The sequence below is a fragment of the Ferrimonas marina genome, from assembly GCF_900129905.1.
Classification (GTDB): domain Bacteria; phylum Pseudomonadota; class Gammaproteobacteria; order Enterobacterales; family Shewanellaceae; genus Ferrimonas; species Ferrimonas marina.
This window is the reverse complement of the sequence record NZ_FQXG01000008.1, coordinates 69823-185165: the sequence shown is the minus strand read 5'-3', so window position 1 is coordinate 185165 and position 115343 is coordinate 69823. Positions and strand designations below refer to the sequence as shown.

The following is a 115343-nucleotide window of genomic DNA, read 5'->3' as shown; positions in this document are numbered from 1 at the left end:
GAACTGGCAAAACAACCCCAGTCAGATCGCCTGTGGTACCTGTCACACCGCCATTGATTTCGTCTCTGGCCAAGGCCACCCGGCCCAGGCGGACAACAGCAACTGTGCCGCCTGTCATAACCCGGACTGGACCCGCAGCGTCCACCTGATGACCGGTCAGGCCGAGGCCCTGGCCCAGTTTGATGTCACCATCGAGTCGATCACCCCGGACCTCACCGCCGGTAGCCTGTTCGTGGTGCTCTCCGTGACTAACCCGGTCACCGGCGAAGCCTATGAAAGCCCGGAGACCCTGCCCTTCCTGAGCGACCTTCGGGTCTACGCCAACTGGGGCACCAGCTTTGATTACACCACCACCAGTGCCGCCAACATCCGCGTCACCGACGTGACCCCCACCGAGTCCCCCGGCCCGGGCCTGTTCCTCTACACCATCGAGGGGCTGGTCGTTACCCCGGGTAGCGAGATGGACGGTGGTGGCGCAGCCATTCAGGGCAAGGTATGTGTACTGGACAACATGCTGATGAGCTGTGAAAACGCCGCTGCTACGGCTGTCGCTATCAAGGGCAAGACCCAGTTCTTCACCGCCACCGAGCTGGGCGATGCCAATGCCCGCCGTGCCGTGGTGGACAACGAAACCTGCGGCACCTGCCACGGCGACCAGCAGCTGGCCTTCCACGGCGGCAATCGCAACGAACTGGCCCAGCAGTGCCAGCTCTGTCACAACGCCCAGATGCAGGCAGACGCCACCGCCGCCAACCCGGCGGCCACCAACGCCAACTACTCCCACATGGTGCACGCCATTCATACCGCCCAGCGCGAGTCCTATGTGGATCTGGTCTATCCGGCACCGGCCAGCGACTGTCGCCAGTGCCACATCCAGCAAGATGGCAGTGACAGCTTTGCCCTGCCGATCCTCGCCACCGTGCCGCCGATGGCACTGAGCGATGGCACCTTTACCAGCGTCACCTCCGCCACCTGTTCGGTCTGTCACAGCAGCAGCGGAGCACAAACCCATATGACCCAGAACGGCGGCAGCTTCGGCGTCAGCCTGGAGATGGCCACCGGCGAGACCTGTGAGGTCTGCCACGGCCCGGGCCGCAGCGCTGATACCGCCGTGGTACATGGCCTGGCGCCGGCGCAGTAGGGAGGCAAGGGAGCATGAGCCACAAAATCGATAACGCACAGCAGGACAATGTTATGAGCAACCTGAGACAGCACAAAGCCTGGCGAACCCTGCTGCTGGCAGGGACCGCCACCCTGGCCTTGAGCGGGTGTCCCGGCGACGGTGACGACGGCGAGGATGGTGAACAGGGCCCACCGGGTGAGGTTAACGTCAACATCGCCGATGCCACCTCACTGCAGGCCGAATTTACCGGCGCCGAGGTCACCGATGGCACCGCCAGCGTCACCTTCCTGCTGACCACCGCCAACGGCATCGCCGTGGCCGGCCTGGAAAGCTACGCCGAACTGGACCGCCTCGGTATGGGGATCGCCAAGCTGGCACCGCTGCAAAAACGCAGCCGCCCATTGCCGGGCACCACGGTGCCGGAGAACGACCCAACCCAGTTCAAGGGCACCAAATCCGATCAATGGACCAGCTACATCAATAATCTGGTGGAGCCTGGTGAGGTCAATGTAGGTGATGACTTCCCGGAGAACTGGGACCAGTTCAAGGGTACCCAGATACAGGCCGGCATCGAAACCGGCTGTGGTATGGATGAGAACGGCGACGGCCAGCCGGCCATCGCCTGTTTGGAAGCCATCGGTAATGGTGAGTACCGCTACACCTTCCCCATGGCCCTGGCGGATTACCCCGTGGTTGAGGGGATCGACACCACCTACGATGAGAACCTGACCCACCGCATCACCATGGAGCTGCGACGCTTCCGCGGCGACAGCGCTCTGGTCAACGCCTTCTATGACTTCATCCCCGCCACCGGCGAGATGGCCAGCGCCGATCAAACCCGCGAGATGGTGGTACTGGAAGAGGCCTGTCTGCGTTGTCACAGTAACGACTACACCAACGATGCAGCCCACCCGCTGATCCTCCACGGCGGCGCCCGCTTCGCCCTGGAGAACTGTACCGTCTGTCACACCACCTACTCCGGCGATCCGGAAACCGGTGCCACCGTGGACTTCGGCTCCATGCTGCACCAGATCCACAAGGCTGAGTACTTTATGATCGGCTTCGGTGGCAATGGTCAGGATTATCGCGAAGTCACCTTCCCGGCCAACGGCAACGACTGTAGTGTCTGTCACCTGGAGGGCGAGGACGCCCCGGCCCAGGCCACCAACTGGTACTTCCACCGCCAGGAGGCCTGTCTGAGCTGCCACGAGAAGTTTGCCCCGGCGGACTGGGATGGCACCGCTCGTGGTCTGTTCCACGCCGACAGCTTCACCCCGTGGGTGGAAGGCAACTGTGCCGGCTGCCACGCCGACGATACCAACCTGATGGCCTCCGCCATCTATCACTCTGCCAAAGACATGGCGACCGAGAATGCCCGAACCAGCTACAGCTATGAGTTGGGTAACGGCACCTACGATCCCGCCTTGGGCACCCTCACTTTCACCCTGACCTGGGCCGGTGAGATGGCCCCTGAGATGGATCCCAACGTCAAGTCCTTCTGGGTCAACGCCGCCGCTTTCGATGGCACTGAGTACGATATGGGTGGCGTACGGGCAGACGATCTGGGCAGCCCGTTCGGACGCCATAAGTCGCGCATCTCCTTTGATCTGAAGACGGCCAACATGGCTGACAGCGTGGTGACCTCGGTGGCTGGCGAAGGTGGAATCACCTATACCGTCAGCGGCATCGATCCCCTGGTGCACGATCTGTTTAACACCACAGGTCAAGGCTTCCTGGATGGCAAGCTGTTCGTTTGTGCCAGCGCCTCCGTGGTCAATATGGACACCAGTACCCTGGTGCCGGTGGCCTGCGACAACGCAGAGACTCGGGTGATTGAAGCGGTCGTAGCGGGCAACAAGGCCAGCTTCTCCGTCGATGGCAGTGATGTGACCATGCGTCAGCTGGTTGCCCTGGAGATGGGCTGTGTTAACTGTCACGCCGAGCAGGCGGATTTCTCCAGCTCCCATGTCGGCACCCGTGGCGATGAAACCTACCCGCCCAACAGTGCTTGTGGCTCCTGCCATGCGGGTACCCCCAACACGGCGGTCTTCCTGACCGACGGCAGCTGCGTGTCCTGCCACAACCCGCACGGTTCGGCACACTCCAACAAACCGTTTGAACGCGGCTTTGACTTCAAGGTAATGATCCACGAGATCCATGCCGGTACCCGCTCCGAGCGCCGTACCACGGATCTGGAGATCACCTACCCGGATACGCCGGCTAACTGCTATGCCTGTCACGAGGTGGGGCAGCTGGACCTTGGCAGCACCGCCGCCAAACCGCCCACCCTGATTGGCGAGGTGGAGTACAGCCCCACAGTCGCAGCCTGTGCGGCCTGTCACGCCACGACTGAGGCAGCCAATCCATCTGCGGTAAGTCACTTCCGTGCCAACGGCGGTGTTTACGAAGGCACGATGGGCGAGTACGCCGCCGGCGGTAACGCTGAAACCTGCGCCACCTGTCACAGCGCCGGTCGCAGCTCAGGCTACGACGCCGCTCACGGCCTAATGGAATAGGCCAAGGTAATGCAACCCAATGGGGCTCCTCGGAGCCCCATTCTTTTTGCCCTGAGTCAGAAATGACTCATCCTCACCTTTGATTGATCTGCATCAATTCCCCACCGCCGCAACCCCCACAGCGATCACACTTTTTATCAGAACATGACCCTACACTGCGGCCACAACTGAGAATTTTCATTTTTCGAAAACATCACAACAACAAAGTCTCAATTGCAGGGGATGAATGATGAAAACAACACGTAACCATTGGCGACTGCTGGCCTCGGTCAGTCTGGTCTCCCTCGCCCTCACTGGCTGCAGCGACGGCGATGATGGTCAAGATGGTGAAGACGGCCAACCCGGTCCCGTCGGCATCCATATCGATGAAGCCAGCAGCGTTGGCCTGAGCATCCAGACCGCAACGGTGGAAGGGGGCGAACTCAACCTGACCTTCAGTGCCGAAGACGCCCGGGGTGTGGCGGTGTATGGCCTAAGCAAAGACCACGATCTGCGCTTTGGTGTTGCCCAACTGGCCCCGGTGGTCATCACCGAGGGCGAAGGCGAGAACGCGGTAGAGATCGATTATGGCCTGCAGTGGGTGGCCTATCTCAATGCCGATGTGGCTCAAAATCCCGATTGGGTCCCGGCGGACGATCCCGACCTGGCTCCGGTGGAGTCCTTCCTGCAAGCGCAGGTGGAAGCGGCCGCCAACTGCGAGGATTGTCTCACCGATAATGGCGATGGCACTTATGCCTATCGCTACCAGGTGAACCTGGATAACGTCACCGAGCCGGTGGCGGTGAGCTACGATGGCGATCTCACCCACCGCGTCACCATCGAACTGCAGCAGGGTAGCTACGCGGCCAACGCCCATTACGACTGGCAGCCCAGCAGCGGTGCCATCGACGGGATTGCCTCTCGCGACGTGGTTCGCATCGAGGCCTGTTACGCCTGTCACCAGCCAGACAGCCTGGCTTTGCACGGTGGCCGTCGACTGGACCTGGAAAACTGCGCCTCCTGCCACACCCAAACCAGCGGAGACCCGGAAAGCGGCAACCTGGTGGACTGGACCTACATGGTTCACGCCATCCATAAAGGCCAGGATCGTCACAGCACCAGCGCAGACAGCGAAACCGGCGTAATGTCCGCACCATACAAGGTGATCGGCTACGGCGGTGGCGTGCACGATTACGGCCAGGTGATGTACCCGCAAAAACCCATGGCCGACTGCAGCGCCTGTCACGTCACCGGTGAAGGCGCCCCGGCGGATGCCGACCTGTGGCAGGCCGATCAGAACCCGCTGGCCTGTGTGGGTTGTCACACCGACGTGCCCCACGGCTCCAAGCCCGGCCAGGTCTACGACAACTGCACCAGCTGCCACAACGTCGAAGGTTACGCCCGGGGTGCCATCGAGGCCCATGGCGATGCCACCGCGCCTTACCGTATGGCGGAGCAGTACAGCACCCAGTTCAGCAACATCGCCATCACCGATGGCGTGCTGAGCTTCGATCTGAAGGTACTGGACGAAGCCGGTAACCCGGTGGAGAAGGACCGCATCTACAAAGAGGGCTACTCCAAGCCCTATGTGGTGGTTTCCTGGGACATCGAGCAGGATTACCCGGCCTACCAGGAGGGGATCAAGTACAGCGATCGCCGCCAGGACATCATGGTGCATGACTACGATGAGGCCAGCCACACCTTCAGCGTCAACGCCAGCAGCATTGTTCTGCCGGATCTCAACGGCAAGACCGTCGAACTGTTGCCGGTGATCAAGACCTGCTTCAGCCAGGGCGGTTACGGACGACCAGAGATCGTCCCCATGAGCTGCTACGACGCCGAGAGCGGTAACGACCCCGCCGCCTACCCCGCCTACATCCAGGATGAACCGCTGCGCTTTGTCTGGAGTGATGGTGTGGATGCCGAGACCGAAGTGGCTGAGCGTCGCCCCATCCTCGACACCCAGACCTGCCACGACTGCCACGGTGCCGAGTTCTACCACGACTCCAACGGCGTCAACTGCCAGTCCTGCCACACCAGCGACAAGAGCGTGAAGAACTACGGCAGTGCCGAGGCGCCGAACTTCGGTGCCACCAGCTTCGCCTGGAAGGGTCACAAGGCCACCGGCCACTACCTCAAGTACGGCGGCGTTCAGTCCGGTACCGTGATGAAGACCGACTGCCTCACCTGCCACACCGCTGAAGGCTTTGAGCTGGGCCGTGCCCCAGACCGGGTCTGGCAGTACCCCACCAGCAAGAGCGACGGCACCCCGGTGTTTGTCTCCTCCGATGCCGGGGCTTGCCTAAGCTGTCACTTCGGCCACCTGGATGAGACCGCGGTGAACCATATGCAGGGCTACGGCGCGGTACTGGATGGCAGCGATCAGCTGGATGTGCAAACCCGCTCCGCCGAGAGTTGTGCCACCTGTCACAAACCGGAACAGATCCTGGAAATTCACGGAAACTGATCTTTGCTTCCGTGGTCAGAGTTACCGGGCGGCCAATGCCGCCCGATTTTTTCAATCAGCTGAGGGATTTGTGAAATAGATCACCCTGCAGATCCAGCGAACCTCCCTCACCAGCCGATTACCGTTTCTTCACAACAGCCAGCCAAAGCTGTGAACTCGATCACTGGCACGAAAAAGCCAGCCTATTGCTTCGGGATTTCCTTCTGAATTCCAGTGACATTTTGGCGACCTAACCGGTCAGCGCCTGAATGAACGTCGCTCGGCGCAACCGGTCATTCACAAATGCTCACAAGCCGCCCCGTTATCGGGATCACGTTACCGCCCCAATAGCTCAAATAAACTCCCTGCAGCCCCACCCTCTCTGTGGGTAAACCAAAGAAATCTTTTCAATTTGCAGGGAAAAGAGATGATCGAAAATAAAAAACAATGGCGTCTGTTGGCGTCCTCAGTAGCGGTTTCCGCGCTGCTGATGGGCTGTTCCGACGGCAAAGACGGCAACGACGGCGAAGACGGCACCCCGGGTCCCGTTGGTATCTCCATCGCTGACGCAACCAGCCTGAACGCCTCTAACTTCCACTCCGTTCTGGACGCTGACAGCAACGTCTGGACCGTTGAGTTCGACCTGACCGACGATCGTGGCGTTAGCGTCTACGGCGCTGAGCTGAGCAACCTGGCGGTCAAGATTGGTCGTATGGGTACCGTCGAAGAGCTGCCGGAAGATTCCCAGCCGGGTAACGAAGAGTACCCCGCTGCCCAAGAGAAGCTGGATCGTGAGATCTGGGTGAGCTACCACCACCGTTCCAACGACCGTGGTACCGCTTCTCTGTGTTCCGAGAGCTACACCCCGTACAACGTGTGTGAGCTGACCGGCGAAAACGGCAGCTACACCCTGACCGTTGAGCACGCGCTGCCCACTACCCCGGAAGAAGGCACCTCCAAGTTCTTCTTCGACTACGACGGCAGCAAGGCCCACGGCCTGATGATGCGCGTTACCGGTGACCAGGCTAAGACCTTCGAGCACCACTACTGGGACAACGAAGCCGACACCGACATCGCCCGTCCTAAGGTAGTCGTGGCCCAGGAAACCTGTTCCGGCTGTCACACCGGCACCAACGACCTGTACCGTTACGCCAGCGACAACCACTACGGTATCGAGCTGGAAACCTGTACCTTCTGTCACGTGGATTACGCCACCAAGGAAACCCGTACCGACGCCAATGGCAAAGAGTACGTGGTAGACCACTCCATCAAGGGTCTGGTGCACGAAATCCACCACATGCGCACCAACAGTCGCCACGCCGGCTACAAAGAGGACTTCACTCGCATCCTGGCCCCGACCGTGGGTACCGATGAAGAGACCGGCGACAACCAGTTTGGTGTGTTCCCGAACCAGGCTTCCAACTGTCTGACCTGTCACACCGACGGTGCCGATGAAAGCGCCGAAGAGATGACCCAGCTGTGGCAAGCGGACACCGACGGCAAGACCTGTCTGAACTGTCACGGTGAAGCCCACCGCGCCAGCTACAACGACTGTACTGCGTGTCACAGCCACGACGAGTACGCCCGTGGTGCCCACGAAGCCCACTTCAGCGCCAACGCTGGCCGTGGTAGCAACACCGTAGACGTGGCCCTGAGCACCGGTAAGCTGATCAACAACCGCGTAGACGTGGACGTGACCCTGACCCAGGGCGACAACGCCGTGGCTCTGGAGAACCTGAGCAGCGTGCGTGTGGTATACAACGCCACCTACGGCGAAGACTTCGTGCTGTTCAGCAAGTCCACCACCCTGGCCGCTGAGCACGTCAACGGCAACGCCTTCCGCGTTTCCTTGGACGATGCTGACCTGATGGCCGAGCTGAACAACGGTGCCACCCTGTCTCTGGCTGTGACCGGTTCCGTGTGCTTCAACGAGAAGTCCAATACTCTGGTAGCTTGTGCCGATGAGTCTGCTGACGTCATCACCAGCACCCTGGTGGGCGTGAAGGAGTTCTTCGCGGTAGCCACCGAAGAGGCAGCGGTACGTAACCAGGTTGTGGCCTTCGAGAACTGTCAGGCCTGTCACACCGAAGACCTGCGCGGCAGCCACTACAACGGCGATGTCAACACCTGTGCTTCCTGCCACAACCGTGAGCGCGAGAAGAACGGCTACGATACCCGTTACTTCGCCTACACCGTGCACGACAAGCACTACGTGTTCAGCAATGACCGCAACAACAGCATCTTCTTCAAGAAGTCCGACTGTGCCGTGTGTCACGACGACAGCTACGCCCTGAACAACGTCAGCGACCAGCTGGTTAAGTGGAAAAACACCGACGGTGAGTCCGCTCTGACCACTCCGCAGACTGCAGCCTGTATGTCCTGTCACGACAAGTTCGCTGGCGATGCGACCCTGGGTCACATCGAAGCGATGGGCGGCTTCCACAAGGCCTCCGCCGACGAGATCGTCGAAGGTCAGGAAACCTGTTCCACCTGTCACACCGCTGACAACATCAAGCAGAGCCACAAGTTCTAATCTGATGTTCTAAGCAATAAAGCGGCCCTTAATGGGCCGCTTTTTCTTTGCGCACGATCAAGAAAAACTTTCGTTCGACTGATTTTTTTTCAACCAATACGGGGCTGGCGCAAATATCGAGAATGCCCGGTAAAACAGCCGGGTAAATGGCAGATCTGGGTCACGGTTTCCCTTGACCCAAGTTGCTATAAAACACGCTGACCGCCCAAGTACCTGACTGAGTTTCAGCGGGTAACAACAAACACGGTCCGGCATAAAAATGTGCCCCATATTCTTTTGCAGGGAATAGATGATGACTAACCAAAAACAACTCTGGCGCCTGAGCGCAATCGCCGCAGTTATGGCCACCGGCCTGACCGCGTGCAGCGACGGCAACGACGGTAAAGACGGCGAACCTGGCCGTCCTGGTGGCCCGGCTGCCACCGTAATCAACGATCTGATCCTGGACGTGACCAACGTCGAGACCACCGACGAAACCATGCTGGTGACCTTCCTGGCCACCAACGAGCGTGACGAAGCCGTTGTCGGTCTGGACAACATCGCCGTTCGCCGCACTCAGCTGCACCCCGTCGGTGCCGAAAGCGTGGGTGACCGCGCTGGCTGGCAGAACCTGAACAAAGCCCCGCTGAGCCTGGATGACCAGGGCAACGGTTACTACGTGGCTGAGTTCGAGCAGACCATGGGCTTCAACGCCAATCTGACCCAGAAGGTCGGCATCGCAGTACCGCCGGGCTTCCTGAAAGACGGCAAGACTGCGGTTCCCTACACCGAGTACCTGGAAGCCTTTGCCGCTGACGGTGGCATGGCGCGCGAAGACAAGAACGTGGTTGATCCGGCCACCTGTCACGCCTGTCACAGCGACACCCAGTCCATCTACCACGGCTACGATCGCGGCACCAACTTCGAGACTTGCATCATGTGTCATGATGACTTCGAGTCTCAGCGTCGCGACCTGACCCTGATCGTGCACGACAAGCACGTTCTGTCTGGCTTCGATCCTGCTTACAAGGATTGCACCACCTGTCACGTTGATGCCGAAGGCTACGGTGAGTGGGGCAACTGGATGAACACCCCGACCATCGAGAGCTGCTCTGTCTGTCACAACGACGGCATCGACGACAGCACCGGTCGCCGCTTCCCGATCATCAACAACCACATGAAGGCCCAAGGTGACAACAGCCAGTGTGCTGCCTGTCACACAGCCGAAGGCACTGGCGTGGTAATCGGTACCTACGATGCCCACATGAACGGCAGCTCCCAGCTGGATGCCAAGCGCGCCCTGGCTGACAAGGTAACCGTCGAAGTTGTCAGCGCTGTATACAACGAAGCAGCTGACGCAGACTCCTTGCCCTCCGTTGACCTGCTGATCGACGTTCAGCTTGACGGTACCTCCATCGATGTCAGCACCGCTGACTTCCTGGGCTACTACAGCCGTGGCACCTTCTATCAAGGTGTTCCGCTGAAGATGAACGCCAATGCCCTGAGCGACGCCCGTGAAAACGGCACTAAGGTTGAGCCGAACCTGGCTGATGGCGTGTTTACCGAGAATGGTATGGCGCTGACCGTCGAGCATGAGCGTTTCGGCTACCTGCTGCCGGGCGAGCAAATCGGTGTCTACGCCTTCGTAGAAGCCTGCCTCGACGCCAACAGCGACACTCTGACCGAAGCATGTAACGAAGACTCTGTGCTGGTTTCTGCTGCTGAGACTGTTGCCCTGTTCAATCAGAACGGCATCCAGACTGAAGACACCCGCCGTACCGTTGTGAGCAACGAAACCTGCCGCAGCTGTCACGCTGACCCGGAAGTGATCTACCACTACGGTCGTGAGACTGAGCAAGGCTGTCAAACCTGTCACGCTGCTCTGTACGCCGGCTATGGCGCTGCGGACAACATGACTGATGGCATGCTCAACAGCTCTGACTTCAAGATGATGGTGCACACCCTGCACGCCGACAACCGTCCGCGTCGCACCGAAGCTGAGCGCAACGTTACCAACTACCCAGCGGCTGTAAGCGACTGTGCCCAGTGCCACGAAGGCAACACCTTCGGCCTGGACCTGGTTCAACAGACTGCTCCGGTTGCTGGCAACGTTAATGAAGACGTGCTGTACACCTCTCCGGCTGCAGCGACCTGTGCTTCCTGTCACAGCGACGACAGCGCCATCAACCACATGAAGCAAGCCGGTGGCGCGACCTTCGGTGCGGACACCCCGGACCTGGTGGGCGTTGAAACCTGTGCTGTCTGCCACAGCGTGGAAGACATCGCCGGTTACCACAGCGTCAAGCTGTAATAATGCGGGTGGGAGCCCGGTCTGACCGGGCTCCTCTTTTCGATTTTCGAGTAAGGAATTCAATACCATGCAAGCAAAGAAGCTGATCGCCGCCCTGTTGGGTAGTGCAGCCCTGCTGCTGGGTACTGCGCAAGCGGGCACCTGGGACGACATGCCCCAGAAAGAGCTTGAGCAGATCCTCGACCAGAAGTTCGCCGAAGGGAAATACTCCCGCCAGGGCGCGGACGGCTGTCTGATGTGTCACCGTCGCAGCGAGACCGTTATGGCCCTGTTCGACGGTGTCCACGGCCGTGCCGACCAGTCCAAGAGCCCGATGGCGGGCCTGCAGTGTGAGGCCTGTCACGGCCCGCAAGGCGGCCACCGCAACAAGAACGAGCCGATGATCGTGTTCGGTGACAACGCTCCGCTGTCCGCTGAAAAGCAGAACAGCGTGTGTATGTCCTGTCACCAGGACGACGAGCGCATGGCTTGGCACAACTCTACCCACAACCTGGAAGAGGTGGCTTGCGCCTCCTGTCACCTGGTTCACGTTGCCCAGGACCCGATCCTGGACAAGCGCACCGAAGTAGAGACCTGCACCAGCTGTCACACCCAGCAGAAGGCGGACATGAACAAGCGTTCTACCCACCCGATGCAGTTCGGTGAGATGACCTGTACCTCTTGCCACAACCCGCACGGCTCCATGGCCGAAGCGGACCTGGTGAGCTTCAGCATCAACGACACCTGCTACGCCTGTCACGCCGAGAAGCGTGGTCCGTTCCTGTGGGAGCACCAGCCGGTCAGCGAAGACTGTACCGCCTGTCACAACCCGCACGGCAGCGTGAACGAAGCGATGCTGGACTACCGCGCTCCGCAGCTGTGTCTGGACTGCCACCAGGGTCACAACGCTGACCGTGACGGCACCACCATCCACACCGGTGGCCAGAGCTGCTTGAACTGCCACACCCAGGTGCACGGTTCCAACCACCCGGACGTTCGCTCCGGCAGCAAGCTGATGCGCTAAGGAAGGGCTAGGTATGAAAACGCGTTTGAATCTGATCACCCTGGCACTGGCGGGTTTCTCCGGCGCTGCCATGGCAAACTACGGCCTGGCTAACGCCAACGTCGAAGGCGTAGACACCTCCAAGTGGGAATGTAAGCGTTGTGAGCCGGTTAACGGCTACAGCGGCAGCGTCGGCATCGCCGCCGGTGCGGTAGACGCCAGCGACAACCACGCCGCCAACCGTCTGGGCGATACCGACGGCTTCGCCGGTCACGTTAACGCTGATGTCGTTTACCGTGCCGAGTCCGGCTACAACGCCGAACTGGAAGCCAACCGTCTGGGCAGCGACAACGGCTCTGCCCGTATCGCTGTTGGCAAAGCGGGCGTAGCCAATGCTGCGTTCCACTACGCCACCGGTACCCACTGGACTGCCGACGGCGCGGTGAGCCCGTTTGCCTTCCAGAACAACCTGATCGTGAACACCGGTGAAGACCAAACCACCGATCTGAAGGTGAAGCGCGAGCGCTACGGCTTCGACGGTGACTTCGGTGGCGATCTGTGGACCCTGTACGGCAACTTCCAGCGTGAAGACAAGACCGGTGCCCGCAAGGCCTCCGTGTTCAGTGGCACCATCGCCAACGTGGCGGCCCCCATCGATTCCACCACGGATCGTTGGGAAGCCGGTGCTCGTCTGGGTGGCCAAACCTGGACCGCTGGCGTGGCGTACATCGCCTCTCAGTACAACAACAACCTGACCAGCATGTACGACTTCGGTAGCCACCAGGCTGCCCTGTCTACCGCGCCGAGCAACGAGGCTTACCACATCGTTGCCGACGGTCAGTACAGCTTCACCCGCACTCACCTGGCTGGCCGTTTTGTCACCGGTAAGATGACCCAGGACGACAGCCTGGTTCAACTCGGTGGCCTGAACCCGACCGTGAGCAGCTTTGACGGTGAAGTGGACACCACTGACGCCAGCTTCCGTGTTGCCTCTACCGTTGCCCGTGGCCTGCGCCTGACCGCCAGCTACGACTACAGCGACCGTGAGAACAACTCCAGCGTGTTCGCCGGCAACAGCGTCTCCATCGACGGCATGTCCGGTGACGTTGAAGAGTACGCCCGTTACGACCAGACCCGTCACACCGCCAAGGTGGGTGCCAGCTACCGCATCTCCCAGGGCTACCGTGTTGACGCGGGCTATGAGTACAAAGGCGTTGAGCGCACCGATCTGGAGCGCGAGCAAACCGACGAGCACGGTGTGCACGCCCGTCTGCGTATCTCTGCCCTGGACAACTGGAACTTCGGTCTGAAGGCCGGTTACAGCACCCGTGATGGCTCCAAGTTCGAAGCCTCTCGCGCCACCTCCTCCGAAGATAACGCGCTGCTGCGTCGTTACCACCTGGCGGACCGCGACCGCGTTGAGACCGAGCTGCGTGTGACTCACACTCCGCTGGCCAGCCTGTCCATCGACCTGACTGCCCGTTACGCCAACGACGACTACAGCGACACCGAGTTCGGTCTGCTGGAAGCCGACGATTACGGCTACGACGTCAGCGTGAACTGGGGTGCCAGCGATAAGCTGAACCTGCACGCCTTCGCTGGCCAGCAGTGGATCGACTCCGAGCAGAACAACTTGTTCGCTTCCCAAACCAGCTTCGACCAAGTGGAAGACCGCTTCGTCAACGCCGGCTTCGGTGCAGCCTACAAGGGTCTGTTCGTGGACGCCCTGACCGTAGGTGGTGACTACCTGTACGCCGACTCCGAGAGCAACACCACTGTTGCTTCCGGCGGCCTGAACGGTGAGTACGGTGACTACTTCAGCACCAGCCACAGCGTCAACTTCTACGGCGATTACGCGCTGAACGAGAAGATGGGCCTGCGTCTGGACTACCGCTACGAGCGCTACGAGGACAGCGACTTTGCCAACGTGGACAACATCCAAAACGGCAACGTCGTGCACCTGTACACTCTGGGTAACCTGAACCACAACTACAACGCGCACATGGTGATGCTGAGCTTTAACTACGCTCTGTAAGCCACTGCCGCTGAATAAAAACCGCCCTTCGGGGCGGTTTTTTTATGGGCCACCGGAAGCTAAGATGAAGCAAACCCCCAAAGCACTTATGCCATGGACCTGCACCGCTTTGACCTCAACCTGCTGACCACCTTTGATGCGGTGATGCGCACCGGCTCGGTCAGTGAGGCCGCCGATCAGCTGGGAATGACCTCCGCGGCGGTCAGCCAGGGCCTGAGCCGCCTCAAGCAGCATTTCGATGACCCGCTGTTCATCCGCCAGGGCCGCGGCATCGTGCCCACCCAGCAGGCCAGGGCCCTGCACCAACAGGTGGCCGACGGCCTGCAGATGATCCAGCAGGGGCTGATGCCAGCGGAACGCTTCGACCCGAGCACTAGTCAGCGACACTTTGCCATTGCCGGCCCCACCTACATGGATGTGATGGTGTTTCCCCAGCTATTGGCCTACCTGGCCCGGGAGGCGCCGGGGGTGGGGTTGTCGTTGATGCCCTTTGACGATGACCCCGAGCACCTGGAACAGCAGCTGTGCGATCGCCAGGCGGATCTCTTTCTCAGCACCATCACCACGGCTCACAGCTCTATCTGCCACCAGCAGTTGTTCCATGAATCGCCAGTTTTGGTGGTGCGTCGTAATCATCCCAGGATCCAGGGCAGCATCAGCGAGGAGCAGTTCTACGCCGAGCAGCACACCGCGCTGCGCAGCCGTCGTCAGAGCAATCTCTACATGGCCTCCATGGCCAAACACCCTATCCTGGCGCGCAATATCGCCTACGAGGGGGACTCGCTGCTCTCCATCATGGCTGTGGTGGCCCAAACAGACCTGGTGGGCGCGACCACCGCCTGGATGGCCGATGAGTGGGCGGACAAACTCAACCTGGCGGTCTATCCGATGCCGTTCGAGTTCGATCCGCTGCCGGTGTACATGAACTGGCACCTGAGCAAGACCAAGGATCCTGGGGTCGCCTGGCTGCGCAGCACCTTGCAACAACTGGTGGTACAAACCTTTGGCGAGCAGGCGACGGTGGAAGCGAAAGAGTAAGCGCATAAGTGCGGGCGGGGGCCTGTCAAACAGGCAAAAAAAAGCGCCCCATCCGTAGGGCGCAACAAGCTTTACTTTCCAGGCAGTAATACACTCAGGAAGTTAGGTGATTACGGGATTCACTATACGGATCCTGGCTGAACCCATCCTTATCGTGACAGCAATATGACAGTTAAGCCGTACTAAATCCTCGCACTTTGCCCTTTCGAAGCTGCACCTGCCCGGCAGCAACACCAGGTGATGAGTGACAGTGTTGCAACGCTAAATACTGCCGCACCTCTACGTTGGCCAAGAGTCATTTTTCTGCAACAAATCGGTCATAGACTGCCGCCTCGTTACTCTTTCATCAGGCTCAACACAGACAGACCCATGGCCAGCTCGTTCATTCCTCCTCAGTCTCGCACCGACTCCGCCCTGCTTGCCCACTACGAGCAACTGCTCACTAGGCAAGAGGGCATACGCCGCGACTTTGCCCAGCTGAAAAACCGCCGCCAGGAGCGCGCAGTGTTTTTGCTGCTGCTGAGCCTGCCGCTGGTGCTGATGCAGCTCTACTGGCTGGCCCTGTGCTGGGGAGCATCGCTGTTCTGGCTGCTGGGCACCAACAAGGCGCTTCACCTGCGTGAACTGAGGCTAGGACGTCGGGCACTGAGGCTGCTTAAGGAGCACAGCGCCATTGAGCAGGAGCTGCGGCGACGCGCGCTGCTCTAACGAGCTAAAGGCAACAAAAAAAGCCGCTCATTGAGCGGCTTTTCTGTATCAGCTTGGCCTATCAGAGTGCCAAGGCGGCCTTCAGCGCCTCGGCGTCATCAATGTGCTCAATGCTGTGCAGGCTGCCCTGCTCGAAACGCATCAGGCTCACCTTGCCATCCTCGAACGGGAAGGCCGCAGTGGCAGAGCCCTGGGTGTCCATCATGGTCAGGAAGCTTTGCTTGCGCATCTTTGGCAGCGCGAACATGCGGGTGATCAGCGCCGGCATGATGCTGGTGTCTGCCACGTAGACGATACCGGACTGCTCCAGGGTACCCTGCTCTACCCCTTCCAGGGCGCCGCTGGCCACGTCGCTGCCCGCTTTGTCACGGGTGAAGATCAGCACGTTCAGATCAGTGGCGATGGCGTGGGCCTCACCGTGCTGATCGTCCAGGGTCAGGTAGGGCATGGGTTGGCCAATCTCAAGCGCAGCCAGGGGCATGGACAGGCTCAGCGCCAGTCCGGCAATCAGTTTCTTCATTATGGTTATCCTTGCAAAACCTGGTCCGCGACAAAGGGATTGGAGCGTCGTTCGTCGCCAAAGGTGGCACCCGGACCATGGCCCGGTACGAACTCAACGTCACTGCCCAGCGGCCAGAGCTTCTGAGTAATGGAATGGATCAGGTCCTGGTGATTGGACATGGGAAAATCGGTTCGGCCGATAGAGCCGTGGAACAGCACATCACCGACAAAGGCCAGCTTTTGCTGGCGATGGAACAGCACCACGTGGCCCGGGGTGTGACCCGGCGTGTGCAGTACCTCGAACTGCTCGTTACCGACGCTGAGGGTATCGCCCTCGTTGAGGTAACGGGCCGGGGTAAAGGCCGCCAACATCGGGAAACCAAACATCTGGGATTGGTTACCGAGGGAGTCGAGCCAGAAATTGTCGTCCTCATGGGGGCCGATGATCTCGACACCCAGCTTCTCCGCCAGGGCGACCGCACCGCCCACGTGGTCGATGTGACCGTGGGTCAGCCAGATCTGTTCGATGGTGACGTCGTTGGCCTGGGCTGCCGCCAGGATCCGGTCGACGTCACCGCCGGGATCGATCACCGCACCTTTGCCGCTTTGCTCACACCAAACCAGCGAGCAATTCTGCTGAAAGGGGGTCACAGGCACTATTTGATGTTTCATGGCGTCATCAATGGTTGAAGAATGTAGCGCGAGAATAGCAAAAACCCACCGGCGACAACATGGATATCCTCACAGGTGAGCACAACCCGCCACAGTTCCGACCAACGTCTGGGTTTGCTCCGCTTCCGGGATATCCACCGACAGGCCTAATTGCTGCTCAATGCAGCTCTGGAGTGCCTGCTGTGCCTGCCACTCGCCATGCACAAGCTTGACCTGGGGCTGGCCTGGCACCGAGGCCAGCCACTGCAATAGCTGGCGTTGATCAGCGTGAGCGGAGAAGCCCCCCAGGGTGTGGATCTGAGCGCGCACCGCGTAACTGTTGCCAAACAGGCGAATGGTCTTTGCCCCCTCCACCAGTTGCCGCCCCAGGGTGCCCTGGGCCTGAAAGCCGGTAAACAGGATCTGGGTCTTGTCGTTCCAGATCCTGTGCTTGAAGTGATGCAGGATTCGGCCGCCGTTACACATCCCCGCCCCGGCCACCACGATCAGCCCCAGGTTGACCCGGTTCAGCCCCATCGAGGCTTCGGTCTCCGGGGTCAGGTGCAAACAGGGCAGGAAATCTTCCAGAGTGGGGCTTTGCTGGGCACTGAGTTGAGCCAGGTCTTCCGGGTCCAGCAGCTCCAGCCACTGGTCATAGATGCGGGTAACCTCGATGGCCATGGGGCTGTCGAGCACCACATGCCAGCCATCCAGCAGCCCCTGGTGATACATCACCCCCAGCTGAAACAGCAGCTCCTGGGTTCGGCCCACGGCAAAGGCCGGCACCAACACCACCCCGCCCTGGGCCTGGGCCAGCACCTCGCTCAGCTCGGTCAGGGTATCCTGGTAGCTGCGGTGGTTACGGTTGCCGTAGGTGGACTCCATCAGCACCAAGTCGACCTCCGGCGGCGGTGCCGGGTCCCGCATCAGTGGCGAGTCGCTGTTACCCAGATCGCCGGAGTAGAGCAAGCGGTAGGGCCCCTCAGGGGTGTCGAAATGCAGCTGCACCATGGCGGCGCCGAGGATATGGCCGGCGTCCAGCAGCCGCAGTTCAACACCGGGCAGCAGCGCCTGCCACTGGTTAAAGGGCAGTACCTTGCAGGCCTCCAGCACCGCCAGCACCTCCTCCATGCCGTACAGCGGGGGCTGGGTCCTCTGGCCCTTACGTTGCCGCACCTTGTTGTCACGCTCCAGCTCGCGCAGGTAGAGATCGCAAGCGTCCTTGAGCATCACCGCCAGCAGGTTGAGGGTGGCACCGGTGCAGTAGATGGGGCCGCGGAAGCCGCGCTTAATCAGTCGGGGTAAGGCACCGGAGTGATCCAGGTGGGCGTGGGACAGCACCACAGCGTCGAGCTGCGCGGGGCGGAAGCCAAAGCTGTCCCGCTTCAATCGCTTGGCTTGATCCCGACCCTGGTGCAGACCGCAATCGAGCAGGATCCGGCGGCCTTGGTAGTCAAGCAGATGGCGCGAGCCGGTGACTTCACGGGCGGCACCGTAGCTGGTCAGGGTGAGCATGACCCCAGTGTGGCACGAAAACGCCCGGCTCGAGCATCGAAACCGGGCGTTGCAATGATCTGGGTCAGGACAAAGGGTTAGTTTGCGGCGACCTTGCCATCGTTGAACTGGTGGTGCAGATCCGCCAGGCGGTAGGCGGCCAGGTTGAGGCGACCCATCATGATCGGCTGCCAGGCTTCCCGGTAGGCATCACGCTCCGCCTTGCTCTGGATCGGCCCTTCCAGTACCGGGGCGTAGATCGCCTCCGCGTACTGACTGGACTCCATGGCCAGCTGCGCGATCGGCAGGTACTGTCGGGTCAGCTCCGCCGGCATCTCGCTGGCGGCGATCTCCGCCAGGCCCTGCTCCGCGGTCAGGCCCAGGCGCAGACGCTCGGTCCAGCCCGCCAGGCCATCAAACAGGGAGTGCAGGTTGCGGGCGCAGCCACCCTGGATGGGATCCGGTTGGAAGCAGGTGGCGTTACCACCCAAATCGCCCATGGGGTATTCCTCAGTCACCCGGGCGATGCTGTGCATCGGCTGGGTGGCATCGAACACCAAGTGAGTCAGGTAGGCATTAACCAAGGCACGCTCCACCCCGCTGACCTCAGGCAAAGCGGTTTTGAACGCCGGCAACACGGTGGTGACGTTAGGTACCTTTACCGCCACTTCACTGCCCGGTTGACCCGGCAGGTAGCCATCGTCACCAGACTGGTAGCCGATGTTGATGTAGTGGCCCATGCTGCCTGCCTTCTCCGGCAGGGCGGCAACGCTGTCGGGCATGGTCAGCCCCAGGATGCGGTAGGTCTCCGGCAGCTCGGTGCGACGCACCAGGTCCGGCAGGATGCTCAGCTGGGCAAAGCGGGAGGCAAACTCGTAGCGGGTCATAAAGAGCATCTGCTCCTGATCCAGCAGTTCGGTCTCCTCAATCAGTTCCAGCAGGGCCTCGGCCTCCTGCTCGTACTGTTGCTGCAGGGACTCCGGCATCATCCGGAAGCTGTGCTCAGCGCCAATCACGTGGGCATCGAAATTGAACGCGGCGGCTTGGCCAGCCAGCACCAGGCTGGACAGCATGACCAAAATTGATCTCATGGGGGGTACTCGACAGTCAGACGTTGGCGCGCAGTCTAGCGGAAGCCGCGGTCAGAAAAACCCCCTGGCTGACCGCTTTAACGCAAATTCACCGCCTCGATCACATCTTAACAAGGGCACCGCGGCGTACTGTCTCCAGCCCCATGTGTGCCTCCATCGCCAGCAGGGCCTCCCCCTGCCCTTGCAGTAGTACACGTTCGCTCTCCAGCAGTTGAGCCAGGCTCACCTGTTCACTGACCAGGGCCACCAGCTCTTCATGGTGGATCACCAATTTCAGGTCTGTGCTAATCGCCGGCTCGGTGCCGGGCTCAATGGACAGACTGGCCAGGTGACCGTGGCGCAGCGTCAGCCGGAACCGCTCCGCTTTATCCGGCACCACCAGGTCCAGTTCGAAAGCCAGACCCGCACGAGCCGCTTCGGCGCCATCCAGCTGCAGCGCCAGCCGGTGCAACAGCTGACTGCTCGACCACCCGGCCAAGTCATCGGTGCTGTGGATGATGCTGAGGCCGGTGTCGTAGCGTAACTGCTCTACCTGGGTCAGGTTGGCCTGCCGCACCACCACAGAGTCACTCTGATAGGCCAGCTGCTCCAGACAGTCCGCCAATTGATAGCGAGCAGACTCCGAACGGGGAAAGGCTTGCACCAGGTGTCCAGCCAGCTCAGCACACCAGCCGTATTCGCCCTGTCGTTGCGCCTCATGAGCCAGAGTAAGCACCTCGGCTTTACCGCCCATCACCTCCACATAGCGGCTCGCCATCCGGGGTTCGCTCGGGATGGGAGCCACAACCTGCAGACCGGGCTGATGAGCCAGCGCCGCCTTGGCGATCACCTCCGCCCCCAACCGCCCACGGTTGAGCCAGGGTGACTCCAGCGCCTCGGGCACCGACAGCGCGGAAAGATCCTGGCCCTGTTGGCTCAGGCGCAGTGCCTGCTGTGACAGGTAGCCGTAGTAATCCCGCTCCTTGGCCAGCCAGCGAGTCACCCGCTCGTTCTGCCATTGCGGCCAGCCATCACTGCCGCAGAGGATCTCCACCTCATCGCCCACCGTCAGCAGCCAGCGATGCATCATCTGGCTCCAGGCCAGGGGGGCACGCAGGTTTTGGCTGCCGCTTTGGTAGTAGCTGGGTAACCACAACAGGCGCTGTTGTGGCAAATAGAGGCTCAAGCCTTCCGGCTCGCCGGGCAGGTGGGTAAGGACCAGGTCGACCCCATCCAGCACCATGTGAGTGCTGTCCTGCTCAAGCTCAAGGTTGGGATGCACAATGTTGCGTTCACCGCTGGCGGCTTTGGGCGCCAGGATACGATCGCTGGCATCACGGTGAATTGGGCCCACCGTGTTCTGTTCGGTGTGCAGTGATTGCCCCTGCTGAAAGTCACGGGGCGCCAGCACCGTGACCTGCGAAGGGTCGGTGTTGGCGGCGGCAAGGAGCCCTTCCGCGCCGCCGCTGCGGTCGTTGTCGGCTTCGGTCAGAATCAACGCCTGGATCGGTCTCTCCCCCAGCTGGCTAGTGAGCAGCTGCCAGGCGGCCTCGGCGGTTTCCGCCGTACCCAGCGCATCGATCACCACCCAGCCCTGGTCACCTTCGATAAAGGTGATGTGGGTGCGATCGTAGCCCCGCACCTGGTAGACACCGTCGGTCAGCTGATAGAGCCCATGCTGGGACATCAGCAGGCTCTGCCGCTGCAAGCGGGGATGGACCCGATCCAGGCCCTGGTCCAGGTACTCCATCTGACCCAACACCCAGACCACATTACCCTGGGCGTCCAGTATCGCCCGGCGCTCCTCACTGGCGATAAAGCCATGGTGGGCCAGGGCGAAATCCTCCTGGTCATCGAACGGCAGCTGCGCCCGAGAGTGCTGATGCTGGGCCACGGTGGCCTCGCTGGCGGGCTTGACCCTGTCGTTCAAAGGGACCGCCAGGCTGATAGGAGCTGCCAATGTGGTGCCCAGTCCCAAACAGGTGGTCAGGCTCATAGCCCGCAACGTCGATGCCATAGTGGTGATCCTCATGTGTCCAAAGTGGTCACAGAGTAACCAGTCAGCCCATCAGGATCCTTTAGCCTCGGTAGCGACTCTGTTAAGCGAGGGTTAACAGAGTCACGCCACCGGCTCCAGCGCCACCGCACAGAGCTTGAGTGCGGCGATCTTGGCCACCGGGTCCAGCGCATCCCGGGTCAGCAGGTTGGCCGCCGCCTCGCGGAAACTGAAGGGCAGGAACAGGTCGTCGGGGCGCACCTGGGACGAACTGAGCAGCTGGGCCACCACGGAACCTCGACGGGAGCGCAACCGAGCCGATTGTCCGGCGTGCAAGCCCAGCCTGGTCAGGGTCTCAGGGTGCACCAGGATCTGCGCCTGGGGGGCCAGCGCCGACAGCACCTGGCTGCGCCGGGTCATGGTGCCGGTATGCCAGTGCTCCAGCAGGCGGCCGGTGATCAGGGTAAAGGGGTAATCCTTATCCGCATTCTCTTGCTGCTGTGGTGGGGTGGCGGGCACCAGCCTCGCCCGGCCACCGGGCCGAGCAAAACCCTTGGCAAACAGCACCGACTGGCCGGGCTGGGCCGGGTCGTCAGCGGGGTAAACCACACTGCTCTCTGCTTGCAGCCGCTCGTATGGGATCCCCGCCAGGCTGGGCATCAGTGCCTGCATCTCGCGGTATATCTGCTCCGGCCCCTGGTAATCCCAGGCCAGTCCCAGCCCCTGGGCCATCTGCTGGATCAGCCACCAGTCCTGTTTGGCCTCACCCGGCGCCGGGATCACCGGCCGTCCCAGCTGCACCCGCCGGTCGGTATTGGTGAAGCTGCCGCCCTTCTCAGCAAAGGCCGCGGCGGGCAACACCACGTCCGCCAGGGCCGCGGTTTCGGTCAGAAACAGATCCTGCACCACCAGATGCGACAGCCTCGCCAGCCCGGCCCGGGTGTGGGTCAGGTCTGGATCGGACATCGCCGGGTTCTCGCCGACAATGTACATCCCCTGCAGGCTGCCCTGGTGCGCCGCCTGCATCATCTCCACCGTGGTCAGTCCCGGCGAATCGGGCACTGGCGCGCCCCAGGCCTGGGCAAACCGGGCCCGGACCTCAGGCTCGGCCACCTTCTGGTAATCCGGCAGACAGTGGGGGATCAGCCCCGCATCGGAGGCGCCCTGGACGTTGTTCTGGCCACGCAGTGGATGCAACCCGGTACCGGGCCGGCCGATCTGGCCGGTGAGCAGACACAAAGCGATGAGACAGCGCACATTGTCGGTACCGTGGGTGTGTTGGGTGACCCCCATGGCCCAGAACATCATTGCCCGGTTGGCGCTGGCGTAGACGTGGGTCACCTGGCGGATCTGTGCCGCCGTCACCCCGCATTGCTCGGCCACCGCCTCCGGGGCATAGGCTTGCACTGCCTGGCGCAGCGCCTCGACCTCTTCTCGCTTCAGCCGGGCCTCGACAAAGGACCAGTTGACCAGGTCCTGCTCGAACAGCACATGAATCATGGCGTTGAGCAACAGGATGTCGCTGCCTGGCACAAACTGCAGGTGATGGCGGGCATGGCGGGCCAGCGGCAGGGCCTGGGGGTCAAGCAGCAACAGTTCGGTGCCGGCCTTCACGGCGTTCTTCATCCAGCTGGCCGCCACCGGGTGGTTGGCCTCGGGGTTGGCGCCCATCAGCAGGATGACGTCACTGTAGGCCACGTCGGCCACCGGGTTGGACACCGCCGCCGAGCCCACCGCTTCCATCAGCGCCGCCACCGAGCTGGCGTGACACAAACGGGTGCAGTGATCGACGTTGTTGCTGCCAAAGCCGGTGCGCACCAGCTTCTGGAACAGGTAGGCCTCCTCGTTACTGCCCTTGGCCGAGCCCAACCCCGCCAGCGCCTGCGGCCCCTGCTGCTCGAGGATCGTCTTCAGACCACCGCTGGCCAAAGCCAGCGCCTCCTCCCAGCTGGCGGGTCGAAACTGCTCACGCCAGTCGCCACTGAGGCTGGGGTCCTTGGGGGCATCGGCACGGCGGATCAGCGGCTGGGTCAGTCGCTGCGGGTGATGCACGTAATCGAAGCCAAAGCGGCCCTTAACGCACAACCGGCCCCGATTGGCCGGGCCATCGGCCCCCTCCACCGCGATGATCCTGTCGTCGCGCACCCGGTAGCGAACCGCACAACCGACCCCACAGAAGGGGCAGAGGGAGTCCACCGTGCGCTCCTCGGTCAAGGCAGTTGCCGGCTCAGGAGTGACCAGCGCCAGCGCCGAGGTTGGGCAGGCCTGTACACACTCGCCGCAGGCGACGCAGCGGCTGCTTCCCGCCTCGCTGTCGTTATCAAAGATAAGCCGGGTTTCCCCGCCGCGATGGGCCCAGCCCAGCACATCATTGACCTGCTCATCCCGACAGGCCTGAACACAGCGGTTGCACTGGATACAGGCATCCCAATTGAGGGCAAAGGCCGGGTGGCTAGCGTCCTGGCCCAATCGAGTCGCATCACTGCCCTGCCCCATTGGCGCTTGTATCTGCACCTGCATCCGCTCGGCCCAGTGGCGCAGCTCCGACTCTGCCTGGGCTGCACCATCCGGGGTATCGCTCAGCAGCATCGACAGCACCCCCTGCTGGGCCTGCCTGGCCCGACGGGACTGGGTGTACACCACCATCCCAGGCTTAACCTCCCGACAGCAGGCTGGCGCCAGGGTGCGCTCGCCCTCCACCTCCACCATGCAGGCTCGGCAGTTGCCCTGGGGGGCATGGCCATCCCGATGGCACAGGGTCGGCACCGTCGCCCCTGCCCGGCGGGCAACGCTCAGCAGGGTCTCACCGGTCTCGGCGGTGAGCTTGTTGCCATCCAGGGTCAGTTCCAGCTTGCTCATTCGACCTCCTGACTGAAGCGTTTCAGCACCGACAGGGCTGGGTTTGGGGCTGCTTGGCCCAGGCCGCAGATGGAGGCATCCTGCATCACCTCGGCCAGAACCTGGATCGACTCCGCCGGCCAGCGCTGTAGTGTCATCTGCTGCGCCAGCTGGCCGCAGCCGACGCGACAGGGGGTGCATTGGCCGCAGGACTCGGCGGCAAAGAACTCGGTGGCATTGAGGGCGAGATCCCGGGCCCGGTCCCGCTGGGAGAAGACGATGATGGCGGCGGAGCCGATAAAGCAGCCGTGGGGCTGCAGGGTGTCAAAATCCAGCGGCAGGTCCTGGTGCTCTGCCGCGAGGATGCCGCCGGAGGCGCCACCGGGAAAAAAGCCGTAAAGGGTTTCGCCCTCGGCCATGCCGCCACAATACTCGGCGATCAGCTCTCGCAGGGTGATCCCCGCCGGGGCCAGGTAGACCCCGGGCTGGCGCACCCGTCCGCTGATGGAGTAGGAGCGCACCCCGGAGCGGCCATGACGCCCCTGCCGGGTAAACCAGTCAGGGCCACGGCGCAGCACCTCAGGCACCCAATAAAGCGACTCCAGGTTGTGCACCAAGGTGGGTCGGCCAAACAGCCCCACCTGGGCCACCAGTGGCGGCTTTTGCCGCGGTAGCCCGCGCTTGCCCTCCATCGACTCCAGCATGGCGGACTCCTCGCCGCAGATGTAGGCACCGGCGCCGCGACGCAGCTCCACCGCTGGCGCCTGCGGGAATAGCCGCTGCGCCTGCGCCAATGCCTCGGCCAACAGCGCACGACAGGCGGGGTATTCGTCCCGTACATAGACGTAGATCTTCTCCACCCCAACGGCATGGGCCGCCAGCCACATCCCTTCGAGAAACTGGTGCGGACTGCGCTCCAGGTAGAACCGGTCCTTAAAGGTGCCCGGCTCGCCCTCGTCCACGTTGACCGCCATCAAGCGCGGCGCCGGCTCTGCCCGTACCGCCCGCCATTTGCGCCCAACCGGGAAGCCGGCGCCCCCCAGGCCGCGCAGTCCGGCATCCTCCAGCTGGGCTACCAGCGCCTCGGCACTGTCCGGATCCTGGTAACACTGGCTCAAGGCCTGGTAGCCGCCCTCAGCCTTGTACTGCGCCAGGCTTTGCGCCTGCGCTGGCATAGGATCCGTGGTCAGGCCCTGGTCTATCGCCGCCTGCACCCGCTGAGGGGTAGCCGGGGCCACCGGATGTGTGGCCACCACCGCCACCGGAGCATCGGGACAGCGCCCCACGCAGGGCACCTTTTGCACCCGAATGCGATCGCCCAGCCGCCGGCTTAGCGCCTCGGTCAACTCCGTCGCCCCCTGCAACTGACAGCTGAGGGACTGGCACACGCGCACGGTCAGTGCCGGCGGTGGGGTATCCCCCTCGGCCACCAAATCAAAGTGATGGTAAAAGCTTGCCACCTCGAACACCTCCACCGGCGCCAGCTTCATCCACTGCGCCAACGCCAATAGATGGTTTTCCGCCAGGTAGCCCACCTCATCCTGCAGGCGGTGCAGGCACTCCAGCAGCTGGTCCTTGGCCGGAGGCTCGGGAAACCACTGTTGGATCTGGGTCAGGGCACGCGGTTCGACGCCGGTCGGGCGTGGCGGTTTGGGTGGCATTGGCATTCGGTGCCCTCCTGTTGGCAGCCTCTCTTTGTTTTACACACTTTTTGCTCCCCTGTTGAGCTAAGCCCCACTGGACCGAGCAGCCAAACCGCCCTGCCCGGCGAAGCCAGTCCGCGGTGAAGCCGCCCCCCTAGCGCAGAGCCCTTGTTCCTGTTCGCAGGTGCAGGTATCCTCGCCGACCCTTTTCCATCGACAGAGGTATCGTCATGCACCACAAAGCCGGCCTGGACCTGGGCACCTCCAACTGCGCCATCGGCGTGGTAGACAATGGCACTCCGTCGCTGGTTGAGCTGCCCCAGCATGGCCGCTTTATGGCCTCAACCCTCTACGCGCCCCAGGCCGAGGTGATCGCCGGCTGGCTGCACCGCCAGCTCAAGCCCCACGGCTTAGAGCGTCCACTGGAGCAAGCCCGGGGGCCGGGCTTAACCGCCAGCCTGCACGCCCTGCGGGAGGCCAAGCTCGATGGCTATGACGAGGATCTGGCCTTTGGCCAATGGGCCCGGGACAAGTACCTGGAGGATCCGGCGGACTGCTACTACATCCGCAGCCACAAGTCCTTTCTCGGTGGCAATGGCCTGGGCCCGCGTCAGCAGCAGGTGTTTGAAGACATCACCGCGGCGATGCTCTGGCACCTGCTGGAGCAGGCCCGGCAAAGTGGTCAGGGGGATCTCAAAAAGGTGGTGATCGGTCGGCCCATCAACTTCCAGGGTCATCATGCCGAGCGCAGCAATCAGCAGGCGGTGGCGATCATCGAACGGGCGGCCAAGCTGGTGGGCATCGAGCAGATGGAGCTGTTCTACGAGCCGATGGCAGCCGGATTGACCTATCAGCAACAGCTGGACAAGCCGCAGCGGGTGTTGGTGGTGGATATCGGCGGCGGCACCACCGACGTCTCCATGCTGGAGATGGGGCCACAACTGCAAGGGGATCTGGAAAAGCAGATCCTGGGCTATAGCGGCGAGCGCACCGGCGGCAACGACTTTGATGTGATGCTCAACTACCACACCCTGATGCCGCTTTTAGGTCGGGGACTGAAGGACGACAAGGGCCGGGTCATCCCGTTGAAGCCGTTCCTGGATGCCGCCAGCATCAACGACCTGTCGGCCCAAACCCGCTTCTACAGCCACGACACCCGCAATCAGCTGCAGGCGCTGCGCCGTCAACCCGAGCTGAAGACGCTGTCCCGTCTGCAAACCCTGCAGGCCGAGCAGATGACCTTCCAGCAAAGCGCGGTGGCGGAACAGGCCAAGATCGCCCTGAGTCAGGCCAGCAACCATAGCGTGGCACTGGATTACCTGGAGCCGGCGCTGTCAGCCCAGATCACCCAGGCGCAGTTTGTTGAGGCCTCGGAGGGGCTGATGACCCGCATCACCCAGCTGATCGACGATACCCTGGCCCAGGCGGGCAGCCCGGCAGACGTGCTGTTCCTCACCGGGGGCAGCGCCAACTCGCCCTTTATCCGGGAGCGATTGGAAGCCCGCTACGGCCTGCCGATGGTGGATGGCGATAACTTCGGTAGCGTCACCACCGGCCTGGCACTCTGGGCCGACCGCATCTTCCAGTGACACTCCAGGGCCTTGGCTAACGCCAGCAGGCTGCGCCTTTACCTCGCTGATTCATCGGATTAACTTGGGGATATCGTCCTTAGCCCGAGGCCCCGATGTCCGACATCCTGATCGCCAGCTACCGCTTTGCCCTGGGACCCAGGCCCGGAGAGCTGGCCGCCATCACCCGTACCGGCCCTCAGCCCTGGCTGCTGGCCCAGCTGCCAGGCCCAGTGCCGACCCTGGACAGCGCCCCCTGGCAGGCGATCTACGCCACGCCCTTCGATCGCAAAGACAAGGCCGAGAAAGAGGCCCGCAACAAAGCACTGCGCCAAGAGACCCAACGGCAGATCCAGTTTCGTCATCAGCAGGCCCTGCTCAGCGAACGCCCGCTGATGGAGCGGCTCAGCCAGTTTTGGAGCAACCACTTTGCCGTGTCGCTGGACAAGGGTAACGTCCGCGGTCTGGCCGGCCTGTTGGAACAGCAGGCGATCCGCCCCCACCTCAATGGCCGCTTCAGCGACATGCTTATTGCGGTCTCCCAGCACCCGGCGATGCTGCTCTACCTGGACAACGCCCAATCCATCGGCCCCGATTCCCGCGCCGGCAAAAAGCGCAACAAGGGCCTGAACGAGAACCTGGCCCGGGAGATCCTGGAGCTGCATACCCTGGGGGTAGACGGGCCCTATCAGCAAACCGACGTGGAGGCCCTGGCAGCCATGCTGACCGGCTGGAGCGTGCAGCAAAAGGACCAGGCTCCCCGCTACCAGTACCGGCGCCAGACCCATCAACCGGGCAGCCAGCAACTGCTGGGCCGTCGTTATCGCGACGAGGGCGAGACTCAGGCCAAACGCGCCCTGGCGGATCTGGCGCGCCACCCCGCCACCGCCCACTTCCTGGCACAAAAGCTGGCCTGCCACTTTATCGCCGATCAACCCGACCCGGCGCTGGTGCAAACCCTGGCCAAGGCCTACCTGGACCACGACACCCGCCTCGACGCCATGGTCACCGCCCTGATTAAGCACCCGTTGAGCTGGCAACCCGGGGCGCACAAATGGCGCGCCCCCAGCCTCTATCTGTATGGGATTGGTCGCGCGGTGGGCAGCACCCAGCCCAACCAGGTAGAGCGCCTGGCCCGCCAACTGGTGCAGCCCACCTATCGACCGGGCTCGCCGGCGGGCTGGCCCGACGATGCCCAGGCCTGGCGCACCCCCTCGGGCCTCGCCACCCGCGCCGAAGCTGCCCAGTGGCTGGCCAAGCGCCACAAGGTGCCAGCCAACACCCTGGCCCAGACCCTGGGGCTGCGTCCCCAGTGGCCTGAGGCTGCCCGCAGCGACATGGATCGGCGCTACCTGCTGCTGATGCATCCCCAGCTTCTGGAGGTCTAACCATGGATCGCCGACACTTTTTGCAATGCAGTGGTGCCGCCCTGGCGCTGACCGCCCTCCCCATCAAGACCTGGGCTACCTCCGCCAGGCCAGAGCGCTTTATCTGGATCACCCTGCGCGGCGGCTGGGATGGGCTGGCGGTGGTCGCGCCACTGGCCGATCCCGAGTACCTCAAGGCACGCCCTGGTCTGAGTAAGCAGCTCAAGCAGGCTAAGCCGGTGCCATTGGAGAGGGGCTTTGTGTTGCATCCGGCGCTGCAGTTCGCCGCCGAGCGCTTTGCCGCACGACAGGCCTGTGCCCATCTTGCTGTAGCCACCGACTACCGTCAGCGCTCCCATTTTGATGGTCAGGCGGTGCTGGAAAGCGGCACGGTTCACGCCCGCCACGGTTGGCTCAACACCCTGGCCCAGGCACTGGATGCGCCAGCCGAAGCGGTGGGGCCGCGCAAGCCCCTGCTGGCGCAAGGGCCTCACCCTGTGGCCCATCAAATCCACAACCGTCTCGCCAGCCCCACTGAGCAGCGCCTGGCGCTGCTGCGGGAGTGGTACAGGGACGAGCCTCGTCTCTCTGGTCTGCTGCAGCAAGCCCAAGCCCTGCCGGAGCAACAGCCGGGCAAGATGTCCGCCCAGGCCCGCTCTTTGGCCGAAGCGATGGCCCAGGAGCAGGGGCCAGTATTGGCGGCACTGGAGCTGTCCGGCTGGGACAGCCACGCCAACCAGCATGGGCAACTAAATCGGGCGCTGAAGCAGCTAGATGAGGTGGTAGCGGCCTTGGTGACCGGGCTGGGTCCGCGCTGGCAACACAGCCAAATATGGATAGGTTCCGAGTTTGGTCGCACCGTGGCGGAAAATGGCACCCGGGGCACGGATCACGGCACCGGCGGGCTGGCCCTGCAGCTGTCCGGTGCAGGCGGATTGCCAAGCTTAAGTGGTGACTGGCCTGGACTGGCCCCGTCCCAGCGCTACCAGGGGCGAGACCTTCAGCCCACCCAGCCGCTGCACCCGCTGCTTCAGCGACAGCTCAGCCGACATTTTGGCCAGTCGCTGCCGGCTTTGATTTAGCGCTTGCTGTTGGGGCTTGTCTCACTGCGTTGGCAACGCCACACTGGGCGGCAGTTTTGGAAGGATTGGAGTGTTCATGCGTTTACACTATCTCTTGCTGCTGCCGCTGCTACTGAGTGGCTGCGGTGACAACACCGGCCAGGTGGGACTGGGCTGGTTTACCCTGAAGGACGTGGTGATCCGTGATTTCCCCGATCCCCTGGTACCCGGGGTGACCTGTCACATCGCCTCGGTGGAGGCCAACCTGTCCCTGGCGGATCCCTCCAACTCCTCCATCGCCTGTCGCCAGACCGGTCAGATCTACGCCGAGGACATCGCCAAGATCGACAAAAGCAAAAGCGGCGAGCTGGTATTCCGTCAGAGTAAGAGCATCCTGTTCAAGTCCCTCAAGGTTCGGCGCATCTTTGATGAGAGCAACCAGACCCTGCTCTACCTCTCCTACTCCACCAAGGAGACCGAGGGCAGCCACAAGCACTCGCTGAGCACCGTAGCACTGTGGGGCACCGAGGCGTACCAGGCCCAGCCCACCAGCACTGATTAGCCTGCTAAGCCGTCAACGCATGTGACGAGCTGAAATTGTGGGTTTAAGTGGCAGGTTCCAGGGTTTGCAGCAACCGCTGAGCCGCCCTAGCCACCTGCTTCTTGGCCGAAGCGGTCAGCGTCGGCTGTGGCTGACCAGCCATTCCCCCCAGGGTTGCCCGGGCCACCGGTTTGGCCCCCACCACCTTGGCCGCATAAGCCAACTGCGGCTGACTGCGATAGAGCCAGCGTCCTATCCAGCCCGGCGCGGCACAAGCATCGAGCAGCACCGCCGGCTTGGGCACCAGGCCGAGCTTGCGCAGTTGCGGCCCCGGCGCTGACCAGGGCCAGTAGCCGTACACCGCCAGTCGCTCCATAAAGCGCTTGAACAGCGCCGTCACCGAACCAAAGTTGGTGGGCGAGGCCAACACGATGGCATCAGCCCGCTCCATCTGCGCCACCAGATCGCTCATGCCATCGGACAGGATGCAGTGACCCGGAGAGCGGCCAGGGTGCTGCATGCATTGACGACAGTTGTGGCAAAACTCTATGGGGTAGCCATTGAGCTCCACCCACTCCACCTTAACGCCCGCCTCCACCAAGGTGGTACCCAGCTGGGCAAGGGCCTGGGCGATCACCCCTTCCGGTCGGTAGGCCCCGTTGATGATCAAGACTTGAGACACGATAAACCCTCCCCGACAGTGGCTTCTCTGGGCAGTGTATGCACGGGCTCAGAGCAAGAGGGAAAAGTTGGCGGCAAGCTTATGCCAGATCAAAACCGACAGGGAAATGTCCGGTGCCAAGGGCTTGCCCCCCGACCGATTCGGTCTTAGCCTTTCGCCGAGACCCTCAACCGAGCCACCAATGGAAGACAAGCAACGCTACGACGATCAAACCTTTCGCCAGGTCCAGGCCTCAGGCCAGGCGTGGCAGGGGATCACCTTTGACCAGTGCCAGTTCATCGACTGCGACTTCAGCGAGATTCAGTGGCATCGCTGCGTCTTTATCGACTGCCAGTTTCTGCGCTGCAACCTGAACCTGGCGCAGCTGGGTTTCAGTCAGTTTCGTGAGGTGGCGTTTGAACACTGCCGCATGCTGGGTCTGGACTGGACCCGGGTCAACTGGCCACGCCTGGTGCCCTTTGCCCCCATCCGTTTCGATCAATGCCTGCTCAGTGAATCCAGCTTTGCCGGCCTCAAGCTCAATGGCCTGCAGATGGTGGAGTGCAAGGCCCACAACGTGGATTTTCAGCAGGGTCACTTCGTCGAGGCGGATTTTCAACACAGTGATTTCAGCGGCAGTATCTTTCACCAGAGCAACCTGACCCTGGCCAACTTTGCCGAGGCCCAGAACTACCGCATCAACCTTTATGACAACACCCTAAGCGGTGCCCGCTTTACCCGCTTCGATGCCCTGGGCCTGCTGGAGGACCTGGATATCGAGCTGCTCGACTGAGCCGTCAGGCCTGGGCCGGCTCTGGTTTGTCTTCAAGGGCAAAATAGATCTTACCCACCACCACTTCGGCAATCAGGATGGCGAAAATCACGGTGAAAAACGCCACCACGCCGTTGAGCGGGCCGGAAAAGCTGACCTTGTCGCCAAACAGCAGGTTCACCGCCTCCAGCATCACGATCTTGGAGCCCACCAGGATGAGATAGCTGGACAGGCCGCGGTAGATCTTAGGCGCCGTGCCGGGTTTGCTTTTGAAGTACTCGGCTAGGCGGTGCTCCAGGCCGATGGAGAGCTTGAGCAGCACCTGCAGCAAGATGGCGGCCGCCAGTGAGATGCTGAAGGATTCGATGGTGACGTAGGACCAGAACTCCTCAAACAGGTTGAGGACGGTCAGGTCGACCAGCACCGCCAGGGTGTAGCCGACGAACAAACGTTGAGGGGTGTTGAAGCCGTAATGCTTTTCCTTGGACGCCATGGGGGCACTCCTTGTGCTGGCTGAGAACGCCGCAACGTCGTCGACGTCGCCCACTAACCCTAATAGCTAGCACCGGCAACCCCCAAACCAGCCCAAGAAAAAGCGTGTTGGATCAGATCTGATAGCAAGCGACCGACGTTTCGCAGCAGCGCTCACGGTAATGAAAGCCCTTCTCCATCGACACCACCGCCACTTCGCGGCCCGCCATTACGGCCCGCTGCATTCGGCCAAAGGAGGGAAACTCATTGCCGTGGATATCTCGCACCTGGGAGGAAGCGGCAATGAGGCCGGACTGCGAGCGCAGCTGATGCAGCCGCTGGGGCCAGATCGTCGGATCACAGTAAAAATCCTGGATGTAATACAGCCCTTCGGTGTCGACACCAAACATCGCCATGGCGGAGGGAGAGACCGCCAAAACCTGGCCAGACTCCATGTCAATCACAGCGACGGCGGCGGGGATCACGGGCAGCAGTTCCCGGATGGCCAGCAGTGAGGGGTTGCCGCTGGGATGAAAGATCGAGGCGAGACTGGCTTCAGACATGATTTTAAGTTCTTGTGGTTGAGTGTCGCAGAGGGTTTGTCGGAATTTGTCTGCGGTGCATTATAAAAAACCGCTTCGAAGCAACTTCAGACCTTGATCACCTTTCGCAAAAGTGAGCACCGATCGGGATCACACAACCCATTCCAGTACTGAATGAATACGCCAATTCGCTGTCTCAGGCCAGCAGCAAGCGTACCGGGATCTGCTGTCCCTTGATGGGATGTTGCTGCAACTGTTGCAATGCCCGCTGCGCCTGGGTCCGCTTCACCGCCACGAAGCTGACCTGGCTACGGATCCGGATCTCCCCCACCGCCTCTGCCGCCAGGGCCTGGGTCAGCGCCCCCAGCAGATCCCCGGGACGCAGCCGCTGCTTTTTACCCGCCGCCAGCTCCAGCGTCAGCATCTCTGCCTTCAGCGGCGTGTTTTCCGCTGTACCGGTGTTCAGTGCATAGGGGGTGAGCAGGCCCCCTTGCCACTGGACTAAACGGGCCTGCTCCACCTCATTCAGCAAGCTGACTGCCTGGCCCTCATCCCCCTGGCGACCGGCCCGGCCGATGCGGTGCAGGTAGGTTTCGGCACTGTCCGGCAGCTGAACATTGCAGACCCAGGGCAGCTCAGGCAGGTCCAGCCCCCGGGCGGCCACGTCAGTGGCCACCAGTAACCGTGCACTGCCATTGGCAAAGCGCAGCAGCACCCGCTCCCGCTGGCCCTGGTCCAGATCCGCGTGCAGTGCCAGCGCCGAATGGCCAGCTCTCACCAGCATCTTGGCCAGCTCCCTTGCTTGCGCCCGGGTCGAGTTAAACAGCAATGCTCGACTCGGTTGCGCCTGGCTCAACCAGGCCAGCAATGCCTGCTCCCGCTTTCGTTCGTCTGACAGCACCAACTGGAACTGGGCCACCCGTTCCTGCTCCGGCTGAATAAGCACCTGCTCGGCCCCTTGGGCCCACTGGGCAAAATCATCGCGCTGGGCGGCGGGAAAGGTGGCACTGAACAGCAGCCGCTGTGCGCCTTTGGGAATGGCCGATGCGATGGCGGCCATGCTCTGCTGCAAGCTGGGGATCATCAACTGATCCGCCTCATCCAACACCATCAGCTCAAGCTCGGCCAGGGAGAGATCCCCCCGCGCCAGCAGATCCGCCAACCGCCCTGGTGTGCCCACCACCAGGTGAACGCCCTGCTGCAATGCGACTTGCTGAGGCGCTAGAGGAGTGCCACCGGCCAGGCAAAGCACCCGGGTGTTGGCCATCCCCTTGGCCAGAGCCTGCAGCCGAGCAGTGACCTGCTCTGCCAGCTCCCGGGTAGGACAGACCACCAGCCCCTGCACCTGTCGCTGCGAGCGGGAGATCGACTGCAACAGGGTCAGGCCAAACGCCAGGGTTTTACCCGCGCCGGTAGGTGCCTGCACCACAAGGTTCTGTCCGGCCAGCAGTTGCGGCAATACGTGGCGCTGCACCGCGGTCATTTCGGTGAACCCCAGGGCAGAGAGCTGCGTTTGAAGCTCAGGCATTAAGGGCAAGGCGTGAAACTCAGTGTGTGGCAAGCGGGGTTCCTTGGATGGCAAACAGTTGGGTTAGAGCGGCAGGCAGTCTAGCACAGGCCGGGATCAGCGCCGATCTCAGCGGCGGCTACACTCAAGCTTATGCCTGCCAAAAGGAGTGTGGATGGTGTGGTGGTTGCTATTGATGTTTCCCCCTGCAGACGCCCTGATATTTGAACCCGGGTATCGCTATGCCTGCCATGGGGGGCCGCATCAGTTCGAGATCAGCGTCGATTCCCAGGGCGACAAGCACATCAGCCGATATGCCCTGGTGATGGAGGGGCGCATCGCGATGCCGGAGATCCGCTACAGCGAGGCGCTGCAGTGGCAGACCCTGCGGCTCACCGGCAAGCCTTCCGCGCTGCTGCGGTTCATCCCAGAGCATTACGTGCTGGAGGTGGCGGTGGTGGACGACCAGGGTAACCTGTTGGAAGCGATGGAGCACCCTGCAGACTGCAGCGTGCAGTAGCGCTTAGCTAGGCTAGGCTCGGATCGGTTCAGCTCAGCGCAGGCTGGCGAGGTAATCCGCCAGGCGTGACTCGCGCAGGCTCACCAGCAACAGACCAAATGCCGCCACCAGGATAAGGCCCACGGCAAAGCCCATCTGCTCTGCACTCTCTGCCAGCCACCAGACCAACACCCCGAGCACAGATACTGCCAGCCAGCTCCACTTGGCCCGACTCAGTCGGCGCAAGGCGCGGTCTGACGCATAGCGATGGGTTGAGAGCGCCATCTCCGGCTGTTGACGGTAGCGCCGATGGAGCGAGGCCAGACGACGGGGCTGCTGCCACAGTCTCAGGCCGACCAGGGCTGAGCTCACCAGGATCGCGGGCAGCAGTACCATTGCCGCCCCTTCGCTAACCGGGTGCAACGGTGCCTGCAAGCGCCAGCTCAGCAGCATCAGTACCGCCAGCCCCAGGCCGACCACCCAGAAGCCCACCTGCCGATCCTCACGGTTCCATTGTTCACTCAGTTGCAAAAAATCCAACAGCTCCACTCCCTTTCTGCCAGCAGCGCGTCACCTGCGCGAAATTAGGTGTTGTGTATTGATAACGTGGGAGAAAGGCTAGCGCAGCGGGGCTGATCCCAGGCTGAACAAACGATCGCTCGCTGCTGTCCTACCTGGAGAGGGATGTGGGGATAGAGGATCGCTTCAAAGGCCGGGGCAAACGCAGTGCGTCTGCCCTGGATTACTGCGGTTCGGCCTGGGGGTGATCAAATTGGCCATGCTGAAGGAAGTGGATAGCCTGGCGGCCGACCTCCCGGTCGTAGCGCATCGCCCAGTGGTTGATGTCCAGCAGGATGAAATCCGCCATATTGGCCAGCTGGGTTGAGCTGACCGCCACCAGGCCATCATTGGCTTCTCCCAGTACCGGGTCGCTGATCCAGCCTGCCACGGCGGGGCGATCGTCACCGGCGATGATCCCGGCTTCAAAGGGAGGCAGTGGCAACTGCTGGCTTACCCCATCGGTGGCCAGTGCCAGGGTGGTGCCCCCCATCCACTTCATCCACCAGTGCTGCTCAAACCGGTCCACCAGGGCGCTGCCATGGTTGGGGGTACCGATCATCACCACTCGGCCAAGTCGTTCGGCCAGCGCGGCGCTTTGCGGCTGGGTGAAATAGATGCGGGTAAGCAAACCGCCGAGAGAGTGGCCAACAAAGTGCACCTGCTGGGTGTCGCTGCAGCAGCCGGTCAGTTGCTGTTCAACCTGCTCCACCACCTGGTCCAGATCCTCCCCCAAGGAGTCGTAGTCTACCACGTGGGTATGGTAGCCGGCCTGTTCAAACTGCTCAGTCAGTCGGCGCATGGAGTAACCACTGCGGCCCAGACCATGGATCACCACCACGGTCTCATCCAACTGCCGCTGCGGCACTACCGAGCTGGATTTGGCACTGCTACACCCCAACAGCACCAAGGCTGCCCAGGCCAACAGCAAGGGGGTTCGAAGCTTGGCCAGTCGGCCGGGGATCCTGTACATCATGGCCACACCATAAGCAGCCCCCACTGCCATCGCAAGTGGTCTGTGCCATGCTGTGCCCGCCGAGTGCACTCCGCTGTCGCGTCTTTGTGCTTCGCGCCTCAAAACCCAGACCGATTATTGCCAATATGACAAAAGCCTTTTGTCCTGAGTTTGCTGTACCCTATTAGCCCGCTCGAAAATAATGCGGGCAAGCACAACAAGGAGACAGCATCTATGAACGGAGCGCTACCGGCACTGGGCGCAGGCACCTTCCGACTGGAGGGCGACACCGCCTATCAATCGGTTGCGATGGCCCTGGAGGCAGGCTACCGCCACATCGACACCGCCCAGATCTACGGCAATGAACAGGAGGTCGGCGACGCCCTGCGTGACAGCGGCGTGGCACGTGACGAGCTGTTCGTTACCACCAAGGTGTGGATGGATCGCCTCAGCCCGGCCAAGTTCCTGGACAGCGTCAAAGAGAGCCTGGAGAAGCTGCAAACCCCGTACGTCGATCTGCTGCTGATCCACTGGCCACTGACCGACGACAGCGTCCCCATGGCGGACTACCTGACCTGCCTCAAGCAGGCGCAGACCCTGGGTCTGACTCGCCACATCGGCGTATCCAACTTCACCGTTGCCCAGATGGAGCAAGCAATCGCCATCCTCGGTGAGGGCGCGCTGCTGACCAACCAGGTGGAGGTTCATCCCTTCCTGCAGAACAACGCTGTGGTGGAGTTCTGTCACCAGCACCAGGTAACGGTCACCGGCTACATGCCGCTGGCGGTGGGCGACGTATTCAAGGAGCCGGTGCTGCAACAGATCGCCGAGCGCCATCAGAGCAACCCGGCGGCGGTGGCACTGGCCTGGATCCGCCAGCGCGGCCTGCCCACCATCCCCTCCTCCACCAAGCGCGCCAACCTGGAGGCCAACCTCGCCTCGTTGCAGTTGACCCTGAGCGAGGATGAGATGGCGCAGATCGCCACGCTGGACCGCAACCAGCGCATCGCCAACCCGGACTTTGCCCCCAACTGGGATTAAGCCGGCAACAACACAACGGGCCACCCTGCCAAGGGTGGCCCGTTGTCGTTTCTCAAGACTTGGTCTGGCTGCCTTACAGCGCGGACTCGAGGATGGCCCGGCACTGCTGCAGGCCGATGTCGCCGTGCTCCCCCATCGCCTCGCGGCCATGGGCCTTAAGATTGGCCAGAACCTGCTCCACCGCCTCCGGGCCGATCTCCGCCTCCGACAGACTGGTGGGCACGCCCATGTGACGGAAGAACGCCACGGTGGCCTCGATCGCCCCCTGTACCCGGGCATCCTCGGCGCCATCGGTGATGCCATGCACCCGCCGGGCATACTGCAACAGCTTGGCCCGCTTGGCCTCCCGTCGCTCCCACATCACCGCCGGCAGCATGATGCTGAGGGAGCGGGCGTGGTCAACGCCATAGAGTGCGGTTAGCTCATGGCCAATCATATGGGTAGTCCAGTCCTGCGGCACCCCGGCGCCTATCAGGCCGTTGAGCGCCATGGTCGCTGCCCACATCAGGTTACTTCGCACCGTCAGGTCATCCGGTTGCTCCAGCGCCTTGGGGCCCTCCTCCATCAGGGTCAACAGCAGGCCCTCGGCAAAGCGGTCCTGCACCTTGGCGTGCACCGGGTAAGTAAGGTACTGCTCCATGACGTGGACATAGGCATCCACCACGCCGTTGGCCACCTGGCGGGGCGACAGGCTCAGGGTGACGCTGGGATCGAGCACCGCAAACTTGGGCCGTACCCGACGGTCGTAGAAGAACAGCTTGCTGCCACCGCGGGAGACTACCGCGGCGATGTTGCTCTCGGAACCTGTGGCCGGCAGGGTTAGCACACAGCCTAAGGGCAACGCCCCTTGAGAGCTGATCCCCTCGGCCAGGATCGCCCAGGGGTCTTCGCCCTGGAATGGCGCTGCCACCGAGAGGAACTTGGTGCCATCCACCACCGAGCCGCCCCCCACCGCCAGCAGGTAGTCGTACCCCTCCTGCCGGATCATCGCGACCGCGGCCATCAGGGTGTCGTACTGGGGGTTGGCCTCGATGCCGGAGAACTCGCCCCACTGGTGCTGGCTCAGGGCCGCTACCACCTGGTCATAGACGCCGTTCTGTTTAATGGATCCGCCGCCGTAGGTCAGCAGTACCTTTGCCCCGGGAGGGATCGCCTCGGCAATCTGGGCGATTTGGCCCTGGCCAAAGTGGATCTCGGTGGCGTTGTCGAAACTGAATTTCATCACGACTCCTTGCCCTGCTGACTAGCGGGATTTGGCGGGATTAGGATAGGGGGCACCGTGACCGGGAACGATCCAGTCCACCCGGTCTATCAGTGCCTGGCGGGACTGCTCCAGCTGGGCCTGATCTTCTGCCAGCGGGTCGATCTCCGGCCCCTGCTCGCTCCACCACATATGGGTCAGCAGGAACACCCCCTGCTCGGTTTCCACCAGCAAGCTGGCATCCTCAGCGGTGTGCCCCGGCGTGCGGACCAGGGTCACTCCCGGCGCCAACTGATAGTTGTCCTCGTGGGGACGCAGGCCATCGTGGTGGTAGATGGCCTGATAGTCCACCAGCTCGGCATTGGGGAAAACGCCCACCCGGGTGAGGTGATCCGGATGGTGGTGGCTGATGAACACCTGGGTGACCTGCTCCGGGGTCACACCCAGTCCCATCATGTCATCCAGCACCTGGAACCAGGCTTCCTCCCGGCTCATGCCGGGATCCGCCACGATGATCTGATCGCCGGCGCGGATCAGCGAGATGGTGCTGCCGACCCGGCCCTGCTGAGGATCAGCGTAACCGAAGTGGAGCACATCGAGGGTGGCACACAGGGCGCTGCCAGGCAGCAGCATCAGCAGGGCGAACCATCGGGACATAGGCACCTCATCAACCAATTACAGGGCCGCCGTACTCATTAGCACTGCACGGCGCAGACCCGCAGAGTGTAGTCGGCGTCAGCCCGCCAAGACCGCTGGACCAACGTCGACTTCGTCTTGACCCGTCTATTAGTGCAGGGTTCATGCTGGCGATCCGCCCATCGACCTAAAACGGTTTATGTCTCTGCCATTGCCTCTGTTTCGTTCCAAGTCACGCCGTTGGTCAATCCCAATATCACGCCAGTGGACCTGGTCGTCTCCCTCCACCGGCCTGCTGTTGGCGCTGTTCGCCACCGGATTGTTTGTGCTGATTGGGGCCCTGGTCCGGCTACTCAGCGACGATATCGGTCTGGCGCAGATCCTGTTTTGCCGCCAAGTGGTGTTCCTGCTGCTGCTGTTGCCGTTTTGCAAGGGGGTTGAGGCCCGCTCGCTGATCCCCAGCCATTGGCCGCTGCACCTGCTGCGCATTGTCGCGGCCCTGGCGGCGCTGTCACTGGGCTATCTGGCGGTCAGCCAGCTGCCACTGGCGGACGCCACCGCACTGGGCTTTGTCTACGTGCCCTTTGCCGCCATCATCGCCACCGGGGTATTAAAAGAATCGATCCCCCCTGAGCGCTGGTGGGCCATAGCCGTTGGTTTTGTCGGCGTGATGTTGATGGTCCAGCCGCGCTTTGACCACCCGGCACTCTGGCCGATATTGGCCGGGTTGGGTGCCGCCATGGCCACGGCGATTGCAGCCAGTTGCGTGCGTCGCTTGGCGCAGAGCGAGTCCCGCCTGCTGCTTCTGGGGATCCAGGCCCTGGCGGTCGGTATGTTGGTGCTGGTGCCGGCCCTATTGCAGTGGCAACACCCAACCCCAAACCAATGGGGTCTGTTAATGGCGGTGGGTGCTTTGTCGGCACTGGCCACCGGCCTTGGCATTACCGCCCTGAAACACTGCCCGGCCCACCGCATTGCCCAGGTCGAGTACGCTAAGATGATCTACGCCCTGGCCCTGGGCTACGGCCTGTTTGCTGAAGTCCCCAACGCCCTGGCCTGGTCCGGGTTGCTTATCCTGCTGGCTTCGGCGCTGCTGCCAGGCTTAACCACCCGCGCCCGACGAAAGCGGTCTGACTGAACACCTCGTCAACATCGGAGCTGCCATTGCACACCATTACTCAACTGGCCCGTCGATTCGGCCTGTCCCGCACCACCTTGCTGTACTACGAGCGGGAGGGGTTGCTGCAACCCAGTCACCGTTCCGATCAGGGCTACCGTTACTACGGCAGCGAGGCTGAGAATCAACTGTCCAGGATCACCGCCTTTCGCAGCTACGGCCTGCCCATCGCCCAGATCCGGTCGCTGCTCAATCGGGACGATGGCAACGAGCAGCAGCGGGTGTTGACCGAACATTTTCACCAGCTGGAGCGGGAGATCGATGGCTTGCGGCAGCAGCAAAGGGCAATCATGGCGGTACTACAGGATGAGCAACCTGCCAGCAGCGCGCCGATGGACAAGGCCCGCTGGGTTGCCATCATGCAGGCGGCAGGGCTGGACGAGGCGGCAATGAGTCAATGGCACCGCCACTTTGAGCAGAGGGAGCCGGAGGAGCACCAACGCTTTTTGCAGTCGCTGGGCATCCCGCCGGAAGAGATCGCCCGGATTCGCGCTCTTTGAGTTGAGCAAACCCGGTCTGATTATGGACACATTGGTCCAAAGTCATTGGAACAAACGGCTCTGTATCCCCCCGGCGACCATTGCTAGCATGCGCTCCATTGTTTGAGCCGGTCGCTGCGTCGTGTCGGCCCTGCCCCTTTCCCTATGCCAACTGTAGGAGCGTGTATTGTGAGCACCGATACCCAAGCCATCCAATCTCAGATCCTGGACGCCTTTAACTTCCGTCACGCCACCAAGGTGTTTGACCCGGCACGCAAGATCAGTGACAGCGAGTTCAACGTCATCCTGGAAGCGGCCCGGCTCTCTCCCAGCTCCTTCGGTTTTGAGCCCTGGCAGCTGCTGGTGGTGCAGTCCCCGGAGAAGCGCGAGCTGTTCCGTGATTTCGCCTGGGGTGCCAATGGCGCGTTCAACGGCACCGACGGTCAGCTGGGCACCGCCAGCCACTTCCTGATCTTCCTGGCCCACACCGACGCCACCATGAAGCACAACTCCGAGTACCAGCAGCGCTTTATGAAAGAGGTGAAGCAGTTGCCGGACGAGGTGATCGGCTTCATCAACCAGGCGTTCCAGAAGTTCCAGGAGCACGACTTCCAGATCGAGGGCGAGCGTCAGATCACCGATTGGTCCGCCAAGCAGGCCTACATCGCCATGGGCAACGTAATGTCCGTCGCGGCCATGATGGGCATCGATTCCTGCCCCATCGAAGGGTTTGAGATGGACAAGACCGTCGAGGTGCTGGAGCAGCACTTCGGCATCGACCCAAAGCTGTACAAGCCGGCCGTCATGGTAGCTTTGGGTTACCGGGCGGACGAGCCTCAGTTCCCCAAGACCCGCCGCACCCAGGAGCAGACCGTGAGCTGGTTCTGAGCCTGATCGGCAGACACAAAAAAACGCGCCCACTGGCGCGTTTTTTTGATCCCACAAGCGAGTCAGTGAAAGGCTCGAAAAAGTGGGGCCACGAGGACCCCCAAATTTTTCGAGGGGCGCATCGAAGACAGACTCTCACTCCCAGGAGGTGACTCGCCACCTGGATGCCGTCAACGCCCGACTCAACACGCAGAGAATACTTTACGCCTGTTAACAACAATAAGCCTCATACCAAAGCCCCCAAAAGGGCGTTCGAAAGTATGATAAAAGTACCAGAGTCAGAATATTAGCCTTATCAGGCTTAATCCGTCAGGTAGTACTCCACGGTGGAGACCACCCTCACCTTCTTGATGTGGGGCGTGCTGCTGTCACGATCATTGATGCTGAACTGGCCCTGTGAGGCGCGGCGGATCTTACCCAGCTGACTGTCTGAATCGGCGGCAAACTTCAGCGCCACCTCCCGGGCCTGGCGCGTGGCCTCTTCGATCATCCCAGGCTTCAGGTCGTTCAAGCCAGTAAACAGGTACTGGGTGCTGCCCTGGTACTGGTTACCCAGGATCACCAGCCCCTGCTTGCCCAACTCCGACAACCTGGCCATCAGCGCCCGCACCGGCTCTATCTGCTCGGAGTAGACCGTCACCGTCTGCATAGCGGTAAAGCGAAACGGCGCCGGCTCGCCACCACCATACTGCTGTGCCGACTTATCCATGATGGCCGGCGGAGCTATGCTGATCGCCTCCGCGGCAACCCCGCCCTGGCTAAGAAAACGCTCAATCGCGGCGTTGTGACGCTCCAGGGTTTGGTAAAGCTCATTAAGATCGTTGCTGGCGGCACTGTACTGGATAGGCCAGATCACCACATCGGCTGGCACCTCCCGCTCCGACAGGCCCTTCACCGTGACCGTGCGCTCGAGCTGCTTTACCGCCAGTGCGGCACTGGAAAGCAGGTAGCCCAACAGCCCTAAGCCCAGCACCAGTCCCAGGGCGAGAACCCAGTTTGCCCGTGTTTGCATCGCCTGCTCTCCTTGAGGTGGCTGATTCAACCAGCGTGGCAGCCATTGGCCGGTTGTGGCAACCGTCCCCAAAGGATGGCATTGCCCCGCGGGCTATTGAACCTCGGGGGCAGGGCCCTGAACTCGGGGGGCTTTTAGCGCCAGAATGGCCAATAGGATCAGGTTTAGTGGCGGGATAAAGGCCAGCAAAAACCCGGCGATGGTGAGAGAGATCGCCGAGTCACTCTTTTTCCTGGCTTGCCAGGCAATCAGGCCGGTGATCACCAGGATCAGTGGAAGATAGATCTGCCCTATCAGGGTGGCATTGAGGTTCATATTCAGTCCTTTGAATCATTAAATCGCCGTGGCCTTCATGGCCATCAGCACAACCGCTCAAATCCCTTGAGCTGACCCTAGCCTACCCAGATTGCACCATGGTTTCAAAGCGCGCGCTTCATGACGCCGGCAAACTCCAACGCCCCCTCCAGTTCACGAAAATCCACGTTAACCAGTTCCCAGCCCTGCTGACCCAGCTCGTTGAGATAGGCCTCCAGATCCCCCCGCTCCCGGCCCTTGAACATCCCCGCCGAGGGGACATCCCGGGAATCGACAATCTTATACTCGTATCGGCTCATAAGGTGCTCTCCTTTTGCTGATAAACCGGGTCCAGTCCCATGGTCGCCCTCCAGCATGGGCGCTTGGGCACAAAAAAACCAACCCCGAACGGGGTTGGTTTTGTTTCAAGAATTAACCACTAGGACGAAACGGCCGGCGCGGGCAGGGTTCGCTTCAGCATCAGGTAGCCGGCGATGGCCGCCGCAGCCGAGCCAATCAGGATCCCCATCCGCGCCAGGTCGGCCTCAACCAGGCCTGCCTCGAACGACAGCGACGAGACAAACATCGCCATGGTAAAGCCAACACCACAGAGGAAGGCCACACCCAGCAGGTGCACCCAACGCAGCCCCTCCGGCAGACTGGCCATGCGCAGGGCCACCGCGACGGCGCTGAACAGCATAATCCCCACCGGCTTGCCCAGCAGCAGACCCAGAGCAATGCCTATCGGCAGCGGCGACGCGACGTCCGCCAGCCCCATACCGCTGAGGCTAACCCCGGCATTGGCGAAGGCAAACACCGGCAGGATCAGGAAGGTGCTCCAGGGGTGCAGGGCATGCTCCAGGTGATTACTGGGGCAATGGCCCTTATCGTCTTTGCCCAATGGCAAAGTAAAGGCCAGAATCACGCCCGCCAGAGTGGCGTGGACACCGGATTTGAGCACCGCCACCCACAGCACCACGCCAATCAGCATGTAGGGCAGCAAAGCACGCTCACCGCGACGGTTCAGCCCCACCAGGGCCGCGGTGGCCAGCGCTGAAACCGCCAGTGCCGACAATGACAGGTTATCGCTGTAGAACAGGGCGATGATCATAATCACCAGCAGGTCATCGATGATCGCCAGGGCCAGCAGGAACACCTTGAGCGCCACCGGTACCCGGCTGCCCAGCAATGCCAGGATCCCCAGGGCAAAGGCGATGTCGGTGGCGGCCGGGATCGCCCAACCAACCCGGGCGATGTCATCACCCATGTTAAACACCAGGAACACCGCGGCCGGCACCAGCAAGCCACCAATCGCAGCAATGGTCGGCAAGGCCGCCTTGCTGGGGCTGGACAGCGCCCCCTGCAGCAGCTCGCGCTTTACCTCCAGGCCAATCAGCATAAAGAACAGTGCCATCAAGCCATCATTGATCCACAGCAGCATCGGCTTATCGATGTCCAGTGTGCCGATACGCATCTGCACCGGGGTATTCAAAAAGGCATCATAGAGCCCGCTCAATGGCGAGTTCGCCAGCACCATGGCAATGGCAACCACCATCATCAGAATGATGCCACCGGCGGAGTCTTGGCTGAGGAACTGTTTTATCCTTTGCTTCATATCTCTCTCTAGTCACATTGGGGAATGTCAGGTTGAGCCACACCGGCGTACACCCATCCCCTCACTGGGATGATTGCTCACCCGCGAGTAAAAAAACGGCGGTCAGGGTATCGGGATTAAGGCCGGTGTCACAAAGCGCTCAGCGCCGGATGAACCAACGCTCTGGCGCCTGATTGTCGGCGTAAACCGCCGTGGCTCAGATGTGGCTACAGGATACTCAGGGCTGGCGCAAAGAATCTGCAGGGTGCACAATTGATGCAAATTTGAACACCCACTGGTAACAATTCGGCATTGCGCAGCCCCTTTTGCAGCGCCGCCTCCTGAGGCCCTATGTCAACGTCGACCACACACTACCAGCGCATGCTCAAGCTACACCTGGCTCCCGAGCATTACCCCATGCTATTTGACTACCTGCTCAGCCACGGTCGGGTGGTTCGTCATGCCGCCGATGTGCAGTTTCTCCAGCAGGACAGCCCGATCGACTACATCGGCCTGCTGCTGTCGGGCAGTGCCGAGGCCTACACCCTGGATGAGCAGGGCCAGCAGGTGCTGGTAGCGGAACGTGGACCGGGGGGCTGGTATGGCCTAATGGAGTTCCTCGATGGCCACACCCTGCCGCTGTCCTCCCGTACCCTGAGCGAAGTGCTGGAACTGCGCATTCCCCACCGTGCCCTGCGTGCAGCAGAAGCCCCAAAGGCAGAGGTGTTCGAGCTGGTAGCCCGCCAGTTGGCGGTCAACCTGCGCCTGGCCCACCGGGTGTTCGCCATGCACAAGAATCCGGACATCGATGAGCGCCTGCACGCCTGCCTGCGCGAACTGGCGGACGCCAGCGGTAACGTCACCACCACCCACGACAAGCTGGCGGCCTACCTCGACATCAGCCGCTTCAAGGTGCAGCGGATGTTGAAGAAACTGGAGCAGCAGGGCATGGTGGAGTGTCACTATCGCCGCATCCGGTTGCTGCAGTAGCCCGCCCAAATCTGCGGCGAACAGAGCAAGGAAAGCCCCGTGATCAAAGCCATTTTTACCGCCCCGAAGCGTCGTGCTCCTCAGCAACAGCACACCGAGGTCACCCTGCATGCCGACCGGGGCATCGTCGGTGATCGCAACTACGACCGACAGCAGTACCCGGGCCAGAACATCACCTTTGTTGAGTCGGAGGAGATCGCGGCGTTCAATCAGCGTTTTGGCCAGTCTATTCCCTGGCACGCCACCCGACGTAACGTGATCACCCAGGGGGTAAGGCTCAATGCGCTCGAGGGCCAACGCTTTGCCATCGGCGATGTGCTGTTTGAAGGGGTTGAACTGTGTGAGCCTTGTAAGCTGCTGGGGGACGATCTGGCCGGCGACGGACTCAGCTCCGCCGAGGTGGTCAAGGCGTTTGTGTCCCGCGGCGGACTGCGGGCACGGATCCTTAACGACGGTGAGATACGCGAAGGGATGAGCGTAGCGCGACTGCCTGAACAGGTGTCTGACCGATGAACGCGTTAGCCGGTGTGTTCCTGTTTAAGATCCTGGCCACGGTGCTGGCCTGGAGCCTGCCGCTGCTGCTGTTGCCTGCCAGCTGGTTGTCCGCCGCCGGATTGCCGGTGGCCGAGTCCACCCTGCCCCTGCGCTTGCTGGGCTGGGCCTACCTGGCACTCTGTCTGGGCTACGGGTTCGGCCTCAAGGCGGCGCTTGAGGGCCGGCGGGCGATGGCGCCCATCTGGGTGGGGATCGTCAGCAACGGCGGTGCCGTTATTCTGCTGCTGGCCTATGGCCTGAGTGGTCATTGGCATGGTTGGCATCCGCTGGTGCAGGTCATCGCCTGGGGCTCCATCGCCGCGGCCCTGCTCATCACCCTTGGCCTCTATCGCTTCGGCGTTCGGGGCAATGGCCCAAAGATCTAACCTCGCCCCCGACCTTCCGGACACCTGAAAACTGTCCGCTTCGGACACTCTGGACAGTGACGGACAGCCAGCCCACTCGCCCACAACAAAGAAAATATCAATTATTTCAACACTTTGATCTAATAATCCAATCCTGGCACGCCCCCTGCAAACTGTCCCTGTACAGATGGACAACTGAACAGGCGGACACTGATGATCCCCGATACCTCAGGACAGGATGTACAACGACAACCCAAGGGCACCCGACGCTGGCGCCGGGTTATTACCGCAGTCATTGCCACCGCAGCTTTGCTTCTCAGTGGCGGCTACCTTTGGGCCAGCTACGGTCAGGCGCAGCAGAGCGTCAAGGCGAGTCGATTGCAGTTCGCTACGGTTGAGCGCGGCGAGATGATCCGAGAGGTCACCGCACGAGGCCGCATCGTTGCCGCCAATGCCCCGGTGCTCTACAGCACCGCCAGTGGCCGCATTGAACTTATGGTGCAGGCGGGCGAGGTGGTCGAACTGAACCAATTACTGGCCCAGATCGACAGTCCGGAACTGAGCGCCGAGCTGTCCCAACAGCAGGCACTGTACGACAGCATGGAGCTGGACTTGCAACGGCGGGTGCTGCAGGCCCGCCGCTCAGAATTGGAACTGAAGCAACGACTGGACCACGCCAGGGTGACCCTGGTGGCGGCCGAAAGAGAAAAGCGCCGCGCAGACAAGGCTGCGGACAAGGATCTGATCAGCGACATCGACCATCAGCAGGCCCAGGATGAGTTCGCCAGCGCCCGCATCGCCTTTGATCATGCCGAGCGTGAGATGGCGCTGGCCCAGGACACCCTCAAGTTCGAGCAGCGCACCGCTGAGGTGGAACTGCGCCGCCAACAGCTGCAGGTTGCCGAGCTACAGCGTCGTGTTGAAGCCCTGCAGCTGCGCTCCCCCTTGGCAGGCCTGGTCGGTAACACCCTGGTGGAAGACCGGGAACAGATTGCCGACAGCCAGCCACTGATGTCGGTGGTCAGCCTCACCGAATACCAGGCAGAGCTGGAAGTACCGGAAAGCTACGGCGGGGAGTTAGCACTGGGCCTACCGGTGGCGCTGGAGATTTCCGGCCGCACCCTGGCCGGTCAGATCGCCGGGATCTCACCGGAGATCATCGCCAATCAGGTTGCGGTGCGGGTGCGTTTTGACCCAAACACGGCACAAGCCCCACTGAAGCTGCGGCAAAACCAACGCCTCAATGCCCGCATCCAGCTCGAGTATCTGGAAGACGTGCTGATGCTTCGCCGTGGCCCCTTTATCAAGGCCTACCAGGGCCGCTACGGCATGAAGGTCGACGGTAACCTCGCTCAAAAGGTGCCACTGCAATTGGGGGCCTCCAGCCTGACCCATATCCAAATCCTCGCCGGTGCAGAGCCGGGCGATCGCTTTATTCTCACTGAACTCGACCTGCTGCCGGGCAGCAGCGACGTTCTGATCAAATAACAAGGACGCTAACCATGTTGAAAATGGACAATATCTCTCAGGTGTTTCGCACCGAGCTTATCGAAACCCACGCCCTGCGCGACTTTAATCTCAATGTGAGCGAAGGCGAATTCGTGGCCGTGACTGGCCCCTCCGGCTCCGGTAAAACCACCTTCCTCAACGTTGCCGGACTGCTGGAAAGCCCCAGCGGTGGCCACTACTACCTGGATGGTGAAGAGATCAGTGGGCTCAACGACCGTGCCCGCTCCCGCCTGCGCAACGAGAAGATCGGCTTTATCTTTCAAGGCTACAACCTGCTGCCGGATCTCAACCTGTTCGATAACGTCGATGTGCCACTGCGCTATCGCGGTTTCAATGCCAAGGAGCGCAAGCGCCGCATCGAGCAGGCACTGGAGCAGGTAGGGCTTTCCGCACGAATGAAGCACCTGCCGTCGCAACTGTCCGGCGGTCAGCAGCAGCGGGTCGCCATTGCCCGGGCCCTGGCTGGTAGCCCTCGCCTGCTGCTGGCGGATGAGCCCACCGGCAACCTGGACTCGTTGATGGCTCGCCAGGTGATGACCCTGCTCAAAGAGATCAATGCCGCTGGCACCACCATCGTGATGGTGACCCACGATCCCGAACAAGCCGCTCAGACCGGGCGCAACATCCACATCGTCGATGGCCAGGTCTGTGATCTGGCCATGGCAGGTCGCCCCATGGAAAGCCAAGGCTCTCTGCTGCCTGAAGGAGCGGTCGCATGCTGAGTTACTACCTTCGTCTCGGGGCCAAAAGCCTGAAACACAGCCCGATGCTCAGCGTCCTGATGATGCTGGCCATCGCCTTGGGCGTCGCCACCACGGGCACCAACCTGGCGATTCATCAAGCGATGAGCCACAACCCCATGGCCCATAAGGATGACCGCCTCTACAGCCTGCAACTGCAAACGCCGCCGGCGGATTGGAAGGGCTTCTTAGCTGATGGGCTGCCGATTCAGCTGACCTATCAGGACGCCAACAACCTGCTGCGTCAGGGCGGGCCACTGCGTCAGGCAGCGATGCTGCGCACCGGGCTGACGATACAGAATCCGGATCCCGATCTGCTGCCCTTTAGCCAAATGGCCCGGGCCACCGGCCGCGACTTCTTTGCCATGTTCGAGCCGGTATTCGTTCATGGTGGGCCCTGGTCCTCATCGGCCGACGACAATGCCGAGGCGATGGCGGTGATCGACACGGCGCTCAATGAACGCTTATTTGGTGGCGGCGACAACGTGGGTAAGTCCTTTGAGGCAGACGGTGTGCTCTTCACCGTCACCGGCATCATCGCGCCATTTCGCCCCCAGCCGCTGTTTTACGACCTGAACAACGGCGCCTTTCACGACGGTGAGCAGCTTTTTATCCCATTCAGCTTGATCCCCGAGCTGGAGCTGCCCACTTGGGGCAACAGTCAGGGCTGGTGGCCGGAGACGATCAACAGCTACGCCGACTGGTTGGCCTCAGAGATTCAATGGCTGCAGTTTTGGGTCGAGCTGGAGGGCCCGGATCAATACAACGCCTACCTGACGCAACTGCAGGGTTACATTGCGCAGCAGCAAGCGATGGGCCGGTACCCTAATCCCGATGCCATCGCGGGTCTCAAACCGGTCAGTGAGTGGCTGGAATACAACAATGTGGTCAGTGACAGCAACCGCCTGCTGCTGGTGCTCTCGCTGCTGTTCCTGCTGGTCTGCCTGGCCAATACCACCGGGCTGTTGCTGGCCAAGTTCTTGCGCCAGGCCCCTCACAGCGGAGTTCGTCGGGCGCTGGGCGCCAGCCGGGGTCAGTTGCTGCTGCAACACCTCTGTGAGGTCGCCATTCTGGGTTTGGGTGGCGGCCTGCTGGGCAGCTTGCTGTCGCTGGTCGGGCTGGCACTGGTACGCCGACTCTATGCCGGTTATGACCAGTTAGCCCAAATGAACCTGCCGGTGCTGGCAGTGCTGCTGGCACTCTCACTCATCGCCACCTTGCTGGCCGGACTCTGGCCCGCCTGGCGTGTTGGCCGGATCTCCCCTGCCCGTTATCTCAAGAGCCAATAAGGAGCCAGTCATGTTCGAGCTTCGCCCCATTTTCAGTGCCCTGCTGCGCAGCAAGGCCAGCCCGCTCCTCATCCTGCTGCAACTGGTGCTGACCCTGGCCATCATCGCCAATGCCATGCACATGATCGACGAGCGGCTGGCGCTGATGCAGCGTGACAGTGGTCTGCCGGAATCTGAACTGTTCACCTTTAACTTGCGTGAGCTAAACCCTGATGCGCCGCTGGAGCAGCAGCGCCGCCTGGATGAGGCGGCCCTGCGGGCCCTGCCCGGCGTCATTGATGCCAGCTCCATCAGCCAGGTTCCCTTGAGCCAGAGCGGCTCGCAAACCGGTATGGCCCGCCAACCCAATGCCCCCGAGGAGATCCAGGGCGTGTCCTACTTCCAGGGGCCAATCCAGCTGGCCAGCACCCTTGGCCTTACCTTGCTGGAAGGGCGCTGGTTCAACGAAGCGGAAGTCACTGCTACCAAAAGCAACAGGGAACCAAGTCAGGTGATACTCAGCGCCGACGCCGCCAAACAGCTGTTTGGAGAAGAGAGCGCCTTGGGCAAGCAGGTCTACATCGGAAACGATGCGGCGGAGGTGATCGGGATCTATCAGCGTATGCAAAGTCAGAGCGTCCGCAGCCGGAATCTCTACCACACCGCCATCTATCCCATCGAGTCCCTCACCATGCTGAACCGGTTTATGGTTCGGGTCGAGCCGGGACAGCTGGATTCCGTCATGGCGCAAGTGGAAGACACCTTGTTAGCACTGGAGCCCTATCGTGTCGTTAGCGGCTTTCGCTCGATGGCGGAGGTGCGCCAGGACGCCTATCGCAATGACAACGCCATGGCCCGTTTGCTGACCCTGCTCAGTGTCCTATTGCTGGGAGTAACCCTGGTCGGTGTGGTTGGCCAGGTGAACTACACCCTGGTTCAGCGACGCAAGCAGATCGGTATCCGGCGTGCCCTAGGCTGCAGCCGGGGGGCTATCGTGCGCCATTTTCTGCTGGAGAACCTGATGATCGCCCTGGCGGGGGTCACTCTGGGTGCCATGGCCGCATTGGCGCTAAACCAGGCACTGATGGGGGTATTCGAGATCGGCCGCCTGCCACTGACACCGCTGGCAAGCACCATGGCGGGTCTGCTGTTGCTCTGTCAGGGGGCCACCCTGGTACCTGCCCTGCGGGCCGCACAGATCAGTCCCGCCTTGGCTACCCGAAGTGCATAGCCTGGTCAAGTCGGCGGCGGATAGATCCCCGCCGACAGTCCGGTATCCTGAAAGAAAAAAGAATGAAAACCATGATGCCCACTATCCTGATCGTCGATGACAACCCCGCCATCAGCGAAGCGCTCTCGCTGTTGTTAGAACTTGATGGCCACCACTGCCATTGCTGCCTGACCCCAGAGGATGCCCTTGCGACACTGGAGCAGCACGAGATCGCCCTGGTAGTCCAGGACATGAACTTCACTGCCGATACCACCTCCGGCGAGGAGGGCCGGGCACTTTTCCATGCCCTGCGCGCCAAGCAGCCCGATCTGCCCATCATCCTGCTGACCGCCTGGACCGACCTGGCGATGGCGGTGGAACTGGTCAAGTCCGGCGCGGCGGACTACCTGGGCAAGCCCTGGGACGACGCCAAGCTGCGCCTGACCGTCAACAACCTGCTGGAGTTGGGCCAACTGCGCCGAGCCGAACGGGCACGCCAATACCAACAGCAAGCCCAACAAGACCAACTGGCCCGCTTTGATCTGTGCGGCACCCTGTTTACCAGCCCAGCGATGACCCAGCTGCTGGCAACCGCCACCCGGGTGGCCCCCTCGGAGTTGCCGGTGCTGATCACCGGCCCCAATGGCGCCGGCAAGGAGAAGATTGCCGAGATCGTCCAGGCCAACTCCCCGCTGAGAGACAAACCCTTCATCAAGGTCAACGTGGGTGCCCTGCCGCCGGAGCTGATGGAGGCGGAACTGTTTGGTGCCGAAGCGGGCGCTTACACGGGCGCCAACAAGGTTCGCATCGGCCGCTTCGAAGCCGCCGATGGTGGCACCCTGTTTCTGGATGAGATGGGCAATCTGCCGTTGTCCGGTCAGATTAAATTGCTGAGGGTGCTGCAAACCGGCGAGTTTGAACGCCTGGGCAGCCATCAAACCCGCAAGGTTTCGGTGCGGGTGATCAGTGCCACCAACGCCGATCTCCCTGCGGAGATCGCCGCAGGGCGTTTCCGCGAGGATCTCTACTACCGGCTCAATGTGGTGCAACTGGCACTGCCGCCGCTCAACGAGCGTCCTGAGGAGATCCTGCCTCTGGCGGAGCACTTCCTTAACGGCAGGGCTGAGCTATGTGACGATGCCCGTAAGGCGTTGCTGGGGCACACCTGGCCCGGCAACGTGCGCGAGCTGAAAAACGCCATCGACCGTGCCGCCCTGCTCTGCCAGCAACAACGGATCCGCAAGGCGGATCTGGCGTTGAGTGACACCACGGTGGCACCGCGCTTACCGTCGGAGCTGGACCAGGACAGCATCACCGCCGCCCTGGCCCGGCACGGTGGCGTGATGGCCCGGGCAGCCCGAACCCTCGGGGTATCCCGCCAGCAGCTCTACCGGCGCATGGAGAAACTGGAGATGGTGCGGTGAGCCTGAACCGACTGCTGATCCTGCTGGCCGTCACCTGCGCCGCCCTGGCCACCGGTTTGGCCTTGCTCCTGCAGCCCTTGCTCGACGATCTGCTAGCGCTGCCCGTTTGGGGCCAGTTCATCGCCCAGTTCTTACTGCTGCTGCTGCCGCTGTTGTGGCTCTGCTTTGCCCTTGCTAAAGGCCACCGGCTGGGACTGGCCTCACTGGAGGCCGGGGTAATGAACCTGGCGGACAAGGACTTCAGCACAACCTTGCCGGAGCGGGGCTCGCCGGAGATCCGCTCGCTGATCCGCCGCCACAACGCCATGGTGGTGAAACTGCGCCAGGAGCGCTACACCCTGCACCAACGAGAGCTGATCCTCGATAAGGTGATCCAGAACAGCGCCATGCTGGTGCTGCTGGTGGATGACGATGGCCGTATCGTCTTGGCCAATCGCGATGCCGAGCGCTTCCTTGCCCCGAATGGCCAGGAACCGCTGGCCGGATGCGAACTTGAATCCCTGCTGGCTCACCAGCCCGACTCGGTGGCAGCCCTGTTTTGTGCCGAACAGGACGGTCTTTACAGCCTGGAGCTGGAGCCCAAACACACCGAGACCTATCACCTGGTGCAGGGGCAGTTCCTGCTGCACAACCGGCGCCATCGCTTGATCCTGGCACGTCAGCTCACCCGCGAACTGGCTCGGCAGGAGGCTGCGGCCTGGAAGAAGGTGATCCGAGTCATCAGCCATGAGCTCAACAACAGCCTGGCGCCGATCCGCTCCATGAGCCATAGCGGCCGGGTGTTGCTCAGTGAAGATGCCGATCCCCGCTTGCAGCGGGTGTTTAACACCATCGAGGAGCGCTGCAACAGCCTCAACCAGTTTATCCAGGGCTACGCCACCTTCGCTAAGCTGCCGAATCCGCGCCCCCAGCCCGTTTGCTGGCGCCAGTTCATCGATAGCCTGCAGCAGCAATACCCCTTCACGCTGCAAGGTACCCTGCCCTCCGAGCCTGGCTACTTTGACCTGCCCCAATTAGAGCGGGTAATGGTCAACCTGTTGAAGAACGCCCACGAAAGCGGCAGTGACGCCGAAGCGATCCAACTGGCGGTTACAGGCCATGGAGAGCGGGTGCAGTTGACCCTGTGCGACGGCGGCACTGGCATGAGTCCCGCCACCTTGGAGCAGGCTCTGCTGCCCTTCTACTCCACCAAGCACCAGGGCACCGGCCTTGGCCTGGCCCTGTGCCGCGAGATCGCCGAGGCCCACGGCGGTCAGATCCAGCTGCAAAACCGCGACAGCGGCGGTCTGCAGGTGCAACTCACCTTGCCGCAACCGCTCCATCAACCGAGCCCGGTGCCACAGGCCGAGACCCACACCGAGTCTTAATAGAACAAACAGGGCGCCGTTGGCGCCCTGTTTTGTTGGTTAGCTCTGATGTCGGCCTTAGCCGCCGAAGTCATCCAGCAGGATGTTCTCGTCCTCGACCCCCATCTCCTTGAGCATGTTGATCACCGAGGCGTTCATGATCGGCGGCCCGCACATGTAGTACTCGCAATCCTCCGGGGCCTTGTGGCTCTTGAGGTAGTGCTCGTACAGCACGTTATGGATAAAGCCGGTGTAGCCCTCCCAGTTGTCCTCCGGCAGTGGCTCCGACAGGGCCACATGCCACTGGAAGTTGTCCTTCTCCGCCGCCAGGTCATCAAAGTCCTTCTGGTAGAACACCTCGCGCTTGGAGCGGGCGCCGTACCAGAAGCTGATCTTGCGCTTGGAGTTGAGCCGCTTGAGCTGGTCAAAGATGTGGCTGCGCATCGGCGCCATACCGGCACCACCGCCGATAAACACCATCTCGGCGTCGGTGTCCTTGGCAAAGAACTCACCGAAGGGGCCGGAGATGATCACCTTGTCGCCGGGCTTGAGGCTGAAGATGAAAGAGGACATCTGGCCGGTGGGGGCACCGCTGCCCGGCGGTGGGGTAGCGATCCGCACATTGAGCATGATCAGCCCCTTCTCCTCGGGGTAGCTGGCCATGGAGTAGGCGCGGATGACCTCTTGCTTCACCTCGGACTCGAGCTTGAACAGGCCGAACTTTTCCCAGTCGTCACGGTACTCCGGACCGATATCGAAATCCTTATAGAGCACGTGGTGCGGCGGTGCCTCGATCTGGATATAGCCACCCGCCTTAAACGGCACCTCTTCCCCTTCCGGGATCTTCAGCACCAGCTCCTTGATGAAGGTGGCCTGGTTGTCGTTGGAGAGCACCTCGCACTCCCACTTCTTAACCCCGAACACCTCCTCGTCCAGCTCAATCTCCATGTCCTGGCGAACCGCCACCTGACAGGCCAGGCGCATCCCCTCCTTGGCCTCTTTTTTGGTGATCAGATCCAGCTCGGTGGGCAGGATGTCACCGCCACCGCTGTGCACCTTACAGCGGCACTGGCCGCAGGTGCCGCCGCCGCCACAGGCGGAGGAGATAAACACCCCTTGCCCCGCGAGGGCCCCCAGCAGCTTATCGCCGGGTGAAGTGGTAAAGCCCTTGTCGGGATCGCCGTTGATGCTAATGGTGACGTCGCCGCTGGGCACCAGCTGACTCTTAGCCACCAGGATCACCGCCACCAGCAGGCAGACGATGAAGGTAAACATCCCGACGCCGATAATGATTTCCATCGACTCTTCCTTACGCCGTTATCGTTGTTACAGGGTGATGCCAGCGAAGGACATAAAGCCCAGTGCCATCAATCCGGTGGTTATAAAGGTGATGCCAATGCCCTGCAGGCCTTCGGGGATGTTGTGGAACTTCATCCGTTCCCGCATCCCCGCCAGCAAGGCGATGGCCAGGGCCCAGCCTACGCCGGAACCCGCGGCAAACACCGCAGAGTCCACCAGGCCATAATCCCGGTTGGCCATGAAGATGACGCCACCGAAGATGGCGCAGTTCACGGTCAGCAGCGGCAGGAAGATCCCCAGCGCGCTGTAGAGGGTGGGCAGGAAGCGATCCAGCACCATCTCGAGGATCTGCACCATGGCGGCAATCACCCCGATAAAGGTGATCAGCTGCAGGTAGCTCAAATCCAGCTGGGGCTGGCCGGCCCAGGCCAGGGCACCGGGCTTGAGCACATAGGTGTAGATCAGCTGATTCAGCGGTACCGCCAGGGTCATCACCACGACCACGGCGATCCCGAGTCCAATGGCGGTCGAGACCTTTTTCGATACCGCCAGGAAGGTGCACATCCCCAGGAAAAAGGAGAGTGCCATGTTGTCGATAAAGACCGCCTGAATAAACAGCGTCAGATAGTATTCCATCGTTATCCCTTACGTTTCTGCACTGCGTTGATCCCCCAGATCAGAAAACCGATCAGGAAGAAGGCGCTGGGGGGCAGCAGGAACAGTTCGTTGGCCAGGTACCAGCCGTCGTTGGCCTGGGTCTTGAAAATCTCCACCCCGAACAGGGTGCCGGCGCCGAACAGCTCGCGGACGAAGGCCACCGAGCAGAGGATCACGCCATAGCCCAGGGCATTGCCCAGGCCATCGATCACCGCCAGCATCGGCGGGCTCTTCATGGCGAACGCCTCGGCGCGCCCCATCACAATGCAGTTGGTGATGATAAGACCAACAAACACCGACAACTGGCGGGCGATCTCCGGTGCGATGTCCTGCAGCACCATATCCACCACGATCACCAAACTGGCGATCACCGTCATCTGGGCGATGATCCGCACGCTGTTGGGAATGAGATTGCGGATAAGCGAGATGATCAGGTTGGAGAAGATCAGCACGAAGGTCACCGCAGCGGTCATCACCACGGCGTTGATCATGGCGTTGCTTACCGCCAGGGCAGAACAGACACCCAGCATCTGCATCGCCACCGGGTTGTTGGCGAAGATGGGGGTGCGTAGGACCTCGTTGGCCGAGGGGTTTTGACTACTCATCTTGTCTTCCTTATCCCTTGTTCATGCCGGCCAGGTGCTGGAGGTAGGCATCGAAGCCTTCATCACCAACCCAAAACTGCACCGCACGCTCAACGCCACGGCCACTCATAGTGGCACCGCTGATCCCATCGACGCCGAAGGGGTCATCGGGCTGGGCACCGCCGCGCACCACCTTGATCGCCGCCTTGCCGTCGTCATTGAACAGCTTCTTGCCGTGCCACTGACCCTGCCAGGCCGGGTCATCGAGGAAATCGCCGATCCCCGGGGTTTCGCCGTGCTCATAAACGTAAAGCCCACGGATGGTGGTGAGGTCCGCCTCCAGCGCGATGTAGCCGTAGATGACGGACCACAGTCCCTTGCCATGGAACGGCACCACCACGCCATCGAACTGGCCGGACTCATCCAGGATGGTGAAGGCCCGCCCCTGATCGGCGCGGCGACCGATGCGGGCGCTGTCCTTCTTCGGCTTGCTGGAGGTTTCCGGGTTGGCGGCGGCCATGTTGGGGTCGAAGGTGAGAGGGTCGATCTGGTCGTTCAGCTCGCCGCTGTCCAGCTCGACAATCTGCGGACGGATCTGACGCTCAAACAGGGCGTCGATGTCGCCGCCCCGGTGATCACCAAAGCCGGCGGCCATCAATACCGAGTGCTTCATCAGCGCCAACTCTTTCGCCTTGGCGCGCTCCTTGAGGCCGGCGGCTGTGCCGGTGATCATCAACGAGCAGAAGATGCAGAGACAGGCGATGAACAGGAAGGTGCCCTGCACTGAATCCTTGTTATAGCGCATTACGGGCTTGCCTCCGTTTGATGTTGGCGCGAGCCACGAAGTAATCCAGCAGGGGCGACCAGAGGTTGGCAAACAGGATGGCCAGCATGATCCCCTCGACGTGCTCGGGGTTCACCACCCGGATCATCACCACCATAAAGCCAATCAACACGCCATAGGCCCACTTGGCTTTGCGGGTGTAGGGCGCGGTGGTGGGATCGGTTGCCAGAAACATCATCCCCAGGGCGAAGCCGCCGGTGACCAGGTGCCAGGTCCAGGGCATCTGGTAGAGCACGTTCTTATCGTCGCCGATAAGGTTGAACATGGTCGCGGTGGCAATCATGCCAATCAATACGGCCAGCACGATGCGCCAGTCCGCCAGGCGGCACAGCAGCAGCATGCCACCGCAGATCAGGATAAGCAGGGTACTGGTCTCGCCGATGGCACCGGAGTCCAGCCCGAAGAAAGCATCCCACCATCGGGCGTCGCCAAACACGCTGTACCAGGTCACCCCTTCAAAGGCGCCCTTGCTGTCCAGCGCCTGCAGGGTGATGGGAGATTTGGCCCCCTCCACCGCCCAGTAGATGCCATCACCGCTCATCACGGTGGGGTAGGCAAAGGTGAGGAAGGCCAGGCCAACCAGCGCCGGGTTGAGCAGGTTGTAGCCCAGGCCACCGAAGATCTGCTTGCCCACCACCACGGCGAAGCTCATGCCGATGGCCACCAGCCACAGCGGAATCGTCACCGGCAGCATCAGGGCAAACAGGATGGCCACCACCAGGTGCCCTTCCTGCACCGTCTCCTTGCGCAGGCGGGAGAAGATCATGTCCCACACCAGGCCGACGAAGAAGGCGACAAAGAAGATAGGGAAGACAAAGCTGGCGCCGTAGAACAGCCAGGCAAAGAAACCGGAATCGGCGGTCAGGCCACCGCTGATGCCGTTAAACAGCGCCAGCTGCCAGACGTCGGGGGTGGTATGGCCCTCCGCCAGGTCGAGGTGGGCGTGCCAGCCCTGGATCACCATGCCAAATAACAAAATGGGCATCAGGCAGAGCCAGATCATCGACTGGCTGCGCTTCACGTCCATCAGATCCCGGACCGCAACACTGCCCCGGGTTCGCTGGCCATCCGCCAGTAACAAGACCTTGAGATCGGCCATCAGGGTTCGAAACAGCATCCTCAGCCCTCCTTCTCAATCAGGTCAAGACAGACACGCAGCTCAGCGCCGTAGTCGTACTTGCCGGGACAGGCGAAGGTGAACAGCGCCACATCCTCCTCGTCCAGCTCCAGCGCACCAAGCAGTTGCGCCTCATCGGTATCCCGGGCCACCAGGTCCCGCAACAGCAGGGCCGGCTCCAGATCCAGCGGGCTGAGATCATCGAAGCGCCCGTAGGCGATGATGGGTCGGTTGATGCCACCGGAGTCAGTGGTCATGGGAAACTGCTTAGGGCGAGCCAATAGCGTGGTGATAGAGCGGTACAGGGAGAAGCGTTTGCGGCCCTGACCAATCCAGCCAAAGCTGCGGTGGTTGTAGCCCTCCTGCAGGACGGTTACCTGGTTGTGGAAACGGCCAAGAAAGCCATGGGGGCCGTGGGCGTTGTGGCCGGACAGGATAGAGCCGGACACGATGCGGTTGTTGCCCTCTTTCAGTTCACCATCAGTGATGGAATGCACATCGGCCCCCAACTGGGTGCGCAGCAAGCGGGGCTGAGCTACTTGCGGGCCGGTCAGGGCGATCACCCGGTCGGTGTAGAGCTCACCGGTTTGCACCAGCTTACCGATGGCGATGACATCCTGGTATCCGATGTGCCAGACCGTTTTGCTCAGGCTAACCGGGGACAGGGCATGGATGTGGGTGCCGACCAGCCCCGCCGGATGGGGCCCGACAAACTGGTGGGAGTCCACCCCGGTGATGGGCTGTTCCAGCAGGCGCCCCTTGAAGCGGCCGCGGTTGTCGTGACACAGGTGCACCTTGCCGTCGGTGAGCAGGGTCAGCGCTTCCAGTCCGTGCCGGAAGGCATCCATCTGCTCGCTGATCACCAGGTCCGGATCCGCCGCCAGCGGCTGGGTGTCCATGGCGTTGACGAACAGGGCCACCGGTTGGCTATCCGGGGCGGGAACGCGGGAGAAGGGGCGGGTGCGCAGGGCGGTCCAGAGGCCTGAGTCCAGCAGCAGCTGCTGTAGGCTGGCCCGGTCGAGGGTTTCAGGCAACGGCAGCGTGCAGTCTTGCTCGCCCTCAACGGCGATCACCACCGACTGCAGTACCCGGCGGTCACCGCGGTGGATTGCTTCCACCACCCCGGCAGCCGGTGCCGTATGCACCACCCCTGGGGTCTTCTTATCGGCGAACAGCGGTTGGCCCTTGCGGACACGGTCGCCCTCCTCCACCAGCATCGTGGGCTTCATGCCCTTGTGCTCTTCGCCCAATACCGCCACCCGCTTTGCCGGGCGGTGGCCATCGATGCGAGCATCGGGCTTGCCCTGTATCGGCAGGTCCAACCCCTTGGTCACTTTTATCATCCGTATCACACAACCTTGTTTGAGCGTTTCCATCGACGGGCTTCTGAGAAGCACCCTCAGCGCAGTGGGTCAATCTGACCCAAGCCGCCCCACTATAAACACATCGTATCGCTCGATAATTAGATCGAAATCAAACCCCATCGCTTGACGGACAACTTTTGAACCGGCAGGCGTGAGCTTTATTTACCATTTATCAGTAACTTTTTTACTTCTTTGAAGCAAAAATTTTGGCGTTTATGGCTTCAGAAGCGAGAGCAGGATCACACCATAACACGCAATAAATTAACCATTTCGCAAAACCGGCAACATTGATGCAACCCTCAGTCTATGGCGGGATCGCTGAACGCACCAGTTGGTGAGCCTTACTGCCAGAAAAGCGAAGGTAAGGAGGAGAATCCGCCACGGCCTCCCGCCATGGTATGAACAGAACTCACTGCCTTTTTTGAAAGTCACTACCGAAATTACTCATACCAAGCAGTAGGTTGTGTGATTATTAGCCAGCGAGCGCGGATCAATGCGCGCATCGCCATCGCCGGGGTTGCAAGGCAAGCCGATAACCGAGAGGTTAGAAAAGAGAAGCCGCAGGATGCGCAAGGGAGAGATGAGATTGCTCAAAGGGAAAACAGGGGTGGGGCTGGCTGCTCTGCTCAGCGTGCTGGCCGGCCCAGCCGCTTTGGCCGCAGACTATCGCCTGGTTTGGTCGGAAGAGTTTGAAGGCAGCACACTGGATGAGAGCAAGTGGTCTTATCAACTGGGTGACGGTTGTGACATCAACCTGTGCGGCTGGGGCAATAACGAGCTACAGCACTATCGCGCCGACAACGTCACCGTTGCAGACGGCCTGCTGACCATCACCGCCTTGCCCAGCGATGAGCCGGATGTGCCCTACACCTCGGGACGGATCCGCTCGCTTAACAAAGCGGATTTTCGCTATGGCCGTATCGAGGCGCGCATCAAACTGCCCGCCGGTCAGGGCCTGTGGCCCGCCTTCTGGATGCTGCCCACCGACGAGCAATACGGTGGCTGGGCCGCCAGTGGCGAGATCGACATCATGGAGGCGGTCAACCTCACCGCCGCCGGTGGTAATGCGGTGCACGGCACCCTGCACTACGGTGGTTCCTGGCCTGAGAATCAGTACACCGGAAAAGAGTACTCACCGCCTGACTCGGTGGTGGAGCAGTTCCATGTCTACCGGGTGGATTGGCAGCCGGGGGAGATCCGCTGGTATGTTGATGATGTGCTGTATCAAACTCAGACCCAGTGGCACTCCGGCAATGGCCCCTACCCCGCGCCCTTTGACCAGCGCTTCCACCTGCTACTGAACCTGGCGGTGGGGGGCAACTGGCCCGGCGCGCCGGATGACGCCACCGAGTTCCCGGCGCAGATGCAGGTAGACTATGTGCGGGTCTATCAGAACCCGAACCAGGCTGACCGACCCAGCTCCCCCATTCACTGAGATAGCTCATTGGGCTAGCCCATTGAAGTAGCACAATAAGATAGCCGCATAGAAAAGGGCTCCCTCGGGAGCCCTTTGTTCGCAGCAATAGCCTAGTGGCCGATGGCGGTAATGTGGCTGTAAATCAGATCTCCATAGCCCCAGATAACCGTGCCAATGATCGCCACACCTGCAGCCAGGTACTTAATGCCGTGTATCACCCTCAGGTACAACGGCGAGGCTTTGCGCTGATATCCCGTCGGCTCAGCGTCACCACTGGCGGGCGTATTCGACAGGCTGATCTTAAACAGGATGTATTCGATCAAGGCAGCGCAGAGCACCACCAAAGAGCCACTGCGTTGAAACCAGGTAGCGATCTGCTCATCCGGACTGAGCACCCCATTCCAGGCCAACACGGGGATCATCACCACTGCGAGCAGTAGCATCAGTATCAAACCCAGGTGTGGCTTGAGTCGCCTCTTCGGTCTTTCGGGCACGGTATCAGCCTCCACTCACAAAGCGCTTTCGAAACGATATAACAAATAGGATTGTCTCAGTGTGGCACTAACCCCATGAATCCACGCTGAATTGCTTCTCTCCACGAGGGCGCAAACGGTGGCGTAAGCGAGAGCTCGCGCCGGCCATAACCCCGGCTTAAACCCGGCTCAAACCCGGCTTAAACTCGCCAAGCACAGTGGCGTAAAGATGACCCGCACCGGCTAAATCCAGTCAACATTGCATTCGGTAGCGGTTTTGACCAACCCAGTGGTCAATTCGACTATTGCCCCAACTTCCTCCCCATATCGGCAATCTCCCCCTTCCAGCCCGCCTTAAAATTACCTAACAAAATCAATAATTTGATTATTTTTTAAACATTGGCACGCCGCTTGTAATAGCTACAGTGTCATTCAATCACACAAGGTATATCCCATGACTGCGCTGAAGACTCTGGTATCTGTTTCTGTTGTTGCTCTGTCCCTGACTGGCACCGCCCAAGCAGGCCAGACCATCTCCCTCACCGAAGCGATCGACCGCTCTCTGCAACGTGGCTTCGCCCAGGTTAGCCAGAACATCGTTGAGGAAGCACGTCAGGAAGCCCTGTCCACCGCCCAACGTTTCTTTGGTCGCGTGACCGTCACCGACTCTCCGGTACTGGCCAAGCAAACCGAAGAAGCCAAGCAAGAAGAGCTGCGCGAACAGCGCGAGAAATAATCCTGGATTACGGCTCCAATAGCTTGGAGAGACGCGATGAAAGGCAATAACCCTAGGCCGACCGGCGGTGCACACAGACACCGCGGTTGGCCTCGGTTAGTCAAGGCTGGCCCCGGCTCGCCAAGAAACGGGGGTATTGCAGAGCATTCTCCTACCCAGCCAGTTCGTTCACGAGATCTGACGACAACCCAAACACCCTGGCGACGGTTGGGCCCTTTCTTCACACCAGACCCAGCCACTGATCCCTAGCTCCACTTGTCTGCTGTTTCGAACAACCTGCTATTTCGAACAGACTGCTGTTTCGAACAGTCTGCTATTTCGAACAGACTGCTTTCTAACTGGCTGCGATTCCGTAAAGCCGCCTCGAAAAGACGTCTATCTATGGGCTTTTACTCCAAGCCTTTTCTATGAGCCTTGCCTGTGAGGTTTATCGATCAGCCTTGTCTAGAGGCCTTCGCCTTCTTACCTACCGATAGCCAATGATCGGCTTAGCTGCCGTTAAGCCGTGCCATGCCTTCCCGTACCCCATGAGAGAGCCGGAACGACAAGGGCTCCCATCGGGAGCCCTTTTCTTTCAGCAGAGGCCGACCTCGCTATAGCCCAACCATCTCGTCGTAAGCGTTGTGTTCATTCAGATGGACCTTGCCCGCCGGCACATCCGCCAAGGCCTGGCGCATCAACACCAGACTGCGGGTGGTCAGTACCTCATCGTCTTGGCTGTAAATAGCATGGGTCTGTCCGTTGATCTCCACCGAGGCGCTGTACAAGGCGCACTCCAGTGAGTGGATCATCACCCTATCGATGTCAGGGCTGTGTTTGAGCTGTTGCAGTGTTATGGCCATGGAAGCGTACCCGCTGGTTGGTCCACGTCAGAGTTAAACGAGCACTGCGGCTCTCGAGATCAGCCATCTGCTTTCTGCCAGCTCCAACTGTCATTAGCGCCGAAAAGCACCCTCAAACAAATAGGCGAGCAAAGCCAAGCAGATCATCTCCAGTTTCCTCTCAACATCAGTATCACTGGTGGATTTGACCAACCTTATGGTCAATTCTGCTATTGCCCCCGATTACTCCCCATATCGGGATTCTCACCCGCCCAATCCGGTTTAAAAATATCCAACAAAATCATCACATTGATTAAATTTCAAACATTGGCACGCCGCTTGTAATCACAGACAGTGTCACTCAATCACATAAGGTAAATCCCATGACTGCGCTGAAGACTCTGGTATCTGTTTCTGTTGTTGCTCTGTCCCTGACCGGCACCGCCCAGGCAGGCCAGACCATCTCCCTCAACGAAGCGATCGACCGCTCCCTGCAGCAAGGCTTTGCCCAGGTCAGCCAGACTATCGCCGAGGAAGCACGTCAGGACGCACTGGCCTCAGCGCAACAGGTTTTTGGTCGTGTGACCGTGACCGATTACCCGGTACTGGCCAAGCAAAGCAAAGAAGCCAAGCTCCAAGACCAGCACCAAGCTCTGCGCCAACAGCGCGGTGAATAAGCCTGGATTACGGCTCTGATTGCTTGGAGAGACACGATGAAAAGCAATGACCCTTGGCCAACTGCCGGTGAAGCAAGGACACCGCGGTTGGCATGGGAAAGATGGATTGGCATGAAAGTGCTCGCCTTCATTGTCCTATCAATGGCTCCAGGCTCGCCCGACTAATCAAGCATTCGGGACAACTGCACCTCAGTAGCTGGGCGACCATCCGTCAAGGCTAGAAAGGCTGATTTCTCTTTTCTCACCAAGGAAAAGCCAAGTGCTCTGAATACATCAACATTCCCTGTCTCTTCAACGCACCAAACCGACATCTCTTTTGCACCTGAGAACGCAGCAGAGACTTGTGAGAGAAGTAAACGAGCCAATCCTCGCCCCCTATGGCTGCATGACACGTACAAAGCGGAAAGATGTAGGGAGGTTCTATCTCTCTTTACGCTGACCGCCGCTACGATTTTGTTCTCTTGTATCAAGGCAAACAGCTCAAGGCTGCTACTTTCCACTGCCCTTGCCTGCAGTGCCCGCTTCGTTGGCGTGTAGGTGTCCCGCAACTCTCGAAGGCACGACTCACATAAGGAGATATATCGCTCATCACTAAGGGCAACTCTTTCCAATCTAATAGGCATTTATCTTCATTCGTCTACACCAGTAAGCCCTACCTTCATCGGAAGAGACCAAGTTCGCATGTCATCTTTCGTCGCCAAAGGCGTCATCACGACCTTCAACCACTCTGCCCCCTTGAACCTGGCTCAGTTCGGCTCGGGGAGCGCGGGAACTGGGACAGACCCGTGGTAAGAAAAAGGCGCCCAGTGGGGCGCCTTCGTTCAGGGTTAGAGCTTTACTTTGTGGCCAAATGGCGTGGCCAGCTCAGTGCGGTTCTGCACCGATGAAGCGTCGATATCCATATCCAGATGGTAGAGCGTTGCACCATAGCTGAGGCTTTCAGCATCGCCCCAGCGCAGCAGACCCTCCAGGCCTTCAGACGCAGGCAGGAACATGGAAAGCTCGGTCTGCATCAAGTGCACTGCGGAGATCGCGGGCAGTCCCCCCAGATCCTCAGGCAGTTCAAAGTGGGGCAGCCATCCCCCCTGCGGCTTGCCGATGACTGCGTGGGTGGTGGTGCTGAACTGGCTCAGATTCAGCATCATCTGCACGGAGAACACGTACTGGTGATCAAAGCCCGCCGCCTGGTAGCTCAGCCCCTGCTCTGTCCACTCCATTTCGTTGATCGTGTCGGTATCGATATCAGGAAGGGTGAAGCTCAGCTCATCGTTTCTGGCCAGGCTGCCGGCGATAAAGTAGCTGCCGTTAGCGATGCTCGGATGGCTGTCGGCCACATCGAACTCGATATGCTGGTCAGCCGCCGAGGTGGGCAGCAGATCCAGCAGGATATGATCACCGCTTTGGTAGTAGCCGGTATCAATGTCCATCAGCCAGCCATCGACCAGGACTCGGCCGGGGATGGCATCGAGTGCATAGCCGTAGTTATGATGCAGGCTGACCTGCTCAAGCGTCCCATCCAACTGGAAGGCGGTGTCGTCGCCGTCACGCAGCACGGCAAAGTCCTGGTAGCTGCTAAAGCCTTCTCGTCTGCCCAGGAACAGGACAGGGCCCAGATCAAAGCTCAGTTCGTTCAAGCCGCTGGATTGGCTTTCACCGTCCACCACCTGCCGTGTACGCAGGCTATCTCGGGCGATAGCGCGGTACTCATCGGCATTATCAATACTGTAGGGGTGCCAATCGAGAGTGGGCAGCGACTCAATGCAATCACCTAGGTGGGCGCTGGGATCATTGCTCTCCTGGCTATCCATAAGCCACACCTGCGACCCATCGATCATGCTGCGGGCGAAGCTGAACAGCATATGGGCACGAGGCTCTGACTCAAAGGGATCGTAAACGGTGAGGTAATCGCTGCTGGCCAAGCCGCTCAAGTCGACCTGACCCTGGGGATCGATACCGAGGGTTCCGAGCAAGGCCCCTTGGTCGTTGTGGCGCCAGATCTCCAGCTCGGTCACGGCGGCATAGCATTGGCGAGCCGGGTCAAAGGCGAGAAGACTCAGTGCGTCATCCGCGTCGGGTTTATCGTCTTTACTGCTGCTGCAACCGGCCAGTAAGGCCAATGACACGGTGAGGGCGATCTTTTTCATCATGGATCCTTCCTATTAAGAGAGGCTCAGAGTAAGAAGGCCATGACGATTAAGAAAGCAGCTTTACCGCAAAAATCCTGAATAAGGTATCTGTTTAACCAATTAATATTAAAGCGTAACAGATGGGTAATTCTGAGTTACTTTGCAACGCCAGTTACGCCACTCGCCATTATCTGGGTGACGGCACTCTCCGAGAGCTTGGCAATGAACGTTTCAACGAATTCATCCCTATCCTGCTCGCTCCATGGCTCATTTCGATGAGGACTGAGATCCGCCTCGTCGTAGAGCGGACACAAGTGGATATGCACATGGGGCACCGAAAACCCTTCCACAGCGATACCAATGCGATTGGCACCGGTGAGCGCTTTCAGAGGGCCAGCCAGCTTCTTGGATAAAGCCCATAGCTGATGATACGTCTCGTCATCCAGGTCAAAGATGTAATCCACCTCTGCTTTGGGGATCACCAGCATATGCCCAGGGTTCACGAAGTGCCCACGGGGCAGAATGCAAAAAGCATCATCATCTTCATAGACAATTCTGCCTGGCAGCTCTCGATTGATGATTTGCGTAAATACTGTGCTCATTACCTCTCCATACACCCAAGCATTAGCCCAACTCAGATTGTGCTCACGAGGATTGTCCTCGCTGACCTTCAAGCTAAATGTTGTTATACCAAAGCTCGTGGATTAACTCCGGCTCACGCACCGCCCCGGTAGATTGGTACAGCGACAAAGCCGGCGTGTTATTGGACTCTGTGCCAACCCAAAGGCTCGAGACGCCCTGACTGCGCAAACAATGCTTCAGTTCGTTGACCATGGCAGTAGCAATACCTTGCCTGCGAAACTGCGGGCAAACCTCGATCTCATAGAAGTAAGCCATCTTTTCGTCCCTATCGAGTCTGGGCATAACGTATGCGCTCAAAAAACCGATAGGCACAGCATTGGCTGTCGCAACGATAACGATGTTTGTCTGGCTAGCAAGAAGCTCTTGTAAGTGGCCAATAGTCGGGACGCATCCTTCACGCTCACCTTCCGGAATGAGTTTCTCAACCGCCGCCAGCGCGATGGCTTCTTCACCTGCACTTAGCCGCCAAACCTTAACTATATTGTCGTCATTCATGGGATATATCTTTGATTACTAGCCTTCGGTTTTCGATCACTCTGACCCATTGAGCCTCACACAAACAGACTATCTTAATAACCAAACTAAAACCGCACTAATAATCACAAGGTTGAAAGTACACATCAAACATTTTACCTGCTGCTATTTTGCAGCGTTCTTGGGCATTTTTCCATGTGACCAGATAAAGATTTAAGGAAACAACCACAAGACCCACACCGAACTTTTCCTTTTAACTTTATGTCATTTTTGTCGTAATACGCATCCCACTTGTCAGGATGTGATTGACTGATGTGCTGTGTAAGATCTACCACTTTCTTTTCACAATATGGACAAGAAACTTTAGATTTAACTAACTTTACCTTAGATTTACTTTCTAGAACCGACAAACGGTGGCTCAAATGTGAGGTGTATAGATACACGGCTCGATCAATCGTAAACTCCGATCCTCGACAAGAACGGATACCAGCTGAGCGAAACTGTTTAGCCAATAGATACAGTGGGTCTCCTATATCCAAGCTCTGAAAAACAAGGTAGAGTTCACTAGCACTATCTATAAACTCCGTCGAATAAGTAGTAGCCCAACTGCCAGAGCCATGATGTGAAGGTAGGTACTCACCTTGTTTAGACTTACATTTTTCAGTTAACTCTCTAATCTGCTTTTTTTTATTTTTGTAAATATCCATTAATTCTCCAAGCGACTAAAGCCCCAAAAGGAGCCGAGTGTAGCGAGATCCCGCGCACGAAGTGCGCATTCCTGATTGGACTTGTTAGGCACTATCAAATTCCTTCTTATAGATGCCTTTGACAAACTTTATGTACTCTATTTGATTTTCCTTTAGATGAGCACTTATATCTTCCGGTGTTATATTTTTCAGATGATCTACGAAATCAATTGCTTTAGGGTGATTCCAATTTAGGTTATCACTTGCAAGAATGGAGTAAACTACTTGCAATCTATCATATTGCCAAACTATGCATTCGCAGTACTTACTGCAATTTTCAAAGCTCTTAATGTCATAAACTTGCGCCTTTACGAGTAAAGAGCGTATTTTGTGTGCAGGTTGAGCGCATTCCTTAAGTTGTACATTAAGTCTGGCCGCTGACTCTTGGCCCTCTTTTTTTATATAACAAATCTCTTCTGGGTGGGGCAGCGACTTGTCTAGATTGATATCATACTTGCAACTATCAATACTTATACGGATAAACTGGAGCTGCTGAATGGGACCACCGAGCGCCTGCACAAGTTCATGTATTGAATCCGTTAGCTCGTCGAACAAGCCTGTTACTTTCTGAGCTTTATGCTGCTTTCTCCATGAGTTTAGAGCCATCCATGCGATAATCAGTGTTGCAATACCAGTTACGCTCTGTGTAACTCCAGACCAGTTCCAACTATTAATGTGGCTCCACAAGCAAGTGAAGAAATCCAACAACGCTACCTCCTTACTATAAACTTTGAAATGATTACTCAGACCGATGTGAGGCCACGCTAACAACCGAATCTCGCTCAATCAACGACTTAGGTGAGATGCTGTGTCGTTCTCTTGGTGGAACAGAGAAGTTGGATTCAGAGTGGGAATCGAACTGCCTGAGAGGCACTGCAATCACCAAATGCAGCCAGCCCTCCCCAAAGTCAGGTGTGGTTGACCAGGTACAAAAAAGGCGCCGGCTGCTTACGCAGCCGGCGCCTTTGTCATCAGGGCAAAGAGTTACTCGTCGATGCCGGTGATGTTGCCGTCTTCGTCGATGTCGATGCTCAGGTAGCCCGGCTTATCGGACAGGCCCGGCATGGTCATCACGTTGCCGGTCAGGGCATAGATGAAGCCAGCACCGGCGCACAGACGCAGGCCACGTACCGGTACGGTAAAGCCGCTGGGGGCGCCTTTCAGCGCCGGGTCGTGGCTGATAGAAGCCGGGCTCTTTGCCATGCACACCGGCAGGTTGCCAAAGCCCAGGGCTTCCAGCTTCTCCATCTCGGCGCGGGCATCGTCAGACAGCTCGATGCCGTCACCGCTGTAGCCGTCGCGGGCGATCTGGGTCAGCTTGGCCTCGATGCCCTGCTCCACGTCGTAGAGGAACTGGAAATCCGCAGGGGTTTGCAGCGCACTCATCACTTTCTCGGCCAGCTCAGCAGCGCCTTCGCCGCCTTTGCCGAACGCCTCGGAGATCGCGACCTCTGCACCCAGTGCCGCTACCTGGTCACGCAGCCAGTTCAGTTCTTCATCGGTATCCTGGGGGAAGCGGTTGATCGCCACGACCGCCGGGATGCCGTAGCGCTTCACGTTCTCGATGTGCCATTGGAGGTTGGCAAAGCCGGCTTCCAAGGCTTCGGTGTCCGGGGCAAAGATCGCCTCCGGCAAGGCCTGGCCTGGGCGCAGGTCGTACTTGCCGGAGTTGGCCTTGAGGCCACGCAGGGTGGCGACTACCACGGCCGCGTCCGGGGTCTTGTCGGCGGCGCGGGCCTTGATATTACAGGCCTTCTCAAAGCCCATGTCGGAGCCGAAGCCACCTTCGGTCACCACCACGTCCGCCAGGCGCAGGGCCATGCGGTCGGCGATGATGGAGGAGTTGCCGTGGGCGATGTTGGCAAAGGGACCAGCGTGCACCAGGGTCGGTACCCCTTCCAAGGTCTGCATCAGGGTCGGCTGAGCCGCATCGCGCAGGATGGCGGCCATGGCGCCCGCCACGCCGATGTCTTCGGCGGTAACCGGCTTACCATCGATGCTGTAGGCCAGCACACAACGGCCGACGCGCTGACGCAGGTCTTTCAGATCCTTGGACAGCGCCAGGATCGCCATCAGCTCGGAGGCGGCAGTGATGTCGAAGCCGCTTTCACGCTCGATACCGTTGGCGGTAGAGCCTTCGCGGTTGATGCCGATGGTCACGCGACGCAGGGTGCGGTCGTTCATGTCCACCACGCGGCCCCAGACGATGCGCTTGGGATCGATCTGCAGGTTGGCCATGCCGGTCTTGGCTTCGAAGTTGTCGCCCTGCTTCTGTTCGTGGAACAGGCGGGCATCGATGGCCGCCGCGGCCAGGTTGTGGGCCGCAGACACCGCGTGGATGTCACCGGTGAGGTGCAGGTTCAGCTCCTCCATCGGTGCTACCTGGCTGTAGCCACCACCGGCAGCACCACCCTTAACGCCAAACACCGGGCCCATGGAGGGCTGACGGATACAGGCCATCACGTTCTGACCGATGGTCTTCAGGCCTTGGGACAGGCCAATGGTGGTGACGGTTTTGCCTTCACCAAACGGGGTCGGGGTGATGGCGGTGACCAGCACCAGCTTGCCGCGCTTGGCGTTATCCAGGCGCTTGAGCAGGGAAAACTTCACCTTGGCCTTGGCGTCACCGTAGGGGATCAGCTCTTCGGCGGCGATCCCAGCCGCATCCGCGATGGTCGCGATGGGTTGCAGCTGGGCTTCTTGAGAGATAGTCAGATCGGATTTCATCGATTCAGGCTTCCGCAGGGTACAGGTCAACAGAGATGTCGTTTTTGTTATTGGCGCGGGATTGTACCTGATTCAACTGCCCAGCCCGACGCCCGGCGACAATAAATCACAACCCAACACCAATTTTGCAACACACATCACTAAAGCCCGCCACTCGAAGGCAGTTCGTTCTGCCACTATGCTGGAACTCCAACGAGGGAAACGAGGACCCAACGATGAGCTATGACCACCCGGTGGAACTGACCGCCGCCACCGAGCTGGCCCGGATGATCACCGACACCTGCGAACAGTACGGTGACAAGCCCGCCTTCAGCGCCCTGGGTTACACCCTGAGCTTCACCGAGGTAGAACGTTACACCCGCGCTTTTGCCGCCTACCTGCAGCAGCACACCGAGCTGCAGCCGGGTGATCGCATCGCCGTATGCCTGCCTAACCTGCTGCAGTTTCCCATCGCCGCCTTTGGTGCGCTGCGGGCCGGCCTGGTGTTAGTGAACACCAACCCCCTCTACACCGGCCGGGAGATGGCGCACCAGTGGCGCGATAGCGGAGCCAAGGCGCTGGTGATCCTCAGTGACCTGGCCGACCGTGCCGCCAGCATCCTCGATCAGACCGAGATCCAGTGGGTGATCACCACCACCGCGCTGGACTTTCACCAGAGCACCCCGGCCGCCGGCAGCATCCCCGGTGCCCTGTCGATGATGACGCTGCTGACCGATGGCGCCGATCTGCCGTTTCACCCGCCGGTATTGGGCCCGGACAGCCTGGCCAGCCTGCAGTACACCGGTGGCACCACCGGGGTAGCTAAGGGCGCGATGCTGACCCACGCCAACCTGCTGGGCAACGCCCGCCAGGTGTTGGCGCGGTTGGGGGACACCTGCCGCAAAGGCGAAGAGGTGTTCGTGGTGCCGCTGCCGCTTTACCACATCTACGCCTTTACCGTGAACCTGGTGACCTTCTTTGCCCGCGGCAGCCTCAATGTGCTGATCCCCAACCCCCGTGACCTGCCCGCCTTTGTTGAGCAGATAAGGCCATTCAAGGTCACCGGCATGGCCGGCCTTAATACCCTGTTCATCGGCTTATGCCGCCTGGAGGCGTTCCGCCAGCTGGATCTCTCCAGCCTCAAGCTCACCATCTCCGGCGGCACCGCCCTGACCAGCACCGCCGCTAACCTGTGGCAGCACACCACCGGTTGCACCGTCTCCGAGGGCTACGGCCTGTCAGAAACCTCGCCGGTGGTTTGCCTCAACCCCATAGGTCAGGAACGGCTGGGCACGATCGGCACCGGGCTTATCGACACCGAGCTTAAGGTGATCAACGACAAAGGCGACACCGTGGCCGGCGGCGAGGAGGGCGAGCTGTGCGTGCGCGGCCCCCAGGTGATGCAGGGCTACTGGCAGATGCCGGAGGAGACCGCCAATGTGCTGGATGCCGAGGGCTGGCTCAAGACCGGCGACATCGCCACCCTGGACCGGGACGGCTTTGTCACCATCGTTGACCGCAAGAAGGACATGATCATCGTCTCCGGCTTCAACGTGTATCCCAACGAGGTGGAGGAGATCCTGACCCAGGCCCCCGGCGTGCTGGAGGCAGCGGTGGTGGGCGAGCCCGACAAGCGCACCGGCGAAACAGTGGTGGCCTATGTGGTCAGCGAGGCCGAATTGGACGTGGCCCAACTTAAGGCTTTCTGCAAAGAGCGCTTAACCGGCTACAAGCAGCCGCGTCGCTTTGTTAAGGTGGAAGCACTGCCCAAGTCGACCGTGGGCAAGGTGCTGCGCAGGGAGTTGCGCGGCTAGCGGTTGTTTACCAATCCCAACCGGAGGACAAGGATGTCCTATTACCCCAAAGCCCTGGCCCTGCTCTATTGGGCCCCGGCGCTCGGCTACATCGCCGTGGCGCCAATGCGTCCCTTTATCGGTAGCGGCCTGCTCAAGGCCGCCCCCATCCTGCTGCTGTTGGCCCTCTGTGCCCGCCAGTTGCAGGGGCAACCCCGTCGTCTGGCGATGCTGGCGCTGGCTTTTGCCGCCTGCGGCGACATCATTCTCGATCTGGGCCATCACACCCACCTGCTGCCGGGACTCTGTGCCTTCGCCATCACCCAACTGGCCTACATCCGTTTGTTTGCCCAGCGGCCGGAGGGAGAGTTTGCCTTTTTGGCCTGGACGCTACCGCTGGGTACGGCGGCGTTCATCTGGCTTATCTCGCCGTTCTTGTTCGATACGCCCCAGGGTCATATGTTCTGGCCCATGGCCATCTATGCCGCGCTGCTTACCGCCATGGTGATGACGGTGATGCACGGTGCCCGGGACCGATCGGTCATTTTTGGCGCAATGCTGTTTCTTGTTTCCGACAGCTGGATCGCCATCGACACCTTTATCTGGCCCAGCCCATGGGGGCTGAGCGGCATCTGGCTGAGCTACTACGCCGCACAGTGGCTGTTGATCCAGTCGCTGCTGCAATCTGAGTCAACGCTGGCAAAACCGGCAATCGCGGTCGAATAAGCCAGCAATTTTATCAAGGTTGGATACATCGGTTCACAAGCGATTGGTTTATTGAAAATAAATTCTCTATAGTGTGCGGGTCTTTTGGCCAACTTTGGCCAATACTGTCTTAGCGAACCGCTCTGAGTGCATACCTCAGTCCGGGTTGCCTACAATGCGCCGTTGCCGTTTTGGCAGGCTTGTGGCTTTGGCTAAGGCAGGACTGTGTCCTCCTACCCGTCCCCGCGACCATCGCGTTTTCGCGATCCCTCCCAAACGGCAACGTGTTCGCGCCGTAAAACCCGAAATCGAATGATTTCAGTAGGGAGGACTCATGTCCGATGAGCCGCAGAAGCTCAAATTTGAAAGTAAGATCAATCCACCCGTCTTTGGTGGCGCCGCAGCCCTGATCATGGTGCTGGTGGCCTACGCCGCCATCATGCCAGAGCAAGCCGCCGGCCACTTCAGCGCCATCCAGGCCGCTGTGATTGCCAACGCTGGCTGGTTCTACGTCCTGGCCGTTGCCCTGATCCTGTTGTTTGTTTCCTTCCTGGGCCTGTCCCGTTTCGGCGACATCAAGCTGGGGCCGGACCACGCCGAGCCGCAATTCAATAACAAATCCTGGTTCGCCATGCTGTTCTCCGCCGGCATGGGCATCGGTCTGATGTTCTTCGGTGTGGCCGAGCCGGTGATGCACTTCCTGGATCCGCCGGTGGGCGATCCCGGCACCGTCCAGGCTGCCCAGGAGGCGATGAAGATCACCTTCTTCCACTGGGGTCTGCACGCCTGGGCCATCTACGCCATCGTGGCGCTGATCCTGGCCTTCTTCGCCTACCGTCATGGCCTGCCGCTGACCCTGCGCAGCGCGCTCTATCCGCTGATTGGCGATCGTATCTATGGCCCCATCGGCCACGCGGTGGACATCTTCGCCGTGCTGGGCACCGTGTTCGGTGTGGCCACCTCGCTGGGCTTTGGCGTTGCCCAGGTGAATGCCGGCCTGAGCCACCTGTTTGGCATCCCCAACACCACCGGCTCCCAGGTCACCATCATCCTGATCATCACCGCCCTGGCCACCGTGTCTGTGGTCAGTGGCCTGGAGAAGGGGATCCGTCGTCTGTCGGAGCTCAACCTGATCCTGGCGGTGGGGATGATGACCCTGATCCTGCTGCTGGGCCCCACCGTGCTGTTGCTGCAGGCCTTTGTGCAGAACACCGGCTCCTACCTGTCAGAGATCGTCTCCAAGACATTCAACCTGTACGCCTATGACCCCACCGACTGGCTCGGTGGCTGGACCCTGTTCTACTGGGGCTGGTGGCTGTCCTGGTCACCCTTTGTTGGCATGTTCATCGCCCGCATCTCGCGTGGCCGTACCATCCGCCAGTTTGTACTGGGCGTACTGTTTGTTCCGGCCGGCTTCACCCTGGCCTGGATGACGGTGTTCGGTAACTCCGCCATCGATCTTATCCTCCATCAGGATATCCCGGTGATCGGCGACATCATCAGTCAGGATTCGGCGCTGGCGCTGTTTGTGTTCCTCGAGCAGTACCCGCTCTCCAGCATCCTGTCGCTGCTGGCGATGCTGATGATCGTGGTGTTCTTTGTCACCTCCGCCGACTCCGGCTCCATGGTGGTGGATATGCTGGCCTCCGGCGGCACCGATCACACCCCGGTGTGGCAGCGGATCTTCTGGACCTCGCTGCTGGGCATTGTTGCCATCGTACTGCTGCTGGCCGGCGGCCTGTCTGCCCTGCAGACGGTGACCATCGCCAGTGCCCTGCCCTTCTCCATCGTGCTGATGGCCGCTTCCTACGGCCTGTACAAGGCGCTGCAGGTTGACCTGCAGAAGAAGGACAGCCAGCTGCTGGCCAACCTGGCGCCGCGGGTAACCCGCAACCCAGTCTCCTGGGACAAGCGCCTGCGCACCATGATGCAGTTCCCCCGTCGTTCTCACGTCAACCGCTTTATCGATGAGGTGGTGGAGCCGGCGATGGAAACCGTGGCCGAAGAGCTGCGCAAGCAGCAGGTCAATGTGGTGGTGGCCAGCGACGAAGAACGCAACCGCGTTCGCTTTGAGGTCCACCTGGGTGAGGAGATCGACTTCGAATACGAGGTTCGTGCCCGTGCCTACCTGCGTCCCGCCTTCGTCATGACCGAAGAGGAAGCGGACGAAGAGGAAGCCAAGTACTTCCGTGCCGAGGTGCACCTGCGTGAAGGTGGCCAGGACTACGACATCATGGGCTGGACCCGTGACCAGGTTCTGGGTGACATCCTCGACCAGTACGAGAAGCACCTGCACTTCCTCCACGTGGTACGCGAATAAGACCTAAGCAACAGCAAAAGCCCCCGGCCAGCCGGGGGCTTTTTTGTGGCGGCGAATCCATCCGCCAAGGGAAACAAAAACAACATCAAGGAGCGCCAATTTGGAGGCGATCATCTCTACTCCCAAACGTCAGCTGGGGCCCGTTTTCTGGGGTGCCAGCTCCCTTATCTTTGTCCTGGTGGCTTTGGCCGCCCTGTTCCCCGGGCCTTTTGGCGAACAGGTGGCACTGCTCCAGGCCTGGCTGTTCGATAACGCCAGCTGGTTCTATGTCTCCGTGGTCGCCCTGATCCTGGTCTTTGTTGCCTACCTGGGCCTGTCCCGCTTTGGCGAGATCAAGCTGGGGCCGGATCACGCTGAGCCCACCTACAGCTACGGCTCCTGGTTTGCCATGCTGTTCTCCGCCGGCATGGGCATCGGCCTGATGTTCTTTGGCGTGGCAGAACCTGTGATGCACTTTATGGCCCCGCCGGAAGGTGACGCTGCCACCATCGAGGCCGCCCAGGAAGCAATGAAGCTGACCTTCTTCCATTGGGGTCTGCACGCCTGGGCGATCTACGCCATCGTCGCCCTGATCCTGGCCTTCTTCGCCTACCGTCACGGCCTGCCGCTGACCCTGCGCAGTGCCCTCTACCCGCTGATTGGCGATCGCATCTACGGCCCTATCGGCCACGCGGTGGACATCTTTGCCATCCTCGGCACGGTGTTTGGTGTCGCCACCTCGCTGGGCTACGGCGTGCTGCAGATCAACAGTGGCCTGTCCCACCTGTTTGGCATCGAGGTTGCCACCTCGGTGCAGGTGGGGCTGATCCTTGGCATCATGGCGCTGGCCGCCATCTCGGTGGTCACCGGCCTGGACCGGGGTGTACGACGCCTGTCCGAGCTCAACCTGGTGTTGGCGCTGCTGCTGATGACCATGGTGATCCTGCTGGGTCCCACCGTACTGCTGCTGCAGATGTTCGTGCAGAACACCGGGGCCTACCTGTCGGAGATTGTCTCCAAAACCTTCAATCTCTATGCCTACGATCCGAAAGAGTGGCTCGGTGGCTGGACCCTGCTCTACTGGGGCTGGTGGCTGTCCTGGTCGCCCTTCGTCGGCCTGTTTATCGCCCGTATCTCCCGCGGCCGCACCATCCGTCAGTTCGTCACCGGTGTTTTGTTTGTTCCCGCCGGCTTTACCCTGGCCTGGATGACGGTGTTTGGTAACTCCGCCATCGATCTGGTGCTCAACCAGGGGCAGATGGCGCTGGGTCAGGTGATCAGTGCCGATGCCTCGCTGGCGCTGTTCCACTTCCTGGAAGGCTTCCCGCTCTCCAGCGTGCTCTCCTTCGTGGCCATGCTGATGATCGTGGTGTTCTTCGTCACTTCCGCCGACTCCGGCTCCCTGGTGGTGGATATGCTGGCCTCCGGTGGCCGCACCGACTCCCCGGTATGGCAACGGATCTACTGGGCTGGGCTGATGGCTGCGGTGGCCATCGTACTGCTGCTGGCCGGCGGCCTGGCGGCACTGCAAACCGCCACCATCGCCAGCGCCATGCCGTTTGCGGTGATCCTGTTGGTGGCCAGCTACGGCCTGCTGCAGGCACTGCGGATGGATCTGCACAAAAAGGAGAGCCAGCAAAGCGCCAACCTGGCTCCCCGGGTGGCGCGGGATCCGGTGCCCTGGCAGCAACGAGTTAAGACCATGATGCTGCTGCCACGTCGCGACGAGGTGGAACGCTTTATCGATGGCACCGTCTCTCCGGTGATGGAAGAGGTGGCCGAGGAGCTGCGCAAGCAGGGGGTTCAGGTGGATATCCACCCTCAACCTGAGCGGGCACGGGTGCGCTTCGAGGTGGTTCTGGGTACTGAGATCGACTTTGAGTACGAGGTGCGGGTGGTGGATTATCAACGCCCTGCCTTCCAGCTCAGCGATACCGATGAAACCGACGAGGCCAGCCACTACTATCGGGCCGAGGTGCACCTGCGCGAAGGTGGCCAGGACTACGACATCATGGGCTGGAGCCGGGAGCAGGTGCTGGGTGACATCCTCGACCAGTACGAGAAGCACCTGCACTTCCTCCACGTGGTTCGCGAATAAATCAGGGTTATTCCAAGAAGCAAAAAGCCGGGCCTATGCCCGGCTTTTTTTGTGCTTAGAAGGTGCTTAGATAGCCTCTCGAAAGCCCCTGAATAGCCCTTACAGCGCGCCGGCGTCGACCAGCCGCTGATAAAGCCCTTCTGCCAACGCCTGGTAGCCGCCTGCATTGAAGTGGATGGGGTCCGACTTGAGCGCCGGCTGCCCCAACAAGCTTCGCAGTAGTTTGGGCTCAAACACCAACTGGTACTGCTCCGCCAGCTCGCCATAAAGCGGGGCACTGTCAGAGAACAGCGCCCTTTCCGGCACCCCCACCAGCATCACCGGCACCCCTTGCCCTTGGGCCTGCTCGATCATTGCCGCCAGGTTGGCCTTAAGCTCGGTCTTGGAGCGGTTGCGCAGAATATCGTTGCCCCCCTCCATCAGGATCAGCAGATCCGGCTGATGCTCCTGAAGGGCTTGCGGCAGCCGCTGTCGCCCCTGGGCGGTCTCTTCACCGGAGATCCCGGCGTTGATCACCACCCGGCCGGACAGGCTGGCCAGCACCTCCGGGTAGCTCTGCCCTGTCGAGGCCCCCACCCCGGCGGTGAGGCTGTCACCAAAGGCCAGGATCACCCCGTTTTGCGGCACCGGCGGCAGGCTGGGGCCACCACAGCCCGACAGCATCAGTGCCCCGGCCAGCATCAGCAGCCCTGCCGACAGATTGCGCCTCATCAGCGCCCACTGTCGAGGCGATCGCCTTTGCAGCCGTGCTTGTCGGAGCCATGCCATCATCCCTAATCTCCTGTTCATACCCAGTCACCTGCGAGTTACCTCACCCCAAAGTATGAAGAATTAGTTTAAATTTCATACCTTTGGGCGATTACCGCGAGCTAGGCCTTTTTTAACATGGGGAGTGAAAGGACTAACCCGCCAAACTGGTTGCGAGGCCAGGACGGAAAGCCACGGATCTCACGAAGACCGCCGGGTTGCGTACCAACCAAAAGGAAACATCATGAAAAAGGGATTTCTGTTTGCTGCCGGTTTCGTCGCCGCTGTATCTACCAGTGCCATCGCACTTCAGGGGACCGTGCTATTCCCCGACGCCGATGACAACGGTAACTTTCTCAACGTCGGCTGGAGCGCTGCCGACGACGGTGGTCTGATCCTCCACGGTGACAACAAGATGGAAGCGGTGCTCACCGTCTCCAACACCCGTGACGGCCAGGGCCCGCGGGCGCCGACCTTCAAGGTGGTGGGTCGCAATGAGGACAAGGATCTCAACAACGCCCTGCCGCTGGTGCAGTTCAACAACATCGAGAACAACGCCGCGGCCGTCATCGAGCTGACCAACAACAAGAACAAGCGCGGCATCATGCTGGGCTGGTCCATCATGAACACCAAAGGCGGTGACTTCGTGCTGCGCAACAAGGAAGGCGCCGGCAACTGGATCAACATCAGCTTCTACAAGCTGTCCCCGGTGACCTTCTTCGACGCCAACGGCGCTGAGATCACCGCGATGATGCACATGCCCTACTGCCCGGACCCGATCGTACTGGGTGACAAAGAGCGGGTGCTGACCTGCCCTGAGTAAGCCCACGCTTTCTCAGCCATGAAACGCAAACACACCGCCTCGGCGGTGTGTTTTTGTTTGCCCTCCCGCGGGGAACGAAGCGCTAATCGGCGTCATCCACCAGGCTTGATAGATCCACCTCGCTGCAGGGATAACGCCGGCGCATGTCCGCCACTACCACCTCGAGGAAGCCCTCCAGCATCTGCACATCCACACTCGCCAGCCGTGGCAGGTAAAGACAGGACTTGGCGTGGCGCAACTTGCCCAGCCGAGCCAGTTCAGTCTCTAAGCCCTCGAAGCCCTGCATCACGTAGAGGGTCAGGTTGCGACTGCGCACCGAGAACCCGGTCATCAACCAGGAGAACTCACCGGCGCTGTTCCGATAGTGGTACTGGCCAAAGCCAACGATGCTGTCACCCCACATCACCGGCCGATACCCCGTCACCCGGGCAAACAAGGTAACCAGCGCCTCGCCATCCAGACGCCGGGTATTATCGGTAATGCCCGCCAGGTAATGCTGAACCGGGCACGCATTGGGGCGCGTCTTCAGTGCCGTCATTCGTTCCTCCCTGCGCCATTTCGGGTCGCCTCCACTGAGTCAATTACGCCAGCGAAGCTTAACAAGCCAGTGATTTTCGCCATGGAAAACAAAGTGAAGCGCATTGCTGTCCAACCGGCTCTCCAACGCTTGAATCCGGGTTCCTCCCTGGCTCAGAATCAGTGTAGCCGCACGCCCTGCCCTCACTTGGGGCAGGTTGAAACAAACGCCCTGCGGCGCGTTACCAAGGAGTAGGAATGAACAGCAAAATCTTGGGTATTGTCCTGATCGTGGTCGGGGTGGCTTTGGCGTATTGGGGCTACGGTGTCTACGACTCCGCCAGCGCCCAGGTTACCCGTGCTATCAGCGGCGACACCCCGGTGGAGGCCTATGCCGGCATGGTCGGCGGCGCCATCGCCGTATTGGTGGGCCTGCTCAAGGTCAAATAACCCCATCAACCCAACCGCGGCGAGCCGATGCCAAGTCACGGTTCGTCGAGCAGGTTTCAGGAGGTTTAATGCGCTGCCTGCTGCTCTGCACCACCCTGCTCCTTAGCGGTTGTGCCAGTTCGGATAACCTGGAGTTCCTGTTCAATGAATTGGTCAGCGGGGTGTTATCCGGCGCCAGTCAATCCGATGTCGGCTACGGCAATCCACGTTGTGACACGGTTCGTGTCCAATGCAGCGGCCAATACGAGCAGTGGCGCAACAGCAACGGCCAGATCGGCTGCGCCTGCAACCATTAAGTCGCGAGGTTCGCTTTCTCAGGCGTGGAGTTCACACAAACAGAGACATAGCCCCGCTTTCGCGGGCCCAACGGAGAGACAACTGCATGGACGTTCAGATCTCACGACCCAGCCAGCTGCAAGACAGCTTTCGCAGCTACCAGATCCTGATCGACGGTAAGGTGGTGGCCCAGCTCAAGGCGGACACCGAAATCAACCTGACCATCCCGGCCGACGCCCGGCAGCTACAAGCACGCATCGACTGGTGCGAAAGCCCGCCTGTGGCCATCGAGGCGCTCACTTCGCAGAAGTTGGTGATAAAGAATGCCATGGGTAATGGCTGGTTGTTCGACCTGCTGATCTCCCCGCTTTACTACATCACCTTGGGCCGCAAGGAATACCTCACCATCGAGTGCCTCTAATCCCCGTGGGCGGAAGCCCTAAGGGCGGGTTCAGTCAGGCGGTTGCTGCTCAAACTCAACGGTATTAGGTGCGGTATTACGCACCACCAGGGTGCCGGAGAGCTTGTCATGCCAGCCCTGTTTGCGCTCATCAAAGGCGACCCACAACAGGCCCAGACAGAGGGGAATGGTGGAAACGTAGTAGCCCAGGTAGCGGACGATAAACTGCTTGGTGCTGGGCTTGCCGCCGGTGTTGGCGTCGACAATGGTGAGCTTGAGCGCCATCTTGCCCGGTGTGGCTGACTTGGCAATCCAGAACACAATCACCACCAGGGCCGGCAGCAGGTAGTTGAGCAGCAACTCGGCGAAGCTGAAATGGGGCGGTGCCCCGACCCATTGTTCATCCACGTAGATCAGTCTCACCAGCGGGGAGAGCAGGATCAACATCAGCACCGAGTCGATCAACGCCGCCGCCACCCGCAACCAAAAACCACCGTAAACCAAGCTGCTCATACCCGTCGCCTCAACGGAAGTCTGTTCCCACTATAGTCCGATTCCCCTCATGACCCGCGGCAATCCTGACATAAGCCCTGCTGGCCCAGTTACACCGCTTCACTCATGCTCGACTAAGGTCATATTGGGTGAACCTGATACAGCCAATAGGGTTTGCCCCTGTGAGCAGCAACATTGGGGTATCCGAAGTGAGCATTGATTACCAAGCCGTTCATCAAGCCCTCCAGGCCCAACTGGGGGAACACGCCGTCACCGACGATCCGGTTCGACGCTTTGCCTGGTCCACCGATGGCAGTTATTTTCGCATCGTGCCAGAGCTGGTGGTGCGGGTTAACCAGGTCGAAGAGGTGGAGAAAACCCTGGCGGTCGCCCGACAGTTCCAGGCCCCGGTCACCTTCCGCGCCGCCGGTACCAGCCTGTCAGGCCAGGCGGTGGGGGACGGCATCCTGGTGATGCTCGGCTACGACGGCTTTCGCAAGCTGGAGATCAGCGAGGATCACAGCAAGATTGCCCTAGGTGCCGCAGTGATCGGCGCCGATGCCAACGCCAAGCTCAAGCCGCTGGATCGCAAGATCGGACCGGATCCCGCCACCCTCGCCTCCTGCATGGTGGGGGGCATCGTCAACAACAACGCCTCCGGCATGTGTTGCGGCACCGCCCAGAACAGCTACCAGACCATCGACAGCGCCAAGCTGCTGTTTGCCGATGGCAGCTACCTGGACACCGGCGACGAGAACTCGAAGGCCGCCTTTGCCCAAACCCACCCCAAGCTGCTGGATACCCTGACGCAGCTGGCCAAAGAGACCCAGGCCGACGAGGCCCTGAGCCAGCGCATCCGCCACAAGTTCTCCATCAAGAACACCACCGGCTACAGCCTTAATGCCCTGGTGGATTTCCAACAGCCCTTCGACATCATCAACCACCTGGTGGTGGGCTCCGAGGGCACCCTGGCCTTTGTCGAGGAGGTCACCTACCGGACGGTGGAAGAGGCCCGCTTCAAGGCTTCCGCCATGGCGGTGTTCTTCAATATGGTGGACGCCGCCTCCGCCATTCCGCCGCTGAAAACCGACGCGGTGGCCGCGGCCGAACTTCTGGACTGGGCTTCCATCAAGGCGGTCACCGGCAAGCCGGGCATGCCCGAGTGGCTCAGTGAACTGCCCGAGGGGGCGGCTATATTGCTGATCGAAAGCCGGGCCAACGATCCGGACACCCTCAACGACTACACCCGCCAGGTCACGGAGGCGATCGCCCACATCCAGACCGAGCGGCCCATCGAGTTCAGCTCAGACCCCGCCGTGTTCGGCCGCTACTGGGCGATGCGCTCCGGCTTGTTCCCCATCATCGGTGGGGAACGGCCTAAGGGCACCTCGGTGATCATCGAGGACGTGGCCTTTCGGGTGGAGGATCTGGCCAACGCCGCCGCCGATCTCTCCGCCTTGTTCCTCGAGCACGGCTACCCCGAGGGGGTGATCTACGGCCACGCCCTGGACGGCAACTTCCACTTCATCATCACCCCGCAGTTCCGGCGCAAGAGCGACGTAGAGCAGTTCGACCGCTTTATGCAGGCGGTGGCGGAGCTGGTAATCAACAAGTACGACGGTTCCATGAAGGCAGAGCATGGCACCGGCCGTGCCGTGGCCCCCTTCGTGGAGATGGAGTGGGGTGAGCAGGCCTACGGACTGATGAAGGCGATCAAGGCGCTGTTTGACCCGGAAGGGCTGCTCAATCCGGGGGTGCTGATCAATGACGATGCCGAGGTGCACATCCAGCGCATCAAGGAATCGGCGGTGGTGGATGACTGGGTGGATCGCTGTATCGAGTGCGGCTTCTGCGAGAAGACCTGCCCCACCTCGGCGCTGAACATGTCGCCACGTCACCGCATCACCACCTTGCGCGAAATCGCCCGGCTGGAGCAGGCTGGCGAGCAAGCGGAAGCAGCCAAAATGCGCGAGGCGGCCCAGTACGACGTCATCGACACCTGCGTCGCCTGCCAGCTGTGCACCATCGCCTGCCCGGTGGACAACAACATGGGCATGCTGGTGCGCAAACTGCGCAGCACCCAGCTGACCTCCACCGCCCAGCGGGTACTGGACTTCCAGGCCGACCACTACGGCAGCGTCAACAGCGTACTGAGCACCGGCTTCAATGTGCTCAGTGGCATGCACAAGTTCACCGGCAGCACCGTTACCGGCGCCATCATGTCGCTGGGGCAGAAGATCAGCAGCGAGGTGCCCTACTGGGATCCGGACTTCCCCAAAGGCGGTACCCTGCCCAAGCCGGTGCAGTTCAATGAAGACCGGCCCACCGTGGTCTACTTCGCCGCCTGCGGTGGCCGCACCTTCGGCGCCACCCCCAAGGATCCGGATCACCGTACCCTGCCCGAGGTGATGACTACCCTGCTGGAGCGCGCCGGCTACCAGGTACGGGTGCCGGACAACACCCGCAGCCTGTGCTGTGGCCAAATGTGGGAGTCCAAGGGGGATTACAAAAACGCCGACGCCAAGCGCCGGGAGATGATCGACGCGCTGGAGATCCTGACCGAGGGCGGCAAGTACCCGGTGATCGTCGATGCCCTCTCCTGCACCAAGCGCACCCTGCAGGATGCCGGGGTTAACTACACCATGCTCGACGCGGTGGAGTTCATCCATGACGAGCTGCTGGACAAACTGCCACCGGTGCAGAAGAAGGGCCAGGTCGCCCTGCACCTGGGTTGTACCGCCAGCCATATGGGGGTCAACGACAAGCTGGAGGCGATCACCCGCGCCTTTGCCGAGGATGTGGTGCGACCGGCGGGGATCCACTGTTGTGGCTTCGCCGGCGAGAAGGGGTTGTACAAGCCGGAGATCAACGCCAGTGCGCTGCGCCACCTCAAGGAGCAGCTGCCGGAGAAGGTGGATGAGGGCTACTACGCCAACCGCATGTGCGAGGTGGGCCTGACCCGCCACAGCGGCATCAGCTACCGCCACCTGGCTTACCTGGTCGAGGAGTGCACCCGACCCAGCGCTTGAGGCAAGGTAGCGAACCCCATACATCAAACGAAAAGCGCCCACCGAAGTGGGCGCTTACCTTTGGGGTTGGGCTTAATCGCAGACCGGCTGGCTGGCCTTGACCCGGGTGGCGATCTGGTCCGCCACGTACATCACCGTGGCCGGCGGGCGCTGGGCCAGCAGCTCGTTGGCCATGTACTTCATGTAGGGGTCAAAGTGGGCGAACATCCGTTGGTAGCCGGCGCACAGATGGTTCTGCATCGAGCCGTCCGGGTTGGGGTGGATGCGGTGCTTAGGACAACCGCCGTTACAGGCAAAACGCCAATCGCAGTTGGCGCACTTCTGCCCCACCCAGGCCTTGTGCTGGCCAAACTTCTGCTGCTTCTTCGACTCCACCAGCTTGGGCAGCTTGTCATCCAACACGTTACCCAGGCGGTACTCGGGGTAGACGTAGTGGTCGCAGCTGAACACATCGCCGTTGCGCTCAATCACCAGGGACTGACCACACTCCTTGCGGTGAATACACAGCGGCGGCTCCTCGCCGTACCAGGCCGCCAGGGCGTTATCGAACGCCTGCACGAAGATCCGGCCCACGTCCTTGCGCACCCACTCATCGAAGATCGCCACCATAAAGCGGCCGAACTTGTCGCCATCGGCGGAGAAGGGGGTGAGCTGCTTCTTTGATTCCAGCTGCGGCACGATCAGCATGGGGTTCTCCACCTCCACCTGGACCTGCTCGACGATGGGGATGAACTGCATGAACTGGGAGCCGATCCCCTTGAGGAAGTTGTACACCTCCAGCGGATGCTCAATGTTGCGGTCGTTCAAGGTGGTGAGGGTGTTGAACTGCACCCCGTGCTTCTGCATGCACTCCACCGACTTCATGATGCGAGCAAAGGTGCCCTTGCCGGCGTTGGTGACCCGGTAGTGGTCGTGCATCGCTTCCGGCCCATCGATGGAGAGGCCCACCAGGAACTGGTTCTTGGCCAGGAACTCGCACCACTCATCATTGAGCAACAAGCCGTTGGTCTGCAGTGCGTTGGTGATGGTTTTGCCGTTGGCGAACTTCTGCTGGTACTGCAGCGCCCGCTTAAAGAAATCGATGCCCGCCATGGTGGGCTCGCCGCCCTGCCAGGCAAACTCGATGCTCTCCAGCATCTCGTTGGCGGCGATGTAGTTCTTTACGTAGGCGCGCAGCACCTCGTCGCTCATGCCGACAAAGGGCTTTTGCGCCTTCTGCCGCGGCTTGCCCGCTTTAAAGAAACGCTCTTTCTCCAGATAGAAGCAGTAGTCGCAATCCAGGTTGCACTCAAAGCTGGTGGGCTTGGCCATCAGGTGAAAGGGTTTCTTCATGACTGGGGTCCGCTCGCTGTTCAGGGATGGGCGCAGTGTATTGGCTTTCACTGGGGCTGGCCGGTTCAGCTTCACACTTTTTGATGTCCGGGAGCCGCAAAGGGGTGAAAGCGGGTGCCGGCTCACCATAGTCAGCGCCCCTGCCTGGCGCAACGGGCTTTGCAGGGATTTACCCAGTCGGGTTAGTAGCCCCATTCGTGCGACCGATCGCCTTTTCACACCAATCCTCTCTGCCGCTTATGGCGAAACAGACCGACGGTCGGTATATTTAAATTATCAACAAGGACACCGGAGGGTGAGATGACCCGCGTCCGTACCAACAAACCCAGTGAGCAGCGCCGAGAGGAGTTCCTCGATGCCGCCGAGCAGCTGTTTATGCAGCAAGGCTACGACAGCACCTCGGTCAACGATCTGCTCAAGGCGGTCGGCCTGTCAAAAGGGGCCTTCTACCATCACTTTGACTCCAAGCAGGCGGTGCTGGAGGCGCTGACAGACCGGATGCTGACCAGCTTCGCCCCGCATATCCAGGGACTGATCGACGATCCGGCCCTGCCTGCGCTGGAGAAGTGGCGCGCGCTGATGAGCCAGTCCAACCGCTGGAAGCTGGAACACAAGGACGCCCTGCTGCTGCAGGCCAGGGCGATGCACCAGGGCAGCAACCTCAAGCTGCGGCTAACCCTGACCGAGAAAACCCGGCGATTAGCAGTTCCGCTCTATGCTCAGCTGCTGGCCCAGGGCGCCCGGGAGGGGGTGTTTGATATCGAACAGCCCGAGGCCACTGCCGAGCTGCTGTTTGCCCTGCTCGCCGCCCAGGGCGAGCGCATCACCGAGATCCTGCTGGCACCGGATTCGGCCCCCGAGCCGGTGGAGGCCTGTTGCCAACTGCTGGCCGCCAGCCAGCAAGCGCTGGAGCGAACCCTGGCCGCCCCAGCAGGCAGCCTGCCGCTGGCCGATCCCGCTTTGATTGCCGCCTGGTTCGAGTAAGGAGAACCCCATGACCCTGTTACCCCAGCTTCGCGCCGCCCTTCTGGCCCTGCTGATCGGCGGTTTTGCCCTGCCAGCCAGCGCCACACCAGAGGCGGATACTGAGAACCAGCCCGCAACCCAAACCGACGCCAGCGAGATCGTCCGCCTGTCTGATCAGCAGATGCGCGGGGATGCCAGCTACACCGAGCTGACCATGAACATCATCCGGCCGGACTGGACCCGCTCCATGAGCATGAAGAGCTGGACCAAGGGCCAGGATCTCTCCCTGGTATTGGTCACCGCGCCAGCCCGGGATAAGGGCAGCGCCTCGCTCAAGCGCCAACGGGAGATGTGGAACTGGCTGCCGGGGATCGAGCGGGTGATCAAGATCGCCCCCTCCATGCTGGGTCAGTCCTGGATGGGCTCGGACTTCACCAATGATGACCTGATCAACCAGTCCTCCATCGTAGTGGACTACCACCATAGCCTGGTGGGCGAGGAGGTGTTCGACGGCGATCTCAGCTACGTCATCGACGCCGTCGCCAAGCCCGACGCCCCGGTGGTGTGGAGCAAGGTGCGGCTGTGGATCTCCAAGCAGACCCATCTGCAGCGCAAGGTGGAGTTCTACGACGAGTTTGATGAGCTGGTGAACACCCTCAACACCTTCGAGGTGCAGCAGATGGGCGGCCGGGCCCTGGCCACCAGGATGGAGATGATCCCGGCGGACAAACCGGGTCAGAAGACCGAGATGATCACCCACGCCGCCCAGTTCGATTTTGCCATTGACGAGGCCTTCTTCTCGCAAAGCCAGATGAAGACACTGAGAGACTAGGTGCCAGGTGCTAGGTGCTAGGTGCTAGGTGCCAGGTGCCAGGTGCCAGGTGCCAGGTGCTAGGTGCTAGGTGCTAGGTGCTAGGTGCTAGGTGCTAGGTGCTAGGTGCTAGGTGCTAGGTGCTAGGTGCTAGGTGCTCCTAGTGTGAAAGCAAAACCGGAACACCAGCCCAGAGCAAAGGACTTTCCCAAAGAGCGGGAGATACACAGAACCTATGTTGATTAGATTGGCCTGGCGTAACCTGTGGCGCCAAAAACGACGCACCCTGCTGACCGCCGCGGCCCTGGCGCTGGCGTTAGCGCTGTCGCTGTTTATGCGCAGCCTGCAGGAGGGCACCTACAGCAACAACATCGACAATGCCGCCCGCTTTGCCACGGGTCTGGTACAGATCCAGCACCCCGAATACCAGGAGAGCCAAGGGATCGATGACCTGGTGCCGAAGAGCGCTGACTTTATCGCCCCGGCCCGTGCCCTGCCCAGCGTCAGCCATCTGCTGCCCCGGCTGGAATCCTTTGCTCTGGCCGCCGGAGAGCAGCGCTCCAAGGGCGCCCTGGTGATGGCCGGCGTTCCCAGCCTGGAGAATGACTACGCCAAGCTGGGTGAGAAGCTGGTGGCCGGCGAGTTCCTTGAGGATGACGACAATCAGGTGCTGGTGGGCGAAGGCCTGGCCCAGTTCCTTGAGCTGGCCATCGGCGATGAGATCGTGCTCTACGGTCAGGGCTACCGCGGCCAAACCGCCGCCGGACTGTATCGCATCAAGGGGCTGCTGCGCTTCCCCGTGCCCGGACTGGACAACCAGCTGGTCTACCTGCCCCTACCCCTGGCCCAGCAGCTCTACAGCACCGGCGATCTGATAAGCGCCTGGGTGCTGCACACCCACACCCTGGCGCAGCTGTCCGATACCGAGCAGCAGCTCAAAGCCCTCTACCCGGACCAGGCGGTGCGAGACTGGCAGGACCTGGCCCCGGAGATGGCCCAACAGATCCTGATGGATAAGGCCGGCGGCCTGTTCATGATGTACCTGCTCTATGGCGTGGTGGGCTTTGGCCTATTTGCCACCCTGCTGATGATGACCCTGGAGCGCCAGCGGGAGTTCGCCGTGATGCTGGCCACCGGCATGCTACGCGGCCGCCTGTTGGCGCTGGTGATGATCGAGTCATTGTTCATCGCTGCCCTGGGGGTTGCGATGGGGCTGCTGCTGGCCACGCCAGTACTGCTTTACCTGGCGCACAACCCAATTCAGATGACCGGCGACGCCGCCCAGATGATGCTGGAGCTGGGCTGGGATCCCATCCTGCCGGCGCTGGTGGACCCAGGCCTGTTCCTCGACCAGATCGGCATCGTCCTGGCGTTGCTGGCGCTGTGCCTACTCTATCCGCTGTGGCGCATCCATCGGCTGGAGCTGGTCAGTGCCCTCAAGGGAGGTGCCCATGCGCGCTAGCACCCAACTGCTCACCCTGGCCTGGCGCAACCTGTGGCGCAACAAGCTGCGCACCAGCATCATGCTCGGCGCCGTGGTGTTTGGCCTGATTGGCGTGGTGGCGATGATCGGCTTCATCGCCGGCCTCTACGGCAACATGATCCAGAACGCCATCGCCTGGCAGACCAGTCAGCTGCAGGTGCACAACCAGCGCTACCTGGACAACCCGGACATCCAGGATCGCCTGATCGATCCCCAAGCGCTGCTGGATGAGCTGGCTGCGCTGCCGCAGGTGGCCGCCTGGAGCGAACGCTTTGTCGCCGAGGGGATGGTGGCCTCCGCCCGCGCCACCCGGGGGATCCGCATCAACGGGGTGCAGCCTGCCGAGGAAGCGGCGGTCACCCCCATTGCCGACGCGGTCATCGAGGGCCAGTGGCTGGACGACCAGGGCCGCAACCCGGTGCTGGTATCGCAAAAGACCGCTGACCGCCTGCGCCTCAAGCTGGGCTCCAAGGTGGTGCTCACCTTCACCGACGGCCAAGGGGACGTGGCCGGTGCCGCCTTCCGGGTTCGGGGGATCTTCCAGACCCCTTCTACCGCCTTCGATGACGGCAACCTGTTCGTTCGTAAAAGCGACCTGACCGCTTTGGCCGGCCTGGACGGCAGTCACGAGCTGGCCATCCGCCTAACCGAGACCGATTACCAGGCCATTGAGCCGGTGCTTCGGGTCAAGCAGGCGCTGCAAGCGGCCAGCGCGCCGCAGAATCGCGTCCGCGACTGGCAGGAGATCCAGCCGATGCTGGCCTCAATACTGGGCCAGATGGGGATAAGCAACGCCATCATCATCGGCATCTACGTGGTTGCCATGGGCTTTGGCATCATCAACATCATGCTGATGTCGGTGTTCGAGCGCACCCGTGAGTTCGGCGTGTTGATGGCGGTGGGGATGCAGAAACACAAGGTGTTCGCGCTGATCCTGCTGGAGTCCGCCTGGCTTGGGATCTGCGGTGGCCTGCTGGGGGTGCTGGCCGGCTTAGGCCTGATGCAGATTCTGCAGCGCACCGGCATCTCCCTAGGGGGCATGGCAGATGGCTTGGGTGCCTTCGGGGCCGATACCCTGTTCTACCCCGTGGTGACCGGCCAGGAGTATGGCCTGATCTTCCTCACTGTAGTGGCGGCCAGCCTGTTGGCTGCGCTCTACCCTGCCCGACAGATCCTGCGCAAGCGCCCCGCCGAGGCGATGGCGGAAAAACACTGACCTGGACCCGCTATGACCATTCAAACCCACACCTTGAGCAAGACCTACAACGCCGACACCGACTTCCCGGTGCAGGCGGTCAAACCGCTGGATCTCACCATCGAGCAGGGCGAGTTTGTCGCCGTGATGGGACCCTCGGGCTCGGGCAAAACCACCCTGCTGAACATGCTCGGCGGCATCGATGAGCCCAGCGGCGGCGATGTCACCATCGATGGTCAGTCGCTGAAGGCGTTGTCGCAAAAGGCGATGATCGGCTTTCGCCGCGACCATATCGGCTTCATCTTCCAGGACTACAGCCTGCTGCCGGTATTGACTGCGCTGGAGAACGTTGAGTTTGTGATGCAGCTGCAGGGCCGACCGGCCCAGGAGTGCCGCCAGCGGGCGGAGCAACTGCTCACTCAGGTGGGACTGGCGGATCACCTGCACAAGGTGCCGGCCAAGCTCTCCGGCGGCCAGCAGCAGCGGGTCGCGGTAGCCCGGGCCCTGGCCCCACGGCCCCGTTTCGTGATGGCAGACGAGCCTACCGCCAACCTGGACGCCCAGAGCACCGCTGAGCTGCTGGACATCATGCAGCAGCTCAACGAAACCGAGGGCACCACTTTCATCTTCTCCACCCATGACCCGCGGGTGATCAAACGGGCACGACGGGTGATCGTATTCGAGGATGGCCAATTGACCCAGGACCAGTGCCAACAGCCGGAGTCGGTGGCCGGATGACAGGCCGCTGCAGCGCCACCCGCTGGCGCACAATCGCTCTCAGTACGGCCCTCAGTACAGCCCTAGTGGCCTGGCCGGCGCTGGCGCAGATCCCGGGGCTAACCCCGGAGAAGGCCTGGGATCTCAACGGCTACGTCAAGTACATGGCCAGCGCCGCCCTGCCGGACAGCGGCGACAACGCGCTGGATCACCTGGTGCACCAGCGCTTCAACTTCGAGTACCGCTTCGACGGCAACCTGCGTTTCAACGCCGGCATGCGTAACCGCCTGCTGTTTGGTGACACGGCGGAGTTGCCGGGCTACGGCGATCTGGTGGGCTTCGATCCGGGCTACTGGGACCTCACCACCAACTGGCTGGACAAGCGCGGCGTGGTGGGCACCACCAGCTTTGACCGGCTCTACCTGGATTGGCACAACGTCGATTGGCAATTGCGCGGCGGCCGCTTTCGCATCAACTGGGGCATGACCACGGTGTTCAACCCCAACGACATCTTCAACAGCTACTCCATCTACGACTTCGACTACGAGGAGCGCCCCGGCAGCGACGCGGTGCGAGTAACCCGCAAGCTGGGTTTCGCCTCCCAGCTGGACCTGGTCTATAACCCGGACGACGACAGCGCGCTGACCAGCTACGCCGGGCGCTACCTATTCAACCATCGCGGCTGGGACGGCCAGTTGATCCTCGGCAAATCGGGACTGGATAACGTGGTGGGGCTGGGCTTTGCCGGTGACCTGCGTGGTGCTGGCCTGCGGGGAGAGATAACCCATTTTCACACCACCGAGAGCGAATGGGATGGCCAGCCACTGGAGGATGCGACGGTGGCGAGTCTTGAGAGCGATTACAGCTTTGGCGGACGCCGCAATTGGCTGGGACGGGCGGCGCTGCTTTACATCTCCCACCCCCAGGACCCGGACAGCGCCCTGGCGTTCTTAAACCTGCCACTCACCGCCCGTACCCTCAGCTTCACCCGCTGGAGCGGCTATGGTGAGCTGGGCTTTGAGCCCACGGCGCTGAGCCGCCTGACCATGAGCGCCACCGGCTACGACGATGGCTCCTACTTTATTGGTCTCAACGGCAGCTATTCACTGGCAAACGATTGGCAGTTGCTGGGGGTGTTGCAGCGCTTCGATGGCAGTGGCGACAGTCTGTTTGGCGATACGCCATCGACCCTGCTGTTTGCCCAAGTGAAGTGGAGTTTCTAGCGTAGGAAGCAGAAGCCGACCCTCAACGGCGTGGCCGGGTCTTGACCAGGTTCTGATGCATCCCCTGCCAGCGAGGCTCGCACAAACGCTCCAGTTTGTGCATCAGGTTATCCAGCGGGCCGTGATTGGTGCGCCAAATCTGCAATCGGTTCTGCAGTCGCGGACTGACCCCCAGCATCATCGCCAGGCTGAGGGTAATCAATAGCGCACCCACCGGCAGCGGGGTGAAGACCAACACGCCCCCCAGCAGCATCAAGCACCACGCTATTACCCAGATCATCGCCCGCATCGTTCGCTCTCGATTGTCCCTCTGATGGTTGTACCGGGTTCATCGTGAGCCCGATCACACTCTGTCAGTCTGACACATCCGTCTACTGGTATGGCATTACAGATTTTGGTCAGATGACTACAAACTAGCATAAGGCATTGTTTTAGAGATGGAACTCAAAAAAAGTAAGCAAGGATTTACCCTGATTGAACTGGTGGTGGTGATCGTCATTCTTGGCATCCTGGCCGCCGCCGCCCTGCCCCGCTTTATCAACCTCAGCACCGAAGCCCGCATCGCCAAGCTGGACCAGGCGATGGGCGCGCTCAAGCACGGCAGCCAGATGGCGGACGTGAAGATGAAGCTGCCCAACGGGGTGCTGGATGCCGGTGACGACAAGCATCACTACATCGACATGAACAACAACGGCGTCATTGACGAAGGGGATATCCGCCTGGTGTACGGCTGGCTGGATAACGACAACCTGGATATGGCGCTGGACCTGGATGTGGGCGGCAAGCTGCATTACGTTCATGACCGCAACGCCGGCGATTACGGCTTCACCGTTGAGAGTCACCAGGCCTACATTGGCTTCGACACCCTGGGTAACGGCAACATCCGCGACGGCAACTGCCGCATCCTCTACCAGCACCCGCGCAGCTGGGGCGGCACCCCCAACCATTACGTTAAGACAGACGGCTGCTAAACAACGGTCTCAACAAAACGCCCACCGAATCTGGCAACAGCGGTGGGCGTTTTTGTTCCCGGGTTACTCCTCGGCCGGAAGCAGATCGATAAAGCGGGCGCCCTCGCGCTGCACCTGCTCCCCCAGCGTTACCGCAATGGGATAGCTGAAATCCGGCCCATCCCAGGCAAAGGTGTGAAACTCACCAAACTCTCCGCAGGGATCAATCCCCTCCGGCAGGGTATCCAGTAGCGTCTGGTCAAACGCCCGCCCCAACCACTGGGCCTCCAGCTTGTCGCTTTGCACGCAGGCGATGGTGGCCTTGAGACCCTGTTGCACCATGGTCTGGGCCAGCTTGGCGGTATCCAGGCCCCACAGCGGGAACAGCGGCGTCAGGCCGGTGCCCTCCAGGGTCTTCAAGCGATAGTCCCGCACATCCTCAAGGAAGAGATCGCCAAAGGCCAGTGCCTGGATACCGGCATCGCACGCCTGCTGATGAAAGTGCGCCATGCAGGCTTGGTAGTCCTCGTTACTGCAAGGGAACGGCAGGTCAATCACCACCAGCGGCAATCCCAAGCTGTTTGCCTGAGCCTGCAGCAGGGCCTCACGCACGCCATGGATCGCCACCCGCTCGGCACTGCGGTTCACCGTGGTAAACAGCCCCAGCAGCTCCACATTGGGATCGCGCTTAAGCTGATGCAGCGCCCAGGCGCTGTCCTTGCCACTGCTCCAGGACAGCCAGGTTTTCAGAAGTTGAGTCACGCTAACGCCTTGTTCACGCCCACAAAAGATGGCCATGAGCCTACCGGCCTGAGCAGCAAAGGCAAGCAACGAGTGGTAAGTATCTTGCAGCATTAGCCGGAAGCTAAGCGGCCAAAGAATAGAGATTGGGGAGACCCCGTTGAGGGTGATGACCCGGCTCTTAAGCCGACTTTGAGGTGCCCGAGCGTGAGCGGTATCGGCAAGGCTGAGGGCCAGGAAGGCCCGAATGACCAGCGGAGACAGGGACGTCGACTCTGGTCTGTGCCGCTAGTCGATACCGCTAGAGCGAGGAATCAGCACCGATAGGAGGCAACGGGGGTTCCAAGGGGGCGATTAGCCCCTTTGGTTGCCGTCGCCAACGCGACAAAGTTCAGGAAAAAACCGTATTTAGATTAATTGATAACAATCAAACTCGAATAAAACCGAGAAAAAAGAAAGACCCGCATCTGCGGGCCTTTTGTTTAGTCTTTGTTGCCTTAGCGATTAAGCTCCAGCGTCACCGCCGGGGTTGAAAGCTCGGTCACCGTCGGGTGCACCTGGCGGATGTACTCAATAAAGGCCTGGGCATCGGAGCTGCAGCGGATCTCCACCAGCTCACACTGGGGCTGACCATTGGGGTACACCGCCGCATAGCCGTCACCCTGACGCACCACCTTGCTTACCGGGTAGGCCTTGACCTGATCATTGAGGAAGGCGATGTCCATCCGCTCCACCCATTGGGACTGCGCCCGGAACAGAGCATCCCAGTCGTCGTTGCCGTTGGCGTTGTAGTTGGTGGTAACGATGGTGTAGTGAGCACGGGGATCCAGCGCTTCCCACTTTGCCTCATATTGACCCTCGCGACGTACCTCGACACTCACCAGCTCACCCTCAACTTGGGCGCTGGTCTCAACGAAGTGGTAACGCAGGCCGCCGCCATAGGGGAACTTGCCCTTGTGGGCATCATCCGCCAGGGATTTGGTAACGGTGTTCTCGATCATCTCGATGATGGCCGAGCCCGGCACCTTGAGGATCGACAGGTAGTTGGAGAACGGCAACAGTTCCATCGAGGCCGAACCCTCGTAGTAGACCCCTTCATCCAGGCTGGTGCGGATCCCACCGGCACCCACCAGGGCAAAGTCCACGGTCATGCCGCTGGCCTCCTGCACTTCCGGCAGGTTGGCAAAATACAGTTGAGACTCTGCCACCAGCGGGGCGACGCGGGAGCCGTGCTGGTCAACACCACCGTCGTGGGGACGGCGTTCGTGCACCAGGCTCTCCGGGATCTGACCGATGATCTCGCCATAGGCGGCGGTCAGCTCCGGCCGGTAGGCCTGGTCGATGTGCGCACGCAGTTCGGCGTCCTCGGCCACCTTAGCGATGTTCGGCTCCGCCTCAACAAAAGCGTTGACGCTATCCAGAGCCTCACCGGTCAGGGCTTGCTGGTGCTGGCCATCAGCGAAGAAGCGGTCGTCACTGAGCAGGGTGTTGCCACCGATGCATTGGGTCAGGGCGCCGTTTTCATCAAAGCCCAGCTGCGCATGGCCCACCGCCTGGGCGTATTGCCCGGCCTGGACCACGCAGGTCTGGTGGCCATTAGGGCCGGTGATCACCTCGGCATACTGGCCACCATCGCCCCAACCGATATTGGAGAAATCCCCCAGCAGGGAGTGGGAGTGGCCACCGACAATGGCATCGATCCCCTCCACGTTGCGGGCGATCGCCTGATCCCGGGCCAGACCCAGGTGGGTCACGGCGACAATGGTGTTGATCCCCAGCGCCTGGATCTCCTCCACCACCGCTTGTGCGGTCTCGATCTCGCCGGAGAAGGTCACCTCACCTACGTGGGGGGAGATGCTGGGCATGTCTTCCAGTACCAGACCCAGTACCGCCACCAGTTGCTTGTCCTGAGGCAGCGCATCGGTGTCAGTGATCAGGGTCTTTTGGTTACCCTCAAAGGCATACACCACGTAGGGGAACAGGTTGCTGCTGTCCTTCAGATCCGGATCGGCACTGACGTCCATGTTGGCGCCCAGCATCGGGAAGTTCACGTTGTCGATGAACTGCGCCAGGGTGGCGTTGTTCAAGTCAAACTCATGGTTGCCCACCGCCATGGCGTCCAGCCCCATACGGCTGAGGATGTCGGCGTTCATCTTGCCGTTATTAAGCTTGAAGTAGCCGGTGCCCTGCCAGGCGTCGCCGCCGTGCAGGAACAGCAGGCCCTGGTCGTGCTGCTCGGCCGCCGCCTTGATGGCATTGACCTGGGTCAGCAGACGCGGGTGACCGCCAAAGCGGGTGTACACCGGGTCAGTGCCGATGGCATCGCTGCTCAGGCTGCCCGCCACCGGGTCAAAGTTGGAGTGGGTGTCGTTGATGTGGGCGACACTCAGGCTGAAATGGGCCTGGGCCGGCTCGGAAAAGCGTACCTCACCGGGGTACTGCTCAGTGGTCGCTGCCTGAATCGGCGCTACCTGAGCCGGGGCCGCTTGAATCGGATCTGCCTGAGTCGGCACCGCCACGGTTGCCTCGGCGATCGGCTCAGCCTTCACCTCTGGCTCGGTCGGCTCTGCAGCGACCTCAACCGTTTCCGGCTCGATGGTTTCAGCCATCGGCTCGGGCTCGGCGGACGCCTGCGCCTCGGCCTGCTCTACCGGCTCGGCTTGCACTGCTTCAGTGGCCTTAGGCTCAGCGGGACGATGGCTGAGAAACTCGGGTTTGGCCTGTTCGCCACACCCGGTCAACGCCAGGGTGAGGGCAATGGCCCCGGCGGAAAAGTGTCTGGGCTTCATCATGTCGTTGTTCATCATTTTGGGCGGTCGCAGGGTACCACAGTCGCCCCTTCCGACCGAGGCCAGAAGGCGAAATTCTCCACACCAGCAAGGGTTTGGTAACAGTTGCGCAACAGTGTCAGGCAAAAAAAACGGCTCTGCTTAAAGTAGGTCTCGGACTTCATACGACCTCTAATTGGAAACAACTCTTCGTGCCCCCTCAGCACTTCGCCGACTTGGAGTCGCTCGAACGAAGTGCTCTAAAGCCAGGTTGAGGGCCAGGATGGCCCGAGTGGCTTGCGGAGACAGGGATGTCGACTCAAGCCAGAGCCGCAGACTTAGAGCACGGGAGTGAGGGTTAGCGACGACCGGAGGCAGGCGGGGGTTCCAAGGGGGCGGAACGCCCCTTTGGTTGCTGCCGGCAACCCGGCAAAGCTTTTGCCAGCAAATGGGACAGAAGCCATTAGCCTCTGTGGAAGAACAGATAATTCCGGCGAAGCCAAAAAAAACGGCTTCCCTTGGGAAGCCGTTTTTCTATGCAAAGGGATCAGATCTCAATGCCGCGACGCTTGGCTACATCCTCGATGTAGGACAGCCAGCCTTCGACGCTGCTCTTGAGACGCTCCTCCTTCATCGCTAGCTTGGCCTGCTTCTTCGCTTCAACATATTCGTCGAGGAAGAAGTGGGTCTGGGCCAGCTGCAGGCGGATAGCACCTTCGTTCTCCAGCTCTTTGCCTTCCAGTGCCTTCACCAGGTAGACCTTGGCTTCGTCGAAGCGCTCTTCCTGAACCAGCAGGTTTGCGGTACGACGGTAGTCGCGGCTCAGGCCACTGAGCTCCGCGGTCTCACCAAAGTACTGGATAGCCAGGGCGGTTTCCCGCGCCTGGAAGTAGGCGCTGCCGATACCGCGCAGCACGTCTTCGTCCCGCTCCAGCAGTTCACGCTCAAGCGCAAACTCCTGGATAACCGCAGAGCTGTAGGGCAGTTCGCGCTGCAGCATCAGCTGAGACAGCAGGCGCAGTTCGCTGCCGCTGTCCAGCAGGTCATTGCGGAACGCCATGTCCAGGGTGTAGAGCGCACGCTGGTTGTCCTCGGCCAGCAGGTACAGCTGAGCCAGCTGAACCCACAGTTTGGCGTTGTCCGGGAAGTGAACCAGCAACTGCTCCAGCTCACCCGCGGCTTCAGCGAACTTCTTCTGCTCGTAGTAGGCACCCATCTTCAGCAGGTAGATGTTGCGATCCGGCTCGCCTTTGGTGCGCAGGGCATCATCGGCGTAACGGATCACGTCATCGAACTGCTTCAGCTCAGAGCTCGCCACGGCCATACGCAGGTAGACCATGTCGTTCTCGTCACAGGTGAACGCCATCCACTCCTGGAAAGCGGCCAGGGACACTTCATACTGCTCGTTCTGAACTGCCAGGTCGCCTTTCAGGCGCAGCAGCTGACCGTGGTCCTGGTTGCTCAGGATGTTGGCGGCCAGGGCCGCGTTGATGCGCTCCTGGGCCAGCTCCTGACGCTCCTCTTGAGCCGCAGCCAGGTTAGCGATGAAGCGGTTAACGTAGGCCTTGTCGTACTCGCTGCGCGGGCTCAGGCCCAGCAGGACTTCGATCGCCTCGTCCACCTTCTCTTCGTCGTACAGATCGAAGGCACGCTGGATGCTACGACCGACACGCTCGGAAGCAGCACGGCCTTCACGCTCCTGCACCACACACTGGCCTTCGCTGGCCAATGCCTGTACCGGCGCGCCCACCAGGGCAGCAGCGGCAGCCAGGCTCAACAGGGTCTTTTTCATTTTCATGCTCAGTCTCCCTGCTTAGTTGGCCAGTTCGAAGTCGAGACGGACGGTCTGGTTCGCCTGACGAACCGGGCTACCATCTTCCACCTTCGGGCGGTACTTCCAGCGGCTCAGGGCCTGAACCGCTTCGCGGTCAAACACCCGGCGCGGTTCCGCTTCCAACACCTTGATGTCGGTAACGCCACCGACTTCGTCGATGGTGAAGCCCATGATCACGTAGCCCTCGATGCGGCGACGAGCGGCATCAGCGGGGTAGCGCGGTTCGATACGAACGATGGGCATCGCCTCACCGCTGCCTCCAAAGGCACCCGGACCACCCAGATCGGCGGACACACCGCCTGCCACGTTGGCGCTGGGCAGATTCAGGGCAAAGGAGTCAGCAGAGCTGGTGTCCATGTCCATATCCATCTGCGGGATCTCCGGCGGCTGTTCCGGCTCTTCCGGCGGCGTCGGCAGGACTCGCTGACGCTGCTGCGCGTTGGAGTCCTGGCGATCCATGGTGATCTCGATCGGTGGCAGATCCGGTGCAGCCTCAGGCCGCATGCTGTCGCCACTGATCAAATACGCCATAAAGCCAAAGAGGAACAGCGTGACCGTCAGACCGAGTACGGTTGCGATCAGTGCTCTTATCATTACTTCTGCTCCGCAGATACCGAGATCCGGTCAATGCCAGCGGCCTTAACCTGATCCATCACCTTCACGACGATGCCGTGTTTGGCTGCCTGGTCCGCCTGGATCATCACCTGGGCTTCCGGAGACTCGGCCAGCATGCGCTCAACGTTTGCACGTACGCGCTGGACATCAACCTCACGGTTTTCCATGTAGATCAGGCCGTTCTCAGTTACTGCGATGAAGATGTTCGCAGCAGGCTTAGAGCTGGACTGGGTCGCCTCGGGGCGGTTTACGTCAATACCTGCCTCTTTGACAAAAGAGGTGGTCACGATGAAGAAGATCAGCAGGATGAACACGATGTCGAGCATCGGGGTCATATCTACCTGAGCTTCATCAGAGATAGTTGCAGTCTTTCTACGTGCCATTGTTCACTCTCAGTCGAAGGGCAAGTGATCGTTCAGTTTCTCGTTGGCCATCTTGATCTCGGCATTCAGTCGGGCGCTGAAGAACACGCCAGACAGGGCCGCTACCATTCCCGCCATAGTGGGGATGGTCGCCATGGAGATCCCGGAAGCCATCATGCGGGCGTTACCAGTGCCATGCACTGCCATTACCTCAAACACGTTGATCATTCCGGTTACGGTGCCCAGCAGACCCAGCATCGGACACATCGCTACCAAAGCGGCAATGACGGTCGTGCGGGCGTGCAGCTGGACACGGGCCTGAGACAGCAGGGTTTCGCGTACGCGGTGCGCGGTCCAGGATTTACGCTCCTGGCGCGCGTTCCACTGCTCAATGAGCTGGGCCTGAAATTTTGGGTAGGCGGTTCGCAAGTAGATGAACCGCTCCAACATCAGGATCCAAGTCACGGACAGGGCCGCGGCAACCAACCAGAGGACATCGCCCCCGGTGGCCATGAAATCCCTGACTGACTCAAAGAGCACCATCAGGAAATCCATACTTACTTGCTCCCTTTCTCAGCGTGAGCAGCGATCAGGCCGGTGGACTGAGCGTCGATCACTTCCTGAACCGCCTTAGCACGGCTGGAAACCAGGGCGTGCATCAGCAGCAGCGGCAGTGCCGCAACCAGACCCAGAACGGTGGTTACCAGCGCCATGGAGATACCGCCGGCCATGATCTTCGGGTCACCGGTACCGAACAGGGTGATGTTCTGGAAGGTGGCGATCATACCGGTCACGGTACCCAGCAGACCCAGCATCGGGGCGATGGCAGCCATCACCTTGATCAGGCTGATGCCCATCTCGAGGCGCGGGGACTCCTTGAGGATGGCCTCGTCGACCTTCAGCTCCAGGGTTTCGTTGTCCACGTTGCGGTTGTCGTGGTACGCCTTGATCACACGGCCCAGGGCGTTGTCACCCGGGTTTTCCATGTCTTTGATCTGAGCATCGATCTTGCGGCCTTCGATGAACAAGACCACCAGGCGCCACAGTGCCAGCAGCATGCCCAGAACCAGCATCACCAGGATGATCTTACCCACCAGACCACCGTGTTCGATGTGCTCGCTCAGGGTCGCTTTCTGGGTGTAGATGGCCAGCAGCGGACCGCGGGACGGGTCAACGTACAGCTCAACCACGTCGCCGTTGTTGCCGCCTTCGAAGTTGCGAACGGTGGCAACCTTGTGGCTTTCCGGCTGACGACCCAGCTCGATGATCTTGCCGGTCTCGGTGTTGTATTGCAGGTAGTTACCGTTGGCCATCAGGTTGAAGGCACCGACACGGGTTACGGTCTGGTCAACGGTCTCGCCGTCAACGTTGATGACCGGAGCGGTAAACTCGGACACCTTGGCGGTCTGAGTCATCTCGGTTTGCAGACCGATCCACAGCTCTTCCAGCTCGGTGATGGTCGGCAGTTCCTGGGCTTGAGCGATGGCGGCGATTTCCGCATCACGACCCGGGAACTCGGCAGAGATCAGGGACATGTTCAGGCCACCGGCCAGGTCACCAGAGACCTGACGTACCACACCGAACATCTCGCCCAGGTTACCTACGGCGTTGGACAGGTCGTTCTCCAGTTGGTTGAGCAGACGCTCACCTTCCATGAACTCCTGGGCCAGGTTCTCGCCGCGAGTGGTCTCTTCGGCGTGCTCACGCTCGGCCTGGTTAACCAGGGCCTTGCGGTCGGCGTTAACGGCAGTAAAGGCCGCTTCACGCTCGGCGTTGATCTTGGCTTCCGCAGCGCGGGAAGTCTTTACGTTGTTCAGCAGCTGGTCCAGGGTCAGACCGCTGGCAGCAGTATCAGCGTGTACCGGCAGGACAAAGGAGGCCGCCAGAACTGCAGTAGTGATCAGCTTTTTCATCGTTTCTCTCACTTAGCAACTTTGATCGGCAGTTTGATCAGGTCCGGAGCAGACTGTTGGTTTGCCATGGCGATGGCTTTGGACAGGTCGCGCATCTGGCCGCTTTGCATGGCGTTCCAATTGCGGGCGTCGTTGTCCCATACCCAACCGCGGGTCTGGTCCAGGGATTGCGCCATGAAGGAAACACGGCCAGCGTAGAAGTAATCTACAACCAGCTCTTCACCGTCGATCTCCAGGGTGCCACGGTAGCTACCGATGCGAGTGCCGTACTCGTTCTCGATCTGGTAGGCCTCGAGGATCAGGCGGTACTTCTCAGCGGTGGAGGTGTTGGCCTCGTCCATCACGTCATGCAGACGCTGGATACGGTCGGCACGCTCGTCGGCCAGGAAAGGCACGTCGATCTGCACGAACTGATCGATGGTGTCGATCATGCGGTACATCAGCGGCACAACACCCTGGGCGGTGGCCTGGATGCCGGCGATCTGCTGACGCAGGGATTCGTGGGCGCGCTTTTGATCTTCAACCAGACGGGCAACGTGGTCGTTATAGGCACGCAGAGTTTCGGTCTCATCTACTTTGCGACGGTAATCACCCAGCAGGTCCTGGTTCTGATCGTCCAGCTTGTCGATGGTTGCCTGAGTGCGGGCAGCAGCATCGTGGATCTGCTTGTCGGCATCTTGAAGCTCGCTGATGGCGTCTGAGGCCACCGCAACGCCGCCGAACGACAGCGCGATGCTGGCGGCCAGGGCGGAGAAAGTTTTGGCTTTCATGGTAATTAAACAACCCAAGTGAGTAGGAAACAGAAAGAGGAACTAATCCTCTTCTTTAAAACTGGCGGATTAGTGCTCTTTAACCGGGGCCGAATTTTCTGATACCCGTTCTCATTTGTCGAGCTACAACCACTAGTGATCGTGACGAATGTAGGTGTATTTCTCCAGCAATATGCGCTGGATCTCACTTTTTGCTTAAATTGGAGACATAAGCACAATTTGAATGGCATTCCTGAAGGTTTAATACAGAAATGTGAGGCGCATCCTTTACAGCCGAGATCCCTAGCGGGGATGCTGGGTCGACACAGAAACGTCACCAATTTTTCATCGTTCTAATTTGAGAACACTGCGTTCTCACCAGATAACAGAATCTAACAGCGATATTCACTCATTTATTGAGTTTTTATGCAGTTAGCCTTCACATGCGCCGTTCGTGGATTCCTGCCGTAACCCCCCGATTCAGCTCATGTTCAGCTAGAAAACCCAGCCATTTTGTATCCGCCTGGCAGTGCATCAGTGCCAATTTGAACTTTTTAGGCGGTTATATGGTCCGCAGCAACACCCAACAAAATAATTAACAAAGCGCCCACCTAGCGGTTACCAACACAACCTCCACGAAATAAAATTCGACCGATTTTATTGGCTGTATAAAAGGGCCGAAACTGGCGTAAGTAGCCAAAATAAATATTTCTGCAATAATGCCGCCGCAAATTCTTCGGGGTCACGCCACGGCGTGGTTTTCCACAAAATAAATCCAAAACACAATCGGATTCTTTTTACTGTCTATGAACGCCAAGAAGATGTTTAAGCCGAGCCAATTGGCTCTGGCGACTGCCTTTGCTCTGGGTCTTGCCGGCCAAGCCGCTGCAAGTGAAACCGCCTCCAACATGCGTGGTGCCATCGTAGGTCCGAACGGCCAAGCCGTGACCGACGCCGCCATCACCATCATCCACCAGCCGACCGGCACCGTGACCGAAGTCACCGTAAACGAAAACGGTAACTTCAACGCTCGTGGCCTGCGTGTGGGTGGCCCCTACGCGGTGATCGTGTCCTCCGACACCTACCAGGACGAGTACCAGGAAGGCCTGTACATCGGCGTTGGTGAGACCCTGCGTTTCAACTCCCAGCTGCAAACCAACGAAGGTGTTGAGCGCATCACCATCACTGGCAGCGCCCTGCCGTTCCGTACCGGTGGTTCCAACTCCGAATTCGGTGAAGACGACATCGCCAACGCCCCGGGCACCAGCCGCGACCTGAAGGACGTTCTGCGTCAGAACGGCATGGTGAACGTAGATGCCAGCGGCACCATGTCTGTTGCCGGTATCAACCCCAAGTTCAACAGCTTCGTGGTTGACGGTGTACAGCAGAATGATGACTTTGGTCTGAACTCCAACGGCTACCCGACCCAGCGCTCCCCGATCTCCATCGACGCTGTTGAGTCCGTGGCCCTGAACGTGACCCCCTACTCTGCTCGTTACGGCGGCTTCTCTGGCGCCCAGGTGAACGCGGTAACCAAATCCGGTACCAACGAGGTATCCGGTACCATGTTCTACGAGTACAGCTCCGATTCCCTGTCCGGCAGCGAAGAAGAGTTCAGAGAGACCACCTGGGGTGCCACCCTGGGCATGCCGCTGATCAAGGATCGTCTGTTCTTCTTCGGCTCCTATGAGCGTTTCGATGAGCCGAGCACCGTAGATTACCGACCGGGTGAGAACCACGGCGTTTCTCTAGACGAAGCTGAGCGCATTCGTGACATCGCCAACCGCGTGTACGGCATCAACGACATCGGAAGCTGGGACTACGACACCGACACCAAGGATGAGAAGATCCTGGCCAAGCTGGACTGGAACATCAACGACGACCATCGTGCGTCCTTTACCTACCAGCATACCGACGGCTACGACACCCGTAACGACTCTTACGATGCTCGTATCCAGACCGACACCTATGCGTACCAGTTCCGCAATGAGCTGACCACCTACGCCTTTAACCTTTACTCCGACTGGACTCACAACCTGTCTACCGACCTGAAGGTGTCCTACAAGGATCAGCGCAACGAGAGCAACTCTCTGCGCGAAAACGACCTGGGTCAGATCAACGTTCAAACCGAAAGTGGTGAGTTCCGATTCGGTACCGAAAGTAACCGCCACGCCAACGAGCTGGACAACCAGAACCTGGAGCTGCGTTTCGTTGCTGACTACCAGCTGGGTGACCACGCTCTGGCCTTTGGTGTTCAGCACAACCGCCTGCACATTTTCAACCTTTACGCCAACGACTCTCGAGGCCAATGGACCTTCGCCAGCATCGACGATTTTGAGAACCGTCAACTGGACTTCTTCCGAGAGAGCGGTGACTTCAATTACGAAGCATTCAAATGGCAGGGGACTGCCTCTGGTGACATCAACGACGGTGCGGCTGAGTTCGACATGAACACCACTGCCCTGTTCGTGGAAGACACCTGGGACGTGAACTACGACCTGGAGCTGACCTTCGGCCTGCGCTACGAGCGTCACGACATGAACGATCGTCCGGAGCTCAACCAGAACTTCGTTGATCGCTACGGTTTCGACAACACCGCGACCTTTGACGGCCAGGACATCTGGCTGCCGCGTGTGGGCGCCAAGTACCAGCTGACCGACAACGTCAGCCTGCGCGGTGGCGTTGGCCGCTTTGCCGGTGGTTACCCGAACGTTTGGATGTCCAACTCCTTCCAAAATGACGGCTATACCCTGCTGCGCGGCGACCTGAGCAATCTGCCTGCCGGCATGTTTGACCCGAGAACTGGCCAATGGCTGGGTGATCTGGCACTTGCCGATGACATGCATAAGTACTTGGAGCCGGGTGACGGTTACGTGAACGCGCTGGACCATGACTTCAAGTTGGCCTCTGACTGGCGTTACAGCGTCGGCTTCGATGCCACCCTGGACCTGGGTGCGATGGGCGACGACTGGTACTTCGGTGGTGAGTTCCTGCACATCATGCGTGAGAACGACATTAAGTACGTAGACCTGGCTCGCCAGGCTGTTACCGACGCTGACGGCAACGTGCAGACCGACTTCATGGGTCGTACCCTGTACCGCCACTACGACGCACTGGCAGACGACCCCTACAACACCAACCGCTACGACCTGCTGCTGACCAACGCCGACGAAGACGGCTACTCTCAGGTACTGAACCTGTCCCTGAGCAAGCAGTTCGACAACGGCCTGCGCTTTGCCACCTCCTACACCTTCCAGAACGTAGAAGAGGGCAACCAAGGTAGCTCCTCGCAGGCAAGCTCCAACTACCAGTACGTCGTGAGTGACTTCGACCGTCACAGCACCAACCTGGGCACCAGCCCATACGAGATTCCGCACCGTATCACCCTGACCTTGGGCTACGATGTAGAGCTGTTTGCTGGCTACAACTCCAGCTTCAACCTGTTCTACGAAGCGAAGTCTGGCGACAACTACAGCTACACCATGTCTCAGAAAGGTGGCTTCGACTCCCGTAACCTGGAGACCGACTACCTGGCCTACATTCCGTCTGCCGATGACGTTGCCTCTGGCCGCGTAGTCTTTGCTGACGGGGTTGAGCAGAAATTCTGGGATATGATCGAAGACAAAGGCCTGATGGGTAAGCAAGGTCAGATGCTGACTAAGGGTGACCAGAGCCTGGATTGGACTCACCGTATGGACTTCCGCTTCCTGCAGCAGATCCCTGGCGTTATCCCGGGTCACAAAGCAGAACTGTACTTCGACATCAAGAACGTACTGAACCTGCTGAACAGTGACTGGGGCGAGTACGCTTACAGCCGCTTTGGTAGCACCTCTCTGTACAACTACGAGTACCTGGATGCAGACACCATCATGATTACCCGCGCCAATGACTTCTACGACGTAGAAACCATTGACGAGCGCGCTTCCAACTGGGAAATGAAACTGGGTGTTCGCTACCGCTTCTAAGCGTGAGCAGATAGAATGCAACCGGCCCGAAAGGGCCGGTTTTTTTGCATTAAGGAATCATTACAATGCGATTGATTTTCGGACTTATTTTCGCCGCGGTTCTGGCCGGCTGCAGCAGCAATGAACCGGCCAGCGAGGCCCGCAAGCCACACCTGCTGCTGGTCTCCATCGACGGCTACCGCTACGATTACACCGAGCTGCACCAGCCGCCGTTTCTGAGCCAGTTTGAGCAGCAGTCAGCGATGGTGGAACGGATGGCACCGAGCTACCCCACCAAGACCTTCCCCAACCACCTGACCCTGGTCACCGGCCTGCTGCCGGAGAACCATGGCATCGTCTCCAACGGTTTCCACAACCCGGCCCTGGGCGAGGACTACTTCCTGTCCCGCGCTGAAGCGGTAACCAACGGCGACTTCTACGACGGCGTGCCGCTGTGGTCTTTGGCCGCCAGCCAGCAAATGAAGTCCGCCACCTACTTCTGGCCCGGCAGCGAAGCCGAGATCGCCGGCTTCCGCCCGGACTACTGGGTGCCCTACAACCACGTTGAGGACTACCAGATCCGCATCGACCAGTTGGTGGAGTGGTTCCAGCTGCCGGATGACGAACGTCCCCAGTTTATGACCCTCTACTTCCACGAGGTCGACAGCCAGGGCCACTACCACGGTGCCACCTCCGAGCAGGCCCGCGATGCCCTGCACAAGGTGGATGCCGCCCTGTCCCAGCTGGTGGAGCGCCTCAATGCGGTGGCCGACGAGCAGAACCTGGATCTCAACATCATCATCACCTCGGATCACGGCATGCTGGATCTGGAAAAGCTGGATCGCGTCTACATGGACGAGGTGATGGCCCAGGAGCCGGGTCTGTCCGAGCGCATGCGTCTGATCGGTACCGGCCCGGTGACCCAGATCTACGCCCAGGGCGACGACAAGCAAGCAGATCTGGACAAGATGATCGCCCTGTTCCAGGACATCCCTAACGTTGAGATCTACAAGCGCGAAGATATCCCGATGCGCCTGCGCTTTAAGGGCCACGTGGCCATCGGTGACGCCATCATCCTCAGCAACCGCGGCTACCTGGACTTCGCCGAGAAGCCCAGCAGCTTGGTGGGCAACCACGGATTCGAAACCGCCGAGGTGCCGGAGATGAATACCTTGCTGATGGGTGTCGGGCCGGCCTTTGAGTCCGGTGCACGCATCGAAGCGGCGGACAACATCCATGTCTACCCGATGATGGCGCAGATCCTTGGCCTGACCATCGAGCACGAGATCGACGGTGACGAAGAGGTACTCCAGCCGCTGCTGGCTAAGTAACCCCTCCCCCGCTACTACTGATAGGGCGGCCCTGCTGGGTCGCTTTATTTTCAAGTGAGTTGCCGACTTAGTTATCGGCTTAGCCATCGATTTTGCTATCGGAGTCCGTTATGCGCCTCTGCGCGATGTTGCTCTCCCTGTTCTGGCTGACCAGTGCCACCGCCGAGCAGCCACCCCATCTGCTGCTGATCTCCATCGACGGCTACCGCCACGATTACAACGCCTTGCACCAGCCACCCTTTCTCAGCCAGTTTGAGCAAGAGGCTGCGCTGGTCAAACAGCTGGTACCCGCCTACCCCAGCAAGACCTACCCCAACCACCTGACCCTGATCACCGGACTGCGGCCGGAGAACCACGGCATCGTCTCCAACGCCTTCTACAGCCCGGAGCTGGACCGAGACTACAGCTTGAGTGATCGCAGCGCCGTTACCGACGGCCGTTTCTACCAGGGGATGCCGCTGTGGGGCTTGGCCAAACAGCAGGGGATGCGCTCCGCCAGCTACTTCTGGCCCGGCAGTGAGGGGCCGATTGCCGGGCTGCAACCGGATTACTGGTTCCCCTACCAACACACCGAGCGCTTCGCCAAGCGCATCGACCAGGTGGTGGCCTGGTTCTCCCTGCCCGAATCGGAGCGGCCCCAGTTTGTCTCGCTCTATTTTCACCAGGTGGATACCGCTGGCCACCGCTTTGGCCCCGAGGCCAAGCAAACCGGTGATGCCCTGGCCAAGGTGGACGCCGCCATCGCCGAGATTCATGAGCGCCTGAGCCAGTTGGATTACCCCATCAATGTCGTGATCACCGGCGATCACGGCATGCGGGATGTCACCGCGCTCGAGCGGATTCGCATCGACCGTATCCTGTCGCAGCAACCCGCGCTGGCCAAACGACTGCGCCTGATGGGCACTGGTCCCTTGACCCAGATTTATCTGCAAGGGGAGAATAAGGAGGCGGATCTGGCGGCGCTGGAGCAGCTGTTTGCCGACCAGGCTGAGCTGGAGTTCTACCGCCGTGAGGCGATCCCGTTACGGCTGCGCTTCAAAGGCCACACCGCCATCGGCGACGCCATCGTACTGAGCAACGAAGCCTACCTGACCACAGGGCCCAGCTTGATCCGCTCCCGCGGTGATCACGGCTTCGAGCCAGCGGCGGTGCCCCAGATGCACACCCTGCTGATGGCCCAAGGCCCGGCCTTTCAATCCGGTGCCCGGATAAGCCAGGCGGACAACGTGCACGTCTACCCACTATTGGCTGACGCATTGGGGCTGACCATCCACCAACCCATCGACGGTGATCGCCAGGTACTGTTGCCACTGCTGGCCAAGTAAAAGGTTCAAAGGGCAGCGGCGGCGCGTTGCCCCTTTGGTAATACACTCCGAGCTCGATTGACTCGGCGCCTTTTTCATCAATCTGCCAATAAAACCGGGCCGGTTATCGATATAATCTGGGCCAATCCGGGCTGGTGTCGATGCCGCTCACTCACTCCATCAGGCTGTACGCAGCCACACTGAGGAAACACCGCTATGCGCCTGGGCGCTCTACTGATCTCTCTACTGAGCTCGCTGCTCCTGTTGGCTGGCTGTGCCACCAATTCGGAGGACAGCAAGCAACCCCACCTGCTGCTGATCTCCATCGATGGCTACCGCTACGATTACACCGAGCTGCACCAGCCGCCGATGCTGTCCGAGTTTGCCAAAGACAGCGCCATGGTTGAACGCTTTACCCCGGCCTACCCGACCCTGACCTTCCCTAACCACGTAACCCTGGTCACCGGCCTGCTGCCGGAGCACCACGGCATCGTCGCCAACGGCTTTTACAGTCCGGAATTGCAGGAGTACTACTCGCCTGGCAAAACCGATAACGACGGCCGATTCTATGGCGGTGTGCCCTTATGGTCGTTGGCGGAAAGCCAGGACATGAAGGCCGCCACCTACTTCTGGGTTGGCTCTGAGGCAGAGATCGCCGGCTACCGCCCCAGCTACTGGAAGCCCTTTGTCTACATCGAGGATTTCCAGATCCGGGTAGACCAGGTGGTCGACTGGTTTGCCCTGCCACAGGACGAGCGCCCACAGCTGGTTACCCTCTACTTCAGTGAGGTCGACAGCGCCGGCCACCGCTTTGGTCCGGACGCGCCACAGACCCGCGACGCCCTGCATAAGGTCGATGCCGCCCTGGCCCAGCTGTTTGCGCGCCTGGATGAACTGTCCGAGCAAGAGGGTTTGGACATCAACATCATCATCACCTCGGATCACGGCATGGCCAATGTCGAAGATGACCCGCGCTACAACGTGGATGACGTACTGCGCGACCACCCGGAGTTGAAGGAGAAGTTCCTGATCCGCGGCACCGCAGCGGTGTACAACATCCACAAGCAGGACGGCGCCACCGACGCCGATCTCGAGCAGATCGTCGCGCTGTTCAACGCCACTGATGGGGTAGAAGCTTTCCAGCGCAATGACGTGCCACTGCGTCTGCGTTTCAAAGGCCACAGCGCCGTAGGCGACGCCATCATCGTTACCAACGATCACTACCTCACCTACGACGGTGCCCGTCCTGGCCCCATCGGCATGCACGGCTATGAGACGGCGGCGGTGCCGCAGATGAACACCCTGATGATGGCCCGTGGCCCTGCCTTTGAGCCTCACGCCCGCATCGAGCAAGCAGACAACATCCACCTCTACCCGCTGATGGCGGAGATCCTCGGGCTCACCATCGAACAACCCATCGATGGTGAGCTGGCACCACTGGCGCCGCTGCTGGCTCGCTAAGCGAACCTGAATCCAACGCAACGACCACTCAGGCATCAAGCAAACGGGGCGCCCAATCGGGCGCCCCGCTTTTTTCTCATTTCACACGTTCTCGCTCAATTCACTGCCAAATCGCTCAAAATCCCTGCAGGTTGCCGCCCAGAACTCCTTTTAAATACCCGCGCAATATAATAATCCCCACTCTACAGAACCTCACACATATTCACGTTCCAGGTCGGCTATGGCTCGTCAGAATAATAAAAAGCCACCAACAAAAAAGTCTCACAAGCAATTTCAGTTAGTGTAAAGCAGGGAAAATTACGGCAAATAACTCTGGGTACTTTTCCTAACCTTTTCTGTCAGTTACCTGTAACACTCCTGTCTTTTCATTGACTTAAAAACTTACCAGGCGCCAGATCCCATAATGACACTTGATTGCGCCAGGTTACGGTTCGTTTTACATTTCTCTCGAATTCTGTGAATTCAACTTCTAGGCAGTGCACTAAAAAAACAAAGCAATCTGGCCTGGCAATCACAATGCTTCACGGCCTGCTTTGATAAAAAGATAAAATAGGTTGTTACATGCGCAATTCCGTGTTGACTCTCACCCCCGTAGCAGCGGCCATCGCCCTACTGCTTCCCCATGCCGCCCAGGCGAACGACACCCCCAATGACAGCGAGTTCCAGGACGTCGAGGTGATCCGCGTCAGTGGCACCCGGGCCAGCCTGAGCCAGGCAATGAACGACAAACGCTTCGCCGATGGCCAGGTGGACGTGATCGCCGCCGAGGACATCGGGGTGATGCCGGATCCGGACATCGGCGACTCCCTCGAGCGTGTCGCCGGGGTACAGGTACAGCGCGACGAGACCGGCGTCGCCAACGAGGTGAACATCCGTGGCCTGCCCGGCTACATGACCAAGGTGCTCTACAACGGCAACGAGATCTCCACCGCCATCAACCCCAACCGCAACTTCTCCTACGACATCATGCCCTCGGCCTTTGTCTCCTCGGTATCGGTGCAGAAAAGCAGCTCGGCGGATCTGAAAGAGGGCGGACTGTCCGGTACCGTCGACATGCGCAGCCACCGCGCTTTCGACGCCGATGGCCGGGTAACCCGGGTGATTGGCAAGACCACCAACGGCAGCAACAGCGACGAGTGGGGGCCGGATCTGACCTTCCTGCACTCCGACACCTTTGCCAATGACACCGTCGGCCTGGCCTTTGGGGTGAACTACCTCAAGGAGTACAACTTCACCCAGTCCAGCACCTCCAACCCCCACGGCAACAAAATGTTCGAGGATGACGATGGGAATGAGATCTTCACCACCCCGGAGATCCGCGCCGAGCTGAAGGACGCCGAACGGGAGCGAGGGGCTGCCTTCGTCAACCTGGAACTGCGTCCCACCGACAACCTGACCCTGTTCGCAGAGAGCTTCTACACCAAGTACAACTACGCCGAGAACCGCAAGCGCCATGTGTTCCGCACCAACGTCAATAGCGTTGGCCTCGGAGATGTGGAAGATACGGTCATCATCGACGGTAAGGAGTACCTCACCCGCGGTACCTTCACCGAAGTGGTCAACCACACCGACTACAACACCCTGGAGAAGGACTCCGACATCTGGGTCAATACCCTGGAGGCGCAGTATGAACTGGGCGACTGGCAGCTGAGTGCCGGTGCCAACTTCGCTCGCTCCAAGATGGTGTTCGATGCGCCCAACCTGATGATGAATGGCAAGCCGATGGACATGGGCTTTGATTTCCGTGGTCGCAGCGCCATCGATTTCTACTACCCGGATGGGATCGACATGACCGACCCCAACAACTACGACATCTCCAGCATGCGCCTCAACGGTACCCAGCTGGGCTCCACCCGGGAAGCCAACAGCGATAACTTCCGTTTTGATGTCACCCGCTTTACCGAGATCACCCTGGGCGAACTGGCCGTCACCCGCTTCCAGTTCGGCGCCAGCTACACCCAGGAGGAGATGCTTTCGCTGGAGCGACGCGCCAACATGAATAACGCTCACTTCAAAGCGTTTCTTTCTGAAAACGGTCACACCCCGGAGTCCATCGGCTACCTGCTGGCCTCCCCCAGCCGTGGCAGCTGGTTCAACGGCGCCAACGCCAGCAGCGGCAAGCCCCAGGACTTCCTGGCACCGGATCTGAACCGCTTCTTCGACCTGCTTTCGCTGGACGAGTTTGCCCGCTACGCCGACGAGGAGGGATTCCTGTTTGAGACCCCGGACGACCTGTACGAGGACACCTTCGCCGCCTACTTCCGTACCGACTTCGAGTGGGGCTACAACTGGAGCGGTAACGTCGGCGTGCGCTACGTCCGTACCGAGCAGACCAGCATCAAAGAGGACCGGGATTGGACCCAGGGCCTGACCGAGAAGTGCGACTCCATCGGTTGCAACCTGTCTTTGCGCGCCCCGGTAGAGGATCTGCACCTAGGTAAGACCTCGGACTACTGGCTGCCCAGCCTGAACCTGAAGTACACCCTGAGTGACGACATGCTGGTGCGCTTCGGTGCCAGCCGCACCATGGCCCGCCCCAATAAAGAGGACATGGCCGGTACCACCGGGTACAACAACAACGCCAACGTCATCAATGCGCCCAACCCCTACCTGGATCCCTTCCTGGCCAACAACTTCGACGTCAGCTGGGAGTGGTACTACAACGCCAACTCCATGGTGTCCGCGGCCTACTTCTACAAGGGCCTGGACACCCTGGTGACCGTCACCGACACCGAGGTGCTGCTGGATATCTACGACGAGAACGGCGATTACGTGCGCGAGGACTATGTCACCCTGCGTCAGCGCACCAACAGCGAAGATGTGACCCTGCAGGGCCTGGAGCTGGGCTTCCAGACCGCCTTTGATTACCTGCCGGGACTGCTGGCCAACACCGGCTTGAGCGCCAACTACACCTACATCGACAACGACAAGCCGGAGCTGCTGGCGGCGGCGTCGAAGAACAACGGCAACGTGGTGCTCTACTACAGCGAGCGCAAGTTCGATACCCGTCTGTCCTGGACCTACCGTGGCAGCTACCTCAAGGATGCCAAGATCGAGGGCTCCAACAACCCGGCCACCTACTACGGTGCCAGCAGCCGGGTGACCCTGGCCACCTCCTACACCCCGGTGGAGAACCTGCGCTTTATGCTCTCCATCTCCAACCTGTTCGATCAGGATACCGCAGTGATCAACGATGGCGACTTCATCCGTGCCTTCAGCGATAACGGCCGCCGCCTCAATGCCGGCGTGGTACTGAACTTCTAAGCCGGTTTCACAAACCCAAAACGGCGCCACCAGGCGCCGTTTTTATTTCACCCACTTTTTTGATTTTTATGGTTAAGATGGAGACTCTGCCCAACGGAGCCCCGCCATGCTTAGCCAACGCCCCGCCACCCTCGATGACCGGGATTTTCTCTGGTCCCTCAAGCTGCAAGCGATGAAGAACCACATCCAGAGTGTCTATGGCTGGGACGAGCAGGTGCAGCAACGGTTCTTTGAGCAGGGTCTGAACCTGGGGGATACCCGGGTGCTGCTGTGGTATGGCCAGGCCATCGGCATGCTGGAGTTGCAACAAAGCCCCGAGCAGGACTACCTGGCCAAGCTGGAGATCCTACCCTCCTACCAGCGCCGGGGGATCGGCGCTGAGCTTATTACCCAACTGATTGCCAACGCCCAGGCAGATCACAAGCGCTTTGCCCTGCAGGTGTTTCGCATTAACCCCGCGCTGCGGCTCTACCAGCGACTGGGCCTGAGCATCACCGACAGCAACGACACCCACCACCAGATGGCTATAGATCCAGCGCCTCACTCAGGTAATCCAGGAACACCTGGATCCGCCGGGACAGCTGCGACGAGCGGTAGTACACCGCATGGATCTGCTCCCGATCCGGATCCGGCTGCTGAAACGTCGTCAACACCGGCACCAGGGTGCCCGCAGCCAGATCCCGTTTCACCATAAAGCTCGACAGACAGGCGATGCCATTGCCCGCCAGCGCCAGCTGACGGATCACCTCGCCATTACTGGCGGCAAAGGTGGGGCGAAACTCACTCATCCCGGTCAGCGGCCACTGGTTCAATCGTGGCGCATCGGCAAACCCCAACAAGGCATGCTGCGACAGCTCTGCCGGCGTCTGAGGTGTGCCGTGTTCTGCCAGGTACTCCGGTGAGGCGACGATGTGCAGCGGGCTGGTGCCCAGGCGGCGTGCATGCAGCTTGGAGTCCTGCAATCGGCCGATGCGGATCGCCACATCGGTGCGATGCTCCAGCAAGTCGATGTAACCATCGTGGGCGGTCAGCTCCAGCTGGATCTCGGGAAAGCGGCGATGAAACTCAGCCGTCAGCGGCACCAGCTGATGCAGGGCAAAGGGCGCGGCGGCGTCCACCCGCAACCGGCCCGCCGGCGTGCGATCCGGATCCAGCCCCTCTTCGGCCCGCTGCAGCTGCGCCAGGCCCTCGCGTACCCCTTCGACGAAGCGTCGCCCCTCTTCGGTCAGCTCCACCCGCCGGGTAGTACGATTGAGCAAGGTGGTGTCCAGCTGCTGTTCGAGCCGGGCCACCGAGCGGGACACCCGCGCCACCTGCACCTCGGAGGCTTCCGCCGCTGCTGAGAAGCTGCCGGTATCCACCACGCTCAGCAACAGCGCCAAATCATCAGAACGGGTCTTCATTTTTTTGTCCAATCAGCAAAATTACTTAGATTCTACTACTGAACAGGCAAAAGTGGAGGGCTGAGAGAGTCGAACTGAACCCTACTGGACGCTTGATCGAAAAAGGCACCATGTCGGTGCCTTTTCGCCTTCTTATATTTTCTGCATACAGTTAGCAGTATTGATTACGGCTGAGTCGAAGCATCAAGCAACTCAAATGCTGCCACGGAGAACTCATGCTTTTCGGTTTGCGTCACCCCTATACGGACGATGAAGTTGGTGTCCTTAGGGCGACCCGGCAGATCGAAGTTACCGTCCAGCGTATTGGCGCCAAATTCGCGCTTGAACGCTTCATAGCTGGCAAAACTTCCTTTACCGCCGCACCAAACCGAGTCCACTTCCTGCTTGCCTGCCATGTACCAGTCACAACGGAATTGATGACCATCTTGATCCAACAGGTAAATGGAGACATGGGCTTCCTTTGCATCGATGTCGACATTTGGTGAGATGCTTGAGAGAGCCTTAGTACCATCAAAAGCCATGTTGGGGTAGATATCAGCTTGATAGAGCCCCTGGAAATCTGCTTGGTCAATGACGTAGCGCACCTTGCCACTGCTAGCTTCATGAGCGATCA

General features: G+C 60.5%; 101 protein-coding genes, 1 pseudogene and 1 riboswitch (2 of these 103 only partly in view). Of the genes and pseudogenes, 53 read left to right on the top strand and 49 right to left on the bottom strand.

The genetic code is table 11. The features are described 5' to 3' along the window. From BUC04_RS18975 to BUC04_RS18935, 9 genes are all read left to right on the top strand, one after another. Positions 1–1141, top strand: the 3' portion of a protein-coding gene (locus BUC04_RS18975) for an OmcA/MtrC family decaheme c-type cytochrome (protein WP_067659922.1). The gene continues 815 nt to the left of window position 1, outside the view; only the last 1141 of its 1956 coding nucleotides appear in the window; its start codon lies off the left edge, out of view; it ends in the stop codon at positions 1139–1141. Positions 1142–1155: 14 nt separating this feature from the next. Further along, positions 1156–3639, top strand: coding sequence for an OmcA/MtrC family decaheme c-type cytochrome (locus BUC04_RS18970; RefSeq protein WP_067659925.1), 2484 nt, complete (start codon positions 1156–1158; stop codon positions 3637–3639). Between the two features lie 229 nt (positions 3640–3868). Next, positions 3869–6085 (top strand): OmcA/MtrC family decaheme c-type cytochrome, encoded by a 2217-nt coding sequence (locus BUC04_RS18965; protein WP_143165797.1) that lies wholly within the window; start codon positions 3869–3871, stop codon positions 6083–6085. Between the two features lie 406 nt (positions 6086–6491). Continuing rightward, positions 6492–8597, top strand: a complete 2106-nt coding sequence (locus BUC04_RS18960; protein WP_067659929.1) for a multiheme c-type cytochrome — start codon at positions 6492–6494, stop codon at positions 8595–8597. A 292-nt stretch (positions 8598–8889) separates the two neighbouring features. After that, the gene (locus tag BUC04_RS18955) at positions 8890–10887 is read left to right on the top strand and encodes an OmcA/MtrC family decaheme c-type cytochrome (protein ID WP_067659931.1); all 1998 of its coding nucleotides are present in this window, start codon (positions 8890–8892) and stop codon (positions 10885–10887) included. Between the two features lie 67 nt (positions 10888–10954). Further along, positions 10955–11890, top strand: a complete 936-nt coding sequence (locus BUC04_RS18950; protein WP_067659934.1) for a DmsE family decaheme c-type cytochrome — start codon at positions 10955–10957, stop codon at positions 11888–11890. 13 nt (positions 11891–11903) lie between these two features. Further along, complete coding sequence (locus BUC04_RS18945; protein WP_067659937.1) at positions 11904–13904, top strand: MtrB/PioB family decaheme-associated outer membrane protein; 2001 nt, start codon at positions 11904–11906, stop codon at positions 13902–13904. Between the two features lie 93 nt (positions 13905–13997). Next, positions 13998–14942: a LysR substrate-binding domain-containing protein gene (locus tag BUC04_RS18940; protein ID WP_067659940.1), complete on the top strand. Its 945-nt coding sequence runs from the start codon at positions 13998–14000 to the stop codon at positions 14940–14942. Between the two features lie 369 nt (positions 14943–15311). Further along, on the top strand, positions 15312–15650 hold the full coding sequence (locus tag BUC04_RS18935; protein ID WP_067659942.1) for a hypothetical protein: 339 nt from the start codon (positions 15312–15314) through the stop codon (positions 15648–15650). Positions 15651–15711: 61 nt separating this feature from the next. Here BUC04_RS18935 and BUC04_RS18930 read toward each other — a convergent pair whose 3' ends face one another. The 7 genes from BUC04_RS18930 to BUC04_RS18900 all read right to left on the bottom strand — a co-directional run bounded on the left by BUC04_RS18930 (position 15712) and on the right by BUC04_RS18900 (position 25867). After that, positions 15712–16170: a hypothetical protein gene (locus BUC04_RS18930; RefSeq protein ID WP_067659944.1), complete on the bottom strand. Its 459-nt coding sequence runs from the start codon at positions 16168–16170 to the stop codon at positions 15712–15714. Between the two features lie 5 nt (positions 16171–16175). Continuing rightward, positions 16176–16823, bottom strand: a complete 648-nt coding sequence (locus tag BUC04_RS18925) for an MBL fold metallo-hydrolase (protein WP_067659945.1) — start codon at positions 16821–16823, stop codon at positions 16176–16178. A 69-nt stretch (positions 16824–16892) separates the two neighbouring features. After that, the gene (locus BUC04_RS18920; RefSeq protein WP_067659947.1) at positions 16893–18317 is read right to left on the bottom strand and encodes an MBL fold metallo-hydrolase RNA specificity domain-containing protein; all 1425 of its coding nucleotides are present in this window, start codon (positions 18315–18317) and stop codon (positions 16893–16895) included. Between the two features lie 77 nt (positions 18318–18394). Next, positions 18395–19387, bottom strand: coding sequence for a S1/P1 nuclease (locus BUC04_RS18915; RefSeq protein WP_082766669.1), 993 nt, complete (start codon positions 19385–19387; stop codon positions 18395–18397). Between the two features lie 100 nt (positions 19388–19487). Continuing rightward, positions 19488–21383 carry an alkyl sulfatase dimerization domain-containing protein gene (locus BUC04_RS18910; RefSeq protein ID WP_159437706.1) on the bottom strand — a complete coding sequence of 632 codons (1896 nt, stop codon included), beginning with the start codon at positions 21381–21383 and terminating at the stop codon, positions 19488–19490. Positions 21384–21485: 102 nt separating this feature from the next. Then, positions 21486–24221, bottom strand: a complete 2736-nt coding sequence (gene fdhF / locus BUC04_RS18905; protein WP_067659955.1) for a formate dehydrogenase subunit alpha — start codon at positions 24219–24221, stop codon at positions 21486–21488. Beyond that, the gene (locus tag BUC04_RS18900; RefSeq protein ID WP_067659959.1) at positions 24218–25867 is read right to left on the bottom strand and encodes an NAD(P)H-dependent oxidoreductase subunit E; all 1650 of its coding nucleotides are present in this window, start codon (positions 25865–25867) and stop codon (positions 24218–24220) included. Before BUC04_RS18900 ends, fdhF begins: the two co-directional genes overlap by 4 nt. Positions 25868–26073: 206 nt before the next feature. Between BUC04_RS18900 and yegD the strand changes: the two genes are divergently transcribed. From yegD to BUC04_RS18880, 4 genes are all read left to right on the top strand, one after another. After that, the gene (gene yegD / locus BUC04_RS18895) at positions 26074–27432 is read left to right on the top strand and encodes a molecular chaperone (RefSeq protein ID WP_067659965.1); all 1359 of its coding nucleotides are present in this window, start codon (positions 26074–26076) and stop codon (positions 27430–27432) included. Positions 27433–27527: 95 nt separating this feature from the next. Then, on the top strand, positions 27528–28799 hold the full coding sequence (locus tag BUC04_RS18890; RefSeq protein WP_067659968.1) for a DUF1800 domain-containing protein: 1272 nt from the start codon (positions 27528–27530) through the stop codon (positions 28797–28799). A gap of 2 nt (positions 28800–28801) precedes the next feature. Further along, entirely contained in the window at positions 28802–29860 is a 1059-nt protein-coding gene (locus BUC04_RS18885; RefSeq protein WP_067659970.1) for a DUF1501 domain-containing protein, read from the top strand. Positions 29861–29936: 76 nt separating this feature from the next. After that, positions 29937–30401 (top strand): CreA family protein, encoded by a 465-nt coding sequence (locus BUC04_RS18880; protein ID WP_067659974.1) that lies wholly within the window; start codon positions 29937–29939, stop codon positions 30399–30401. Between the two features lie 43 nt (positions 30402–30444). Here BUC04_RS18880 and BUC04_RS18875 read toward each other — a convergent pair whose 3' ends face one another. Further along, the gene (locus tag BUC04_RS18875) at positions 30445–31062 is read right to left on the bottom strand and encodes a flavodoxin family protein (protein ID WP_073326074.1); all 618 of its coding nucleotides are present in this window, start codon (positions 31060–31062) and stop codon (positions 30445–30447) included. A gap of 181 nt (positions 31063–31243) precedes the next feature. Here BUC04_RS18875 and BUC04_RS18870 point away from each other — a divergent pair, with 181 nt between their 5' ends. After that, positions 31244–31834 (top strand): pentapeptide repeat-containing protein, encoded by a 591-nt coding sequence (locus BUC04_RS18870; protein ID WP_067659980.1) that lies wholly within the window; start codon positions 31244–31246, stop codon positions 31832–31834. Positions 31835–31838: 4 nt separating this feature from the next. Here the strand turns inward: BUC04_RS18870 and BUC04_RS18865 are convergent, their stop codons facing one another. The 3 genes from BUC04_RS18865 to BUC04_RS18855 all read right to left on the bottom strand — a co-directional run bounded on the left by BUC04_RS18865 (position 31839) and on the right by BUC04_RS18855 (position 34387). Further along, on the bottom strand, positions 31839–32306 hold the full coding sequence (locus BUC04_RS18865) for a hypothetical protein (protein WP_067659983.1): 468 nt from the start codon (positions 32304–32306) through the stop codon (positions 31839–31841). A 112-nt stretch (positions 32307–32418) separates the two neighbouring features. Beyond that, entirely contained in the window at positions 32419–32847 is a 429-nt protein-coding gene (locus BUC04_RS18860; RefSeq protein WP_067659986.1) for a hypothetical protein, read from the bottom strand. Positions 32848–33022: 175 nt separating this feature from the next. Then, positions 33023–34387, bottom strand: a complete 1365-nt coding sequence (locus BUC04_RS18855; protein WP_067659990.1) for a DEAD/DEAH box helicase — start codon at positions 34385–34387, stop codon at positions 33023–33025. A 121-nt stretch (positions 34388–34508) separates the two neighbouring features. Between BUC04_RS18855 and BUC04_RS18850 the strand changes: the two genes are divergently transcribed. Beyond that, complete coding sequence (locus BUC04_RS18850) at positions 34509–34853, top strand: hypothetical protein (protein WP_067659992.1); 345 nt, start codon at positions 34509–34511, stop codon at positions 34851–34853. Between the two features lie 33 nt (positions 34854–34886). On the opposite strand, the gene BUC04_RS18845 is transcribed toward BUC04_RS18850, so the two are convergent. Both BUC04_RS18845 and BUC04_RS18840 read right to left on the bottom strand, forming a co-directional pair. Further along, on the bottom strand, positions 34887–35372 hold the full coding sequence (locus tag BUC04_RS18845) for a hypothetical protein (RefSeq protein WP_143165795.1): 486 nt from the start codon (positions 35370–35372) through the stop codon (positions 34887–34889). A 202-nt stretch (positions 35373–35574) separates the two neighbouring features. After that, positions 35575–36366: an esterase/lipase family protein gene (locus BUC04_RS18840; protein ID WP_067659997.1), complete on the bottom strand. Its 792-nt coding sequence runs from the start codon at positions 36364–36366 to the stop codon at positions 35575–35577. A gap of 213 nt (positions 36367–36579) precedes the next feature. Here BUC04_RS18840 and dkgB point away from each other — a divergent pair, with 213 nt between their 5' ends. After that, positions 36580–37386, top strand: a complete 807-nt coding sequence (gene dkgB / locus BUC04_RS18835) for a 2,5-didehydrogluconate reductase DkgB (protein WP_067660000.1) — start codon at positions 36580–36582, stop codon at positions 37384–37386. Between the two features lie 73 nt (positions 37387–37459). On the opposite strand, the gene BUC04_RS18830 is transcribed toward dkgB, so the two are convergent. Together BUC04_RS18830 and BUC04_RS18825 are read right to left on the bottom strand one after the other, a co-directional pair. Beyond that, positions 37460–38611 carry an iron-containing alcohol dehydrogenase gene (locus BUC04_RS18830; protein WP_067660003.1) on the bottom strand — a complete coding sequence of 384 codons (1152 nt, stop codon included), beginning with the start codon at positions 38609–38611 and terminating at the stop codon, positions 37460–37462. A gap of 18 nt (positions 38612–38629) precedes the next feature. After that, the gene (locus BUC04_RS18825) at positions 38630–39244 is read right to left on the bottom strand and encodes an MBL fold metallo-hydrolase (protein ID WP_067660006.1); all 615 of its coding nucleotides are present in this window, start codon (positions 39242–39244) and stop codon (positions 38630–38632) included. Between the two features lie 178 nt (positions 39245–39422). On the opposite strand from BUC04_RS18825, the gene BUC04_RS18820 reads away from it, so the two are divergent. From BUC04_RS18820 to BUC04_RS18810, 3 genes are all read left to right on the top strand, one after another. Further along, a complete protein-coding gene (locus tag BUC04_RS18820) occupies positions 39423–40361 on the top strand; it encodes a DMT family transporter (protein ID WP_143165794.1) in 939 nt (312 codons plus the stop codon). A gap of 26 nt (positions 40362–40387) precedes the next feature. Continuing rightward, positions 40388–40900, top strand: coding sequence for a MerR family transcriptional regulator (locus tag BUC04_RS18815; RefSeq protein ID WP_067660008.1), 513 nt, complete (start codon positions 40388–40390; stop codon positions 40898–40900). 168 nt (positions 40901–41068) lie between these two features. Beyond that, the gene (locus BUC04_RS18810; protein WP_073326071.1) at positions 41069–41767 is read left to right on the top strand and encodes an NAD(P)H-dependent oxidoreductase; all 699 of its coding nucleotides are present in this window, start codon (positions 41069–41071) and stop codon (positions 41765–41767) included. A 301-nt stretch (positions 41768–42068) separates the two neighbouring features. Here BUC04_RS18810 and BUC04_RS18805 read toward each other — a convergent pair whose 3' ends face one another. The 4 genes from BUC04_RS18805 to nhaA all read right to left on the bottom strand — a co-directional run bounded on the left by BUC04_RS18805 (position 42069) and on the right by nhaA (position 44688). After that, positions 42069–42779 (bottom strand): SIMPL domain-containing protein, encoded by a 711-nt coding sequence (locus tag BUC04_RS18805; protein WP_067660011.1) that lies wholly within the window; start codon positions 42777–42779, stop codon positions 42069–42071. 93 nt (positions 42780–42872) lie between these two features. After that, positions 42873–43094 carry a hypothetical protein gene (locus tag BUC04_RS18800; RefSeq protein ID WP_067660014.1) on the bottom strand — a complete coding sequence of 74 codons (222 nt, stop codon included), beginning with the start codon at positions 43092–43094 and terminating at the stop codon, positions 42873–42875. 104 nt (positions 43095–43198) lie between these two features. Continuing rightward, positions 43199–43393 carry a DUF4177 domain-containing protein gene (locus BUC04_RS18795; protein WP_067660015.1) on the bottom strand — a complete coding sequence of 65 codons (195 nt, stop codon included), beginning with the start codon at positions 43391–43393 and terminating at the stop codon, positions 43199–43201. A gap of 119 nt (positions 43394–43512) precedes the next feature. Then, positions 43513–44688, bottom strand: a complete 1176-nt coding sequence (gene nhaA / locus BUC04_RS18790; RefSeq protein ID WP_067660018.1) for a Na+/H+ antiporter NhaA — start codon at positions 44686–44688, stop codon at positions 43513–43515. A gap of 330 nt (positions 44689–45018) precedes the next feature. Here nhaA and BUC04_RS18785 point away from each other — a divergent pair, with 330 nt between their 5' ends. The 9 genes from BUC04_RS18785 (at position 45019) to BUC04_RS18745 (ending at position 54074) form a co-directional block, all read left to right on the top strand. Next, the gene (locus BUC04_RS18785; RefSeq protein ID WP_067660020.1) at positions 45019–45657 is read left to right on the top strand and encodes a Crp/Fnr family transcriptional regulator; all 639 of its coding nucleotides are present in this window, start codon (positions 45019–45021) and stop codon (positions 45655–45657) included. 39 nt (positions 45658–45696) lie between these two features. Further along, positions 45697–46170 carry an MOSC domain-containing protein gene (locus tag BUC04_RS18780; protein ID WP_067660021.1) on the top strand — a complete coding sequence of 158 codons (474 nt, stop codon included), beginning with the start codon at positions 45697–45699 and terminating at the stop codon, positions 46168–46170. Further along, entirely contained in the window at positions 46167–46577 is a 411-nt protein-coding gene (locus BUC04_RS18775) for a hypothetical protein (RefSeq protein WP_067660023.1), read from the top strand. The genes BUC04_RS18780 and BUC04_RS18775 overlap by 4 nt, the downstream gene beginning before the upstream one ends. A 192-nt stretch (positions 46578–46769) precedes the next feature. After that, positions 46770–48044 carry an efflux RND transporter periplasmic adaptor subunit gene (locus BUC04_RS18770; protein WP_067660024.1) on the top strand — a complete coding sequence of 425 codons (1275 nt, stop codon included), beginning with the start codon at positions 46770–46772 and terminating at the stop codon, positions 48042–48044. A gap of 14 nt (positions 48045–48058) precedes the next feature. Then, positions 48059–48787 carry an ABC transporter ATP-binding protein gene (locus tag BUC04_RS18765; RefSeq protein WP_067660026.1) on the top strand — a complete coding sequence of 243 codons (729 nt, stop codon included), beginning with the start codon at positions 48059–48061 and terminating at the stop codon, positions 48785–48787. Continuing rightward, positions 48781–50094: an ABC transporter permease gene (locus tag BUC04_RS18760; RefSeq protein ID WP_067660028.1), complete on the top strand. Its 1314-nt coding sequence runs from the start codon at positions 48781–48783 to the stop codon at positions 50092–50094. Before BUC04_RS18765 ends, BUC04_RS18760 begins: the two co-directional genes overlap by 7 nt. Positions 50095–50104: 10 nt before the next feature. Further along, positions 50105–51304 (top strand): ABC transporter permease, encoded by a 1200-nt coding sequence (locus tag BUC04_RS18755; RefSeq protein ID WP_067660031.1) that lies wholly within the window; start codon positions 50105–50107, stop codon positions 51302–51304. Between the two features lie 74 nt (positions 51305–51378). After that, complete coding sequence (locus tag BUC04_RS18750; protein WP_067660132.1) at positions 51379–52707, top strand: sigma-54-dependent transcriptional regulator; 1329 nt, start codon at positions 51379–51381, stop codon at positions 52705–52707. Continuing rightward, positions 52704–54074: a sensor histidine kinase gene (locus BUC04_RS18745; RefSeq protein WP_067660035.1), complete on the top strand. Its 1371-nt coding sequence runs from the start codon at positions 52704–52706 to the stop codon at positions 54072–54074. The genes BUC04_RS18750 and BUC04_RS18745 overlap by 4 nt, the downstream gene beginning before the upstream one ends. Before the next feature lie 57 nt (positions 54075–54131). Here the strand turns inward: BUC04_RS18745 and nqrF are convergent, their stop codons facing one another. The 6 genes from nqrF to BUC04_RS18715 are packed head-to-tail and all read right to left on the bottom strand — an operon-like array spanning position 54132 to position 59897. Then, entirely contained in the window at positions 54132–55352 is a 1221-nt protein-coding gene (gene nqrF, locus BUC04_RS18740) for an NADH:ubiquinone reductase (Na(+)-transporting) subunit F (protein ID WP_067660039.1), read from the bottom strand. A 27-nt stretch (positions 55353–55379) separates the two neighbouring features. After that, positions 55380–55988 carry an NADH:ubiquinone reductase (Na(+)-transporting) subunit E gene (gene nqrE / locus BUC04_RS18735; RefSeq protein WP_067660041.1) on the bottom strand — a complete coding sequence of 203 codons (609 nt, stop codon included), beginning with the start codon at positions 55986–55988 and terminating at the stop codon, positions 55380–55382. A gap of 2 nt (positions 55989–55990) precedes the next feature. Further along, on the bottom strand, positions 55991–56614 hold the full coding sequence (locus BUC04_RS18730; RefSeq protein WP_067660042.1) for an NADH:ubiquinone reductase (Na(+)-transporting) subunit D: 624 nt from the start codon (positions 56612–56614) through the stop codon (positions 55991–55993). A gap of 10 nt (positions 56615–56624) precedes the next feature. Then, the gene (nqrC, locus tag BUC04_RS18725; RefSeq protein ID WP_067660045.1) at positions 56625–57398 is read right to left on the bottom strand and encodes an NADH:ubiquinone reductase (Na(+)-transporting) subunit C; all 774 of its coding nucleotides are present in this window, start codon (positions 57396–57398) and stop codon (positions 56625–56627) included. Beyond that, a complete protein-coding gene (locus tag BUC04_RS18720; RefSeq protein ID WP_067660046.1) occupies positions 57388–58554 on the bottom strand; it encodes an NADH:ubiquinone reductase (Na(+)-transporting) subunit B in 1167 nt (388 codons plus the stop codon). The genes nqrC and BUC04_RS18720 overlap by 11 nt, the downstream gene beginning before the upstream one ends. Before the next feature lie 2 nt (positions 58555–58556). After that, complete coding sequence (locus BUC04_RS18715) at positions 58557–59897, bottom strand: Na(+)-translocating NADH-quinone reductase subunit A (RefSeq protein ID WP_067660049.1); 1341 nt, start codon at positions 59895–59897, stop codon at positions 58557–58559. Positions 59898–60504: 607 nt separating this feature from the next. Between BUC04_RS18715 and BUC04_RS18710 the strand changes: the two genes are divergently transcribed. Further along, complete coding sequence (locus tag BUC04_RS18710) at positions 60505–61353, top strand: glycoside hydrolase family 16 protein (RefSeq protein WP_159437705.1); 849 nt, start codon at positions 60505–60507, stop codon at positions 61351–61353. 92 nt (positions 61354–61445) lie between these two features. Here the strand turns inward: BUC04_RS18710 and BUC04_RS18705 are convergent, their stop codons facing one another. Next, entirely contained in the window at positions 61446–61778 is a 333-nt protein-coding gene (locus BUC04_RS18705; RefSeq protein WP_067660055.1) for a hypothetical protein, read from the bottom strand. 484 nt (positions 61779–62262) lie between these two features. Between BUC04_RS18705 and BUC04_RS18700 the strand changes: the two genes are divergently transcribed. Continuing rightward, positions 62263–62544: a hypothetical protein gene (locus BUC04_RS18700; RefSeq protein ID WP_067660058.1), complete on the top strand. Its 282-nt coding sequence runs from the start codon at positions 62263–62265 to the stop codon at positions 62542–62544. A 593-nt stretch (positions 62545–63137) separates the two neighbouring features. Here the strand turns inward: BUC04_RS18700 and BUC04_RS18695 are convergent. Next, on the bottom strand, positions 63138–63386 hold the full coding sequence (locus BUC04_RS18695; protein ID WP_067660061.1) for a DUF6482 family protein: 249 nt from the start codon (positions 63384–63386) through the stop codon (positions 63138–63140). A 362-nt stretch (positions 63387–63748) separates the two neighbouring features. Between BUC04_RS18695 and BUC04_RS18690 the strand changes: the two genes are divergently transcribed. Continuing rightward, complete coding sequence (locus BUC04_RS18690) at positions 63749–64042, top strand: hypothetical protein (RefSeq protein WP_067660063.1); 294 nt, start codon at positions 63749–63751, stop codon at positions 64040–64042. A gap of 161 nt (positions 64043–64203) precedes the next feature. Here the strand turns inward: BUC04_RS18690 and BUC04_RS24300 are convergent, their stop codons facing one another. The 7 genes from BUC04_RS24300 to BUC04_RS18660 all read right to left on the bottom strand — a co-directional run bounded on the left by BUC04_RS24300 (position 64204) and on the right by BUC04_RS18660 (position 70757). After that, entirely contained in the window at positions 64204–64665 is a 462-nt protein-coding gene (locus BUC04_RS24300) for a GNAT family N-acetyltransferase (RefSeq protein WP_073326069.1), read from the bottom strand. Positions 64666–64869: 204 nt separating this feature from the next. Then, the gene (locus BUC04_RS18680; protein ID WP_067660069.1) at positions 64870–66189 is read right to left on the bottom strand and encodes a hypothetical protein; all 1320 of its coding nucleotides are present in this window, start codon (positions 66187–66189) and stop codon (positions 64870–64872) included. Between the two features lie 134 nt (positions 66190–66323). Next, positions 66324–66770, bottom strand: coding sequence for an HIT family protein (locus BUC04_RS18675; RefSeq protein WP_067660073.1), 447 nt, complete (start codon positions 66768–66770; stop codon positions 66324–66326). Positions 66771–66843: 73 nt separating this feature from the next. Next, entirely contained in the window at positions 66844–67305 is a 462-nt protein-coding gene (locus tag BUC04_RS18670) for a GNAT family N-acetyltransferase (RefSeq protein ID WP_067660076.1), read from the bottom strand. Positions 67306–67439: 134 nt separating this feature from the next. After that, on the bottom strand, positions 67440–67991 hold the full coding sequence (locus tag BUC04_RS23750) for a hypothetical protein (RefSeq protein ID WP_143165793.1): 552 nt from the start codon (positions 67989–67991) through the stop codon (positions 67440–67442). A gap of 84 nt (positions 67992–68075) precedes the next feature. Next, a complete protein-coding gene (locus tag BUC04_RS18665) occupies positions 68076–68735 on the bottom strand; it encodes a hypothetical protein (protein WP_143165792.1) in 660 nt (219 codons plus the stop codon). 279 nt (positions 68736–69014) lie between these two features. Further along, on the bottom strand, positions 69015–70757 hold the full coding sequence (locus tag BUC04_RS18660) for a formate--tetrahydrofolate ligase (protein ID WP_067660084.1): 1743 nt from the start codon (positions 70755–70757) through the stop codon (positions 69015–69017). Positions 70758–70972: 215 nt separating this feature from the next. Here BUC04_RS18660 and BUC04_RS18655 point away from each other — a divergent pair, with 215 nt between their 5' ends. The 4 genes from BUC04_RS18655 to BUC04_RS18640 all read left to right on the top strand — a co-directional run bounded on the left by BUC04_RS18655 (position 70973) and on the right by BUC04_RS18640 (position 77631). Continuing rightward, the gene (locus BUC04_RS18655; protein ID WP_067660087.1) at positions 70973–72550 is read left to right on the top strand and encodes an AMP-binding protein; all 1578 of its coding nucleotides are present in this window, start codon (positions 70973–70975) and stop codon (positions 72548–72550) included. Between the two features lie 33 nt (positions 72551–72583). Continuing rightward, positions 72584–73255 carry a lysoplasmalogenase family protein gene (locus tag BUC04_RS18650; protein WP_067660090.1) on the top strand — a complete coding sequence of 224 codons (672 nt, stop codon included), beginning with the start codon at positions 72584–72586 and terminating at the stop codon, positions 73253–73255. Between the two features lie 313 nt (positions 73256–73568). Further along, positions 73569–75554: a choline BCCT transporter BetT gene (gene betT / locus BUC04_RS18645; RefSeq protein WP_067660093.1), complete on the top strand. Its 1986-nt coding sequence runs from the start codon at positions 73569–73571 to the stop codon at positions 75552–75554. 100 nt (positions 75555–75654) lie between these two features. Continuing rightward, complete coding sequence (locus BUC04_RS18640) at positions 75655–77631, top strand: BCCT family transporter (protein ID WP_067660096.1); 1977 nt, start codon at positions 75655–75657, stop codon at positions 77629–77631. Between the two features lie 99 nt (positions 77632–77730). Here BUC04_RS18640 and BUC04_RS18635 read toward each other — a convergent pair whose 3' ends face one another. Next, positions 77731–78342, bottom strand: coding sequence for an arylesterase (locus BUC04_RS18635; protein ID WP_067660099.1), 612 nt, complete (start codon positions 78340–78342; stop codon positions 77731–77733). 187 nt (positions 78343–78529) lie between these two features. Next, positions 78530–78604, top strand: a riboswitch (cyclic di-GMP riboswitch). 18 nt (positions 78605–78622) lie between these two features. Between BUC04_RS18635 and BUC04_RS18630 the strand changes: the two genes are divergently transcribed. Continuing rightward, positions 78623–79201, top strand: a complete 579-nt coding sequence (locus tag BUC04_RS18630) for a hypothetical protein (RefSeq protein WP_067660103.1) — start codon at positions 78623–78625, stop codon at positions 79199–79201. An 82-nt stretch (positions 79202–79283) separates the two neighbouring features. Here the strand turns inward: BUC04_RS18630 and BUC04_RS18625 are convergent, their stop codons facing one another. Beyond that, positions 79284–79739: a DUF1801 domain-containing protein gene (locus BUC04_RS18625; protein ID WP_067660106.1), complete on the bottom strand. Its 456-nt coding sequence runs from the start codon at positions 79737–79739 to the stop codon at positions 79284–79286. 236 nt (positions 79740–79975) lie between these two features. Here BUC04_RS18625 and BUC04_RS18620 point away from each other — a divergent pair, with 236 nt between their 5' ends. The 3 genes from BUC04_RS18620 to BUC04_RS18610 all read left to right on the top strand — a co-directional run bounded on the left by BUC04_RS18620 (position 79976) and on the right by BUC04_RS18610 (position 80864). Next, the gene (locus BUC04_RS18620) at positions 79976–80167 is read left to right on the top strand and encodes a DUF3185 family protein (RefSeq protein WP_067660109.1); all 192 of its coding nucleotides are present in this window, start codon (positions 79976–79978) and stop codon (positions 80165–80167) included. A 68-nt stretch (positions 80168–80235) separates the two neighbouring features. Then, a complete protein-coding gene (locus BUC04_RS18615) occupies positions 80236–80463 on the top strand; it encodes a hypothetical protein (RefSeq protein ID WP_067660112.1) in 228 nt (75 codons plus the stop codon). A gap of 86 nt (positions 80464–80549) precedes the next feature. After that, on the top strand, positions 80550–80864 hold the full coding sequence (locus BUC04_RS18610; protein ID WP_067660114.1) for a hypothetical protein: 315 nt from the start codon (positions 80550–80552) through the stop codon (positions 80862–80864). 30 nt (positions 80865–80894) lie between these two features. On the opposite strand, the gene BUC04_RS18605 is transcribed toward BUC04_RS18610, so the two are convergent. Next, positions 80895–81356 carry an RDD family protein gene (locus BUC04_RS18605; protein WP_067660117.1) on the bottom strand — a complete coding sequence of 154 codons (462 nt, stop codon included), beginning with the start codon at positions 81354–81356 and terminating at the stop codon, positions 80895–80897. Between the two features lie 188 nt (positions 81357–81544). Between BUC04_RS18605 and BUC04_RS18600 the strand changes: the two genes are divergently transcribed. Further along, complete coding sequence (locus tag BUC04_RS18600; RefSeq protein ID WP_067660135.1) at positions 81545–84364, top strand: FAD-binding and (Fe-S)-binding domain-containing protein; 2820 nt, start codon at positions 81545–81547, stop codon at positions 84362–84364. A gap of 72 nt (positions 84365–84436) precedes the next feature. On the opposite strand, the gene BUC04_RS18595 is transcribed toward BUC04_RS18600, so the two are convergent. Continuing rightward, a complete protein-coding gene (locus tag BUC04_RS18595; RefSeq protein ID WP_067660120.1) occupies positions 84437–85696 on the bottom strand; it encodes an anaerobic sulfatase maturase in 1260 nt (419 codons plus the stop codon). A gap of 300 nt (positions 85697–85996) precedes the next feature. Here BUC04_RS18595 and BUC04_RS18590 point away from each other — a divergent pair, with 300 nt between their 5' ends. The 6 genes from BUC04_RS18590 (at position 85997) to BUC04_RS24025 (ending at position 92091) form a co-directional block, all read left to right on the top strand. Continuing rightward, the gene (locus tag BUC04_RS18590; protein WP_067660123.1) at positions 85997–86680 is read left to right on the top strand and encodes a TetR/AcrR family transcriptional regulator; all 684 of its coding nucleotides are present in this window, start codon (positions 85997–85999) and stop codon (positions 86678–86680) included. A 10-nt stretch (positions 86681–86690) separates the two neighbouring features. Further along, a complete protein-coding gene (locus tag BUC04_RS18585) occupies positions 86691–87494 on the top strand; it encodes an outer membrane lipoprotein-sorting protein (RefSeq protein ID WP_073326065.1) in 804 nt (267 codons plus the stop codon). Positions 87495–87708: 214 nt separating this feature from the next. Continuing rightward, positions 87709–88935, top strand: a complete 1227-nt coding sequence (locus tag BUC04_RS18580; RefSeq protein ID WP_067660141.1) for an ABC transporter permease — start codon at positions 87709–87711, stop codon at positions 88933–88935. Then, a complete protein-coding gene (locus BUC04_RS18575) occupies positions 88925–90172 on the top strand; it encodes an ABC transporter permease (protein WP_067660144.1) in 1248 nt (415 codons plus the stop codon). Before BUC04_RS18580 ends, BUC04_RS18575 begins: the two co-directional genes overlap by 11 nt. 12 nt (positions 90173–90184) lie before the next feature. Then, positions 90185–90889 (top strand): ABC transporter ATP-binding protein, encoded by a 705-nt coding sequence (locus tag BUC04_RS18570; protein WP_067660147.1) that lies wholly within the window; start codon positions 90185–90187, stop codon positions 90887–90889. Further along, positions 90886–92091: a hypothetical protein gene (locus BUC04_RS24025; protein WP_234977459.1), complete on the top strand. Its 1206-nt coding sequence runs from the start codon at positions 90886–90888 to the stop codon at positions 92089–92091. The genes BUC04_RS18570 and BUC04_RS24025 overlap by 4 nt, the downstream gene beginning before the upstream one ends. A 22-nt stretch (positions 92092–92113) precedes the next feature. Here BUC04_RS24025 and BUC04_RS18560 read toward each other — a convergent pair whose 3' ends face one another. Next, positions 92114–92371 (bottom strand): hypothetical protein, encoded by a 258-nt coding sequence (locus BUC04_RS18560; protein WP_143165791.1) that lies wholly within the window; start codon positions 92369–92371, stop codon positions 92114–92116. Between the two features lie 157 nt (positions 92372–92528). On the opposite strand from BUC04_RS18560, the gene BUC04_RS24250 reads away from it, so the two are divergent. Continuing rightward, entirely contained in the window at positions 92529–93062 is a 534-nt protein-coding gene (locus BUC04_RS24250; protein WP_067660153.1) for a type II secretion system protein, read from the top strand. Between the two features lie 63 nt (positions 93063–93125). Here BUC04_RS24250 and BUC04_RS18550 read toward each other — a convergent pair whose 3' ends face one another. The 8 genes from BUC04_RS18550 to BUC04_RS18515 form a co-directional block, all read right to left on the bottom strand. Next, positions 93126–93803 carry an adenine nucleotide alpha hydrolase gene (locus tag BUC04_RS18550; RefSeq protein ID WP_234977458.1) on the bottom strand — a complete coding sequence of 226 codons (678 nt, stop codon included), beginning with the start codon at positions 93801–93803 and terminating at the stop codon, positions 93126–93128. Positions 93804–94279: 476 nt separating this feature from the next. After that, positions 94280–96574 (bottom strand): bifunctional metallophosphatase/5'-nucleotidase, encoded by a 2295-nt coding sequence (locus tag BUC04_RS18545; RefSeq protein ID WP_200804707.1) that lies wholly within the window; start codon positions 96572–96574, stop codon positions 94280–94282. Between the two features lie 523 nt (positions 96575–97097). Next, a complete protein-coding gene (locus BUC04_RS18540; protein ID WP_067660158.1) occupies positions 97098–98348 on the bottom strand; it encodes a tetratricopeptide repeat protein in 1251 nt (416 codons plus the stop codon). Positions 98349–98363: 15 nt separating this feature from the next. Further along, positions 98364–98978: an energy transducer TonB gene (locus tag BUC04_RS18535; RefSeq protein ID WP_067660161.1), complete on the bottom strand. Its 615-nt coding sequence runs from the start codon at positions 98976–98978 to the stop codon at positions 98364–98366. Next, positions 98978–99382, bottom strand: a complete 405-nt coding sequence (locus tag BUC04_RS18530) for an ExbD/TolR family protein (protein ID WP_067660164.1) — start codon at positions 99380–99382, stop codon at positions 98978–98980. The genes BUC04_RS18535 and BUC04_RS18530 overlap by 1 nt, the downstream gene beginning before the upstream one ends. Positions 99383–99391: 9 nt before the next feature. Further along, entirely contained in the window at positions 99392–99916 is a 525-nt protein-coding gene (locus tag BUC04_RS18525) for a MotA/TolQ/ExbB proton channel family protein (RefSeq protein WP_067660167.1), read from the bottom strand. A gap of 2 nt (positions 99917–99918) precedes the next feature. Beyond that, positions 99919–101274 carry a MotA/TolQ/ExbB proton channel family protein gene (locus tag BUC04_RS18520; protein ID WP_067660170.1) on the bottom strand — a complete coding sequence of 452 codons (1356 nt, stop codon included), beginning with the start codon at positions 101272–101274 and terminating at the stop codon, positions 99919–99921. 8 nt (positions 101275–101282) lie between these two features. Further along, positions 101283–102044, bottom strand: a complete 762-nt coding sequence (locus BUC04_RS18515) for a DUF3450 domain-containing protein (protein ID WP_067660173.1) — start codon at positions 102042–102044, stop codon at positions 101283–101285. A gap of 785 nt (positions 102045–102829) precedes the next feature. Between BUC04_RS18515 and BUC04_RS18510 the strand changes: the two genes are divergently transcribed. From BUC04_RS18510 to BUC04_RS24165, 6 genes and pseudogenes are all read left to right on the top strand, one after another. After that, complete coding sequence (locus tag BUC04_RS18510) at positions 102830–105988, top strand: TonB-dependent receptor (RefSeq protein WP_067660176.1); 3159 nt, start codon at positions 102830–102832, stop codon at positions 105986–105988. A gap of 65 nt (positions 105989–106053) precedes the next feature. Next, positions 106054–107298: an alkaline phosphatase family protein gene (locus BUC04_RS18505; RefSeq protein ID WP_067660180.1), complete on the top strand. Its 1245-nt coding sequence runs from the start codon at positions 106054–106056 to the stop codon at positions 107296–107298. Positions 107299–107408: 110 nt separating this feature from the next. After that, a complete protein-coding gene (locus BUC04_RS18500; protein WP_067660183.1) occupies positions 107409–108623 on the top strand; it encodes an alkaline phosphatase family protein in 1215 nt (404 codons plus the stop codon). A gap of 195 nt (positions 108624–108818) precedes the next feature. Then, positions 108819–110063 carry an alkaline phosphatase family protein gene (locus BUC04_RS18495; protein ID WP_067660184.1) on the top strand — a complete coding sequence of 415 codons (1245 nt, stop codon included), beginning with the start codon at positions 108819–108821 and terminating at the stop codon, positions 110061–110063. A gap of 561 nt (positions 110064–110624) precedes the next feature. Next, entirely contained in the window at positions 110625–113327 is a 2703-nt protein-coding gene (locus BUC04_RS18490; RefSeq protein ID WP_067660187.1) for a TonB-dependent receptor, read from the top strand. 106 nt (positions 113328–113433) lie between these two features. After that, positions 113434–113817, top strand: a pseudogene (locus BUC04_RS24165) (GNAT family N-acetyltransferase); the annotation flags it as partial. Positions 113818–113851: 34 nt separating this feature from the next. Here BUC04_RS24165 and BUC04_RS18480 read toward each other — a convergent pair. Together BUC04_RS18480 and BUC04_RS18475 are read right to left on the bottom strand one after the other, a co-directional pair. Beyond that, on the bottom strand, positions 113852–114730 hold the full coding sequence (locus BUC04_RS18480) for a LysR family transcriptional regulator (RefSeq protein ID WP_067660195.1): 879 nt from the start codon (positions 114728–114730) through the stop codon (positions 113852–113854). Positions 114731–114894: 164 nt separating this feature from the next. Continuing rightward, on the bottom strand, positions 114895–115343 hold the end of the coding sequence (locus BUC04_RS18475) for a hypothetical protein (protein ID WP_143165790.1). 1405 nt of this gene lie beyond the right edge of the window; 449 of the gene's 1854 nt are visible here — the last part of the coding sequence; its start codon lies beyond the right edge, outside the window; its stop codon occupies positions 114895–114897.

Coding starts and splice junctions, on each gene's coding strand:
- BUC04_RS18970 (WP_067659925.1), top strand. CDS start 1,156: ATGAGCCACAAAATCGATAACGCACAGCAGGACAATGTTATGAGCAAC.
- BUC04_RS18965 (WP_143165797.1), top strand. CDS start 3,869: ATGAAAACAACACGTAACCATTGGCGACTGCTGGCCTCGGTCAGTCTG.
- BUC04_RS18960 (WP_067659929.1), top strand. CDS start 6,492: ATGATCGAAAATAAAAAACAATGGCGTCTGTTGGCGTCCTCAGTAGCG.
- BUC04_RS18955 (WP_067659931.1), top strand. CDS start 8,890: ATGACTAACCAAAAACAACTCTGGCGCCTGAGCGCAATCGCCGCAGTT.
- BUC04_RS18950 (WP_067659934.1), top strand. CDS start 10,955: ATGCAAGCAAAGAAGCTGATCGCCGCCCTGTTGGGTAGTGCAGCCCTG.
- BUC04_RS18945 (WP_067659937.1), top strand. CDS start 11,904: ATGAAAACGCGTTTGAATCTGATCACCCTGGCACTGGCGGGTTTCTCC.
- BUC04_RS18940 (WP_067659940.1), top strand. CDS start 13,998: ATGGACCTGCACCGCTTTGACCTCAACCTGCTGACCACCTTTGATGCG.
- BUC04_RS18935 (WP_067659942.1), top strand. CDS start 15,312: ATGGCCAGCTCGTTCATTCCTCCTCAGTCTCGCACCGACTCCGCCCTG.
- BUC04_RS18930 (WP_067659944.1), bottom strand. CDS start 16,170: ATGAAGAAACTGATTGCCGGACTGGCGCTGAGCCTGTCCATGCCCCTG.
- BUC04_RS18925 (WP_067659945.1), bottom strand. CDS start 16,823: ATGAAACATCAAATAGTGCCTGTGACCCCCTTTCAGCAGAATTGCTCG.
- BUC04_RS18920 (WP_067659947.1), bottom strand. CDS start 18,317: ATGCTCACCCTGACCAGCTACGGTGCCGCCCGTGAAGTCACCGGCTCG.
- BUC04_RS18915 (WP_082766669.1), bottom strand. CDS start 19,387: ATGAGATCAATTTTGGTCATGCTGTCCAGCCTGGTGCTGGCTGGCCAA.
- BUC04_RS18910 (WP_159437706.1), bottom strand. CDS start 21,383: ATGGCATCGACGTTGCGGGCTATGAGCCTGACCACCTGTTTGGGACTG.
- fdhF (WP_067659955.1), bottom strand. CDS start 24,221: ATGAGCAAGCTGGAACTGACCCTGGATGGCAACAAGCTCACCGCCGAG.
- BUC04_RS18900 (WP_067659959.1), bottom strand. CDS start 25,867: ATGCCAATGCCACCCAAACCGCCACGCCCGACCGGCGTCGAACCGCGT.
- yegD (WP_067659965.1), top strand. CDS start 26,074: ATGCACCACAAAGCCGGCCTGGACCTGGGCACCTCCAACTGCGCCATC.
- BUC04_RS18890 (WP_067659968.1), top strand. CDS start 27,528: ATGTCCGACATCCTGATCGCCAGCTACCGCTTTGCCCTGGGACCCAGG.
- BUC04_RS18885 (WP_067659970.1), top strand. CDS start 28,802: ATGGATCGCCGACACTTTTTGCAATGCAGTGGTGCCGCCCTGGCGCTG.
- BUC04_RS18880 (WP_067659974.1), top strand. CDS start 29,937: ATGCGTTTACACTATCTCTTGCTGCTGCCGCTGCTACTGAGTGGCTGC.
- BUC04_RS18870 (WP_067659980.1), top strand. CDS start 31,244: ATGGAAGACAAGCAACGCTACGACGATCAAACCTTTCGCCAGGTCCAG.
- BUC04_RS18865 (WP_067659983.1), bottom strand. CDS start 32,306: ATGGCGTCCAAGGAAAAGCATTACGGCTTCAACACCCCTCAACGTTTG.
- BUC04_RS18860 (WP_067659986.1), bottom strand. CDS start 32,847: ATGTCTGAAGCCAGTCTCGCCTCGATCTTTCATCCCAGCGGCAACCCC.
- BUC04_RS18850 (WP_067659992.1), top strand. CDS start 34,509: ATGGTGTGGTGGTTGCTATTGATGTTTCCCCCTGCAGACGCCCTGATA.
- BUC04_RS18840 (WP_067659997.1), bottom strand. CDS start 36,366: ATGATGTACAGGATCCCCGGCCGACTGGCCAAGCTTCGAACCCCCTTG.
- dkgB (WP_067660000.1), top strand. CDS start 36,580: ATGAACGGAGCGCTACCGGCACTGGGCGCAGGCACCTTCCGACTGGAG.
- BUC04_RS18825 (WP_067660006.1), bottom strand. CDS start 39,244: ATGTCCCGATGGTTCGCCCTGCTGATGCTGCTGCCTGGCAGCGCCCTG.
- BUC04_RS18820 (WP_143165794.1), top strand. CDS start 39,423: ATGTCTCTGCCATTGCCTCTGTTTCGTTCCAAGTCACGCCGTTGGTCA.
- BUC04_RS18805 (WP_067660011.1), bottom strand. CDS start 42,779: ATGCAAACACGGGCAAACTGGGTTCTCGCCCTGGGACTGGTGCTGGGC.
- BUC04_RS18800 (WP_067660014.1), bottom strand. CDS start 43,094: ATGAACCTCAATGCCACCCTGATAGGGCAGATCTATCTTCCACTGATC.
- BUC04_RS18795 (WP_067660015.1), bottom strand. CDS start 43,393: ATGAGCCGATACGAGTATAAGATTGTCGATTCCCGGGATGTCCCCTCG.
- nhaA (WP_067660018.1), bottom strand. CDS start 44,688: ATGAAGCAAAGGATAAAACAGTTCCTCAGCCAAGACTCCGCCGGTGGC.
- BUC04_RS18785 (WP_067660020.1), top strand. CDS start 45,019: ATGTCAACGTCGACCACACACTACCAGCGCATGCTCAAGCTACACCTG.
- BUC04_RS18775 (WP_067660023.1), top strand. CDS start 46,167: ATGAACGCGTTAGCCGGTGTGTTCCTGTTTAAGATCCTGGCCACGGTG.
- BUC04_RS18770 (WP_067660024.1), top strand. CDS start 46,770: ATGATCCCCGATACCTCAGGACAGGATGTACAACGACAACCCAAGGGC.
- BUC04_RS18765 (WP_067660026.1), top strand. CDS start 48,059: ATGTTGAAAATGGACAATATCTCTCAGGTGTTTCGCACCGAGCTTATC.
- BUC04_RS18760 (WP_067660028.1), top strand. CDS start 48,781: ATGCTGAGTTACTACCTTCGTCTCGGGGCCAAAAGCCTGAAACACAGC.
- BUC04_RS18755 (WP_067660031.1), top strand. CDS start 50,105: ATGTTCGAGCTTCGCCCCATTTTCAGTGCCCTGCTGCGCAGCAAGGCC.
- BUC04_RS18750 (WP_067660132.1), top strand. CDS start 51,379: ATGCCCACTATCCTGATCGTCGATGACAACCCCGCCATCAGCGAAGCG.
- nqrF (WP_067660039.1), bottom strand. CDS start 55,352: ATGGAAATCATTATCGGCGTCGGGATGTTTACCTTCATCGTCTGCCTG.
- nqrE (WP_067660041.1), bottom strand. CDS start 55,988: ATGGAATACTATCTGACGCTGTTTATTCAGGCGGTCTTTATCGACAAC.
- BUC04_RS18730 (WP_067660042.1), bottom strand. CDS start 56,614: ATGAGTAGTCAAAACCCCTCGGCCAACGAGGTCCTACGCACCCCCATC.
- nqrC (WP_067660045.1), bottom strand. CDS start 57,398: ATGCGCTATAACAAGGATTCAGTGCAGGGCACCTTCCTGTTCATCGCC.
- BUC04_RS18720 (WP_067660046.1), bottom strand. CDS start 58,554: ATGCTGTTTCGAACCCTGATGGCCGATCTCAAGGTCTTGTTACTGGCG.
- BUC04_RS18715 (WP_067660049.1), bottom strand. CDS start 59,897: ATGATAAAAGTGACCAAGGGGTTGGACCTGCCGATACAGGGCAAGCCC.
- BUC04_RS18705 (WP_067660055.1), bottom strand. CDS start 61,778: ATGCTACTGCTCGCAGTGGTGATGATCCCCGTGTTGGCCTGGAATGGG.
- BUC04_RS18700 (WP_067660058.1), top strand. CDS start 62,263: ATGACTGCGCTGAAGACTCTGGTATCTGTTTCTGTTGTTGCTCTGTCC.
- BUC04_RS18695 (WP_067660061.1), bottom strand. CDS start 63,386: ATGGCCATAACACTGCAACAGCTCAAACACAGCCCTGACATCGATAGG.
- BUC04_RS18690 (WP_067660063.1), top strand. CDS start 63,749: ATGACTGCGCTGAAGACTCTGGTATCTGTTTCTGTTGTTGCTCTGTCC.
- BUC04_RS24300 (WP_073326069.1), bottom strand. CDS start 64,665: ATGCCTATTAGATTGGAAAGAGTTGCCCTTAGTGATGAGCGATATATC.
- BUC04_RS18680 (WP_067660069.1), bottom strand. CDS start 66,189: ATGATGAAAAAGATCGCCCTCACCGTGTCATTGGCCTTACTGGCCGGT.
- BUC04_RS18675 (WP_067660073.1), bottom strand. CDS start 66,770: ATGAGCACAGTATTTACGCAAATCATCAATCGAGAGCTGCCAGGCAGA.
- BUC04_RS18670 (WP_067660076.1), bottom strand. CDS start 67,305: ATGAATGACGACAATATAGTTAAGGTTTGGCGGCTAAGTGCAGGTGAA.
- BUC04_RS23750 (WP_143165793.1), bottom strand. CDS start 67,991: ATGGATATTTACAAAAATAAAAAAAAGCAGATTAGAGAGTTAACTGAA.
- BUC04_RS18660 (WP_067660084.1), bottom strand. CDS start 70,757: ATGAAATCCGATCTGACTATCTCTCAAGAAGCCCAGCTGCAACCCATC.
- BUC04_RS18655 (WP_067660087.1), top strand. CDS start 70,973: ATGAGCTATGACCACCCGGTGGAACTGACCGCCGCCACCGAGCTGGCC.
- BUC04_RS18650 (WP_067660090.1), top strand. CDS start 72,584: ATGTCCTATTACCCCAAAGCCCTGGCCCTGCTCTATTGGGCCCCGGCG.
- betT (WP_067660093.1), top strand. CDS start 73,569: ATGTCCGATGAGCCGCAGAAGCTCAAATTTGAAAGTAAGATCAATCCA.
- BUC04_RS18635 (WP_067660099.1), bottom strand. CDS start 78,342: ATGAGGCGCAATCTGTCGGCAGGGCTGCTGATGCTGGCCGGGGCACTG.
- BUC04_RS18630 (WP_067660103.1), top strand. CDS start 78,623: ATGAAAAAGGGATTTCTGTTTGCTGCCGGTTTCGTCGCCGCTGTATCT.
- BUC04_RS18625 (WP_067660106.1), bottom strand. CDS start 79,739: ATGACGGCACTGAAGACGCGCCCCAATGCGTGCCCGGTTCAGCATTAC.
- BUC04_RS18620 (WP_067660109.1), top strand. CDS start 79,976: ATGAACAGCAAAATCTTGGGTATTGTCCTGATCGTGGTCGGGGTGGCT.
- BUC04_RS18615 (WP_067660112.1), top strand. CDS start 80,236: ATGCGCTGCCTGCTGCTCTGCACCACCCTGCTCCTTAGCGGTTGTGCC.
- BUC04_RS18610 (WP_067660114.1), top strand. CDS start 80,550: ATGGACGTTCAGATCTCACGACCCAGCCAGCTGCAAGACAGCTTTCGC.
- BUC04_RS18605 (WP_067660117.1), bottom strand. CDS start 81,356: ATGAGCAGCTTGGTTTACGGTGGTTTTTGGTTGCGGGTGGCGGCGGCG.
- BUC04_RS18595 (WP_067660120.1), bottom strand. CDS start 85,696: ATGAAGAAACCCTTTCACCTGATGGCCAAGCCCACCAGCTTTGAGTGC.
- BUC04_RS18590 (WP_067660123.1), top strand. CDS start 85,997: ATGACCCGCGTCCGTACCAACAAACCCAGTGAGCAGCGCCGAGAGGAG.
- BUC04_RS18585 (WP_073326065.1), top strand. CDS start 86,691: ATGACCCTGTTACCCCAGCTTCGCGCCGCCCTTCTGGCCCTGCTGATC.
- BUC04_RS18580 (WP_067660141.1), top strand. CDS start 87,709: ATGTTGATTAGATTGGCCTGGCGTAACCTGTGGCGCCAAAAACGACGC.
- BUC04_RS18575 (WP_067660144.1), top strand. CDS start 88,925: ATGCGCGCTAGCACCCAACTGCTCACCCTGGCCTGGCGCAACCTGTGG.
- BUC04_RS18570 (WP_067660147.1), top strand. CDS start 90,185: ATGACCATTCAAACCCACACCTTGAGCAAGACCTACAACGCCGACACC.
- BUC04_RS24025 (WP_234977459.1), top strand. CDS start 90,886: ATGACAGGCCGCTGCAGCGCCACCCGCTGGCGCACAATCGCTCTCAGT.
- BUC04_RS18560 (WP_143165791.1), bottom strand. CDS start 92,371: ATGATCTGGGTAATAGCGTGGTGCTTGATGCTGCTGGGGGGCGTGTTG.
- BUC04_RS24250 (WP_067660153.1), top strand. CDS start 92,529: ATGGAACTCAAAAAAAGTAAGCAAGGATTTACCCTGATTGAACTGGTG.
- BUC04_RS18545 (WP_200804707.1), bottom strand. CDS start 96,574: ATGATGAAGCCCAGACACTTTTCCGCCGGGGCCATTGCCCTCACCCTG.
- BUC04_RS18540 (WP_067660158.1), bottom strand. CDS start 98,348: ATGAAAATGAAAAAGACCCTGTTGAGCCTGGCTGCCGCTGCTGCCCTG.
- BUC04_RS18535 (WP_067660161.1), bottom strand. CDS start 98,978: ATGATAAGAGCACTGATCGCAACCGTACTCGGTCTGACGGTCACGCTG.
- BUC04_RS18530 (WP_067660164.1), bottom strand. CDS start 99,382: ATGGCACGTAGAAAGACTGCAACTATCTCTGATGAAGCTCAGGTAGAT.
- BUC04_RS18525 (WP_067660167.1), bottom strand. CDS start 99,916: ATGGATTTCCTGATGGTGCTCTTTGAGTCAGTCAGGGATTTCATGGCC.
- BUC04_RS18520 (WP_067660170.1), bottom strand. CDS start 101,274: ATGAAAAAGCTGATCACTACTGCAGTTCTGGCGGCCTCCTTTGTCCTG.
- BUC04_RS18515 (WP_067660173.1), bottom strand. CDS start 102,044: ATGAAAGCCAAAACTTTCTCCGCCCTGGCCGCCAGCATCGCGCTGTCG.
- BUC04_RS18510 (WP_067660176.1), top strand. CDS start 102,830: ATGAACGCCAAGAAGATGTTTAAGCCGAGCCAATTGGCTCTGGCGACT.
- BUC04_RS18505 (WP_067660180.1), top strand. CDS start 106,054: ATGCGATTGATTTTCGGACTTATTTTCGCCGCGGTTCTGGCCGGCTGC.
- BUC04_RS18500 (WP_067660183.1), top strand. CDS start 107,409: ATGCGCCTCTGCGCGATGTTGCTCTCCCTGTTCTGGCTGACCAGTGCC.
- BUC04_RS18495 (WP_067660184.1), top strand. CDS start 108,819: ATGCGCCTGGGCGCTCTACTGATCTCTCTACTGAGCTCGCTGCTCCTG.
- BUC04_RS18490 (WP_067660187.1), top strand. CDS start 110,625: ATGCGCAATTCCGTGTTGACTCTCACCCCCGTAGCAGCGGCCATCGCC.
- BUC04_RS18480 (WP_067660195.1), bottom strand. CDS start 114,730: ATGAAGACCCGTTCTGATGATTTGGCGCTGTTGCTGAGCGTGGTGGAT.